This window comes from Paenibacillus sp. FSL R5-0914 (assembly GCF_038004525.1).
Taxonomy (GTDB): Bacteria; Bacillota; Bacilli; order Paenibacillales; family Paenibacillaceae; genus Paenibacillus_AQ.
Genome location: NZ_JBBORH010000002.1, coordinates 172,857 through 288,199, shown reverse-complemented (window position 1 = coordinate 288,199; position 115,343 = coordinate 172,857). Strand labels below are relative to the sequence as shown.

Sequence of the window (115,343 nt, the reverse complement as noted above, 5' to 3'; positions counted from 1 at the left end):
TCAGAAGATTTATCAACTACAATGCCCTTATCCTTCCCTTTACGCTTACCTCGCACTTCGGTCGGAAAGGTCTCAATAATCTCCGCATTACTGCACAAAGCACCCACCTGTAGCATCCGTCTTAAACTCTGATCATTTTTGAGATCTACCGGTTTACCTTTCTCCAGAACCTGTCCGTTCGGAGCATAACCTTCACCTGTTACTTCAAGGCCACGTCCGCCCGTCCATAATCGGGTCACCGTCATTTTATTCTGAGTCAATGTACCCGTCTTGTCCGAACAGATGACGGATGCGCAGCCCAAGGTTTCCACTGAAGGTAACTTACGAACGATGGCCTTTCGTTTGATCATCCTTTGCACGCCCAGCGCAAGTGCGATGGTTACAATGGCCGGAAGCCCTTCCGGAATCGCAGCGACCGCCAAGCTTACTCCGGCCAAGAACATTGCTGTGGCAGGCTGTCCATGTAAAATACCGGCTGCTACAACTACAATAGTTAAACCTAGTGATACATAGATTAAAATTTTCCCTAACTGCTCGAGACGATGCTGAAGGGGGGTTTCCTGAGATTCTGTATTCTGGATCAGGTCTGCAATCTTACCCATCTCTGTGTCCATACCCGTACGAATTACGATAGCTTTACCAGTACCCCTGGTTACCATTGTGCCCATGAACCCAAGATTCTTCTGATCGCCGAGCGGAATCTCCTCCGCGCGGATCACATCCGAATGCTTCGAGACAGGCAGTGATTCCCCAGTTAGCGCGGATTCCTCCACATATAGAGAACTGCAATCCAGCCATCGAATATCCGCGGGTATTCGATCACCACTGTCCAGCAAGACAATATCACCTGGTACTAACATCTTTGCTGGAATAACCTCGCTGTTCCCCCCACGCAGTACTTTGGCAGAAGGTGCGGAGAGCTGTTTTAAAGCTCTTAGCGAACGTTCGGCGCGGAACTCTTGAACAAACCCAAGGGCTCCGTTTAAAAGGATAATCGCGATGATCGTGATGGCATCCAAATATTCGCCAAGCAAACCGGATACGAGCGTCGCACCCATAAGCACAAGCACCATGAAATCCTTAAACTGGTTCAACAGCAGGGTAAACGGGGATACGGTCTTTCCTTCGGACAGCTCGTTATACCCATTTTGCTTCCGTCGCTCCGCGGCATCCTCTCCACTGAGGCCCGTCCTCGGATGGACATTGAACATTTTCTGCAGCTCTTCTGCACCGAGCCGGTGCCAACTGTTTTGTTCCATGACTTTTCTTTCCCTCCCGGTCGTTTCTTGACTTCCGGCGGCGCACAGCTTTTCCACCTGTTCATGACCAAGTGTATTCAAGGTCGTCCAATAATATCACCGCCTAACCAATTCCCCTTTTGCGCGAATGTCCCAAAGTATGGCATCATAGAGAGGTAAGCTTAAACGTCTTCGGTGTTCTTATAAGGGCGGTAAGCGTTTAAACAAGAAATATAAGATATAAAGTATGATGTGAAACTTATACTTTCTTATATTTTCAGAAATTCAATTCACGTCGACAGGAGAGCTTTATCATGGCATTAGACGGCATTGTTACCCGAGCTATCGTGCACGAACTGCAATCATTCATCGGTGCGCGTATAGGCAAAATATATCAACCGAGCAATCACGATCTTATCTTCAACCTGCGGGGTGCCGGTGGCGGCGGCAAGCTATTGCTCTCTGCTAATCCGACATATCCGCGTCTGCATCTTACAGAAAGAAGCAGCATAAACCCATCAGAAGCACCTATGTTCTGCATGCTCATGCGTAAGCATTGTGAAGGTGGGGCTATTGAGAGTATCACTCAGGTAGGCATGGAACGAATTATTCACATAAATGTTAAGACTAGAGATGAGCTTGGAGACGTTTCTGCCAAAAAGATCATCATAGAGCTCATGGGACGGCATAGTAATATCATCCTTACTGAGCTCAGCACAGGAACGATCATAGACGGCATTCATCATGTTACTCCATCAATCAGCAGCTACCGGATCGTAATGCCCGGTGTCGCTTACACAGAGCCTCCTCAGCAACACAAGCTGAACCCTCTGGAGATCGATAAAGAACGATTTCTCAATTTGATCTCAGCTGCTGAAGAATCCGCTCTACTGGAAGAAGATGAGAAGGAGGCCGAACCGGAAGAAATCATTGAAGGTGAGCTCGCCAACCTGATTACAAAAGAAGAGGTTGAACAGAAACCTGACGGCTCAGGCGGTCCTTCCCCATCAGCTGACCCGGTAGGCTGGATGGTGCATGCCTTCAGCGGAATGAGTCCACTTGTTGCCGGAGAGATTGCTCTTCGTCTCAGAAATGACCTTGCGATAGGTGATACACAGGGATCTGCACCAGAATTTCCAACAAAGTTATGGGACGCCTTCCAGTCTGTAATGGGACCTGTCCATAATTGCGAATTCTCTCCTGTTTCAGGTGCGAATACGAAAGGGAAAATGATTTTTTCCGCGATTCCGTTATCTCTATTGGGTGAGAATGCGAAGCAATATAACACGATTAGTGAGTGCATGGAGGATTATTACGGGGATAAAGCTGAACGTGATACGGTGAAGCAACGGGTAAGTGATTTGATCCGTTTCCTGAGCAACGAACGTAGCAAAAACGTTAAGAAGCTTGCCAATCTACAGAAGGATCTAGACGAAGCGCAAGACGCAGATCGCTATCGTATTTGGGGTGAATTGCTATTCGCGTCCTTACATGCCGTGTCCAAAGGAGATAAAGAAGCCTCTTTGGTCAATTATTATGACGAAAATCAGGCAGAAATGGTCATCCCACTCGACCCTTTATTAAGCCCATCGGATAATGCACAACGTTATTTTAAAAAGTACAACAAATATAAAAACAGCCTCCTTGTCATTAATGAGCAGCTGATTAAGACCCATGAGGAAATATCCTACATGGAAAGTTTACTTCAACAGCTTGCCCATGCCTCATTGAATGACATTGAAGAGATCCGCGACGAGCTTGTAAGTCAAGGATATCTTCGCGACCGAAGCAAAAAAGGCAAGAAAAAGAAAAAAGCAACCAGACCTACATTGCAGGTCTTCACCTCGTCTGAAGGCATCGACATTTATGTCGGAAAAAATAATTTACAGAACGAATACGTCACTAATCGACTGGCTTCACCTAATGACACTTGGCTGCATACCAAGGATATTCCTGGTTCTCACGTTGTCATCCGTAGTGAGGAATTTGGAGATGCCACACTGGAAGAAGCCGCCCAGCTTGCCGCTTATTTCAGTCAGGCGAAGCAGTCAAGCAGTGTGCCTGTAGACTGCACACTGATCCGCCATGTCCGCAAACCGAGTGGCTCGAAACCCGGATTTGTGATCTATGATCATCAGAAAACATTGTTTGTCACTCCAGATGAAAATCGCATTAAGAGTCTTCCAAATACGCTGAGAAGCTAAATAACAAAAAGAACCGGCTGTCGTCCATTTGTGGATGACAGCCGGTTTTCGTTTTTCAGTATATTATGTTCAACTGATTGAACTTAGTTTTGACGTAACATGCCAGCAACCTTCTTCAACTGTTCCAGAGCTTCAACAGAAACCGTAACACTACCGATATCTCCATGAAATACAACACCTTGACGAGCACCATGAAAATCCGAGCCACCGGTTATAATTAAGCTGTATTCTTCAGCCATGGTTAGGTAACGCTCTGAATCAGCGGGTTCGTGATCCGAATGATAAACCTCAATCCCTTTAAAAGCCCCCCGCTCCATAATCCCTCGTACTAACTGGTCGTCACCATATAGGCCTGGATGCGCCAATACTGGAGACCCACCCGCCTCGATAATCCAATCACAGGCTTCCTCGGGCGTGATTCGTGGGGGTGACACGTAAGCCGCTGCACCTTCGGCTAAATACTTATTGAACGCATCTCTCATATCCGTAGCTGCTCCAAGACGAACCAGCTCATCAGCAATATGTGGTCGACCAATACTCTCATCAGGCTTCAGTTCCCGTCCAATTCCCGCGACAACTGCCTCAAGCGTAATTTCAATCCCAAGCCCACGTAATTTTGAGAGGATCGCATCATTCCTTAGTGCCCGGGTTTCTCTTAGCCCTTCCAAACGGGAAAGAAACAACTCATTTGCTGGATCTATGTAGTATCCAAGGACGTGAATATCTTTTCCTCCAGCACGAGTGCTGATCTCTACACCCGGTACAACAGTGATTCCGTACTTCTCTCCTGCTTCGAGAGCTTCCTTCACACCAGCCACAGTATCATGATCCGTAATGGCAACTGCGATTAGTCCCTTCTCTTTAGCGAGACGTACATTTTCCTCCGGTGGCTGCATGCCATCAGAGGCTTGAGTATGCGTGTGAAGATCGCATCGTGAGGCGTCAATATTCTCCGGTCTGTCGCCCTTCAGTTCATCCAGTCTAGTTTCATTCTCCATTTCTATCACCTCTATCGCTAGTTTCTAAGTTTCCTGCCTCTGGTCATATTGCTTTAGTTATCATTCGAATGCTCGCGCAAAAAAGTCAAGAACGTCACTGCAGAAATTGGCAGCAGTGTCGATTTTAGATGAATGGCGTAGAATTGTCTTTTAAATGAGGCATCCGAGATATTCACGATTTTCAGTAGTCCAAGCGCAACCTCATGTTTAACAGAAGAAGTCGAGATAATAGTAACCCCAAGACCCGCCTCCACTGCCGACTTCACAGCACCCGTACTACCAAGCTCCATCACTATTTTCATCGATCCCGGATCAAGCCCCTTCGAGAACAGCTGCTCTTCCATCACACGCCGCGTTCCTGAGCCCTGCTCACGCAGAACAAAAGGGTGCTGAAGCACCTCCTCCAAAGTGACCTCTTGCTGCTCTGCAAGCGGATGATCATAGGGCACAATCAACTTCAATTCATCCCCCATCACCGGCTCAATCACCATATCAGGATGTGTTACCGACGCTTCAATTAAACCAAAATTCAACTGATGTTTTAGGATTTCCTCCATAATTTGCGAGGTATTCATGACCTTCATCATGATTGAAATGTTCGGATATTGCTTTCCAAAAGGACCTAAGAGCCGTGGCAGCACATACTCCCCAATGGTAAGGCTTGCCCCAAGCTGCAAGCGCCCTTCCAACATATGCGTAAACGCCGACATCGCTTGATCCGTCTCCCGCATCAATTGGATACTGCGCAGCGCGTATGGCATTAACGTATGACCTGCTTCGGAGAGCATGATTTTTTTGGTAGAACGATTGAAGAGCTTGGTTCCAAAATAATCCTCTAGCGCCTGTACTTGCATGGTCACTGCTGGTTGAGTCATATGTAATGTCTGTGCCGCTGCCGAGAAGCTTCCTCGCTCTAAGACAGTATAAAAAATATGTAATTGATGAAAGTTCATGCTCTGCAACTCCTTGTGCTGTCTATAAAAGAAACTTAAGTAAGGGATTATGTACGATATGAAGCTTATATATTCTTATTTTCAAAAAGGACATGCAGCCACCGCCGCATGCCTCCTGTTCGTTCTTTATACACTATTTACGTTTACGCTTCTTCTTCGTTAGCTTAGTGCGGCGGGAATTGCGCAGCAGCGAAAAGTAAGTTTTTAAATCTCTCAACTGTGGAGTCGCAGAGATTCTACCAAGAAACGAAACGATGATCATAGAATATAATGGCTGACCTGAAATATCTTTTTCACCTATCAATTCCGTGAACTCAGCGATTACTACAGAGTCATCGTCAATTAAATACGCGTTAAAATCACTGTCTGAAAAGGGCTTGAGCCGATTCTGCATCAGGCACTGCCACATCCATGCGGCGACCTCTTCGTCATCGCTTACACCTTTACCGATCCGGTCCAAATAACGACTCTTCGCATGATTTGTTATAACGATGTCAGCGACCCTGTAGTCGTTCAGCATGATGTGGAAGGGCTCGTAAGAACTGGGCCAATCCGTCCCTTTGTTGCGCATCATCATCACACTCCACCATAAGGGTCTTTGTATGTACTTAATGTTGTCATCTTACCTCATTGCTGAAAGTTGTACAAGTTCCAGAGCACGGAAGAAACCGCGGTTACCCGAGAGCTGCGCATAAAAAAACAGGTGCTACTTAAGCACCTGTTCACCTCCAAGAATTACATACCGTAATTACGGGACTTGTCCGGCCCATTACTGGTATACTCTGTCTTAATTTCGTTTCGATAGGATCTTTCGATCTTACGAACGTAGGAGAGTCTGCGGACATTCTTCATAACTTCCTCGGCACGTTCTGCATTTACATACATCACTGCATAATGCATTTTCCGAGAAACATAATGTAATGTTCCGTATTTCTCAAGGTTACGTGCCGCTTTAACGTCACTTACCCAAATGATGTATCCTGTCCGTTCCGCAAACATAAGCTAAACCGCCTTTCTCTCTCTAAATCCTAAGGGAAGCTTATCCGCAGGAGCATTTTCCCCCGCTACCGCATCCACCTTTAGGGGAAGGATCATTGCTTGGTACTTTAATGCTATCCGATACTGAAAAAGCAATCGCTTCCGACATGGAATGCAGAATGTCATCAAGAGTCTTCTCCGCCTGCTTAAAACGAGCGACCTCTTCAAACTTCTCCAATTCCGCTTCTACTGCCGAAACCTCATCCTTCGCTGAATGATAGTTCGGATGAAAATGTCCGAATCGCTGTGTTTCTTCAAACAACTCCTTCTTGGCTTGAAGCTGTTTGACCATGGCCTGAATTTCTGGGTTCGAATCAACCCGTCCTTTCCAGTATAAGTAATCCGACACTTCGGCGGATTGATTAATCATATCGCCTAATTCATAGGCGTATGTCAGCACTTCAGCCATATCGACCGTATTTAATTCCGCTACGCTCATGAACTCAGCTCTTTTCTACGTTAATGTTCTACCGAATTCAGTAGACTTTTCTATCATACCATAATCACTCGCTTCAGCAGAAGAGGAATTTCTTCGCCTTTTGGGAATTACTAACTTCATTTCCTTCCAGTCTTCAGGGGTCAGCTCTATTTCCTCAACCGTTTCACCATCGTTATACAGCAGATGTCCTGCCACTTTCCAAGGATTACCTTTTATTCTGGAGGGGATGAAATCTAACATTTGGTCCTTTAAGGAAAACCGCACCTTAATTCCCCATTTCAACCCTTGTTCCATTACTTTCTGAGCGGTTGAGCTATGATAATGGCGCCATTCCTTGCTCCAGATCTGTGGTACATTTTCTCCACCTAATAAGATATCCTCCTCCTGCTCAGGAGAAATAACTGGTAGGTTTAAAAAGGGATTCCCTCTGTCGAGTAGCCTTAGTTCAGCATTTAGTGCTGGAAGTGAATACAACGCTTGCCCGGTTTCGGCTTCTTGATGAAAAGAAGTCCATTCAGCATCCACCTCTTCCTCATGTCCTCCAATCATCCTAGAAGGGGCCAATCCTGCTAAGAACAGCTCCTTACGCATCTGCTCCACAGACTCCGGAGATACAAGGAAATGAAGCGGTCCGATACGTTTAAGGCTCTCTTGCAGTCGCGGATGGGCTGCAATAGCCGCTCCGTCCTCCTCCGTCTGACAAGTCAACAGAATCACTTCAGAGAGTGATGTTCGGCCAATGCTCTTTCCCCATTGCTCTAAAGACAGCTCTACCACAGATGGCAGACCACCCAGTGCATGATCTTTAATCCAAGTTATCGCTTCTTCTGGAGGCATCCCTCGCTCTGATGCATGCACGAGCATCTCACGAGTCAGTCGGAAGCTCCACATCGTATCTGTTTGCAGAAGTTCAGCGCATTCAGCTAAAACCCAGCGCACAGTATAGAGAACATCCGGTGGAATCAAGACTTCAAAATCGGGTTGCACAATAAACTGGTCATTCGAATGCTCTGCCACAGAATCAGGGAAGGACTCACTACTGTACATCAGCTTCGGTTTTGCAGCAGTCCAGCGAAAACACTGGATACCCTCAGACGTGCTCCCCAGTTCACACCATCCAAAGCCTGTTAGACAACGAAGCCAGTTCAAGCTTGATTGTTCCAGCTCTTTCCGGGTAACTGTTCCGGTTAAATTCATATCTGCCATCCAGTCCAGAAGCTCAGGCAACGCTGTCCATTTCTCTGATACAAAAGCATTGCTGGATATTAAATAGCGAAAATGCTGATCGGCAGGCCCAATGTTTCCAAAACGATGAATAACAATCCCATACAGGATGTCAGTCATTCTTGTCTCAGGAAGTTGCAACCAACTTCCCAGCATATCCTTGTCCAGTCTATAGCCTGTTTTCAGTCTGGTAATAAGCCCAAGACACAACATGATATCTACTACAAGAGCCGCTGACAGAGCATCCATTTCATTCGAAGGAGTGCCCATAGAGAGCCCCGCTAAATGCTTTTCCTGAAAAGAAAGCTGAGCCGCTAAACGATTTAAATTCTTTTTATGAATAATTCCCTTAGCGGTCAGAGGCAAGCCTTCACGAGCCATGAACAGCAAGGCCCGAAACAGATCTACTGCCAGTCCAGCACCCGCCTCCATGGATAGATTCACTGAATAACCCTCAATAAACTTAGGCTGGTATGGGAAGAATTCTTGTTCTAGCACTAATAATTGTTCAACAGGAATCTGATACAGCTTCTCCCCCAATATTTTATGCCTCGCAGTTAACAACCCAGCGCGCCGCAGTTCATTCATTGCAAGCTTTTGCTCTGCCCGGCAGAGCGTCGAAGGACGCCAACGCTCTTCTTTTCCCTCGTCAAAGGGCTGGGCCGCGTAAGCAGCACATAATCGCTTTAAGACCTCTAGGGCTTCCGCTGATAGCTGGTTCAATGGATCGTTCGCTCCTTTCCGTTCGGCACCATTTTAACGACATATTCATACCCCTGTTCTGTTAAAAACATCCGGCGGCGCATAGCAAATTCCTGCTCCCGGCTATCTTCAGATACCAGCGAATAGAAGTACGCTTTGTTCTCACCCGCCTTCGGACGCAAGATTCGACCCAAGCGCTGGGCCTCCTCCTGCCTGGATCCAAAAGCTCCTGAAACCTCAATAGCAATCGACGCATCTGGTAAATTCACCGCAAAATTCGCTACTTTAGAGACAACAAGCACCTGTATTATTCTCTCGTTAAAAGCTGCATACAACTCATCTCTTTCTCGCTGCTTCGTTTTACCCGTAATCAGAGGTGCACCGATCTTATCCGACAGTTCAATTAATTGGTCGAGATACTGTCCAATAACCAGAACCGATGATCCCTGGTGGGCTTTTAGAAGCTCGACTATAACCTCAGCTTTTGCAGGATTGCATGAGGCCATACGAAATTTCTCTTTCGCTTCAGCATACAAATACTTCTGTCTCAGCTCAGAGCTCATCGGTACGATCATCTCGACACATTCTACCTCTGCAATCCAGCCCTGCTGCTCCAGCTCCTTCCAAGGCATGTCGTAACGTTTAGGCCCAATCAAAGAGAATACGTCCCCTTCCTTCCCATCTTCTCTAACCAGAGTTGCAGTGAGACCTAGTCTTCTAGTAGCCTGAATATCTGCTGTAGCCCGGAATACTGGAGCTGGAAGCAGATGAACCTCATCATAAATAATCAAACCCCAGTTGCGTTCATTGAACAGCTTCATATGGAGAAAAGGACCGCCTTTGGATTGACGGTGCGTTAATATCTGATAGGTAGCTATAGTAACAGGCCGCACTTCTCTTTTTTCACCGGAGTATTCGCCAATAGACTCATCAGCCAAATCGGTTCGCTCAAGCAGCTCATCTACCCATTGCCTTACCGAAGTTGTATTTGAAGTTAAGATCAGTGTTTCGCATTGTAGACTTTCAAGAACGGCCAATCCCACTACCGTCTTACCCGCTCCACAAGGCAACACAACTACCCCGCTGCCTCCCTGCCCTTCTATGCCTTGAAACATCTGGACAGCCTCCTGCTGATATTCACGCAGTCCAAAAGCTTCACCTTTCGCTCTATCCTTTGCGTGATTGCGAGACTCCTTCCAGGTCAAACTTAGAGCTTGTCCGACATGATAACCAGCATAATCCAGTACAGGGTAGCCTAGTCTCATCAGCTCTTGCTTTAAAAGCCCTCGGTTCTCCGCACGGCATGAGCTTTCTAGTGGATTTATTCTCTGCAAACCTAACTCCTTTAGACCTGATTCATCAACTAGTCCATTCAGAATCTCAGCTGTCTCAGCCCTAAGCGTAACGAGCTCATTCGAAGTCTCCTGACCGTGAAGGGTGAGCTTCCCATACCTAGAGAGAAGAGTTGCGATCTCGTCCTCCAGCCCGGCAGGAACACCCCAGCGCGCGAGTTGATGAAGACTTGAAATAATCGTTTCAGCTGTATAATTAAGCGCTGCTGCATTCCATAATGATAATGGAGTGATTCTATAAGTGTGATAAGCCGGAGGACTCTTTACGAGCTCTGCAAAGGTTCCCAGTTCTTTCCTTGCCTTCTCAAAACCAGGATGTGCACATTCCAGTAGAATTGTCCGATCCCTTCGCACAATGCAAGCCCCTGTTTCATTCATAACGTTCCCTCCCCATTCATTAATTTTATTCAAGCCTGCGCTATGTAATCTGCTTACATTCATACAAGCAAAAACGCCTTCGGCATCCCAAAAGGGCGTTAAGCGTTTATGCGAGAAATATAAGGATAATGTATAGTTTGAAATCTATATTTTCTTATATTTGAACAGGAAAAAGCTCATCCCCGCATAACGGTCATGAGCTTCCCTATCAAACTATTTAATGTAAATGCTGCTGCGAAATATCATGAAGTGCTTCGCCAGCCTCGTCCGCAAAAATGTTGCGCACAGCCAAGTCACCGATGGACACTACACCAATCAGCTTCTGGCCACTAGTCACAGCCAATCTGCGAATTTGCCAGCTCGACATCAGTTCTGCAGCCTCATCTACAGATGTATTCTCTGAGACGGTCTGAATTTCTCTACTCATTACCTTTTCCACAGCTGTTGATCCAGGGTGTTTAGCCGCGTAACCTCTAATCACTAGATCACGATCTGTAATTACACCGAGTAATGTCTTATCATCTTCATTATCAATGACTGGTATAAATCCAGTGTCATGATCTCTCATTTTAACAGCGACTTCATACACATTATCCAGTAGTGTGACTGCTACAGGCTCCTTCGTCATAACCTCTTTCACTGTCTTCAAGAACGAACCCTCCTAATCATAATCTCCATGTTATGGAATAGGTTCTCCTCTATGAAACGAAATTATACGATTGTCTTCTCTTGCAAACAGGAATTCGCCATAGCGATCAATAATTTCATCCCATGCAACATAGCATCCTCGTCAAAATCAAACTTGCTATGATGATGCGGGTAAGCTGCATCTTTGTCTGGATTCCCAGCCCCTACGAACATAAAGCAGCCAGGAATTTCTTTTACATAGTAGGCAAAATCCTCAGCTGGCATCAGCTTTTCCATGCGAATCACTTGAACAGCTTCTCCTAGTGCTCCCGGTGCCACCTCGGAAAAACGCTGGTATTCCCCCTCGTGATTTACGAGTGGCGGATATCCCATAACATAGTCTATCTTAGCTTCTGCACCGTATGCGCCAGCTATTGAAACTGTCATTTCTTCGATTCTGCTGCGGATCAGATAACGGGTCTCCTCGTCGAACGCCCGTACGGTTCCTGTAATGCGACAACGCTCAGCTATGACGTTCTGGGCGAATCCCCCTTGAATGGTTCCTACACTGAGAACAGCGGGCTCCAGCGGGTTCACAGAGCGGCTTACGATGCTCTGAAGCTGAGTCACAAGCGCTGCCCCGGCTACAATACTGTCTATCGTGCGATTCGGCATACCGCCATGTCCGCCCCTGCCGATGATATCAATGAAAAATTCATCAGCAGATGCCATAAGAGGTCCTGGCGCACTGCCCACGGTCCCCATTGGAAGCGGAGTCCACAAATGCAAACCATACACCGCATCCGCGCCTTCCAGCACGCCTTCGGCAATCATCCCCTGTGCTCCACCCGGGCATACTTCCTCCGCAGGCTGAAAAAGAAAACGCAGCTCCCCTTCTAACTCTTCAAGGCGGCTGCTATAGTAAAAGGCTACACCCAGCAGTATTGAAGTGTGTCCATCATGCCCACAGGCATGCATAACCCCTTCATTTTGCGAAACGTAGTCATTCTTATTCTCCTCTTTAATAGGTAGTGCATCCATATCCGCGCGAAGGACTACCGTTTTCCCCGGCCGATGTCCTCGCAATATACCTGTTACACCATACCCGGACGTGCTTCTTCTAACTTCGATGCCGAATTCTGCTAACTTGTCTGCTATAAATGCTGACGTTTCCTTTTCATGAAAAGACAACTCCGGATGACGGTGTAAATGGCGTCTCCATTCCACGATCTCCGGCATGAGCGAATCAACCGCTAAGCTCTTCATACGTTCTCCATCCCCTTCTTCATAAACCCGCATCAATAGCATGCGACAGCAGTCCTGTACACTTTGTTCCAGCCGTATACGGCTATAATTCTTTTATTGTAGCAGAAACGCAAAAAACTGGGTATCGTTAGGAGGTGCCTACTCTTGCACAACGTTTAGAAACATACTATCATGAGGTAGAACATCAGCAAACGGATCATGAATTCATCATTATACTTCATAAGGGGGATATGCGTGCTATGATTTTTGAGAACACGGGCCTCGTAGGATTGAAGAGTGATCTTCTCTATCTGGACGAGAGTGCGACAAAGGCTGGCTTCATTCGCTGGCAATGGGAATACTATCGTGCCACTTACGACTGCAAAATTGAAGACCCACAGGATGGTGGCGAATACTTTCTACGCATCAACACTCGCGCTGTCGAGGGGAAGCTGGAGAAAGCTGATGCCGTACTTGCAATTGAAGCCGTATACTTAGGGAAAGCAACATTCCCCCATGGCCTGGAGTATGACTCCCCGGTACCTAAACCAGTATTGGACACTGCTGCTACTCGGATTCTCGAATTAAAGCAGATGTTGGAGGCTTGAGTAACAGAAAGGGAAAGACGAAACAAAATGTCAGCCTGCCCAAAAGAGGAACACCCGATTTCCAACTACTTATCTTAACACTACTACTTGTGGGTTTCGGTCTAGTCATGGTCTTCAGTGCTAGCTCCAGTTTGACCTTAGCAAGCTCGAAGTTCAGTAATGACCCTCTATTTTTCATGAAACGCCAGATGATATGGATCGTACTTGGAATCGTTGTTATGTTTACAGCCATGAACATTCACTACAGTAAATTCAAGAAGTGGTATGTGCCTATCTTTATCATCACCATAATTCTCCTGCTATTTGTAGCCTTTTCCGAAAGAATCAATGGCGCCAAGAGCTGGTTAAGTATCGGGACGCTAGGGATCCAACCTACCGAGCTGGCCAAAATATCAATTATCCTGTATCTCTCTGCACTAATTACCAAAAAAGGTGAACGGTTTAGAGATTTCCGTACAGGATATATCCCTGTAATGGTCATTGTGGGTATAGTTGCCGGACTTATTATGATGCAGCCAGATTTGGGCTCATGCCTTATTCTCGTGGCTACCAGTGGACTTGTCATTTATGCAGGCGGTGCCAGCATGAAGCATATCCTGGGCTCTATTGCACTCTTGGTGCTAGGGGTAGGAATTGTTATGGGGGCTAAAGCAGCGATTGATTCCCTTTCCCCCGCAACCGACAAAGTAGCCGCCAATCAAGACTATAAAAAAGGCCGTATTCAAGCTTTCATAGATCCCTATCAGGATCCTGAAGGCGAAGGATATAATATTATTCAGTCTTTGACCGCTCTCGGACAAGGTGGAGTCAGTGGCTCTGGCTTTGGCAAAAGCATTCAAAAGCTGGATTATCTTAAATACCCGTATACGGACTTTATTTTCCCTGTGATTGGTGAAGAATTCGGCTTTGTAGGAACGGCATTATTTCTGATGTTATATCTGTATTTTATCTGGCGAGGTATTTTAATCGCATTAAGGTGTAAGGATCCCTTTGGCACACTAGTGGGCATTGGTATTATGGGCCTCATTGCCATTCAGGCCTTTGTCAATATTGGTGGTGTAACGAAGACGATTCCGCTTACTGGTGTAACCTTGCCATTTATCAGCTACGGCGGTTCTTCACTTCTTGTGAGTATGCTGTCCATGGGAATTATGCTGAGCATTTCAAGAGAAACTAATCTTCCAGCTAAAGAGGAAGTCACGAAATCTGTAACTACGGTTAGACAAGTTCGTTCAAGGTAAGATTCATAAATCCGGATGTAATAGAATATATAAAAAAGCAGTCCAAGTTAAATATCTTGGACTGCTTTTTTGTGTACAAGCTCTTTTGCATTAAGCAATTTCATCGTTCTTGAAGGCTACGCCTTCAACTTTGACATTCACTTCAACAATATGAAGTCCAGTCATGCTCTCCACAGCTTCGCGTACGTTCTGTTGAAGCATCCGGCACACTTCATGTATCGGAGTTTCATAGAGAACTATAATACGCAGGTCTACTGCTGCTTCTAGCTGTCCCACTTCAACGGTAACGCCCTTTTGGACGTTCTTACCACTAAGACGCTTTGCCCAGCCCTCTGATAGGCCACCTGACATGGCTGCAATACCTGGAGTCTCCAAGGCAGCCAATCCGGCAATTTTCGAGACGACGTCATTTGAAATTCGTATATTTCCCATTTCCAATTGAAGTTGTTCTGCCATGCCATATCCCCCCTTAACTCATTATCAATTATTGTAATTCCTAAACAGGCTAAAAAGCAAATCAGTTTCTCGCTTTCTCGTTTACACTTAGGAATAATTTGGGTATATTGATTATGAATTGATCCTGAATACATAGATTGGAGTGTACTTTACATTGAAAAAATGGATTTCACCAGCTTTGCTGGCAATCACCTTTATCCTTAGTGCCATAGGACATTATGCAGATTGGGACCACACGCTTCAGTTCGTTCTCTCTGCAGTAGCCGTTGTGTTTGTGGCTGGCTTTCTGGGCCGCGCCACAGAAAGTGTAGCACATTATGCTGGACAGCGGTTAGGCGGCTTCCTAAACGCTACCTTCGGTAATGCCGCAGAGCTAATCATTGCCTTTTTCCTAGTGAAGGAAGGACTGTTCGACATGGTGAAAGCCAGTCTTACCGGTTCCATTATTGGCAATCTGCTGCTTGTCCTCGGTTTAAGTATTTTCGCTGGCGGAATGAAGTTCAAAGTACAGAACTTTAACGTAACCCTTGCCGGTATGAACGGTTCCCTTATGATCGTAGCGGTGATCGCTTTATTTGTACCGGCTATGTTCTTCAATACCCATTCCATAACTGAAAAAGATACAGACGTGCTGAGTTTAATCGTTGCTGGGCTGCTCATCGCTTCGTACATGGCCTGGCTGGTCTTCTCCATGATTACGCACAAGAAACATCTAGAGGACGTTACAGAAGCCGGTAAGGAAGAAATGGCTCATGAGCATGCGCCTAAGTGGTCCAGAAACAGATCCATCCTTTATCTACTTCTTGCTACCGTAATGGTAGCCTTTGTGAGTGAGTGGCTGGTAGGGACGCTTGAGACTCTAACTGAGCGCTTTGGATTTAGTGAACTGTTTGTAGGCGCCTTCCTCGTGGCAATCATCGGTAATGCCGCAGAACATAGTGCAGCCATTATGCTAGCCATGAAGAACAAAATCGGTGCGGCAGTAGAAATAGCTGTCGGGAGCAGTCTTCAAATTGCACTATTTGTAGCGCCTGTACTTATCTTCGCCAGTTATTTCATGGGTGATACTATGGACATTGTGTTTACAACGATCGAAATTGTCGCCATTGGCGTCGCGGTCTTTATTGCCAAATCAATCACTCAGGATGGCTCGACCAACTGGTATGAGGGTCTCTTGCTATTAACGGTTTATCTAATTCTCGGAGTCTCCTTTTATCTAGTATAAATACCTACCTATTCATTCTATAATTCTCAAAAAAAACGCACATGAGTGACGATCTGTCCTCATGTGCGTTTCTATGAATACTATAAATCAAAACTTATTCTTCTTTTGCTTTGTTATTCAATGCCTCATAGAGTACTGCTAAATTCCGCTCCAGCTTACTCAGCACCATTTTACCGGTAATCTCTGGCACCAAACCTGCTCTAACCGCAAAATCGACCTCTCTTGAGAAACCGTACATTTGGGTATCGAGCACTTCCTCATAGAGAGGGCAGTAGCGTGTTGCCAGATTTTCCATCTGCACTTCAATAAGTTGCTGAATTTTATCGGCATCTTCTTGTAGAAGATTGATCGCTTTAAGATTAAACTGTTCCTGTAATTCCGACGAAGTCATGCCTCTTCCCCCCCATGTCCAAAAGTTAAGCTGCTTTTACTATTTTACTTAATATTAGTCGAAATCGGATATCAATACAACAATTCTGTTTATACTAACCATTTATTTGAAAGAAGCAGCTATGTTGTTTATAAGGGATGGCATTAATTCCTCATCTATTTCTAGAAAAAACGCCCCACCGTAAATCGGTAGGACGTCTTTACATACAACTATTACTCAGCTACAACTGTAAAGTTCAAACCGTGTTTAGCAAAAACTTCACTCATTGCCTTCTTAGCTTCTTCTGCATCTGTTCCGTGAACATGAAGCTCGTAGCTTTGGCTTGATACCAAAGTCGTGAACAAACCAAGGATACTCTTAACATCAATGTACTTGTTGTCCGCTTGAAGAACGATTGAAGAGTTGAACTGACCTGCCGTTTGAGCAATATCAACGATTGCCGCATTGTTACTGGACATAGAAATCCCTCCGCAACTTGATTATGAAACATAAGTCATTTGTAATCATTTCTTATGATACCTTGAATCCGCTTACTTGTGCAAGGTGTTTTCTTACTTTTACAGCTTATTTCAAGTTTTCAGGATTCAGACCTTCCAGTTCTGGTAACACGAAGATTCCATCCTTACGGATTAATACATCGTCAAAATAAATCTCCCCGCCGCCATAGTCTGGACGTTGGATTAATACAAGATCCCAGTGAATGGAGGACCGGTTTCCGTTATCTGTAACATCATATGCTTGTCCTGGTGTAAAGTGCAGGCTGCCTGCAATTTTCTCATCGAACAGAATGTCATTCATTGGGTGCAAAATGTAAGGGTTAAAGCCTATGGCAAATTCTCCAATGTGACGTGCGCCGTCATCTGAATTCAGGATTTCATTCAAGCGAGCGGAGTCATTGCTTGTTGCTTCAACAATTTTACCGTTCTCGAATTTGAATTTGATATTTTCAAAAGTCACTCCGTTATAAACGGATGGTGCATTATAGCTGATCGTTCCATTTACAGAATCACGAACAGGAGCGCTGTAAACCTCGCCATCCGGAATATTCTTTTGTCCAGAGCATTTCTCTGCACCGATTCCTTTGATGGAGAACTTAAGATCTGTTCCAGGACCTGAAATATGTACCTTATCTGTTCTGCGCATGAGATCAGCCAATGCATCCTGAGCCTTGTCCATTTTGGCGTAATCCAAATTACACACTTCGAAATAAAAGTCCTCAAATGCTTCTGTACTAATATTTGCAAGCTGAGCCATACTCGCATTGGGATAACGTAATACTACCCACTTCGTATGCTTCACGCGTTGTTCACTATGCACTGGATGGGAATACAAAGAATTATACAATTTCATATTTTCTTCTGGAACATCGGACAGGTCATTTACATTCTCACCTGCACGGATGCCGATATAGCAATCCATTTGCTTCATCCGGTTCAAGTCAATTTCAGCCCATGTCTGAAGACTCTCACGTGTTGCATATTTAAGCATGCTGCGTAGGACTGTACGATCTGTCAACTGAACAAAAGCATGACCGCCAGCTTTACCGATTTCCTCAACAACAGCTTTGATTAAATCTCTTTCATTGCCAATCATTTCTACAAGCACGTTCTCGCCTGGCTGAACATCTACGGAATAACCTACAAGATTTGCCGCCAGCTTTTGAATTCTGGGATCTTTCATTGTGTACTCTTCCTTCCTCTGTCTGAAAAATAAGCATGCTTTTCTATTGTAGCACGCCCTTTATGGAGCGCAAGACCTGCATAACCATGTAAAGATTAACGGTAGCCTGTGAAATCCACCTTAGATACATAAGTTTCATTTTCAGATTTATTCATCATTTCACCGGAATAGCTTACTTTTCGATTCAAGGTAAGCCTTCTGGGAAGATTATGCTTCTTATCAACCGTTAGGTGGTAGACCGTTTCTACATTAGCCTGTTTCAGCTTTTGCTGTAGCTCATTATTTTTCTTCTGCCACAGCTTCTCCAAAGCTTTCGTCACTGCCTGATCAGCCTCTGCGTTGTTCTCAGCGGATTCGGGGACTTTAGGACGAAGGTTCTGCATCTCTTTCTCCAATTCAGCTGACAGCTGCTTTCTAGCCTCTGAAGGCGTCAATTCGATTCGCAGCACACTTGTCCCTCTGCCAGCTCCAGCCTCTTCGGTTACACTCGTCTCCATGGACTCAAGCTCCTCAAGTTGCTTTAGCGGATTTAGCGCAGGTAATGGATTTCCCTCCTCCGAGGAATTTTCAGTAGTCTGAAGTTCCCATCTGCCCTCTTTTTTCTCTAACTGACTGTAATAAGGTTTCAGAGCATATGCGCTACTCTTTAAGTCTTTAACGCCATCAGCTGCTGTTTTTTTGGTCATAGATTTATCTGGAAGAAGCGTGTACAGCTTGACCTTTTTATGATCCTCCACTGTGCCTCCGTAGAACAATAAGGATTCAGGAACCGTTGTTCCCCCTCGTTTCAGCATATTCGCCCCTTCAAAAACAACCTCATCACTTCCAGCCATCCCTGCCAACGCCAAACTTAAATCTTCCTTCGCAGGTTTGTCTCTTATGACACTACATCCGCTACATAACAGGCAATACAGTGTCAGAACTAGAGGGACTCCTCCCTTAAGTAATAATAGCTTTCTCACGGACCTCAGGCCTTTCTCGGAGTATTTTACTTAAGTACAACCCACGTATAGGGTTCTCCCTTCCTGCAAGCCTTATACCGCAATTAGAGCCAGAATAACTGTGCATATAAAAAAAGAACCCATAAGGCTTACCTCACGGGTTCTTAATATTGCTATCCTTTTCTTTCGTATCAAAAACAACTTGGTTCCGGCCGTTATTCTTAGCTTTATACAGCGCCATATCCGCTCGATAAAATAATGACTCAACACTTACTCGATCGTCCATCCAGCTCCATTCCGCTATTCCGCAGGATACCGTTACACTAGGTTCGGTTTCTTCCATAACGCGTTTGCGTATACGCTCAGCTACATAACCCGCCTGCTGCATTCCCATTAACGGTAAATAAACGGAGAGCTCCTCCCCACCCCACCTCGCAGCAATGTCGCCTTGACGGATGGAAGATTTCACAATTTCACTAACCTCTTTTAGAATCTTATCGCCTTTTTGATGACCATAGGTATCATTCACGATTTTGAACTGATCAATATCCACAACAATTAAACAACCGCAGAAGTCCGTAGACTGTCTTTCTTTTATCTCTTGGTCCAAATAATGACGAGCATAGAGACCTGTTAGGCTATCTCTATTCGCAAGACGTCTGACTTCAGCATGTAGCCTGGCGTTACCTACTGCTAGACCAATATGTCCCGCCATCGCCTGCAATAGCCTGTAGTTGTCATAGGAAAAATAATGAGAATCTCGATGTGCCAGCATAATCGCACCTCGCACTTCTCCACCCACACTAAGAGGTGTGGCAATCAACGACTGCGAACCGGTAGCATTCATTAGTCGGGAAGTTGTCTTAGGATTATCTATGTAGTCAGACATGATCAGTGATTCACCTGTGGAATACACCTTTCCACCTAAACCTGCCCCTACTTCTAATACTTCATTTTGCAATGAGGGATGGTTGCAGGCAATAACTTCTAGGCCACCCTTTTCCTCATTCAAATGTAAGATACAGCAGTAATCTGCACCAAACATTTCAAGTAGCTCTTCAAACGCAAATTGAAAAATATCGCCTAAACGCAAGCTTTGATTCAAACGCTGGGTAAGCTCATTACTCATGCGAAGCTCACGGATTAGCTGATTGGAGCGCTCATAAAGCTTGGCGTTCTCAAAAGCAGTCCCTGCTGTATCGGCTACCATTGTGAGAAACCGTAAATCAACGTCAGGGAAGATTGGATTATCCATCACCATATGGAATACCCCATAAACCCCCTGCTTACCACCTAACGGAAGTCCTATTTCTACATTTCGGTGATTTTCATCACTAGTGTGCAGCGCAACACGTCCATCCTTGAACGCCCTGGCACAGACATCATCACTGGACATGTGGAAAGGTAACGGTTTGACCTGCGGATTAGTGCTGCGATGATCTTGTGACATATACAGATCGAGTCTGGCTCCAGGATACATCGCAGAGATGCTATCAATGACTTCCGAAAGTACAGCATCTACATCAATATTGTCATGCATCCGCTGAACAATCTGAAATAACAATGAACGACGATTGCTTTCACGTTCTGCATGAATATGGGTACTTGCAAGATCAGCTACAAATATATGTTCAAACTTATGATAAAAACAGGTGCGGTAATGCAGCGACATAGCTTCTGCAGTATCTCGTCCACCCATTTCATATTGTTGCGTAGGCATAGAACAGCCCAAAAATGCAAAAATTTTATTGTCGACGCGAGTGAACAGCGGTATGGTAAAAAAACTCAGATCCTTACCTTCTACGGTTAACGGAACGGCAGAGATTGTTTCTGAAATCAAGCTAGAAGCAGCCGCCTGTTCCCACTGCTGCCTCCATAGTTCTTGTTGATCCAAACTATTGTTTAAATATTTACCTTCAAAATTCAGCACACACCATTCCCATGATCTAGAGAATGGAAGGACATTGAGCCCACCAAACCATTCATTGAAACTGTCTGCAATCAAATTTGCTAGATAAGGGAAGTCATGCGTTACTATTTCCGTTTCCCTAAGCCAGGCGGTGGGATCTTCGGAATCTCTACTAGCGTGTAAGTTGTCCTGTAACAGCATACGGCTGTCTTTATGGGCGTATGCTTTCTGCTCTGACATAACGAAGATCCCCTTTGCATCTTGATTAAGAAAACTATCTTCCCTAGTAACAACTAATTAACTATATTTTACTCCCTTTCTTTGTGCATTGCATTATATTTTCATCATTTCCGGGACTTTTTTTTAGGACCAAAGAACTATCGACAAAGATTGACAAAAACTCTTTTAATAAGCGCTTGACTTTATATACTGTATTCATATAATATTTATTGTTGAACAAGACTGTAACAAGTCTTACTTGGGCGTAACGTTGTGTCACCCTCACGCATTTCGTTACTGCCAGGGCAGCGGCTGAACTTCCCTGGCAGTGTGGAAGCCATTAATGCTAATCACGGATACGAAATGCGGCGCAAATAGGCCCTACCCTGAAATTTCAATTATAAAGGAGTCTACTATAACATGGCACGTTACACCGGACCTAAATTCAAACTCAGCCGCCGTCTGGGCATTTCCCTTAGCGGTACAGGAAAAGACTTGAAACGCCCTTTTCCACCAGGACAACACGGAGCTAACCAACGCAGAAAAGTAAGTAACTACGGAATGCAGCTTTTGGAAAAACAAAAACTGCGTCACATGTATGGTTTGGGAGAGAAACAATTCAAAACTCTCTTCACTAAAGCACAAAAGCTTCCAGGTCTTGCGGGCGAAAACTTCATGTTCTTGCTTGAAAGCCGCTTGGACAACCTAGTTTACCGTCTTGGATTTGCTAACTCCCGTGCTGGTGCACGTCAGTTGGTATCCCACGGACACGTAACTGTTAACGGCAAAAAAGTCGACATCGCTTCTTACCGTGTAAGCTTGGGCGACGTTATCGGTCTTCGCGAAAGAAGCCAAAGCATGGCTTCCATCAAAGAAGCTCTTGCTAACCGTTCCCACCTTCCAGCTTACCTGGAATCTGCTGAAGGATCTTTCGAAGGTAAATACATTCGTTTGCCAGAACGTTCCGAGCTTTCCCAGGATATCGATGAGAAACAAATCGTCGAGTTCTACAACCGTTAATATCTCGCTTATAGCGAGTATGACCAAAGCCTCCGGATTTATCCGGAGGCTTTTTGTTATTCTAATAGGTAATGAACACTCCGACTGCATTCAAAATCGCCAATTTGTGCTATAATAATTCCGTTAAAAGGAGGAATTATCGTCGATGGTTCAAGAGAACAAGAAAAAAAACGTAAAGAAGCCTTCACCCCGCAGATCTGGGCTTAGCAGGTTCGGTTCTGTAGTTAAGTGGATGTTTATTCTTGGCATAATAGGCATTCTGTTCGTCGGTGGTGCAGCAGCAGGATATGTCACTTCCATGGTGAAAGATGAACCTGTTCGCTCTGAGGAAATGATTCAACAGCAAGTCGGACAAAATGCGATCACCGGATTCGCATACTTCCGTGATGGCGCACCGATCGGCCAGCTTCGTACAGAAGAAGATCGAAGGCTCATTCAATACAATGACATCCCCCAGATTATTATTGATGCAGTTCTCGCTATAGAGGACAATAATTTCAATGAGCATAATGGCGTGGATTTCAAAGGCACCTTACGTGCTGTCAAACAAAAGATATTAAATGAATCCGTTCAGACCGGAGGCAGTACACTTACTCAACAGCTCGCAAGACGTGTATTTCTCAATCTGGATCGAACAGAAGATCGTAAAGCAAAAGAAATTCTACTTTCACTTAGACTAGAGCGCTTCTTGACCAAGCAAGAGATTTTAACGGCTTATCTGAACAAGGTTCCGTTCGGTAATGGCTCGAATGGCTATAACGTATTTGGGATTAAAGCTGCATCCAAAGGTATATTCGGTCTGGATGATCTAGACAAGTTGAATATTGCCCAAGCGGCGTATTTGGCCGGTCTTCCACAGCTCCCCTCCGCTTATTCAGCATTCAATGGCGTTGGAGAATTCAACGCAAAGGCGTTCAATAGAGCTATGGATCGTCAACAGCTTGTACTTCGTCGTATGCTAGAGGAGAACAAGATCACTACCTCCCAATATGATGAAGCACTCAAGTTTGATATTAAAAGCTCTCTCGCTCCTCACACTAAGAAAGCCTATGCTACATATCCATACCTAATGATGGAGACGGAGCGTAAAGCATCTGAGATTCTTTTGTCACTAAATGAAAAGAATAACAGTACAGCTGATACCACTAGCTCTAGTGATAATGCCGTACTTCTTGAGGAAGCAAGACAACAGTTAATGACCGGCGGTTACCGAGTCTATACCACGATTGATAAGAAAGTATACAGTGCAATGCACAGTATTTCCGAAGATAGTAGTAATTTCACCAAGGACAGCAAAACAAAAGGTGTTGAACAGACGGCTGGCATTTTGATCAACAACAAGACCGGAGCCATTCTCGGTATGATTGAGGGCCGCGATTTTAATATCGAGCAAATGAACTACGCAACCCAAATGGTCCGGCAACCCGGCTCAACGATGAAGCCGATTTCAGCATACTTACCTGCCTTAGATGCAGGACTGATTCAACCTGCTGGAATCTTAGATGATGCTCCAATCATTTTGAAGGATGGCGGGAAAGGCTTCCATATCCCTAAAAATGCTAACAATCGCTATCAGGGTTTAGTTACGGCTCGCTATGCACTTAATAAATCCCTCAACATACCGGCGCTTAAACTATTTAACGAGAAGGTCGGAATAGAGGATGCTTGGGCCTTTACTAAAAAGCTAGGGATCACTACACTCACCGAAGATGATTACAGAGCGCAGACTGGGGTTATAGGCGGTCTTCGATACGGTACATCCGTTGAGGAATTAACCAATGCCTATTCCGCCATTGGCAATAAGGGAGCATTTAATGATGCTTATATGATTGAGAAGATTGTGGATTCGGAAGGCAAGATCGTTTATCAGCACAAGGTTAACCCTGAACAAGTATTCTCTGAGCAAACTGCTTATCTAATGACCGATATGCTGCGTACAGTAATCACAGAAGGTACTGCAAGCACAGTAAGAAGAGATTATAAACACTTTAAAGACGTTCCGATTGTAGGTAAGACTGGCTCCACTCAGAACTATGGAGATGTCTGGTTCATGGGCTACACCCCTGATGTCACACTTGGCATGTGGGTTGGTTATAAGGAACAAATTAATACCCTTACAGGAGATACACAAAAACGACAAGCACAGACCTTATGGGCTAAAGTCATGAATGCTGTTATTGATAAGCAGCCAGACTTGTTCGTTACAGACAAATTCACACAACCTGAAGGAATTACCAAAAAGACAGTTTCCGCGTACAGCGGTAAGCTGCCAACGGCTCTAACTGACAAATTCACAACAGATCTTTTCAATGCGAAATATGTACCTAAAGAGAGCGACGATGGGATTTCGAAAGCCAAGTATATTACTTACAATGGCGTCAACTATATCCCACTCGAAGGTACACCAGAGGATTTCCTGAAAGAAAAAATCGTCGTTAAACGTGAAAAGCCGATCCAGGAATTAGTTAAGGAACTCTTGGCAGCCTTCCCTAAGATGAAGGAGCATAAATCGCTGGAGTATTATATGCCAGCCGATGCTAAGACAGATTTCCCTACTGAAGTCGATCCACGCGTGGACGACGGTACTTCGCCTTCTGCTCCTGGAAATGTAAGTGTCTCATACAGCACTGGAAAAGCTGTGATCAGCTTCTCCCCAAGCGGCTCTCCAGATGTAGTAGGGTACCGCTTATACCGTTCTTTAAACGGCGGGTCTTTCCAGAAGCAAGCTGTAATTATGGCTGACGAGAGCAAGGTATTCTCGCCAGGAACTCCTGCGAGTGCCAATGCAACATTCTATGTCAGTGCTGTTGATGTCGCAGGTAATGAGACAGCTTCTGGTAGCGTTGCTGGAGGCACTACACCAACTCCGGAAGCAACACCAACTCCAGATCAGCAACCGGAGACAACGCCTCCTACAGGCTCTGAGAGTACACCAGGAGAGGATATCGAGATTCCTGGAACCATTCTACCTACGCCTACTTCAACGCCATCTGGCGAAGGTAGCAGTAACGGAAACAGTAATAGTGGTACAGCCGGCAATACGACTGGAAACCATTAACCGGTAGTCCGAAGAATAACTTCACACAACAAAACACCGTTCCCTTAAATTCATTAGGGAACGGTGTTTTTTTATGATCCATTCTAATCTTCTATCGTTGATAAATCGCCAGTTGGGAGATGAAGCTCCCAAGCCTTTAATACACGCCGCATGATTTTACCTGATCGTGTCTTAGGAAGTTTATCCTTAAATTCGATCTCTCTCGGCGCAGCATGCGCAGACAGTCCGGCTTTAACAAATGCCGCGATCTCCTCTTTGAGAGCAGCTGTAGGAGTATAGCCTTCTCTCAGCGAAATGAAAGCCTTGATAATTTCCCCACGCACCAGGTCTGGTTTACCAATTACACCCGCTTCTGCCACAGCAGGATGCTCTACCAATTTACTCTCCACTTCAAAAGGTCCTATACGCTCACCAGAAGAGTTGATAACGTCGTCAATCCGTCCTTGAAACCAGAAATATCCATCATCATCCATATAAGCAGAATCACCAGAAATATACCAACCAGGAATGCGGAAATACTCCTCATACTTCGCCTTATTGTTCCAGATCGAATTCATCATGGATGGCCAAGGCGTCCGTATTGCAAGATTCCCCATTGAGAATGGTGGGAGAACATTGCCTCGATCATCTAAAATCGCTGCTTCAATGCCTGGCAACGGACGGCCCATAGAACCTGGTTTGATATCCATTCCAGGATAATTACAGATCAGTTGCGCTCCCGTCTCTGTCATCCACCAGGTATCATGAATGCGCTGATTGTAGAACTTATCTCCCCACCGCACCACTTCAGGATTTAACGGTTCTCCAACAGACAGGACATGGCGCAGGCTGCTCAAATCAATTCCCTGAATTGAACTCTCTCCTGCCCCCATCAACATACGAAATGCTGTAGGTGCACTGTACCAAATACTAACCTTATTTCGTTCAATCGTCTTATACCAATCCTGAGGACTAAAGCGTCCCCCTCTCACGACATTCGTTACCCCATTTAACCAGGGAGAAAATATTCCGTAAGATGTTCCTGTCACCCAGCCTGGATCAGCTGTACACCAGTAAATATCATCTGGACGTAGATCCAGCACCACTCTACCTGTATAATAATGTTGAATCATTGCTCTTTGCACATGATAAACGCCTTTAGGTTTTCCTGTAGAACCAGATGTATAATGCATGATAAGGCCATCGTCCAGGTCAAGCCATTCCAATTCGAGCTCAGAAGACGCGTTATCCATCTCCTCAGTGAAACCTAAGTTACCTTGCTCGATATCAGTGGTACCGCCTACTAGAAAAATATGACGCAAATTCGGAAGCTCATCTCGCTTCACACGATGAAGTAGTTCAGGAGTAGTAACTAAAGCAACCGCACCACTATCCTCCAGCCGGTCCTTAACTGCTGTTTCCATAAAGGCTTCGAACAGAGGGCCCGCTATTGCCCCAATCTTCAGAATACCTAGTAAACTAAAATATAGTTCCGGTTGACGAGGCATAAAAATAAATACCCGATCTCCCTTCCCGATACCATATTTACGCAATACATTTCCGAACCGATTCGACCGTTCCTGCAGATCGGCAAATGTATAGGATTCATCCCGCACCGCATCACTGTAGAGCAGGGCCGTTGCCGCTCCCCGTCCTTCTTGAACGTGGCGATCCACTGCTTCATGTGCCATATTAACCTTTCCAGTGTCATACCATGAGAAGTTACGTTCAACATCCTCCCACTTAAAATTGGCTACTGCCTGGGTGTAATCAGACATATTGGAGCTCTGCACACGGCCAGGCAAAATTTCGCTATGGACTTGACCCATCACTCTTGCCTCCCTCACTCGTTTGATTTAAGCTTTAAGGGTAAGACTCTTCTCTTAGATAATGATGTCAATGCAATGAATGTGAATTTTTTATGTCTGAATTAGTATAACATAGCAAACGTTTACATTCCATATTTTATCATCCGAAAGGAGCACGGCTATGGAGCATCGTAAAATCCCTGTTTCCCATACGCTTTCATATAAAGGTAGAACAATAACAATAAGTGGCCCCCGATCTCCAGAGGACCTTAAAGCCCTCCACATGCATCATGATCTTGACGCCTTCCGCAAGCCGATTGAACAGCACGAAGCTCTCATAGAGATTGCTAGCCTGCCAGAAGGACGTATAATTACAGCTGTAGAAGATGGCACTATAATAGGCTATGTAACTTTTCATTATCCGGATGAAATGGAGCTTTGGTCACAGGGTGGAATGATGGATCTAATTGAGCTTGGAGCTATTGAGGTGAGTAATGATTATAGGGGAGCCGGACTAGGCCGGCTGCTGATTTCCACTGCTTTTGAGCAAGAGCAATTGGAGAATTGTATCGTCTTTACAACAGAGTATTATTGGCACTGGGATTTAAAAGGAAGTGGGCTTGATGTGTGGGCTTATCGTCAAATGATGGAGCGGCTAATGAAAACTGTAAATATGGTTTGGTATGCTACGGATGATCCCGAAATCTGTTCACATCCAGCAAACTGCCTAATGGTTCGTATTGGACAAGAGGTACCTATGTCCTCACAGGAGACTTTCGACAGGGTACGCTTTAGACAGCGCTTCATGTACTAAACGAGTATTAAAGGTGCTGCAGCATATATTCTAAGATAGAATGTGAGCGCCCTGAGGCTTCCACCGTGAACTCCTTAAAACTCACATTTGCTGACCCGTCAGACTTATCAGACATCGAACGAATAATAACAAAGGGAGTGGCGTTCATCACACACACTTGTGCAACCGCCGCCCCTTCCATCTCCACGCACGCTCCGTCCAATTCCTCTCTTAATTTAGCTACAATCTCCGCATTAGAAATGAATTGATCACCTGAAAGTACTTTGCCGACCAAGTACTTTTGGCCTAACTCGTTACACGCCCTCTCAGCAAGTAGCACCAATGAAGGGTCTGCCTGAAAGACAGAATTATCCTGATAAGGTATTTCACCTTTTGAAAAGCCAAGTGCTGTAGCATCCATATCATGCTGAACACAAGTAGATGATATAACAATATCTCCAATATTCAATTCAGGGTGCACAGCCCCAGCAACCCCAGTAAACAACACACGAGACACACCAAAGGAATCAATTAGAATTTGTGTCGTAACTGCTGCATTTACTTTACCTACCCCAGATTTACAGAGCACTACAGACTTTCCTAATATATTTCCTATGTAATAATGAATTCCTGCCTTGACCTTCGTCTCCTTATTCTCCATCCTTTCTAGTAATAGCTTAATCTCTTCATCCATCGCACCAATTAATCCGATTATTTCAGGCAAAGATAACGCCTCCTCCGATGATTTACTCTGTAAAAAACATAAAAAGCTCCAAAAGGAGCTTTTTACGGAAGTACTGTTTAGTTCTTAAATTACTTATTCAGATGATTAACAGACAAGCGGAGAATCGTTTCATGAGGCAAGATAACCCGCGGATTCTCAACCGTCTCTTTCTTCATGAGTTTCGTCAAAAGTCTCATTGCTACCGCACCTAGGTCATACATAGGCTGGGCTACAGTTGTCAACAATGGACGAACCATCGAAGCCATACGGATGTTATCCACACTAATAATGGAGAAGTCATCCGGTACCTTCAGGCCTTCATCCTGAATACTGTGAATTGCACCAATAGCCATCTCGTCGGTTGCGGCAAAAATAGCGGTTGGCTTCTTCTTGAGTCCAAGGAAATACTTCATGGCTTCGACACCGGATTCATAGCGGTAGTTACCGATACGTACCAAGTCTTCTTGATACTCGATTCCAGCCTGTTCAAGTGCCTTCTTATAACCATGGAAACGTGCATATCCATTCGCAGGATCCTGGAGTGTACCACTGATCATTGCGATTTCTCGGTGACCGTGACGAATCAAAGTATTCACTGCATCAAAAGCAGCGGTTTCATGATCGATGTCAACGGAAGGATAAGTTCCCTTCTCATCCCGTGTAGCACATAGGACAATCGGAACTGCAGAAGTCTGGAAAGCTTGAATATGTTCTTCGGTTACCGTACCACCCATGAAGAGCAGACCATCGACCTGTTTCTCCAAAAGGGTATTGATGACACGGATTTCCTTTTCTTTACGCTTATCCGCGTTACACAATATGATATTGTAATGATACATGTTCGCGATATCTTCAATCCCGCGTGCAATTTCTGCAAAAATCGAGTTTGAAATATCAGGGATGACAACCCCAACGGTTGTCGTTTTCTTACTGGCAAGTCCTCTCGCCACGGCATTGGGACGATATCCCAAACGCTCAATCGCTTCAAAAACTTTCTTCCGGGTCTGCGGTTTCACGTTAGGGTTATTGTTCACAACCCGTGATACCGTAGCCATAGATACGCCTGCTTCTCGAGCTACATCGTAAATGGTTACCGTCAAATTACTCTCTCCATTGCGATAAATTTTATCGTTCGACTAATTAAAAATATGATACGACACTTTGTACAATTGTGCAATGATAACGCTTCATTTTCCTTTCAAAATTTCTTTCAAGGCTGAAGACGTAACCCCTAATTACAATTTTTGACTAGTGTAGGTTTCCCTATTCACGAGCACAATCATGTAACTTCTATCTATCGTAACAAAAAGTGAGTGAAAAATCCAACATTCCGTGAAAGTTTTTCATTATTTTCACAGAATGTTTTAATAATTTGCGTTTTTAGTCGTTTGGAACGTTAATTGAGACAGTCTTCGACTAGTTTCTTCCATCCAATTCTGGTCTTTAAGCCCCTCAGCTAGTCGGTATAGATCAAGTAACATATCCACTCTAGCCTGAATTTTCTCTCGGATAGCCAACTCTAATTCTTGAAATCCTCCGACAATAACCTCTGTCAAAGCTTCTTTTAGGACACTAGCTAATTCATTTCTTTGAGTAAACGAAAAATCTTGCCTTGGCACATCCGCGTTCAATTCTTTCACTAACTTTCCTAAATCTGCTTTAATAAACGACAAGGGCTCATAACTAGTACATTTCGGACAAGTATAGACAGGGACATGTGTAATCTTCACCCTCGTATTAAAAATCAATGAATGCATATGTAAGTTCATGAGGCCACCACAGCTACACAACTTCTCCATTAAGTTATCTGTATACATCTTCTACACCTCTTGCAAGAAATGAATTAAGTACAAAGTATGACTTTTCAATTTCTATATTCGACCTCCCTCGATTAAAACCCTCTTTAATTGCATATAATGATTAAATTGGCAATTCATCTATAATTTACAATCCTTTAGATGACTTCGTATTTTAAATTTGATAGAATATGAAGGATCATGTGATACGAAAGGAGCTTAACAAAATGAGACTAGATGGAAAAAAGGTCATAGCACTCGTAGACGATGAATTTGAAGATTTGGAGCTCTGGTATCCCGTGTACCGAGTAAGAGAAGAAGGCGCTGAGGTTCACTTGGCAGGTTTGGAAAAAGATAAAACATACATCGGCAAATATGGTGTGCCTGCAAAAGCGGAGTACTCCTGGGACGATCTTAATGCCGCAGATTATGACGGGATTTTAGTTCCTGGCGGCTGGGCTCCTGATAAAATCCGTAGATACAGTGCCGTATTAAAGCTAGTACAGGATTTCAATGCAGCTAAGAAACCTATTGGGCAGATTTGCCACGCAGGTTGGGTATTAATTTCCGCTAAAATTCTGGAAGGTGTAACCGTCACCTCCACACCCGGCATCCGTGATGACATGGAGAATGCCGGAGCGATATGGAAAGATGAAGCTGTGGTTACGGATGGACATATTATTTCTGCTCGTCGCCCGCCAGATCTGCCGCCCTATGGCAAAGCTTTTTGTGATGCGTTAGCTGGGGAATAAACAGTAGAATTAAAGTTTAAAATCAAACAAGCCCTGTCTCTCAATTTGAGGAACAGGGCTCTTGATTTGCTTCACTCGACTTTCGAGCTACTTACTTAATTCGAATGGACGCTTTCTCCTTGATTACGTTTGGATAAGAATTAAATTTGAAAGTCAAGGGTTGTGGTAGCTTTTCCTCCCCTATGTTAAAGAAAAAGGTTACTGTAGTTCCCCTACTATCTTCATTAAATTCTTTATATCGTGAGTAGCCATCTTTAACCCGTCCCAACCAATGCCCACTTCCAGTACTATCCACAAAATTATCGTCCAATGCAAAACCGCTATCAGCAAGCGCCTCCATATCATCTTTAGGAATAAAGTAATCCAATAACAGAATTCCCTGCTCTTCGTTCTCCATCCGCTTTGAAATCGTTAGATTGTTATCCGGTGCTTTTAGAATCTGCTGTGTTTCCGTGTTAATCACAAGCTCGGCCTTTGATTGATCTAGAGCAGAGATTCCTTCAACTTCTAGTTTGATTGGTTCAGCAAGTCTCATATTGTCATTGTGGAAGATATAAGTTTTCAAGCCCCCTACTACTGAAGAACCACCACTTACCCGCATTAACTCCTCTTGATGCTCCCCTTTCCCGATAACCAGCTTAGGTGAAAGCATATTAAAAATCCTCATTGTATTCTCTTTGTCAAAGGTTTCCCGCATGTAAATACCCGTAGGTCCAATATAGACATTATCCATTTTTATTTTCTGTCCACCAATAGACAGACTATCCTTCAGATCAACAAGTTCTCCCTTAAAATAGTTGTTATCGTCTTCCAGCGGAATTTTAACACTTAGCTTTTTAATATCCATGCTCGACCTAGAAGGGTCCTTGGATTCTGGATATAGAGATAATGTAATATTCAACTCATCTGTCAGATCCTCTCGATATTTATCCCAGACGATTTGTTCTAACATGCGGGTCGTCCCAGGTGAACCTGCCTCTTGTGCATTAGAATTGCTAAACCCGCTATATCCGGTGAGGTCGTAATTATTCTTTTGATTTTTTTTCAATGACAGGCCTATCATTTGCAACTTCTGATCCGTATTGTTCTGGATGGTATAGAGCACAACAATGCCTCTTCGATCTGCCATAATTCCGTTAACTGTCCATTGTATCCCATCAATCTCTGGAGAAGAGACATTTACCTCCTTCAGCATACCTGCATCAAGTGCTGATTTAATCGTCAGATTATTAGAAATAATGGGTCTAAATAACTCAAGCTTCCCCCAGCTTTTTGGTGGTAACTGCGCACGAACAGGATTGGCCATCTGATGTGCCCAAGGTACAATAATTAATAAAGCGATGGCTAGGACCGCCAACGCAACAACAGCGTATCTTTTTCTAAAAGAGAATCTTTTGTGGCTACCTTGCTGCATCCCCTTGCGAATCGCGGCATCCAGCTTAACATCCGGGATCTCCTCAGCCTCGACATCAATTCTCTGAAAATAATCGTTAAGCAGCTTTTCTTCAGACTCAGCCATAAAATAGATCCCCCTTCCGTTTCATTCTGTCACGCAGCTGTTTCAGACCTTTATTGAGCCATGTCTTCACGGTGCCCTCCGGTTTATCCAGTACCTCTGCAATTTCTGCAAGGGTCATATCCTTGTAATATTTGAGTACAAGCACCTGGCGATACTTCGGTTTTACCCCTTCCAACGCCTGTTCCATGTCTAATCTGCGGTCGCTTTTCATCTCCATGATCCCTACATCACTTCGAGCAGCTTCTGTGACAGCGTTCCTCTTTCTGCGCTTCAACTCATCGTTACAGCAATTGATCAGAATACGTGTTAGCCATGGAGCAAATCTCTCGGAGTCTTTTAAGCTTTTACGTTTAATCCATGCACGGCAGGTTGCCTCCTGTAGAACTTCCAACGAATCCGCTTCGTTTCGTAAATAGCTATAAGCAATGCTGTATAGCTTTCTTTTCTGTTCAGCTACCAGCTCATAAAATATGTCTTCATCCGTGGCGACTATTTCCATTTCGTCATTAATAATGTGTTCCATGCTTGTTTTGTCCTCCCCCCTTGCTTTCACGCATAAATCATTCCTGTGCAACTCGCTCTATGTATAGACTGCGCCGAAGCGCAAACGGTTTTGTTTTTTTATAACAATCTAGTACAAAAGAAAAAGGCCCGGCAAGAATGCCGAACCTTGATGTGGACTTGATGATGTAGCGCTTGATAACTATGAAGAAGCTTTCTCCTTTGTTTCCACGCTCGTTCCAAGCGTAATACCGCTTTTCTGAGCATAAGCACTTAGGATTTCTTCCGTTTCCGAGCTTGTACGATGATGGAAGCAAGCTTTGGCAACCCTTGTAGCGTCTATAGCCAGTGTATTCAGGGTACGGTGTTTAACCTTCAGCAGTGCCTGCGGCGACATGCTTAGATCACTAATCCCTAACTCCAGCCAAAGTGGCAAAGAACGCTCATCTGCCGCCATTTCACCACATACACTAATATCTATTTTTGCATTACGCGCTGCTTCTACAGTCATACGGATCATTCGCAGAACCGCTGGATGATATGGATGATACATATGCGCAATTTGTTCATTCATTCGGTCTACGGCTAGTACATATTGCACCAAATCGTTCGTACCGATACTGAAAAAATCAACTTCCTCCGCAAGTAAATCCGCAATCATAACCGCAGCTGGAACTTCAATCATAATACCGACTGGAATATTCCGATTAAACGGTATGCCCCGTAGCTCCAGTTCAGACTTCACTTCTTCCAGTACAGCTTTTGCTGCTTGTACTTCTTCTACGGAAGATATCATAGGGAACATTAGCTTTACATTCCCATACGCACTCGCCCGCAAAATGGCTGTTAGCTGAGTTTTGAACATATCCTGTCGATTTAAGCTGATTCGAATGGCACGATAGCCAAGGAACGGATTCTGCTCTTCTGGCAGCTGGAAGTAATCTAGATGCTTGTCCCCGCCTATATCCAGCGAACGGATCACAACCATATTGCTGCCTACCTTCTCGACAACCTGTTTGTACACTTCGAATTGTTCATCCTCGGTTGGGAAAGAACTGCGATCCATGTAAAGAAACTCTGTACGGAATAGACCTACACCCTCGGCTCCATACTTGAGCGCTAAATTCAGTTCTTTGACTGAGCTGATATTACCGGCCAAACGCAGGTTAACGCCATCTTTAGTGACGGCATCGACTGTAGCAAGCAGTTCCAGTTGTTCTTTCTTTTTATGCTGCTTATTCCGAAGAGAAACATATTCATTGATCGTTACCTCATCAGGATGAATTTGCACTGATCCGGTGTCTCCGTCTATCACGAGCATGTCTCCGGTCTGAATTGGGTTAGATAAATTATTCTCCAAACCTGCTACGAGCGGAATGCCCAGCGCACGAGCCATAATGGAGGAATGTGAGGTTTTACCGCCCATCATAGTAACAATACCTAGAACATAAGTTGGGTTCAAGTGAGCTAACTGGGAAGGAGACAACTCCTTCGCTACGAGAATATACGGCTGTGTATCCGATGGCAGCGTGACCTCAGGGGCACCTAAAAGATGCTTTAACAGACGGTTACCGACATCCTTGATATCCACCGCCCGCTCCTTCATGTATTCATCATCCAGCAGATCAAACATCGCTACAAAATGATCAATCGCTTCCTTAACAGCCACTTCCGCCGCCTTATACTGGCGTTCAATAATCCCCCGGATTTCGCTCATAAACACCGGATCATCCAAAATCGCCAGATGAGCATCAAAAATGCTGGATTCCTCCGGACCGACTACTTCTCTGAATTCTTTTTTGATGAATTCAATCTCGTCCTTAGAGGTACGGATACCTTCGTATAAACGCTCAAACTCCTTAGCTAGATCCACTGGGTTCACTTGTGTGTCTGGTAAGCTCCACTCCCAGTTCGGTAAGACAAAGGCCTTCCCGATAGCTACACCTGCTGCTGCGCCTATGCCTTGTATCATCCTTCTATCCCTCCAACGTTACTTTCATGTAAGACTACGGACATTACTGAAGATTGCCCCTTTTTAACATTTTTAAATGGAGCATAGCTCCATGATTTTACTCGATCAGGATTCGTAATCACCATTGGTGTAGCCAGTGAAGCTGCATGCTCACGCAAATAAGCGAGGTCGAATTTAACAAGCAATTGACCTGGTTCCACACTGTCGCCTTCTTTTACAACCGCCTCAAATGGGCCTTTAAGCTGCGAAGTGTCGATCCCTATATGCATAAGCACCTCCAGCCCTTCCGGCGTAGCAATACCAACGGCATGCATTGTAGGATAGACGTGCATAACCTTCCCGAATACAGGCGAAGTAAGCTCCCCTTTTTCCGGCAAAAATGCAACTCCATCACCCACCAGCTTCGCTGCAAAGATGTGATCCGGCACTTCCTCAATGGGCATCATTCTACCCTGCATCGGAGAACTGAACAATACCTGAGGCAAATCACGAAGCATTAGCTTATTAATCTCCTCGCGGATCAACTCTGAATACGTACCAAATACTACCTGGACATTCCCGCCACCGAGCTTGATAATCCCAGCGGAACCAAGACCTTTAAGCGCCCCTGTATCTATAAATCGATCATTATGGACGGTTAGCCTCAAACGAGTGATACAGGATTGTACTTGTACGATATTCTCCTTCCCACCAAGCGCCTCCAAGATCAGTGGTGCCTGATAAGGGATATTGCCTGCCCAATCACCAAGTTCGGAACCTTCTTCACGCCCTGGTGTCGGGATCTGAAAACGGCGAATCGCCCAGCGGAACAAATTATAATACACAATCCCATAACCAATACCGATCGGAATCAAAAGCCAAGCCCTCTGTGACAGATGCAAATTCAAAAAGAAGTCAATTGCTCCTGCCGAATAAGAGAACCCGTGATGAATTCCCAGCATATACGTCAGTACCATAGCAAGGCCAGACATTACAGTATGTATCGCGAATAAATACGGAGAAGCAAACAAAAACGCGAATTCAATCTGCTCCGAAACCCCGGTCAGAAAACAGACCAAAGCCGCTCGCATAAAAGTCTTTTTAATCTTAGGCTTCAAGTCCTCGCGCGCTTCCTGAATAATTGCAAAAGCAATGGCTGGCAGTGCGAACATCATAATCGGAAACAAACCCGCCATAAAAATGCCCGCCGTAGGATCGCCTGCAAAAAAACGTGGCAAATCCCCCTGAACGACAGTGCTACCATCAGGAGTTGTAAAGTTTCCAAACTGAAACCAAAACACATTGTTGAGAATATGGTGAAGACCGAAGGCTGTTAGTACTCTATATAGCACTCCATAAATAAAAACGCCAAAGCCGCCTGTCTGCAATATCCCTTGAAAAAGATCATCCAGTCCTCTTTGCAGCAGTGGAGAGATCCCTAACATCACCCATGCAAAGCCAGCCGAAAACAATCCCATGAACAGCAAAACAAAACGCGAACCTCCAAAAAACTGTATCGCCTCTGGAAGCTTGATATTTTTGAACCGGTTTTGAGCGATACCGGCAACTATACCCAGCAAAATTCCGATAAGTGTTGCAGGTTGTACAAGCCCGTCTCCCATATGGGTAACAATCCGGTCGTAAGTGAACATTCCAGCCAGTGCTGCAAGACCCGCCGTTCCAGCTTGATTGGATAATCCCCATGCTACACCCACAGCGAACAAATAAGGCATAAAATAAAAGATTCCCTGCCCAGCGTATGTAGCCACTTCGGATACCGAAGAAAGTCCCCATGCAGACCAAGGTAAGCTGCCCAAACTAAGCAAAATGGCTGCCGCCGGCAGTACCATGGTAGGAAGCATTATGGCTCTGCCCAATTGCTGCAATGATCCGAGCCAATTCAAGGCTACCCTCTCCTTTCTTTCTATATTGAATGGTAAGCGCTGCGGGGGTTTTTGTCAAAATAAACTGAAGGAAAAGATCAGGATATATTTAAAACAAATACACACTCACTCCACAATAAAATCACCTAGAAACACCATTCTATGGGCTCAGGATTCCAAAGCACTAAAGTAAACAATGCTAAAGTTGGTTAAAACCGATAAAAGTTACTCTGAATGAATGTGCGTCTCTAATAATGCTTCAAGTGTATGAGTTATATTTATTGAATGAAGTTTTGTCTGCTGACTGAGTCTCTTTCTTTTGCTGCCGATGATAAAAGAAGATGTTAATTGTACTTTGTACAACTATTTATATCCTATAAAAACTGAAATCCATATAAGTGTACTTTGTGCAATTATTTTTAATAATTCCACCCTTTTCCTAACCTTTGGTGTGTAATAAGTGTACAAAGTACAACTAAACCACAATAGAATAGAGATATTTCCGATATAGTTGTATATAGTGCAATTATTCTCCCACTCCTACCATATTTGATCTGGTCGCATAGCTTTCACTTCGTATTGTCGAACCCGTTCTCCCGTAATCACAGGCTTTATTAGTCCCTTCTCACTCAACGAGTGCAACAATCTGCGCGCCGTTCGAAAGTTAATGCTGAAATAGGTAGTCACATCCTTTGGACGGATCGCCCTACCCAGTCGCCAAGCCAACCGCAGAACCTCCTTCTCCTCAGACAAAATATCCACGCCTGCAGATTTGCGCGCCAAATGAGGTGCCAGCACCAATTGCAAAAGCATCCGGCACACCTCGGGGCGGTGCTGAAGATCATCAACAGAAAAATGAATCATTTTCCACCCCATTCCGGTCAGAAAAGTGTCCCGATTAACTGCGTAGTTGAATCTCTCGCGGTCCATGTCCTTCACATGACTTTGAAACCCGTCGCACTCAATCCCGAGACTGCCGCCGCTCTGCGGAAGAAAAGCGAAGTCCAGAAACTGAGATTTACGATTCCAGTCGTACACTTCGTATTCTGGATGCAAATCATCAAGGCTCTCAAACAATGGCCACCATACATTCTGCAAGAACAACTTCTCCGCATAATTATGCCCTCTAACCAGCCTCCCCCTTCTTTCTCCTGATCTTTCAGTCAAGTGCTTGTTAATGAACATACCATGTGCTTCTTCAAATTCCATTATGGTATCCTCCCCTATAAAAATAAAAAAACGCCCTTCACCGCAAATTATGCGGATAAAGGACGTTCTTCGTCTAACTTCAGTATAACAAGCTCAGTTAGTGATTTGCATTAGAAATTGCACAGTCTGTGCAGCCAATCGTAATCAAACAATGCTTTTGATCTTGGCTGTTCTTTAACATTAAATTTGCAACTACTTCAGCGTCAAAAAATTTAGTTCGCTGGTTTGTTAGTTTGTTCTTTTGTCTGTCGGCTCGCCGGTTCATTGTTCTCTCGGTTGGTTCGTTTGTCGGCTCGTAAGCTCGTCAGTTCATCGTTTGCCCGTTCGTCGGTTCGTTCGTTCGAAATCCCTTGATACACGCTCTGATCATCATTTTTTCAATAGTCAGATAAAGTGTTGAACTACCGAACCTTATGCCCGAGTACGCCCATGCATCGTGATCGCTTCTTCGACCTTGATACAACGGTCCATAATCGCCGTCATACCATGCTCAGCGGCGATTTCAGCGGCTTCCTGGCTGATTATACCCTGCTGAAGCCAGAGCACACGTGCGCCGATTTCAGCGGCCTCCTGTGCGACCTTTGCGCAGTATTCGCTTCGACGGAACACATTAACAATGTCCACCGGCTCTGGAATTTCCGCTAACGTATGATAGCACTTTTCTCCCAGTATTTCACCATCAACCAATGGGTTTACAGGAATGATCCGATATCCCCGACTTTGCATAGCACCCGCGACCATATAGGAGGTACGGTCTGTTTTGTCAGACAGGCCAACAACTGCAATATTACCAGCAGAAGCAAGGATATCTCCGATCTGTTCCCGATTTGGATTCTCAAAGCTCATACATAGTGCCCCTTTCCATAGTTACACTTTATGATCCTTATTTAACTGAAGCTAAATTCGCTAGCTCCCTTACTTCTATTGTACCCACTCCACATTCGCACCAAGCGCACGCAGGTGATCAAAGTATTGCGGATACGACTTAGCGACATGGTGAGCATCCTTGATCAATAGTGGTTTACGTGCTCGTAAACCTACTACTGACAGCGCCATAATTACACGGTGGTCGTAATGCGCGTTAATCGTCACACCACCTTCGACGCCTTCAGGCATGCCGTGAACGATAATTTCATCGCGGCGTTCCTCAACATTGGCTCCTGCACGAGTCAACTCTGCCAAGTAATCAGTTATACGATCACATTCCTTATACCGAAGGTTCTCAACGTTATAGAATCGTGAAGTGCCTTCAGCAAATACGGCAGCAGCTACCATAGCCAGCACCGCATCGGTTGCAGCATCTCCGTCGAATTCAACAGCTTTTAGAACGCCGTTCCCTTGTACGTGAACTGTTCCCTCTTTATGAGTAAGCGGTACTTCCATCATACGCAACACATCAACAATGGCTCTTTCTCCCTGCTTACTCTGTTCCACAAGTCGATGTACCTTAACATCTGACTTTGTAACCGCAGCTGCTGCTAGAATAGCCGCAGAGCCAGGATAGTCACCTTGAACGGTATACTTTTTTGCCGCATAGGCTTGACGACCTGGCACTTTAAAGGACATATAATCATCCGCCGCATGAACCACAATTCCAGCCTGCTCCAATACTTCTAGCGTCTGACCTACGACAACCTTTGATTTCAAATCATCAAGGACAATAATTTCACTATCTTCTTCAAGCAATGGTGTCAAGAATAATAGAGCACTTAGGAACTGGGAGCTGACAGCACCTGAAACTGTAATTCTCCCCCCAACAGGTTTGCCTCCGCGGATCGTGATCGGCAACTTACCTTCATTATGCTCTACCTTCACACCAAGCTGTTCTAGAGACACGATCAAGTCGTCATGTGGACGTTTGCCCAATGAGTCAGGATACGTGTTTACGAATGTAACTTCAGGGCTCAGCGCAGCAACAGCCATTAGAAAACGTAGTACTGCTCCAGCATTCCCCACATTAAGTTCCTTAACATCCTTAGGTTTGCGACCAAAGCCTTGAATCACAATCTTCTCATCATCTTCTGTGAGTACAGCTCCCAAATCTGCAATACAACGACGGATGGCATCGCTATCTTCACTATGTGCCGGATGATAAATCGTACTTACGCCTTCTGACAATGCGGCAACCAGCAAATAACGAGTGGTATAGTTTTTGGAAGAGAGGGCCCCAAATTCTCCTTGCAGGGATGGCGTTGGCCTAACAATAACGTCCATATTATAAACTCTCCTTAGTAGATATAGTTGTATGTAGTGCTCGTTTGACAGGGTATTCCATGCTTGTGTTATCATTAAACCATTCTTCTGATGAAAAGAGGTCACAACCATGCATAATGTTCCACAAATTACACCGCAAGAATTGCGGCAGTGTCTAGAGACAGGGGAAGACCTTGTACTCATCGACGTTCGTGAAGACGAAGAGGTTGCCTTCGGGATGATTCCCGGTGCACAGCATATCCCCATGGGAGAAATTCCACACCGCACTGAGGATATTCCAAGCGATGCCAAAGTGATCTTTATTTGCCGTTCCGGTGCTCGAAGCCAGCGTGTCTGCGAATATCTACAACAGTTTGGCTATCATGCTACAAATTTAAGCGGCGGTATGATTGAATGGAATGAAACACTCTCTTAAAAGCTCAGCCGCGGTAATGCATTAAAATATATTGCGACACTTCTGCCGCTGTCAGTCCCGTTGTATCGACCGTGTAATGCGCGAACAGGTAAGCTTCTCGACGGTCTTCCATGATACGTCTAACCCGTTCTTTTGCATTGCCGGCGAGCAGCGGACGATTCTGATCTCCACTAACGCGGGCAATAATCTCTTCTTCTGTTGCCGTTAGCGCAACCACATGCCCTTTACTCAGCATTAAATCTGTATTCCCCGGCGCCAATACCGCGCCACCACCAGTAGATATTAATTTATTCTCAGACTCTAGCATACGCTTTAGTACTGCTGTTTCCACGCTTCGAAAGTAATGCTCTCCATCTTCCGCGAAAATTTCTGCAATACTTCGGCCTTCAGTTTCAACAATGACATGATCCAGATCAACCAGCTCGTAACCCAGTTCCTCGGCCAAAATAGCGCCTACTGTTGACTTCCCCGTTGCCATCATCCCTACTAAAATAATGTTCTTATTTCTTTGCTCTTCGTTGAACTTTTTAAATTCTTCTGTATCCCCAGCCATGTCTATCCTCCAACCGCGATATTTGTCATATCATAACACAGGGTCAAAACATTAGACAATCTGCTTCACTTAGTAATTCCACATCAAAACTTCAACAAAAAAGGCCCGAAAGCCTCCCCATTTCTGGTGAAGCAATTCGGGCCACTTTTTTAAAATATAAGAAAGTACAAGTTTCATGTTATACATTAACCTTATATTTCTCGCATAAACGCTTCTTACCGTCCTTTAGGGACGCCGAAGGCGTCATTGCTTATAACCGTAATATACTAGATTATTCTGCAGACATCCAGTTGTGGTGGAAAACGCCTTCTTTGTCTACACGTTTGAACGTATGTGCGCCGAAGTAATCGCGTTGAGCCTGAAGCAGGTTCGCAGGCAGTCTTTCTGTACGATAGCTATCATAGTAAGCCAATGCGCTGGAGAATCCAGGTACTGGAACACCCATCGTTACAGCTGAAGCGATTACTTTACGCCATGCGGATTGGTAATTGTCCATAACATCCTTGAAGAAAGGATCAAGCAATAGGTTCTTAAGATCTGCATTGTTCTCGTAAGCATCCGTGATGTTTTGTAGGAAACGGGAACGGATAATGCAGCCGCCGCGCCAAATTTTAGCCAACTCGCCATATTTCAGATCCCAACCGTATTCGTCGGAAGCTACGCGAAGTTGAGCGAAACCTTGAGCATAGGATACGATTTTACTTGCAAACAATGCTTTACGCACGTTCTCGATGAATTCAGCTTTGTCACCATCAAATGGTGTAGCTTCTGGTCCGTTAAGCACTTTGCTTGCTTCTACGCGCTCATCCTTCATTGCAGAGAGGAAGCGTGAGAATACGGATTCGGTAATCATGGACAAAGGTACACCAAGATCCAGTGAGCTTTGGCTTGTCCATTTACCAGTTCCCTTTTGGCCAGCGGAATCAAGGATCACGTCAACCATTGGTTTACCAGTTTCTTCATCATACTGAGCAAAAATATCTGTAGTAATCTCGATCAGGTAGCTGTCGAGCTCACCGCTATTCCACTCTTTAAAAATGTTGTGAAGTTCTTTTGCATCCAGACCTAGAACGTCTTTGAGCAGCTGGTAAGCTTCACAGATCAATTGCATATCACCATATTCGATACCGTTGTGCACCATTTTAACATAGTGTCCCGCACCGTCTGGTCCGATATATGTACAGCAAGGCTCACCGTTAACTTTAGCTGAGATTGCAGTTAGGATTGGTTCAACTAGCTTATACGCGCTTTCTTGACCGCCAGGCATAATGGAAGGACCTTTAAGAGCTCCTTCTTCACCGCCAGAAACCCCAGTTCCGACAAAGCGGAAACCTTTTTCTTCCAGATATTTACTGCGACGAACCGTATCAGGGAAATAAGCATTTCCTCCGTCGATAATAATGTCGCCTTGATCAAGATGCGGCAACAATTGCTCGATGGTAGCATCAGTAGCTTTACCAGCTTGAACCATGATCAGAATTTTGCGCGGTGTTTCCAGCGAAGCTACAAATTCCTCAACGGAAAATGTGCCTACGAGGTTCTTACCTTCCGCCTCAGCAAGAAGATCATGTGTCTTCTCCGGTGAGCGGTTAAACACGGATACGGAAAAACCTTTGCTTTCGATATTTAGAGCCAAATTCTTGCCCATTACCGCCAAGCCAATAACGCCGATTTGTTGTTTTGCCATCTGGTCCTCCACCCTTTGCACCCTATATTTTTGGGAAATCCATTTCTCGCAGTATAAGAATACCACCCTTTATCAGAGACAGCAAAGCCTGCCCTGCGAATAAAGATCAAATTCATAGACAAATCCATTGCCAATATGAAAATGATCACAATGACTATTTTAACGTTTTTAGCACCAGAAGTGAACCCCTGTCTGCAAGTTCTCAAACAAATCTAAGACACCCCGAAATTCGGGGTGCCCCTAAGCAACTTATTTCGGCACCTTGTTTACCATTCTAACATATACAATTCCTTCGTCAAAAAGGTCAGCTGAGCTCGGCATTTCTCCGCTCGAATCATATCCTCAGCCTTAAGTGCATCATTTAATCGATCCAGCTGCTCATCCACTTCAATCCTGCGCTGGCGAATTCGTTCCTCTCCTTCAACAGAATAATAGAGCTTGGTCAGCTCCTCATCGGTGAGCATAGGACCCTTCTGGTATAAGACTCGCTGCTGATAACCCGAGATTTCGACAAGACGAATCACTTCGCCGAACAAAATATTTTCAATAATAATCTGACGGTCCCGGAAGCGCTTTACAATGGCATGGCCTCGCATGTCTCCAATTAACTTCTCCATCCATTCTGACAAGCGAGCATCACGAATCATATAGTCACCCACGAGTTTATAGCCATCTTTGATCCTTTGAAAACGTAATTTCACCAATTTACGACCCGTACGGACCGAAATTACAAAGACCTGTTCGTTCTCGCTCCAATATAGGGAATAACCTTTTTGAATCAAATCCTTGATCAGGTCCTGGATATGCTGTCTGTCGAAACGCAGCTCCAGGTTACAATACTCCACCTCGTCGTTTTTGTTCACGGCACTCCCCCCTAACTGCTTCACATCTGCAAAGCCAACTCAATTGTTGAATTCTTGATTATTTATGGCTGCCGGACCTCTTCAAGTAGTAGTTACTTTTGCGTTCGTCTTAGTCTTATTTTATACTTCAGTTTATGTAGCGGTAACTTGGTTTATTGACTATTTTTACCCGCAACAGACTTTCTCCAAACGCTGATTGAATTTTTTATTTCTTTTAGTCCTTTTAATTCCTAAAAAAAGCCGCTGACAACTAATTCTCAGGTTGTCAGCGGCTTTTCACATCTAAGATCAACTAGTTTTAAATTTCAACTTCGTTCTGTGTACAATTAGTAAATGCAGCCCAAAGAGCATCAACATTACAATTGCACTCATCAGAAACGGAACACCGTGACCTACATGGTCCCATAGTCTCCCTGATATCACTGGTCCTGCCACCATCCCTGAGCCTTGCAAGGTCAAGAAAAGCCCCCACACAGTCCCTCGTTCCCCCTTAGGCACTTGCTTAGCCAGAAAAGCATTCCATGCCGGGAGAATAAGCGCGTAGCTTATACCGACCAATGCCACCGCAATAAAAGCAAGCGGGAGCCAGCGCACCTGTGAGAACAGGGCAAGCGAAAAGGCAGCGAGCAAAAAGCCAATGTTCAGAAACACAGTTGTTCCTATTCGGTCTACCAGCTTTCCTGCTGGAATTAGAGCGAGCACCGTAATCCCACCACCGGCAATCAGAAGTAGGCTAAACTGATTTGGACTAACATGAAGTTCCGTACGTGCGAACAAGGTAACTACAGGCGTCATCAAGCCAATGGCAAAAGCCTGAAGAAATAAGGCCGGATATAGTAGGCGACTGACTTTAAGCGTCGTTCTGACCTGATGTAGTGTTCTTTTTATACTTTCTAATGGACTAATTTTTTTACGTTCAACGACTCCACCAAGCCCCTGCATGTCCCTAACAACTGCATGAGTGCCACTTGACGAGATTCTTTTAGGTAGAAATAGGGCAACTACAACTACTACAGCAGCACACCCTAGCAGGACCAAAAAGGCTACACGATAGCTTTGTCCCCCCTGATCCATCAAAAAATTCACTACAATCGGACCGATTCCCGTTCCTGCGAGCGATGCCATCTCTACAGCACCCATAGCTGCACCACTGCTGCCGCTTTTAGTAGATCCCGCCAATTCCGTTATTCCGGTCATCACACAAGGCCAAAGCGGGGATGTCCCGATCCCAAGAATAAGACAGGCAATCGAGAGCGTAACTGCTGTTTTGGCATATATTATCATTCCAACAGCTACTAGGATCAACAACAAGGCACTTGTCATGGTCCAGCGAAACCCTATGCGCTCCATAACCCAGCCAGAAGGACTACGGAATAGATTATCCCCCAAATACTGGAGTGCAAAGGCAAAGCCTACTACCGTAACAGATAGACCCAAAATATTCTCCATATATACGGGTAACAAAGCGACAAGTAGCGACCCTTTAACAAACTCAACTAAAAAAATAATTACCCACATCTCCATGATAAATGGCGACGTCAAACTGATATGTGTACGTTGCGCAGCTTTCGTGGACATTCTATCACATCCAAATCCTAGTATTCTGTAGATTGTTTTGTTATACTGATGCTTGCCTTAAATTTTAATATTCGCGAAAGGTTGTGACAGCATTAAATGAATCAACACCGTACTCCCCTCTTCACAGCTTTAAAAAAGCATGCCGCCGGCAATCCCGTTCAATTTCATATCCCGGGGCATAAGAAGGGGCTAGGAACCGATGCCGAATTCCGTGAGTTTATCGGCGATAACGCTCTATCCATCGATCTAATCAACATCGCACCGCTTGATGATCTACATCAGCCAACTGGAGTAATCCAGGAAGCTCAGAAGCTGGCTGCGAAGGCTTTCGGCGCCGACTATACGTATTTTAGCGTACAGGGCACGAGCAATGCCATCATGACGATGATCCTCTCTGTCTGCTCACCGGGTGATAAAATAATTGTGCCGCGCAACATTCATAAATCTGTGATGTCGGCCATTATCTTCTCCGGAGCCAAGCCTGTGTTTGTCTCGCCTGTTCAGGATGAGAATCTCGGGATAGATCACGGCATAACGACCAGTTCGCTGGAACGAGCGTTAAGGCGTCATCCAGACGCCAAAGGAGTTCTAGTAATCAATCCCACGTACTTCGGTGTATGCGCCGACCTGCGTTCGATTGTCGACCTGGCTCACCGTTACGGTGTACCCGTATTGGTGGACGAGGCACATGGAGTACTGATTCATTTTCATGAGGATCTGCCGGTATCGGCCATGCAGGCCGGAGCGGACATAGCTGCCACTAGTGTGCATAAACTTGGCGGCTCCATGACGCAAAGCTCGGTACTGAATCTTAATGCTAAGACGGGTCTGATTAACCCGCAACGGGTACAGACCATTATGAGCATGCTGACTACAACATCTACCTCATATATTTTATTAGCGTCTTTGGATACATCAAGACGTAATCTCGCGCTGAACGGTCATGAAATGGCGGAAAGAACCATCAGACTGTCCAACTACGCACGCGAAACGATCAATACGATCGAAGGCCTGTACAGCTTTGGAAAAGAGATCCTTGGGACAGAAGCAACATTTGATCATGACCCAACTAAGCTTAACATTCATGTGCGCCATTTAGGGATCACAGGATACGAAACCGAAAACTGGCTGCGCGAGAAGTACAACATCGAAGTAGAACTAAGTGACATGTATAATATTCTTTGCCTTATTACCCCAGGTGATACCCAAGAATCAGTAGATAAATTATTAGCTGCACTTCGGGTGTTGTCCGCCATTCATTACAGCAAGGGTGAAATCTACGAACTTAAGGTTCAGGTTCCAGAAATTCCACAGCTTGCTCTGATTCCAAGGGACGCTTTTTATGCGGATACGCAGTTAGTTCCATTCCGTGAATCTGCTGGCTACATTATTGCAGAGTTTATATATGTATATCCGCCTGGAATTCCTATTCTTCTCCCTGGCGAAGTTATCACTCAGGATAACATCGATTATATTATTGACCATGTGGAGATCGGACTTCCGGTTAAAGGTCCTGAAGATCGCAGCATCACTAACATAAAAGTGATTGTAGAAGCCGATCCTATTTCCTAAGACCCATCATTTTCCTAAAAAACTTCATTCATTTATACAAAAACCCGATACCATAATAAGTATCGGGTTTCTGTATATAAACATCAACTGTCATATACACAATAGAACAGCTTAATTTAGTCGCTAAAATCTATTCTTGCTGAGCAAGCAGATTGTTGTAAGCTTCTTCAACAGCTTTCCATTCTTCTTCATCTTCGATATTGTACAATACCATTTCTTCGTCTTCTTCTTCCATACGCAGAATAATGCCATCCGCTTCAGGATTTTCCTTTTCTAACAGCAGCGCGTATAGTTTCTCACCGATGTCGAAAGTTTCAACCAACACCATTTCAACATCTTCGCCCTGCTCGTTCGTCAAGGTCAGCACAAACTCCTCGTGCTCATGGTCGTGATCATGCCCGCAACCGCATGCTTCACCATGCTCATGTTTGTGATCGCTCATTGTAATACCTCACTTTGAATTGTATTATCCTACATCTGGTATACTACCACGTTAGATTAGTTCAGGTCAATTTAGAACCCTTAATTAAGAGCTGTAATTACCTTTTCTGACACAAGAACGTAATCCGCATTTTTGGAAGCTTTCATGTAGAAGCCTACCCGGTATTTGCCGGTTTCTTTAAAATCATAAGTAAACTCCGAGGTCGGAAACCAGAAATTATCCTTCTGCGAGCCTTCAAGCTCCTGCGACTGAATATCCTTAACATTACCAGAGGGGTCCGTTATGGTTACTTTTACAGCTGAAACCTCTTCTGTTAAGCTATCTACCTGGGTTAATATTTTAATCTTAAGCTTGCCTACGTTTACGTTACCAAAGACCGTATTATCCTTAAAAAGAACAATATGAACATTAGGCTTAAGAATCGTCACTTTTCCAGATCCATCCCAATTCACTACCCCGCCCGCTTCTCTTGCGGGAATATATGTTTTTCCATCAATCAAATAACCGCCGTCTACAATTTCCGTCCCGTTGTTCCATACCCTGATTTTCTTACTCACAGAATCGGCGAACAATAAGGAGCCACCCATCAAGGAAAAAGCAAACACACATAAAGTGACTTTTTTCCATCTATTCATTTGAAACCCTCCAAATAATTCATGCTATTAATGTATACTTACTTTGTCTCAGCAAGTTGCGCTAATTGTAGGTAAATATTTCATTCATCTTCCGAAAAATGATATTATGTACTTGTTCAAAGTTGATATATTAGCTGACAGCGATTTCAGGAGGGTACTTTCTTATGAGTCTGAGCCTACAAATGCTAGGAACTGGCAATGCTTTTGCAAAAAACTTTTTTAACAATAACGCCCTGCTACTAGCTGATGATTATACCCTACTGATTGATTGCGGGATTACTGCCCCACTTGCCATACATACCATCGGGAAATCCTTCCGTGACGTAAACGCTACTCTAATTACGCATATTCATGCGGACCATGTTGGAGGTCTGGAAGAGCTAGCACTTACACTAAAGCACGTATACGGGAAAACTATGAGATTACATTTACCTGAGACGCTTGTTGAGCCACTTTGGAACAACACCTTAAAGGGTGGATTATATCAAAAAGATGCAGTAGCCTCCCTGACCGATATCTTCGAGGTTAAACCTATGAAACCCGGAATTACGTACAAGCTCGCTCCTTCTCTTACGCTCGAGATCATACATACGCCGCATATTCCTGGCAAAGATAGCTATTCCCTTCTAATAAATAATGAGATTTTCTACAGCGCGGACATGACTTTTCAGCCGGATCTACTTATACGCCTTGTCCGTGAGCACGGCATCCGTATGATTCTGCATGACTGTCAGCTTGGTGGATCAGGTGTTGTTCACACCACACTGGAGGAGTTAATGTCTTTACCTGAAGATGTTCGACGTATCATCAAGCTCATGCATTATAGCGATGAACAACCTCAATTCGTCGGACTTACTGGAGAGATGGAGTTTATTGAGCAGCATGTAATTTATAAACTCTGATTATGATTAAAAAAAGACCGTACATTGACGTCCGATGACGTATGTACGGTCTTTACCTTTAGAACTATGAGAAACTCGGAAGATTATCCAAATTGTTGGTTGGATCCCCATCCGCGTCACCGCGAATATAAGTTCCTCCGTCTTTACCTTTAAAAGCATTCACTCCGGCAATATTTCCGGCCTGTACTTCTTGAAGCGCTTGGTCATACGCCAGGACACGTCCTGTAGAGGTCTGGAAACTGGTTAAATCTCCGTCTCCATTTTTCTGTACAGCTACGAAACTTTCGCGTTCGTTATTTGGCACTTCAGCTCGCCCCTTGCACTTGGATTTGCCATCATATGGCACATCCTAGCTTGCTTCATGGAACGGTAAATTATGTGCACTATTTTTAAAGAGTTTTCTGCATCCGTACATGTAGAATACCTGCGTCATAAAAAGGTTCCGTAGAAATCACTTCATATCCTAGCTTCTTGTAGAAATTCTCAGCTTGGCACTGTGCATCAAGAATCGAAGCTTCCAGTCCAAGCTCCCGAGCAAGCTCTTCCATAGCTAGCAACAGAACACGTCCGTATCCTTTGACTCGATAATCTTTCAGTACGGCGATACGCTGCATTTTGGCTGTACCTGCTTTGTAATAAATCAATCTTCCCGTAGCCACAGGTACACCTTCATCTATAATTAGAATATGGTGCGCATTCGGACCGATAACATCGTATTCATCAATTTCTTCCTCAGCTGGTACCATTTGTTCCTCTACAAATACTTTGGTACGAATATCCAGCCCCATTTGAAGCTGTTCCTCTGTAGTTACCCGTAAGATTTCTGCCGCCATGTTAGTCCCAAACTCCTCTCTCTATGTATCCAACGATAGTTGTCTATTATATAAAAATTCGACTAGAAAGAAAAGCCTGAGCATGAGAAATCATCTTCTACGCTGCTCTAATCTGCAGAATATACTTCTTCAGGAATCGAACGATTGTATGTGTCTTGCATCACTGGTGACAATGGAGGGTACTGACCTTTTGGCTTTCCATCTAGGTTGGTCATTTCTTTGATTTCCATGACTTTTGTTGGCTTCGCCTCGGAACATCCTCCCAAAACCATCAGTAACAGCAGACAAACGCCGACTTCCCATTTCAAAAATTTAGGCATGGTTTTACTCCTTTCACCGTTCAACTGTGTTTATTCTCATTACAGCTTTGACGGTTCATGAGTTTTATAAACCATTGGATCACTTCATTGCCCGATTCTAACCCTTATAGATTCACATTTCCAACGGCATGGACCATGTACATCATTCCTGCCAGAAAGCCAGCTAATACAAAATAAGCGATACCGTATTTCCAGCGTGAGCTAGCCGGCACATCGTAATACTTATCGTTCTCGTAGACCGAATAGCTAATATCACAATTCATCTTAAGATGAAGCCCATTCTCTAAGGTCACAGGCTCTAGCTGCGAGATACGTACCTTTTCAATGATGCATTGTTGCGGAAGCGTAGCTCTACCAATGTAGTTCAGTTGATCCCATCTCACCCCTACATACTGCTGTCTTTCCAAATCACTGTAAGTAGTAAAAGGTAAATCTCTTCTATGCTCTGGTCCTGGAATCATGTAGCCTGCATCTCTAAGTGGCTCTACTGGAATTAAGAAACTCTTCGTTACAGAATAAAGGCGATTGTTAGTGCGTCTCTTCACATATTTGTTATACAGATCGTAAGCAAATAACGCCCAAATAATAAAGAACAAGATCGAACGCATATAGATGATGATGGCTAAACCACCCACGAGCCCCACAAGCCACAGCCAGCGCGTCACCGCGGTTGCAATACGGCCACCGTCAAGCGGGTGAATCGGCAGCAGATTGATCAGATTAAGTAAAAAACCTATGTAAGCCAAGGAATAGAGAAGTGGACTATCCATGTAATAAGCCGCCCCAAAAACGGCTGTAGCCCCAATGGTTCCTAAGATCGGACCTCCAAAAGCAATATAAGCTTCCGTCTGGGCATCCAGCGGCTGTTTTTTCATTGTAATTAAAGCTCCCAAAAACGGTATAAATAGTGGAGCGCTGACTGGAAGCCCGATCCGTTTCGCTGCTATTACATGTCCTAATTCATGGACTAGCAAGAGCAGGACAAAGCCCACGGCAAACCCCCACGGGTAAATCAAAGCATAAGCCCATATTGAAATCATCATTGATATTAACGGCCCGGCAATTTTACCTATTTTCAGAAGAGACAAAATCGCCTTTCCTTTAAACAGGAGCATCGCCGCCCCGCCCCCCAACCATTTCCATGGCGTGGAAGAATTCTTTTTCTGCTCATTTTGCGGCAAGATCTCAAGCTCCTTTTTCTTTCAATTTTTATCTAACTGCTGTACATTACCCTCCATTTTATCATAAGTGCTTAAGGAGTATTTCCATAAAAAAGCACTCGGCTAAGTATACGACGCAACTTTTAGAATCGTTTCAAGGTCAAACAAACAGATAATGGATAATTTTCACTATTATTTAAGGGAAGAAAGTGATTCCGCTCCAATACACAACCACCACCTCACACAAAATAACCCAAATTTTATGGTTACCTTATGGGCTAACGCCGTGAACGTTATAGGCTACGAACCATAAACTGTTATCAGGGTTATTCAATTGAGGAGGTTATTTATGGATACAAATGCAAATTTACATCAACAGGTCAGTTGGAATTGTATGAACAAATACGTTGGTATTACAACGACTGACGGTCAGTCCTTTGATGGCTTTATTGCCCATGTAGATCAAAACTATGTTACTCTTGCGGTTCCTAGCAACGAAATGGTAGAACGTTTAAACGGAATGCCTACACACGAATCGGCGTATAGACAATTTGGTTTCCGGCCTGGCTTTTTCCCAAGACGTCGCTTCTTTCCACGACGCATCCCTTTTTTCGGTATAAGCGATATATTTCTACTCCCGTTCTTTATCTGACGTGGCTCATGGGGATGGAGCGGCATCCCCTTTTCTTATTATTTTAAAGACTATGTAAACTATCATCCCTATAGATTGTAAAAAAAGAATTGCCATCCTACTCTATCGTATGGTATTATGAAATTCGTCGCAGGACGGTAGCTCAGCGGGAGAGCACTATCTTGACAGGGTAGGGGTCATGGGTTCGAACCCCATCCGTCCTATATCGAAAAGCCTTGAATTTCAAGGCTTTTTTTGTTTTCTATTCACTTATCATTCTATTAAAAACCCCTGTGATACGAATTTGATACGAATTGCGATTACTTTTCGTATCAGTTCATCTGATCCTCTGGGAAATATCATCGCTTCTACCCTTCAACCAATTCCTAAATACCGCTTTACTGGTATATAATTCCCTTCCCACTTTTGCAACATGAAATACGTGGAAGCCTGTTTACAATCCTTTCAATTCTATCGCTGTCCATGCCATCTTCAGGCTCATGGAATCAGAACCAAAAGAGAAAGAAGCCGCTACTGAAAGCAGCAGCAATATTCCTAGGAGTAAAAACAGACCGAAATACGATTACCCTCTTAAATTAGGGATAACAGCTGTTTTATCATCTAGCTTTCTATTTTTTTCATACGTTGACACTAGCTTCTCAACTACAAAATCTAGCTGCTTATCAAGAGATTAGATATCGGAATAATATGAAAAATCAATATATAGCCTTGCAGCTTGTCCCCAGGTTCCATCACAGCATGTCGAATATCCAGCACTTTAACGGCTGCATAATTCCATGCGGCAATATGATCTTCCAGCTTCATCTTGCATTTCACTCCGATCCGTTACACAATCTATTTAAGTTAATTACATCTTAAACAATGATAATGATTATCAATTAGTATTAGGCAGCTCTTCTATTTTGTCAATCGCTGTTTAATATCGTGCTTGCTGATAGCTTCGCATAAACTTCGAAAAGTCAAAAATAACATCGCCATGAATCTATAAACAACCACGAAAACCACTGGTCTAAGGTGTCCCCAACCTTTCCAATAACCTTCTTTGATGACATCAAATTCGCACAGCGTTGATTTCCATTCTTCTGGAACCGTTTATCTCTCCTTATGGGGTCTCATCCCTATGATTCCTTATCTAAACGTTACTTGAACTAAACAGGAACAACCTCTCAACATTGCATCTCCTATAATTTAGCATTAATATAAAATAATGAGACTTACTGAAAATCGTTAATGAGTATCGTTTTGAGGATTATTGCATTTTCGCAAACTCACTAAGGAGTAGGAGTGTTTTTTATATGTTATAGGGGAAAACGAATATTGGGACCAATGACTGAAGCTGATGCTCTACGTGAATGGTTTACTCTTTCCGGTACAGTGAAGGACATTTATATTATTGAGGTTGATGAGAACAATAAAGTAAGGCGCCAGATTGGACCCACAAAGAAGAAAAAAAAATAAGCATAGCCTGCAGCAACCTACTATAACTTGATTGAAAAAGAGATAAAACGTAAAAAAGCCCCACCGACCTTTATTGGTTGATGGGGTGTTTTATTAAAATGGAAATTTAGTAAGCGAGAATATTAAGAGTACCATCCCAACAATCGAAGACAGAGCAGCCATTTTATCTTTAGTTTTAAAATAGGTAGCTCCTCCATTAAAAATCAGAGCTCCACACATCCCCATCATTGTCCAAGACATGATCACTTGATCCTGACCGCGGAAAAATAGTATTGCCAGAATGATTGTTGCTGTACTAAATAGAATACCGAACAGCCTTAGTGCTTTCAGCAAAAAATCCCCTCCCGAAATATAATGGGCTAATGAATTTGCAGCTTACTCGATATCACAAGAAAAAATGTAGCCAATGGGCCACAAAGCAAAGAAATTAAAAACCAGTTTAATCCACTCCTATTTTTACCTTGTGCTAAGCCAGCATTTATTAATGCTAATGTACCCCATCCAACAAAATACCCATTATCCATCACGCACACGACCTTTCAACATCATTTTATAGGAATACGAATATCCAATATAATGGTTTCATCATTACATAGATTACTATTCCTATATCTGGTAGAATTAATTAGTATTTACTATCAGATTTAGGGGGATATGAGATTGAAAATAAAGGCTTTTTTATGTATCGTTGCAACTATTGTGCTTCTTACAGGATGTGGTAGTTCCAAAACAAATTCAGAGGAAAAGAATACAACATCTACAGAAGTTACTCAGTCTGAAGCAACAGCTGACTCTTCAAAAACAGCTGCTGCAACACCAGTGCCAGAGAAGAAACTTTCAGAATCCGAGAAATTAGCTCTCGATTATGTGGAAATTTTCCTGAATGGTTCAGATATCGAAACGAAAAAGAAGTTCGTATCCGAAAATATACTTCCTGATGTACAACCAATTTTTCAAATGGCTGAATCTACCGAGACACCTGAGAATAACAAACTTAAGAACGCTTCAGTAATAGAATCAGCTGATTATACTGACAAGGATGGTGGAAAAGACAAAATCGTCCTAATTCAAGGTGAAAAGTCGTCCTCCAATAGTGAACTTATAATTTTTATTAAGGATGATAAAATTGGTTGGGGATATTCGTCTAATGATAAGAATAAAGAACCCTTTAACGAAATGAGAAAATTCTTCAAAGAGCCTGTAAAAAACACATCTGATTCAGGTACAACTGAACAGTCTCCTGAAGCGACACTTAAAGAAATTAGTAATTTTGTCATTTCAGATATTTGGAATGTTGGATTTGTTGATATCAGTTGGTATGCAAGTTCAGGTACTAGCTCTACAGGTGAAGCCATAGATATAGATTTTACAATTGAACAATTAGGAAAAGCGATGAGTAAAAAATTAGAATACGATAATTACATCAACAACCTGGATGCAAAATACGATTCAATTAAAAACATCTGGTCTAAGCTCTCTGGTGAGATTGATCGTATGTACAAGCAAATCCAAGATACTCCTCCTATAGCAAATGATGCTACCACTAAATTAGATACAGGAATATTCAATCAGTACCAGGATGCTTTTAGTGATGAGGTAGATAAATTATCCAATTCTTAGATTAAAATAAATCCCTGCCAACCCCTCAGGTTGCAGGGATTTGTTATACTTGCTGAGATTTCAACAACTACTTTATTCTTGTGGCAATAAGCTGGATCGTTTCATCAGAGTCTTTTACAAGACATTTCAAAGTAATGCCCAGGGCAAGTGAAAATAAAGAGATCATAAAACAAATGACTGTAATCATTGCTCCTCTTAAGTCATTTGTGAAATTATAACGCAAGATTTCTGAGAAGCTGCTAGTAGAAAAGAAAATTATAGTCAAAATAAAAAACAATCCAAAAACACAAAATAAAATGTTTGATATTTTATTAACTCTTTCAAAATAGCTCATATATTCAACTCCTCTGATCAAGATAATAATCCACCAAGACATAAATGGAACCGGCAATACCAAAAAGGATAATGGCTATACTACTATTCAAATGATATTCCTGTATAAAGCGTTCATCGTATGCCTTGTAAAAGAAAACATATCCCCCGATACCACTCAGAAGCAATATCATTATGCGGCTAATCAAAGGATTTGCAATCATTTGAACAACCCAAGAGAAAGGAAAAATTATAATTGGGTAAAGAACGGCTGAAAAAAGAAATGCTAAGAAAATAAAAACAAATCCTATATTTTGAAACCCGTAATATTCAGTCGTACTGATCTTATTTCCTTCCAAGAGCTCTAATCCAAAAGAGGCCAACGTGAACAGAATCGTCGAAACAAACCATAACATGATATGCTTAACTACACGCAAAGTAATCCCACCAATTTTATGCTTTATATATCAGCCATTTTATTCATAAGTTCTATTGTTAAATCTGCTTCCAATAATCATTTAGCACTTGGTTCTATTGAAGTTAAAAAAGGTTTTTGCCCTATTCTACTATTATAGGAAACAAAGTACTCCTCATTTATATTAATCAACTTAAATATTCCTTTTGGGATTGTGACTGTAGTTTGATCACCGCTCATATTTTGTACTACTATTTCTCTTTTATTTACTGACACTACATTAACAACAGCTGCAGTACTTGCCATCAAAAGGTACCATATTATAAATAAAAAAATGATCAAAGGAAGAAATGAGAAGATTTTACGATTATTCATATCTATCACCTCAGAGTAAGGATCATCTAATGCCATTGCCGAACAATTCTTGTATGTATTTTCCCGACATATATTCTCTAAATTCTTTATCTAATAAGTATATTTCATCTTGTTTTATCCACTGGTAGTTAAAAACAGTTCCACAGTCCTCTCCTTCACCCTCTCCAGTGAATCTCCACTTTTCAGGTAATCTTGTTTCTGGAATCAGAAGGTAGTCATGTCTTTCAACATTTGCATCTATATAATCCTTATAATAATATTGTGTTCCTATTTTCTTTACTAATTTAAATTGTTTAAGTCCACTTTCTTCTTGAATTTCCCTGAATAAGGCTTCTTCTTCTGTTTCCCCGGCATCGACATTACCACCTACTAATCTAAAGGGTACTTCTGGTACATTAAGATAAACTAATAAGGTCTTTTCTCCAACTTCATTGTCTTGCAAAATAAATCCGTATACCTTCTTTCTAATCGGTTTCCCTATCTTCATCGTGTCCCCCTATTTAGCTTCTTATAAACGAAAATAAAAAAGTATTTGATCATTGATCAAATACTTGCTCAGTCGTACGGTGTTATGAATATATGCTCCCTTGTGGTCATCTACGTTTACGCCATTCGAAAATCCCATAAATTCACTTTATTGTATTCTGAAAACCTAAATTAAACAAGAGTAACTCTTTAATTCTCACCGCTGATCAAAATAGCACTCCGCTTCTGTTTAGCACATTACAATCTATTGTGCATTTTATATAGAGAAGCTTAATAGAAAGGGGTGGATCAGAATGGCAACTCGTCAACCTGATTTGGTATTGATCACTTGGAGCAGAAATCCTTTGGTTCGTGGCTCTGCACGTAGGATTATTTCTGTCCGCATCATTGGAAATGCTGAGCCTTGTCGACCTAGCTTAAGACCCAACGGGCTACTTGACACCGCCTTAGCTTGTTTATTAGATAATGACATTGGTTTTAAAGTTGTGTTTCGTAAAAAAACTTCAAGGATTAGCGGCTATTTGCTGTTACAACGCCATTAATATTTTCAGAGGGCAGCTAAGTTGCTGCTCTTTTTTAACGTTGAATAGAACCTGAATCTGATCGAAATTAGGTGAGTCCATGAACTTACAAGATGTAAAGAAGAGCTATGATTTAATCGTAAGCTTAGGTATGTCTTGTGCTCCTGCTATAAATATGCAAAGAAATAACTTGAGAACATTCTCCATGCCTCTCGACTGGATGATTTCTTATTCATTAACTGATGTAAACAGACTTTATAAAAATAGATTTCAGAATTTCATGGAGTTAACAAATCTGAAAATGCTCGAAGAGACACATTTTTTTCTAGAGGATGGAGTGCCCGCTTATCCTAATGGAAACAAGAAATACGTTAGTGAAATCGTATTTTATTCAGGATACCTTTTATAACATTATCTCGGTACATGATTTTCCTATCACCTTAGGTAAACATTGGTCTACGACCTATCCATCTTATAAAGCAAAGCTGGATTTACGAATTAAGAGATTTTGGGACAAATTACTACGCAGTAAAAAAATTCTATTCATTAGATGGTTCGCCACATACGAACAGGCTGTAGAGCTACAAGCGATTTTGTCTGATATATTAAAGCCGAACGAATTCACTGTCCTTATCCTTTATCCCGTTCGTGAATTAACATCAGTACGAGAAATCCATTGGAATATTAATCATATTTGTGTGTTAGAATTTCCTGATGATATGAACGATTATGATAGCTGGGATTATATTTTGAAAGATATACAAATAACGAGCGATTAATTTATCTCTTATTAAAAAATGACCCTCTCATGGGTCATTAATGTTGACGGCTTCGGTCAATCAAATGATTAATCATTTCTTGCGCAGCAAAAACATATGGATTCAGATATAACCTACTGATACCTACAAATATAGCAATAGGGTTACTGACTCCAAAATCGCTTTGGCTCCAAAGTGATTTTGGATTTGTAAGTTCAGGCTCTACAAGATCATACTTTTCCATCAGCCTTTCCTTTGTTCCACTATCCATTACAGCTCCGTTTCCTTTATCCGCAAAGACTGCTCCTGATGAAAAACACGCCATGATCAGAACAAAGGAAAAAATGAGTATTGCTAGTTTCTTTTTACACATAATACAGCTCCTAATTCTTTCTATGGTCTACACTAAACTCTAAACCTTGTACCAACTCAAATATTTCTCGGGTAATCGCAGGAAATCTATGTATTCGACATTCTTGATCAGTTCTAGATCATATTCTATAAAAATAATGGGATAAAAAGTATTAAATTCTATAATACACCTTTCTCCATATAAAAACAAAAGCACCCCACAGCTATAATTAGTAGGGTACTTTTGAATAATTCTCCATATTTACAATACCAACATCCCAATAAATATTCTATGGGGTTGGAGTTCCGCCATTGGCATTTAGCGTTTCGCCACTAATATAGCTCGATTCCTGGCTAGCAAGAAATACATAAGCCGGAGCCATCTCTGCAGGCTGTCCCGGACGGCCTAGTGGTGTGCTCGCACCGAACTCCTTCAGCACTTCCTCTGGTTGCCCACCCACCACCTGAAGAGGTGTCCATACGGGACCTGGCGCCACTACATTGACTCGAATCCCCTTACCAGCGACTTGCTGAGCGAGAGATTTACTGAATGTATTGATCGCAGCCTTGGTCGTCGCGTAGTCCAACAGGATGGGCGAAGGGTTATAGGCTTGAATGGAAGAAGTGTTGATGATGGCGCTACCCGGTTGCATATGTTTCACTGCCGCTTTACACAGCCAGAACATAGCATATACGTTCGTTTTAAAGGTATCGTCAAAATGCTTCGTAGTAAGATCAGCAATATCGGGGACGAATTGCTGTTTGCCCGCTACATTGGCTAAAATATCAATCCCACCCAGCTGCTTGACCGCAGTATCGACGAGCTGTTCACAGTACTCCTCGTCCTTAAGATCACCTGGGATGGCGATTGCGGTTCGTCCTGCTTCCTGCACCAGCTTGAGAACCTGCTTTGCATCTTCTTCTTCCTCCGGCATGTAGGATAAGACAACATCTGCGCCTTCACGAGCAAAAGCAATCGCAACAGCTCGGCCTATCCCGCTGTCTGCCCCTGTAACAATCGCTTTTCGTCCAGTCAGACGTCCGGTGCCTTGATAGGTATCTTCACCTGTATCAGGCACGGGATTCATCTTCTTCTGAAGCCCCGGCTCTTGTTGCTGCTGTTGAAATTCAGGTCCTGCCTTGGTGTACTGAGTGGTAGGATCTTGCATCGTATATTGGTTAGACATCGATCAATTCCTCCTTTATTTTTAGAAAACCATTTTTTATTTAACGAACTCTTTTTTATGTAAACACAACAGTACACCGCTAAACATACCTCATCGATAGCATAGTCCTGAATATTTCCACAAAAAATACCCCAACTACCTGTTAAGGTAGCTAGGGTATCTCATACTTTAAGTATCATTAATCATTTAATGGCCTTAAATTTCCTCTGACCTGTCTGGAACCGACTCATAACGAGTACGTATTTCACGATTTTTAGCGTAGATGTATAAATCTAAAGCCACTATTCCTCTACGTGCCAATTTTACTAGCAGGACGAAGAAGTAGATTCCCAAGCCAATTGATATCAACCAAATTAAAAAGAACAAAACACCTACTCCCCCTCCGAAAAAAAGACCTGTGTGTTCCATACGATTTATCCGCTCCTTAAGCAATTTTCATTTTTTATCAGTCTATATTGCGTAAGCTTAAATAAATATATGGAAACTCACACATGAATCGGGACACCCTCCATACAGTTTCGCGTATACATTACATAAAGGAGTGATAAATCATGGGCTTTTTTATTTTCCTCTTTGTTCTGTTAGCGCTACTTAACATCTTTTTCCCACGATTCGGATGGTACATGAGATATGGATGGATGGTCAAAGGTGACGTTGAGCCGAGTGAGGCTTATTTATTAATGACCCGCGTCAGCAGTATAGTGGTACTTATTGTCCTCTTTTTTATCTGGTCTAGTTTCTGACTTATCCTAACGCTCTTAATACATCCTCAATCTTACGCTGATGCGACAATACGCCGTAATTCATCCAGGCCATGAAATCCACCTCATATACGCAGCCGTTACGGACAGCAGGTAAGTTGCGCCAGAGTTGTGTATCCAGCAGTTCCCGTCCTCCCCCTTCAAGCCGATCAAAGGTAATAAACAAATGATCCGCAGTCAGATTAGCAAGCTCTTCTTTAGTCAGGTTTACCCGATTCTTTCCACGGGTCAACTTCCGAACCAAGCTATGGGGTTGCAAGCCCAAATCATGATGAAGCACGCTTCCTGTATACCCCAAATGCTCACATCCATAGAGAGTGATTCCGTAGACTGAGATTCTTAAACAAGCTATGGTCTGACTATGGACGGAACGGGTAAGCAGCTGCTTGGCTTGCTGTGCCTGATGCTCATAATTGTCGATCACTTCCTGGACACGTTCCGTTCTGCCAAAGACTGCTGCTGCGGAATACAATGTGGCACGCCAATCCTCTTGATGAACAGGCAGCTTGAACAACGGAGCGATCCGGCTGCACTCCTCCAGATGCCAACGATGAAAGCCATTATCCAGCAAGATCAATTCGGGTGTATACCGGGAGAGCTCCTGCCAATTACGAGTCGAAATATCTACCTCAGGCACATTGTGGAGAGCCAAGTACTCTTGTTTCCCCCACTCGGCGTGAGAATATTGCGCCACAGGCGTAATATCCAGAGCCAATAGATAATCTTCCAAAAAAGGAGCAAACACCCTCAATCCATCCTGATGGAAGCTTCTGTATTGGCCTGGAGTAACACCCACCGATCTTTTAAAACGCCGATTAAAATAATACTCATTACTATATCCGACGGATACCGCGATATCATGCATACGGTCATTCGTCAGCAGTAGCTGCTGCTGCGCTCTTTCGATACGAAGCCCGTTCAAATGCTCCAAGGGAACCCTCCCTGTCACCTCTTTAAATGTTTGTGTGTACCGCGCACGTGTAATACCTGCAACTTCAGCCAACTGATCGACGGTTACGGCTTGGTTATAATGCTCCTCCATATAGTGAATGGAACGCTGTATTGCCTCATGATCACCCGTGACCTGAACGAAAGAGGAATTTGCACGCATGATTAGCAGTAGCAGCTCCTGAAAGCGCGTATGGCCTGCGAACCATTCGATCTCATCTGTGCTTCTACGGCTATGGTAGATAGCCTCTAGCAGTAATTTACATTGTGAAAAGGGTCTACAGCTTAACAAACCAGATCGAAGGATGTCCTCTTTAGTCCTTCCTTCTATTTCACTCTGCCTGTTTGCCCCGGTTTCGATGATTTCAAAAGTAAGCCGATAAAAGCTAAGCCCCCGCTCCTCGGCATTGATTTTGCTTAATAACCCTGGTTCGAACAAGAACCCAGTACCTTTTTCCAGTGGAAACTGCCTCAACTCAGCCTCAACATATCCCTGTCCTTCCGATACAATGAGTAGCGTATGATCCTGAAACACCTCACTCTGTCCGCTTCCTGACAGGGATTGGGTTTCTATATTTATCAAGCTATAGAATAGCTTCCTTCTATTGCTGTCTTGCAAATCTTTTGCCATTCTCCCGCCCCCAATTGAGAACCATTTTCATTCACTTCAGTGTAAAACAAAAAAGAAGGTCTATCAAGGGTGCTGATAGACCTTCTTTTTGCTATTCCTTCAAGGCGGCTGCCATTTATTTCACCATAGCTTCCAGCAGGTCATCAAGCTTCATCGAATTGGCCGTGATGGCACCAGTCTGCCAGTGGGAACGTTCCATTCTATAAACATTCCCGTTCTTCACTGCAGGTAGGCTCTTCCACAGCGGCCCATCAAGAATTTGGATCGCTTCCTGATTCCCTTCAGTATCCCAGCCCCCGTTGTCAGGGAATACGATGATATGATCCGCTTCGAGCTGAGGAATAAGTTCTTCGGAAATAATAGATTGATATTCGGTCATTTCTGCAGCCATAGGTACGGGTGTCAGACCAAATTGAGAATAAATCACACCGATAAAACGGTTTTTAACACCGAACAAAGCAAAGGTCTTATCCGCTACGTTGAGCCGGATCACTGCTACTTTATCTTGCCCCAGAGCCTGTTGCAGTTTAGCTTTTCCATCTGCCACTTTCTGATCATACTCGGCGAGCACAGCCTCAGCCTTCTCCGGAATACCGAGCGCATCTGCAATCGCTGTAAGCACTTGTCTTGAGTCCTGCAGCGCCGCCTCAGGGAGACGATACGTTGGTGCTATCTTGGAATATTGTTCATACCTCGCCGCATCCGCGCCTCCGTCCGCAATAATCAAGTCAGGATCTTTCTCCAACAACGCTTCCAAGCTTCCGGTGATATCAAATTCTGGCACATCGAGATTTAAGTAATCCTGTTTGCCCCAGCTTGGATGATACCACTGAACCACCGGGGTAATCCCCAATGCCTTCAAATAATCTTCAAGGTAAATCCCGGCCACCCGTTTAGGGTTGACTGGAATCTCAACATCTCCGAATTCCCCTGTAATCGTCCGAGTTGCAACCTCTTCCGAAGCATTTCCACTTTCTTCGCTCGGTGTGCTGCTAGCTGAGGTTGATTCCTCTGCATTCTCTGTTTTAGCAACATTATCTTTCGTAGTATTGCTATTCGTTCCGCATGCCGCCAGCGCGGTCAATGCCATAATAAGTACTGCTGACCATAAAAACTTCCGACCCCATCTTACCATTATCCCTTCACTCCAATGCTATATTTTCATTGATTATCATTCTCAATAATCATTATCACAATAGTAGCATGACTTTTATAGCTTTCAATGCACTTTCTCTGCAAAAATCTTATACAAACTATTAACTAGTTTCTTCCCTTCTTCACAAATTTCTTATTATTTACGATTGATTTATACAATGCTTTCGCTTACAATAAACTCATAAACGCGCGTTTATGAAAAGAGGGGAAACATGCGCAGCGAAGATATAGCTAAGTTGGCCGGGGTTTCCCGAAGTACGGTATCCCGCGTGATCAACAATTATTCCAACGTCCCTGAAGAAACCCGGGCCAAAGTGCTGCGGGTGATTGAGCAACATCAGTACGAACCGAACAGCTTTGCAAGGGCTTTAGCCGGTAAGAAGACCGATACGATCGGACTCTTCGCCATCAGTATGAACGAGAAGGAGAATACTACCCGAATTTATCAGAACAATTACTTTGCTCCATTCGTTGATGCCGTAGTCGACACCTCGAATGCCCGCGGATGTTATGTACTGATTCATACGGTTTACTCTCCCGACGATTTCATCAAGGTAAAGCAAGCTTTTCTTCAAAAACGGATTGACGGCGGTATCATTGTCGGCACTCAGAAGGATATTAATATCGTCCGAGAAATGGTAGGGCTCGACTCTCCTCTCGTATTAATTGATTATGATATTTCTGAGATTATGTCGGAGCATCTTGACCGCAATCATCTGGCCATTGTGAACTCCAAAGATTACGAGGGCACCACAGAAGCGATTGAATATTTGATCTCTCTGGGTCATCAAGAGATTGGCATCATCTGTGGGCAAATGAATACGTACTCTGGACGAGAGCGTTATACGGCTTATGAAGATACGCTGAAGAAACATGGCCTGCCTGTAAATGAGAGATTTATTCTGAAAGGTGATTTTCTGAAAGAGACTGCTTACGAAGAGGTTAAGAAGCTCCTTGCTTCTGGAGATCCTTTGCCAACGGCATTCTTCTCCTCCAACGATGATATGGCTATATCAGCGATGGAAGCGTTCTCCGAACACGGAATCATTGTCCCTGAAGATCTCTCCATGGTCGGATTTGATGACATTCAGCTAGCATCCCGTATTCAGCCTAAGCTGACCTCTGTACGCTTGCCGATCTATGAAATGTCTAAGGCTGCAGTGGAAAAAGTAATCGAGCTGTGTGATTCACAGCAGCCGACGTTTAGCACGATCAGCTTTCCAGCTCGTTTAGTGGAGAGAGATTCCTGTCAACCGCCGAAGAAATAGCTTAAGATCAATCCTTCGCTGAAGAAATCTACATATTTTTCCGTGAAGCTGCTATTTGATTCGGTATCGAAACTACTGCTTTAATTGTCCTGCTTAAAAGCATTGAAAAAACTCCCTTCCCTCGAGGGAATTTTTTCTGAAACTTATAAACGCGCGTTCACAATCGAAAGGAGACTTTCTCACATGAAATTCGGAACCTTTGACGACACTCGAAAAGAGTATGTAATTAACACACCTAAAACCCCTTACCCTTGGATTAACTATCTTGGTAATGAGCAATTTTTCGGACTTATTTCCAATACAGCTGGTGGCTACACCTTCTATAGAGATGCTCGTCTCAGAAGATTGACCCGTTACCGTTATAACAATATCCCACTGGATACCGGCGGCCGCTACTACTATCTTTATGATGATGGTGATTTCTGGACCCCAGGCTGGATGCCAGTAAAACGTGATCTCGACTTCTACGAATGCCGTCACGGTCTTGGCTACACTTCCATTACTGGCGAACGGAACGGAATTTCTGTGAACCAGCTTGCTTTTGTCCCTATGGGTCATAATGCAGAAGTACATCGTCTTGTAGTGAAGAACACGGGCTCTGCTAAAAAATCCGTGAAACTGTTCTCTTTTGCAGAGTTCTGTCTCTGGAATGCACAAGATGATATGACTAACTTCCAACGCAATCTCAGCACCGGTGAGGTTGAAGTGAAGGATTCCGTTATCTATCACAAAACTGAATATCGTGAGCGCAGAAATCACTATGCTTTCTACTCCGTAAATAAAGAAATCGCTGGTTTCGATACTGATCGTGAAGCTTTCGTAGGGATGTACAACGGTCTGGAAAGCCCACAAGCTGTAGTTGCAGGTGAACCTACTAACTCCGTAGCTAGCGGCTGGTCCCCTATCGGATCACACGCACTTAACATTACGCTTGAACCAGGTGAAGAACAAAGCTTCATCTTTGTACTCGGCTACATCGAGAACCCTGAAGAAGATAAATGGGAATCCCTGAATGTAATCAACAAAAAACCAGCAGAAGCTATGATCGCACAATTTGCTACAGATGCTCAAGTAGATGCTGCACTCGCTGCACTTGCTGCTCACTGGGATAACCTGCTGTCTAAATATCAAATCCAAAGCGGTGACGAGAAACTGGATCGCATGGTTAACATCTGGAATCCATATCAATGTATGGTTACCTTCAACATGTCCCGTTCTGCTTCCTACTTTGAATCCGGTATTGGCCGTGGTATGGGCTTCCGTGATTCTAACCAAGACTTGCTCGGATTTGTTCATCAAATTCCTGAACGTGCTAAAGAACGTATTCTCGATATTGCGGCTACACAATTTGAAGATGGCAGTGCCTATCACCAATACCAACCACTCACTAAAAAAGGGAACAACGAAGTCGGCACCGGCTTTAACGATGATCCGCTTTGGTTGATCCTAGGAACGGCTGCTTACATTAAAGAAACTGGCGATACCTCGATTCTTGATGAGCAGGTTCCTTTTGACAGCGATCCGAATAACACCGCTACTCTGTTCGAGCACTTGAAACGTTCCTTCGAGCATGTGACTAACAATCTCGGACCTCACGGCTTGCCACTGATCGGGCGCGCAGACTGGAATGACTGCTTGAACCTCAACTGCTTCTCTACTGAGCCAGGTGAATCTTTCCAAACTACTGCCAACATCGAAGGTCGCGTTGCGGAATCTGTATTTATCGCGGGTCTGTTCGTCTTCGTTGGACCGGACTATGCTGAAATCTGCCGGATGCGCGGACTTAACGATGTAGCTGTGGATGCTGAAGCTAAGATTGACAACATGAAAGAAATCACATTGACGCACGGCTTCGATGGCGATTGGTTCCTGCGTGCTTATGATCACTATGGCGACAAGATCGGTTCCAAAGAAAATGAAGAAGGTAAAATCTTCATCGAACCACAAGGGATCTGCGTAATGGCCGGTATCGGTGTGGAAAATGGTCAAGCTGAAAAAGCTCTATCATCCGTACAAGAGCATTTGGATACTAAATACGGTATCGTATTGCAACAGCCACCGTATTCCAAGTACTATCTGAACCTGGGTGAAATTTCTACGTACCCTCCGGGCTACAAAGAAAATGCCGGTATTTTCTGCCATAATAACCCTTGGATCATGATCGCTGAAACTGTACTTGGACATGGCGACAGAGCGTTTGAAATTTACGCAAAAATTGCTCCTGCTTACCTGGAGGATATCAGCGAAATTCACCGCACAGAGCCTTATGTCTACTCCCAAATGATCGCAGGTAAAGATGCCGTTCGTCACGGGGAAGCTAAAAACTCCTGGTTGACTGGTACTGCTGCATGGAACTATGTAGCCATCACTCAATCGATCCTTGGCATCCAAGCGGATTTCAATGGTCTGAAGATCGATCCTTGTATTCCTACTGAATGGGATAGCTTTGAAATCACACGCGTCTTCCGTGGAGATACTTATGTGATTCAAATCAAGAACCCGAACCATGTATCCAAAGGTGTAGTTAGTCTTACCCTGGATGGCACAGCTGTCGAAGGTAACATCATTGCTCCAGTTGGAGACGGTGCAGTACACCACGTAGTTGTAGAACTGGGTTAAAAAAATCCGCTCAACCGTTCACTTGAACGATTGGGCGGATCTATAATTAACGCTGAATGACTCCTGAACTCTTCAGGGGTCTTTTTTTTACCCTTCCACAACATCTGCTCTTAAATCACTCGCAACCTCAAGCATTCTCGGGATCACAGCTTCATTATTTCCAGAAACGTAAATATCCCCTTGATAATGCCTAAATGGGATTGTAGTATCACCAAAGCTCCACATAAAGAAATCTCCCTCAATAGACATCGTAGTGGCGCCTGCTACTGTATAAACTGATGTATAGGTGAAATCAGGTTTTGATGCGAAATACTGCTTGCACTCTTCTAAAGATATGGTTTGTGTTGAACCTCCATCATTTTGCATAGCTCGTGTAATTCGATAACGTTTGCTCATTGTGATGCCTCCAATATTTTCTGTAAAATGATCAGCTACCTTGTCCCGATCAAATATAGCATACAATAAAGCGTAAATCCCAGCTATCCTAAACCTTAAATTACTTCGCCTGTCCCATAACTCACATACTACCTTCCGGAATCCATACCTTCATTTCACCACTGCCACGATTGCCCCACAAGTAATATGGAACAGCTTTGACCTTAACGGATTGAAGAGGTGCTTTCTCTCTGCTGTAAAGTCCACCACTCCAGCTCTCTTGATCAACACGCAGTCCATCTGCCTCGACAACAACAGCGCCACCAAGCAAAGTCTCATCAAAAGCCGCCGTAAGTTCACCGTCTTCTTTTAAAGAAATAGAGCTTAAAGGCTCACCATTATCGATACTTTCAAGGCAATACACAAGCGGTCCGCGTTGAATCGTTACTTTTTGAGCATCTGCACGCAAATTGGGATGAGCATAAATGCGATGTGCCTCCATTGGGTCATTCACTTCGATTATGTCTCCTGCTCTCCACATTCTCCGAATAACGAGGTATCCCTGCTCGATGTTCTCAGCAGTGTTCAGCGCTTCACCATTGACTCTGATTTCCATTCCTAGACTCCACGATGGAATCCGTAAAGCAATCCCAAACTCCGCTTCCTCTTTCGGATTGATCTTCATCGAGACTATACCTTTCCATGGATAGGTACTTTGTTGTTGAATGGCGACATCCGTTCCGCCCAGCTTTGTTCTCAGCTCACTGCCAATATACAAATTCGTATAGAGTGTATCGCCATGAACCGTGTAAATATATTGATTGAGCGAAGTTAGTAGACGCGCGACATTCGGAGGGCAGCAGGCGCAGCCAAACCAGCCTTGACGTTCAGACTTCACATGATGTTTCTCCGGGTTGCAACTGCATGCCTGAGGCCATACTTCTAGTGGGTTCACATAAAAATAGTGCTTGCCATCCTGTGCCATCGAGCCCAGTACATTGTTGTAAAGCGCCCGCTCCATGACATCGGCATAACGTGCATCCGGTGATATTCTCAGCATACGCTGTGCAAAAAAGATCAACCCAATAGAGGCACAAGTCTCTGCGTACACCGAATCGTTAGGCAGATCATAATCGAAGGTGAACGCCTCCCCTCTATGTGTAGAGCCGATCCCGCCTGTAATGTACATTTGCTTGTTCGTAATGTTATTCCACAGTCTCTCGCATGCTTCACGAAGTGATTCATCTCCAGTAATAGCGGCAAGATCAGCCATAGCAGTATACATATAAACCGCACGTACAGCATGGCCTACAGCCACCTTCTGCTCTCTTACTGGAAGATGACTCTGGTAATATTTTAAATCAAGATCCTCCTTCCGACCTGTGAAAAAATTGATCTTCCCCAGATTATCCCATTGTTCCTTTAAGAAATTCGGCTGTTGACCTCGCTCATTAATAAAAAAGCTGCTGAGCTTCAAATATCGTTCCTCACCTGTCAATCGATACAGCTTAACGAGCGCGAGTTCAATCTCCTGATGCCCATCATAGCCCTGCATTTTGCCTTCTTCCGGTCCAAACACAGAATCGATATGATCAACCATTCGGCACATGATGTCGAGCAGTTTTCTTTTGCCAGTAGCTTCATAATTAGAAACGGCAGCTTCTATGAAATGTCCAGCACAGTACAGCTCATGACAATCGTTCAAATTGGTCCAGCGTTTACCCGGTTCTTTTATCGTAAAATAAGTATTTAAGTATCCATCTTCCTGCTGCGCCTCGCCAACGAGGTCAATCACTTCATCCGCTTGACGCTCTAGCTCAGGATCACGTGTAATGCTTAAGGAATAACCAACAGCCTCCAGCCACTTAGCCACATCACTATCTTGAAATACCCAGCCGTAAAACTCGCCAGTCTTCCGGCCCGCAGCAATCTCAAAATTAGCAATGGCATGACTCGGTTCAGCTCCCAGAGCTCTATCGTGCAATGCCTCATATTGATAGGGGATAACAACGTTCTGGACCAGCCTAATGTATCCGCCCCAGAAATCATCTTGAATGGTAACAGTTTGATCTTTTACAACTTCTTGATCCTGTATAATCTTGTTCATCCTCATCTTCCCCTCAGCCTTATTTCATACTCGCTAATAATAATTATAGGGGGTAGAATAGATTAAAAATACGATCAGAAGCAACCCCTTTTTTGTACTATTTCACACTTTAGAAAGGAGGGATAATTACAAAATGGGCCTTTCATTTATACATTTCGCTGCGCCGCCATTTCCTTATTTTCTAGAATGCAATCGCACGGTTTATCAACCCGGAGATCAGCATCCGAATAGAAGCCATATTGGAATATTTGATCTACTTATTGTAGAACAAGGCTGTCTATTTATCGGGGAGGACCATAATCAATGGGAGGTTTCGGCGGGACATACACTGCTATTGCTGCCCGATCGCTATCATTACTCCGTTAAGCCATGTGATGAGACCACTTCATTTATATGGATTCATTTTCATACCCTTGCAGATTGGTCTAGCTCTGAGGGTGGACCCGTGTATATCAACCGTGAAACACATTTTCGGCAGTTTCTTACTCCTCCGTATACCATTCGAGTGCCACAGTTCGGCCCTCTCCCTGACCCTTTTGAACGGAGTGGACAAGCTGAGATGCTATTACAGCTGTCTACGGGCCGGCGTTCCAGCGCAGTTTGGCAGCAGCAACGGATATTTGAAGAAATGCTGCGGATGATGGATCTGGCACAGCATGATACTTCAGAAAGTCACGCGGTGGAAATTGCAGAGCAGACGGAGACTTATATCCGTAATCATTATGCGGAGCCTCTCTCCAATGCCTCACTAGCGGACGCACTGCATTTTCACTATAACTACCTTACTCGCTGCATGAAACGAGTATATGGGCTGACTCCGATGGAGTATTTGACGGATTACCGTTTGGAACAGGCTAAGCTATTGCTGCTTAAGACTGAGCTTTCTATAGCCGGAATCGCAGAACGTACCGGCTTCGAGAGTGCCGCCTACTTCTCGCGTCGATTTGCTCAGCAGATCGGAATCTCTCCGCTTCGCTTTCGTAAGCGTTACTCCCGTTAAAAACACAAGCAGCACGTCTCCGATTATTGGACACGTGCTCCTTCCTCCATACCGTTACCGTTACATTCATACTTTCATTTCTGACTTGCTTACGCTTAGTTACTTGGTGTCTTTTGAGCGTTAGGAACCGTCTATTCCTCACACACTATGTAATATAAGACTTTTTAACCCTGATTCATAATCAGGTTTTTTTGTTCAACTGCAATTTTTTGGAAGTGACAAGCATATTTATAGACATGCCTTTAATGTGGAGATGTTAAATATGCGGCCATTAAGATACCTTATCATTCTTTTAGGAAGCTTACTCGTTGCTGCGGGAACTAATTTTTTTCTCGTACCATATAAAATCCTGGATGGGGGAATAATAGGGATAGCCCTCATTATTAATTATTTATCCGACGCTAAAATTGGCGTAGCTATAATTCTCTGCAGCTTTCCTATCTTTCTGCTCGCTTGGTTAAAGGAACGCGATATCTTTTACAACAGTGTACTCGGCCTATTGATCTCATCATTTCTGATCGAGCTTCTCGGTCCTTTCCAATATCACTTTCTATATTATTTTGAGTTTGGTTCCATTTCTAGCGCCATTATTGGCGGTTTTTTGATGGGAACGGGACTTGGGATTATGCTGCGGTTTAAAGCAAGTACGGGTGGCACCGATCTGCTCGCTCAATTTATAAAAAGGTATGTCCCGCTGAACCTTGGATTCATCATTTTTTTGACCGACTTTATGATTATCGGCGCGGGAGGACTCCTGATTTCCAAGGAAACCTTCTTCCACTCCATCCTCACGATTATTTCTGGGGGCGTGGCTACGGGTCTATGCACACTTGAGACGAAATAAATGGAAATAAATAAGAATATACACGATCATACGTTCGCATTATAATAAGGAGAAAAAATATAAGGTATCTCTACCTCACCTGGAGCGTGTGAACCTATGAATAAAGAGCGTGTCATTATGCTATCTGATTGCCAAAGCTTCTATGCCTCCGTGGAAAAAGCCTCTAATCCGCAGTACAGCAATAAGCCGCTGATCGTTGCTGGAGACCCAGCTAGACGGAGCGGTATTGTGCTGGCTGCCTGCCCTATAGCCAAATCCTATGGCATTACTACCGCTGAGACGTTGAAGGAAGCGCTGGCAAAATGCCCCGAAGTCATCGTGGTCAGACCACATATGCAGCAATATATCGATGTCTCCTCTCAAATCACAGATATTCTACGTAAGTTTAGCGACCAGGTAGAGCCCTATTCTATCGATGAACAGTTTATTGATGTCAGCGGTAGCCTCAGCTTATTTGGCAGTCCAAGGGAGATCGCTACCGCCATTCAGGATCTAATTCGTAGAAACACAGGTGTGCGTGCGCGCATCGGCATTGGATATTCCAAGGTTACCGCCAAAATGGCTTGCGACCTGTGGGCCAAGAAGAACGCGGATGGTATATTCACCCTCGCTAACGAGGAGCTTCCGAATGTGCTCTGGCCTCTCCCCATTAGCGAGCTGTTCATGGTAGGTCGCCGCATGTCCGCCCATTTCCAAAGCATGGGTATTACGACAATTGGACATTTGGCACAGATGCCGCTAAGCGAGCTAAAATGGCGCATGCGGGAGAAATTTCACAAAAAATGTGATATCGACGCCGAGCTATATTGGCGGATAGCCAATGGCATCGATGACAGCCCCGTGAGCCCAAGCACCTATGAAGTCGCACCCAAGAGTGTCGGGCACCAAATGACGCTGCCAAGGGATTACTATAAGCTGCAAGATATTAAGACCATCATTCTTGAGCTATCTGAGCTTGTATGTAGACGATGCCGCAAATTGAAAGTACATGGTGCAGTCGTGTCTATCGGCTGCCAAGGTGCCAGCTTTGATGACCCCACAGGCTTCTCAAGACAGACTACAATGAGCGATCCTACAAATGCCACCCTGCTGGTATATGAGGCAGCTCTTTCTCTCTTCAAGCTCCACTGGGACGGTCAGCCTGTGCGTAGAATCCACTTAAGCCTGTCCAATCTATCTGACGAAAGCCAGTACCAGCTAACCCTATTTGAGTCTCGCCCTCGCTATCGTGAACTCGAACGGGCGACCGATGCCCTCAAGAATAAATATGGGGAGACGATCATTGGGCGAGCAGCTTCTTTTACAGATGCCGGGCAGCTTAAGGACAGATCTGGAAAGATCGGCGGACACTATAAATAAAAACTATATTAAAATACACACCATATCGTTTATAATGCTATATTGGGGTTGTTATTTTCACGTAGATGAAGCGACAATCGAAATATGTAAACATAGATAATCACATTCCAGAGGAGGACCGGAGAAGTTGGATAGCACGAGCAACACTAACACTACGTATTATGAAATCGTTGATCTCTGTCTTCTTGCTGGCAAGATCATGCTGCAGAATGGTGCAGAAACATCCAGAGTTGAAGATACGATGACACGAATGGCAGGATCTCTCGGGTTCCCAGGAGCACATAGCTATGTGACGCCAACCGTTATTATGTTCACCACAAATAGAATAGAACCTGTTAAGTTATACAGAATTGCGGAGCGAACAACAGATCTGCAGAAGGTATCGGAGGTCAATGACATTTCTCGGCGTCTAAGCGAACGTCAGATTACAGCTGAGGAAGCTCGTGCAAAATTAGGAGAAGTCGATGAAGCCTCACCTGTCTATCCCGTATGGCTGCAGATCTTAGCAGCCGCCCTTACTGGTGCTTGCTTCACCGTTATGTTTAAAGGCAGTTTGTGGGATGCTCTCCCCGCCTTGCCGATTTCCGGACTAGGCTTCGCTGCGGTCATCTATCTGCATCGTTTAGTGCAGACTAAATTCTTCGCAGAGTTTTCTGCTTCCTTCCTGATCGGACTTCTAGCCTTCTGTTCTGTAAAGCTGGGGATAGGTCAAGAGATGGACAAAATCATTATCGGCTCCGTTATGCCTCTAGTACCCGGACTACTCATTACTAATGCCGTTCGTGATCTGATGGCCGGTCATCTGGTCTCAGGCATATCCAAGGGAGCCGATGCCTTTCTAACTGCATTTGCGATCGGTACAGGTATCGGGCTTGTACTATCACTATTTTAATATCCATGTGAAAGAGGTTAGCCCTTCATGATTTTGCAACTTATAACCAGTTTTATCGCCGCGGCAACCTTCTGTATTCTATTTAATGCGCCTAAGCGCTCACTACTACAGTGTGGTTTTGCCGGAATGGTGGGCTGGATGGTGTATGTGCTTCTTAATGTAGAGTTCGGACCTGTTGTAGCTACGTTTGCAGCTAGTGTAATAGTGGGCATCGTCAGTCAATTTTTTGCGCGATCCTTCAAAATGCCGGTTATTATTTTTAGTGTAGGTGGTATTATCCCGCTTGTTCCGGGTGGTCTCGCTTACGATGCTATGCGTAAATTTGTGGAAGAGGACTATACTCTGGCTGTAGAAATCGCTGTTCGGGCATTAATGCTCTCTGGAGCCATTGCAGCTGGACTCGTGCTAAGTGATGTAATTGGACAAATGTTCCGTCGTCGTGCAATCAAATAACAGCATACTTCTTCCAAAAAAAGAAATCGCCTGTTGGTACAATGGTGGTCACCCATCCATCTCCCAAGGAGCGATTTCTTTGTTCATCTCTATGCAAATAACGCTTCAGGGAAGACTAAAGGCGCAGCACCCGGATGAATACTATTGATACTAGTGTTCTTGATCCAGGACAGCCCTACAGTACCCTCACCCGCATGAACAGCCACAGCAGGAATATAGGTCATAATCTCAGTTCGTATGTCAGGCGCCATTGCTTTTATGTCCTCTTCTAGCTTGAGTGCCATCTCTAAATTATTCGAATGCATGATACATACATCACTAACAAGCCCTACATCCTGTTTAAATATCTCCAAAAGCGCTTGTTGCGTTTTCTTCATTGTACGGATTTTCTCCACAACAACGACCTTCCCTTCGTCAAAACGAAGCAGCAAGTTTATACGCAGCAATTGGCTAAGTACAAATTGTGATCCAGAAACACGTCCACTGCGATGAAGCTGTGTCAAGCTTGCAGGAATTAAGTAAAAGGACATATTCTGAATAATATTTTCAATCTTCGCTTTAATTTCTAGTCCAGAAAGACCCTTCTTCTGCCAATGTATACCGCGCATGATCATTTCTCGGATTGGATAAGCGCCAACCTTGGCATCAATTCCAATTACATTAGCCTCCGCTATTTCGGCGCCTTGCATCGAAGCATTGTAAGTGCCACTGAGCTCTGAAGAAAGATGTACAGCAATAATTTCATCGTATACTTCCTTCAACCGTTCGTATAGCTCAATAAACTCACCGATTGGAGGCTGTGAGCTGCCTACCTTTTCATGCTGGCGCATTTTCTCATAGAAGTCATCGATCGTAATATCTATATTCTCTTTATAACATTCGTTGTTAATAATAATCCGTAACGGAATAATATATACATGATTATTCTTAGCGAACTCCGGATCTATGATACTTGTACTGTCGGTTACCCAGGCAATTGATTTCATGGTCATTTGTCACTTCTCTCTCTCATAAAAAGGAATAGTAGAATGAATGAGGAGACAAGGGCCAATAATTTCTGACCAGTGAATCACACGCTCACCCTGAATAATCAACTTAAGAATTGAACAGCGGTTAAGTAATCCGCGTATTCGTAAATTATACAGGATAACAAGCGTTAATATAGGCAAAACAGGCCTTTCAAGCAAATTTCAATCCATTTAATTCAACATTATTCGACATTTTTTCACATTATATATGACGAATATACCTATCCTAATAGAGCCACTTCATGTTATGAAAAAGCTAAACCACAGCAAAAATATCCCTGCCCCCGGCATCTGTCAGTTTTCCAACTTCAACTCATCCATCTGCTTCTGAATCTGAGCGACATCTACTGTTCTTTGAAAACGAACCTCCGAGCGACTGAAGCGATCCTGAGTAATGGAAGCCTGTTCAAGCAAATCGCTAAGCAGCTTGCGTAGCTGTAGCATTTTGTCCCGTTCCGCTAGCGCATCGGCGATCGATTGATCGCTCGGATCAAAATCGTCTGTTCATTCACAGCTCTTTCTAACTCCTGTAAAAGAGCTTCAGGTTGTTCAGCCGGCTCCTCACCCTCTTGAACTTTAACGACTCGCTCCAGCCGCTGCTTTAGCTGCGCGATTTTACGGGTTAGATCACTTCGATTCACTAACGCTTCCGCAAGTTTCAGATCTGGACTCCCCCTATAATTTTCTGATAGCTAGCGAATAAGGCTCGTGTGAAAAGATGCCGTGGTGTTCAGCACAGCTAATCCTCCCAAATCGATGTCTCTAAATGATCTACGAACTTGCGTAATTTACCGGCTAGCTTGCGGTTAATGGTTCCATCCTGATACATTTGCTGCACCTTATCCCGCTGCTCTTGAATGGCTTTCAGCTTCATTTCAAGCTTTTGATCATCAACAAGCCCATCCTTTGTCCAGCCTTTCCCTTGCTCCAGACGAGAAATTAACTGCTCATAACTGCATGCAACCTTCTCGGCTGCACTTCGGTTGTTCTCGTTCTTACAGACATTAATAGCAGCTATAGCAGCATGGGCCATGGCAATTTTCGCTTCTCTAGCACACTCAGCCTGTTGCAGCATTTGTTGGCTAGCTTCCCCTTCATTCTGTCCTGAGAACATTCCCGCAAACAGCCGTCTAATCTCGGTAAACGATATTCTGATTTGTGAATTTAGACTTCTGGCTAGAAAGACCTCACTATGATCCAAGAATTCTCCCAGCTTCTGAGCCACTGAGGCGGGAATCTCATTGTTCTCTAGCAATCGGTTCAGTTCTTTACGTTCAGCTTGCAGACCCACAATCCTCGCTTCAACACCCAGTCGGCGGAAGTTCTCGAGTGCTGGATCATTCGATTGGTCCTCACGGTTTAGACTATAAACCTTTTCTCTAAATTCACTCAAAGCCGGTTGTGCGGATTCCTTACTTTCTTCTGTCATCATACTTTGCAGCATGGTTAAACCGGCAGCAATAACTTTAGACTTGGCCGCCTGCTCGGCTCCTGTCTCACCTGATTCGGCAACTGGCTCTCCTTTACCTGCTAGAATTGGCAAAAAGATACTAGCGATCAGCAGCGACATTAGAATAACGCCTGCGGCGATAAAGATGATTAAATCACGCTCAGGAAATGGCGATCCATCCCCAAGAAAAAAGGGAATCGAGAACGCACCTGCTAAGGTAACCGCTCCACGCACTCCTGAAATCGTGAGGATTAATAGCGACTTAACAGATGATTTCTCCATTTTCCGCAGACGAGATCCTACTAAAGAGAACACATACACCCATACAAACCGTAATACAAACAGCAGCATAGTAATGGCTAATACATAACCCACAACTATAAGATTATCCACGGCCGTATCACGATAGATCACCTCAATAACATCTGGAATAGATAAGCCAAGAATAAGAAAGACCAGCCCATTCAATATATAGAGCATAACAGACCATGTACTAGCGGATACCAGTTGTAGCTTATACTGCGGAGATACGGCACGGTCCTTCTCAACCGCATGAATAATCCCCCCGGCAACCACTGCCAAAATGCCAGATACCCCTATCTCTTCACTGATCAAATAAATAATAAAAGGAGTTAGGATTTGCAGCAGCACATGCACTGTGATATCCTCCATCCCCAGTCTGCGAATAATTACGCTTAGCCGAATCAGAAGAAAAGCCAATAATGCCCCAACGATCAACCCACCTGCAGCTATAATTACAAAGCTAATGGAGGCTTTCGGTAAAGAAAACATACCCGTAACTGCTGCAGCAATGGCAAAGTTAAAGGCAACAAGCCCGGAAGCATCATTCATTAATGATTCGCCCTCTAGAATGCGGTGAATACTCTTAGGAAGATGCACTCTTCCAGCGATTGCGCTGACCGCGACCGCATCTGTAGGTGACAAGATCGCTGCCAGAGCAAATGCAGCTGCTAGCGGGATCGTTGGAATCATCCAGTTGATCGAATATCCAGCAATAAGCACCGTAGCAAAAACCAATCCCAGCGCCAGCATTAATATCGGACCCCGTAAGTTCCATAATTCATTTCTTGGCGTCCGTTTCCCATCATTGAACAAAAGCGGTGCAATAAACAATACGAAAAACAGCTCTGGTTCCAATGTCATATGTATTCCCAAAGGCATTAACACAACCATTACACCCAGACCAATTTGAATTAACGGTATTGGCACAAAGGGAATAAATCGGTTTATGATGTTGGAAATTGCGATAAGGCCCAGTAGGACGAGTACAACTAGAAAAGTCTCCAAACCACATCAACTCCCTTTTTTATTTGGTTATTATATCGTAAAGCTTCGGGTAAGGGAAAAATATAGAAATAGAAGTTCTCAACAATAATGTCCCCTAGAAATTACACAAAAAATACATCAGATATATATTGACAAAAATATTTATTTATGTTATAATAATAAATTACGCTATTGAAATTACATTTTATTTTAAGTATTATATGCATTAGCCTAACGGCATCGCTCTTATCATCAATCATGGAGGGATCTTATGCATATTGCTAGTGGAATAGAAATGTTAGAGATTACAACACAGGTTATGGGCGGGAGTGACACGATTTACCCCACGCTGCTCTGGGATCAAAATTCTGCTGTACTCGTAGACACTGGATTTCCGGGCCTGCTCCCAAAATTCAAAGAAGCTCTAAAAGAAACCCATGTGCCTTGGGAACAACTGCGCACCGTAATCATCACACATCAAGATCTAGATCACATCGGGAGCTTACCTGATTTACTGTCAGAAGAATGTCTAGAACTGACAGTTCTGGCTCACGAAATCGAGCAGCCTTATATTGAAGGAGAGCGAATGCTCCTTAAACACACCCCTGAAGCTTTAGCTGCGGCAGAAGCCATGATCCCCCCTCATGTACCAGAGGAATGGCGCCGCGCTTTCCTATCCGTGTTATCTCATCCCCCTAAAGGAAGAGTAGATCGAACCATAGTGGACGGGGAAATACTGCCTCTTGCCGGTGGAATTACGATTATCCATACACCAGGACATAGCCCTGGACATCTGAGTCTATACCATCATGATAGCCGTACGCTAATTGCCGCGGATGCTCTTACCGTTCAAGGCGATGAGCTGCACGGCCCCACTCCTTCGGCAACGCCTGACATGAAGCAAGCTTTAATCTCTCTGACAAAGTTCGCCGAGTATGAGATTGAAACGGTCATTTGCTATCATGGCGGAATTTATCGCGGACACGCAAACAAACGGATTGCTGAAATTGCGGAAGCAAGAGAATAGACTGATGCAAGAAAGCAGAGCCCTTATCTGGCTCTGCTTTCTTTTTACATATAGTCCCTACTCGTTATACTCACTTATGATTCCGAAACAACTGTAAACCGTTCACGAATATGCTGCGGCTGTTCAATTTCATCTACAATAGCAATCGCATAATCTTCATAGCTGACATAGCTCTCACCTTTGGAATTCACAAGCAGATGATCTTTGCCTTTCACATAAGAACCCGTTCTTGTCCCAATTGCAAAATTAGCGGATGGACTAACGAAGGTCCAAGATAGCGAGTCTGTACCTTGCAGAATCTCCAGGTTCTTCCCTTGATTCGTAGCCGTTGGCTTGATAAAGTCAGGGAAATCAGGGGTATCTACCACTTTAAGCGTCTTAGCTTCATCTACATATAAACTTCCCGCACCTCCAACTACAATCAATCTTGTATTAGGGGCATCCTTTAATGCTTCAATAAGCACATTTCCGGCATCCACATGCAGATGCTCTTGTCCAAATGGTGCTCCGAAAGCATTCACAACAACATCAAAACCCTTCAAATCTTCAGCGGTAAGTGCAAAAACATCCTTTTCGATGACCTTTGCCTTACGATTTGCAACTTTCGATGCATCCCGTACAATGGCTGTAACTTCATGGCCTCTATCTAGCGCTTCCTGAGTGATTCGGCTACCGGCTTTTCCACTTGCTCCTACAACTGCGATTTTCATATTATTTCCTCCTGTATATGTTTACGATGTTTTTACTTTAGTATTTATATCAAGGAGATCCTGAACGATGCTTCTGTCGATATCGAGATCAAACTTTCTCCCCCAAAAGCATTCTGTACCCGTACGAGTGATCCGGTCATAATCTTCTATCGTTAGTGTTCTTGGATAATCCGGTCCTGTTTCCCAGTCTGTATACCTCTTAATTTCACTCCGTACATTGTTCTTAAACGCACTATTCAAAATAATCGTATGGAAGAAGATTTCATCTCCACATAATGTGTTCTTAAAAAATCTAACATACTCTGGAGAAGTAGAAGTAAACTCCATGATGTATTCCATACATTCACCTGTGATAGACATCCAGTTAGAGCCTTTATACAGCGATTTTGGCAGAACACCCAACCTTCTTTGCAAGAATGGAACGTTCATTACTGCTTTAATATACCTCATCCTAATGGCAGCCATACGCCTGGTTCTTGAGATCAGGAATCTAGGATAATAAACCGACACCCTCTCATAACATCCCCACGTTTCAGAAGTATTCGGTAATTGCTGATACTTTACAAATTCGTCCCCCTGATTCTTCTTAAAGAAATCAAGAATAACTTCGTTGGAAGCTAAGGGCAGATCCTGACCACTTATGATGTGGATATAATTGAATTTCCCATGTTCTTTGATCAGCGCAAAACACTTCAAAACACATTCAATCTGACTGTAATGTCCCCACCGTACATCAATAGGCTCTTTGACAAAATGAATATCGTTACGATGAGTAATATCAGCTTCAATACCACTCTTCTGATCGACATGTAGGAAAAACTCGACGGAGTCATTAGTTAAACTATCGATTAGCATATTGATCTGCTCAGGATTTTTGTGACAAAGGATCACATACGCCATTTTGAATGATTCCAACAACCTTCACCCTTCCGCCCATCTTTTTCCAAATATTATAAAATAAATGGACAAAAATGGATAGTTCTTTCTATCCAGAAAAAGGTGAATTCGATTGGTGAATAGTTATTTCGTATGACTTTTCACTATAAGTCTGATTCCAATGTTCCATGGATCTTTGAATGTAGGGGCTCCATTCTCTTCAACAACGGTGTAACCCGCCTGCTTAACACGCTCCACTACAGACGTACGCTCCTCTTCATTCGGAAGAAGTAAGGTGAAATAATCAATTCCTACTGCATCAGAAGGTGCCACAGGTGCGCCTTGCCCTGCCCATATATTCAATCCAATGTGGTGATGATACCCACCTGCTGAGATAAACATTGCCGCACTGCCATAATTAGCTACTAGATCAAAACCAAGCAAACCAACGTAGAACTCCTTCGCCTTAGTTAAATTACCCACATGAAAGTGTACATGTCCGATCACCGTTCCAGCTGGCAGCCCGTTCCATTGAAAACCTTCAGAAGCCGCCAACAAACCATCTACATCCACTGGGTCCGTTGTCATCATTACATGCCCTTCCGCATCATACTTCCATGTATCCCTAGGACGATCTCTATAAATTTCGATTCCGTTGTTATCCGGGTCCTGAATATACAGTGCTTCACTCACCAAATGATCTCCCTGACCCACTTCAATTCCCAACGCGATCAAATTGCGTACAACGAGTCCCAAGCTAGGACGATCCGGAACAAGGATAGCAAAATGATACAATCCAGCCACTGAGTTCGGACGAAGAACCTTTGCATTCTCAATCTCCCGCAGAATCAATAACACATTCTGACCGTCAGCAGTCATTTCCACCTCACGACCAGATTGCCGCAAGACACTTAACCCCACCACGTTCTGATAAAAGGTGAGCGAACGCTCTAAATTACTTACTCTAATTTGTACCAGACCAATCTCTACGTCCGGATGAAGTGTTGTTTTAGTTGTCATTATATTTCCTCCCACTATTCCTGTAACTTAATCAGTTACAAATTAACTATATTTAGTATAGTTACCTTCTATATGTTTGTCAATTACCAACAAAAAAATCATGCTGACTGATTCACAGCCAAACATGATTCATAAGAACACCTCATCCTTAGGAGTGCCATTCCTGTAAATATTCAGATACACTGGATTCAAGAAGTCCAATTAAGTCTTCATCCATATACTTATAATCATCTGATATATTCAAACAAATTATTCTTTTGCCGATTACACCGTCTCTGAATTTATCTTGAATTCTTCGAACATGCTTCTTCTCCATCACAAAAATAACATCCGCCCAGCCCACATGTCCTTCAGAAAGTTTGATTCTGGCATGATCCTCTGTTCCAGCAGATCTCACTTCATGACCATCAATTCCTTGAAATATCTTCTCCGCAGTTAAACTCCGCCAGCGATTCTGGCTGCAGACAAACAGTAGTTTAATAGAGAGCACCTTCCTTATTCAATTAATACCTTATTTCGTTTATCGGTTTAGATAAACCCTCCTATTTAAGGAGGCATCCGAAACCCATGTTGTTAATAAGTCTTTGTTAAAAAGATATTCATTACCAACTCTGATATAGGGAAACATAGTTCCTTGAAAAATGCCCGATCTACTTAAATTCTCATGCTCCGTTTTAATAATATTCATCACTTGATCTTCAGTCAGATTTAAGTATAAGGCCGTCTCTTTAATATCCATCAAAAGCTTATCTGTCGTTACTATGGATGGAGTCTGGTCTTGATCAACTTCCAACTCTTTATCGCCATTAGTTATTGAACATCCAATAATAAATGAAATCCCTAGAATAAGACTCGCCACGATAATTGAGATTTGATTAGACTTCATTGATCACCTCCACCGTACACTTCATGAAGAGGTCTGTAGCTTGGGTGTTCTTCGATTTGCGTAACGACAACACCTTGCTCTGAGTCCATCACACGGTAGGCTTTAGCTTCTTCTCTGGTCGACATCACCTTATATTCATTATCCTTGTAGATGATGGCACAGTTATTATCCACTGCGATTCCGAGCAAACCTCCGTCTTTTACCATACGCGAAAAATCCTCAACCCGAATATCCTCATTGTAATGCGGACAATGAATACCTGGCAGAATCCCCATCGCTTCAAGCTTAATATACTGCCAGTTCCCTTGGTCGTCGAACGCTTCAGAGTCACTATGCCCATATTCAAACCAGCAAATGGAACCTGCACTCAGCCCTGCCAAAATAGTCCCCGAGTTGTACGCTTCTTTTAGAAGAGCATCTACGCCGGTATTTTTCCAAATCTCCAGCATCTTTCGGGTATTACCACCACCAACATAAATCAGATCAGCGGATATAATTAACTCTGCGATTTCTTCATGGGTATAGGTTTGGCTCACAAGCAATAAATGACTTGTTTCACATCCTAGAATCTCGCCGTACACTTTGTTGAACGTATCACAATAACCTGGTGCATCACTACTAGCTGTTGGAATAAATAACGCTTTCGGATTAACTTTCTGGGTTAACTTCACAACTTCACGATCCATTTCAAGCGTTTCTAAATCGGTTAGCTCTCCCCCACCGATTACCACGATAGTCCCCATAATCTCCCCTACTTTCACTAGGATCTGTTTTCTCCCTTTCCGTATTCCTCTGCAAGAATGCTGTAAATCTCCAAATCAATGAGCCCTTTACCTGACCATACATGGGCTTGTCTTAACGTCCCCTCTTTCAGAAAGCCACTTTTCAAAAGGACCCGCTTGGACCGCTCATTAAAAGGCATGACTTCAGCTTGGATTCGATTGACCTCTGCCGTCTCAAATAAATATTTTTTCACCATTTCAACGGCCTGAGTTGCAATCCCTTTTCCCCAATAAGACTCCGCCAAAAAATAACCAATCGTGACCATATCCACTTTTTGATTAAAATCCATAGCTTCGATGATACCTAGCAGTATGTACGGATTATTTTTACGGAAAATTCCCCACTTCACTCTTAACCCTTTATTAAAATCACGTTCGAAATGTCCGATCATATTCTTTACTGTATCTTTATTATGTTTCGGAATAATTCCGCAGTACTCAAACACTTGATCATTGCTATAAATTCCAAATACCTCTTCAAGGTTACTAACTTCAATTTTTTTCAGTGTTAGTTGTTCGGTTTCCAAAGTAGGGAATTGCTCAAATACATGACTAAGCTTCAATTCGTTCCCTCCGTTACTTTTTGATGTTGTGAATCAAGGTCACCGTTCGAAAGTTCATCTTCTATCCCCGCGCATTCCCTCTATACTGCGCAGTTCTAAGCTCTCGAATATAGGGCTCTGTAGCTGGCATAACTGCATCTATGGCTTGTTGAATGGCTAACTCAATATCATAAGGAACTCTTACAAATTGTATATTCAAAGATGCTGTTGTCAGGCCTCCATACTCCCCCTCCAAAATCACATAAGATGCCTGAGTGACATCTAGAGGATTCCCCACACTGCCAACATTAAATAAAGTCTTCCCTTCTAAATGTTGTATAAAAGCATTGTGAATGTCCCCATAGCCTACGATATCCGCTTGTCGCTGCTCCTGGCAGAGATCAGAACAACCAAACATAGACAGCCGCTTCTCATAATCGTCCCAAGGCTGAATCCGTTCATAGTAGCTTCGCGGTGAAGCATGAAATAAACGGATAAACTTACCACTCATCATAAACTCAATCGAGAACGGTAATGTACCTAAATAAGCAAGGCGGTCTTTCCCTAACAAATTCCGACTCCACCGGGCCATTTCAAAATCAACATCCTGATTCATTAAATCATCCCAGTTTCCCATAACACTGATTTCACAATTGTTCTTAATGATATCAACGGCTAGATCTGAATTTGGTCCTTTACCAACAATATCACCTAGGCAAAATATCCTACTAATTCCACGCTGCTTAATATCCTCTAATACGGCTGTCAAAGCCGGGATATTTCCATGAATATCTGAGATTAATGCGATTTGTTCCACTGTAAATCCTCCGTTCATTTTCCACTTCAGCATATTAGAGTTTCCCTATATGAAGTATTATCTGTTTTATGCCTTCTAAATACAGATTCTATGATTACGCCCTACTTCCCTTCTTTAAGGCACTACTCTCCTGACCCGAGCCATTCGGAGCCTCTTGATATGTTTCCAATAAAAAAAGACCACAATCACGTTAGCACATGTTGTGGTCTTCATTCTACGTTGCGATATGGAGTGGTTATATTTCAGGCATTTCATTCACAATCTGCTCCAAAGTAACCTCCTGAAGGACATTCTCCATCGCCTTTTGCGCGAGCGAGAATACCGGTACAATGGCGCTGGCTATATTTTTGCCGACTGGACAATCGGGGTTAGGGTGCTCATGAACTGAGAACAACGAATCCTCCTCCACCGCGTTTACTGCCTTATAAATCTGAAGTAGTGTAATCTCAGCGCTACTACGTGAAAGTGAGGCTCCTGCGACTCCGGGGCGGGCCGTTACTAGTCCTGCTTTTTGCAACATACTAGTTAGCCGGCGGATAACTACAGGGTTGGTGTTCACACTACCAGCTATCCACTCCGAGGTACTTTTACCCTCTTTATTACTGTCGATTAACGTTAATATATGAATGGCTACCGCAAATCGGGTGCTGATGTTCACTATAAATCTCTCCTTTTGCCATACTACCCGGCTAGCAACAAGTGCATTAATCAGATGCAACAATAATAGTTACATTTTATGCATTTGTCAAACACTGAAGGAGATGCAATTCAGGATCGTAATTAGTGAATATTATGCTTTTTGAAATTACCACCCTTAACTTCTGCTACATCATAAACTACGACAAAAGCGTTAGGGTCAATTTCATGAATGATTTCCTTGATTTTGCTTTCTTCCAGACGGTTAATTACACAGGTAATTTCTTTGAATTGTTCATTGGAGTAACCACCGTATGCATCAGTATAGGTTGCCCCACGTCCCAATCGGTCACGAATCGTTTCCACCATAATTTCCGGTTGAACGGTGATGATTTTGAAAGTTTTAGAGCCGCTCAAACCTTCTTCAACGATATGAATCACTTTAGAAGCAATAAAATAAGCAAGTGCGGATAGAATCGCCCCTTGTAGCCCAAATGCAGTTGAAACAACAATAAAGACAAACATGTTTAGGAATAAGATTAGATCACTTGTCCCAAAAGGTATTTTTCGTGAAAGCAATACAGCCAACATGTCGATCCCATCTAACGCCCCACCATTACGTAACGCTAAACCCATACCAAAACCGATGATAATCCCGCCTACAACAGTAATTAATAATGTATCTCCTTCAATAATCGTTGGCACATGGTGCATTAGGCTTGTACCAATGGCTAGTGAGGCAATACCGATAATGGAATAAATAGCAAAGCTTTTACCAATTTGCTTATATCCTAACCAAACAAATGGGATGTTAATTATAACAATTAGCAGCCCTAACGGTAATCCAAACAGCTGTGAGCCAACGATACTTAGGCCTGTTACACCACCATCTGAAACATTGTTAGGTATTAATACGGATTCCAGGCCATATGAAGTTATAAGTGCCCCTATAATAATTAATATGACTTTTGAAAATATCTTCAGCTTATTTGATTTTTGATGCTGTCTTATTCCATGCATTCCATTTCCCCACTTCAAATTAGTTTTTTATATCACTGCAAGTGAAAAACATCCACTGGACAAAAGCCGACAAAAAACAGTCTATAATAAATGTCACCACTTTGGCAAATCAGACGCCGCTAGTATGATATCTATTATTTTACCCATATGACTTAAAATAATCTTATCGTTCCATAAAAAATGAAAAAACCAGACTACGAAAATTCGTAATCTGGTAATCTTCTCTATCTCTATCACACCTTCATGTATTCGTTATATAATTCCTCAAAAGTATCGTATCGTTCAACTTCCCTTCCCACCTTATTATATTCTTCAAGATATTCATCCATGACCTGCAGGAACTGCTCTTTAAATAAATGCAGATGATCTGAATCAAAATACTGCATAATATCAAACTTTTTTGTTCCCCTTGATTCTGTCATTTCATCAAGAAAATTTTGTATGCCCATGGCTGCATAATAAGCATAAGATTTATCATTTAATTCCACACTTGCTATAACCTTATTGCGGCAGTTACACCATAATTCCTCAAAGGTGCCACCAAGATTATCATAGGTAGGGACAGGCTGAATCACAAAATCCTTATACATTTTATTATATAAATCATTGACGCTTTCTAAAAATCTATAGGATGCACTTCTGATTTCAATAATTGTCTTCGCATCGATCACAGCCATATATATATTTTCAAAATCATCAGGAACATAACGATACGTAGCTATTTCCTCCAGATATCTCTTAAGTCCCCTTTTAAAATAGGTATTGTTCAAATGTGTTAGAGCATTTACCAAATTGTATACAACTTCACATGAAGCATACCTCACTGCTCCGATATCTTCAGAAAGTAATGTATTCGTATATTCTTGTTTTGCTATGTCTATATTCTTTTTCGCTCTACTAATACATTCACTCCCTATAGGCTTTGCCAAAGCATCGAAAGCTCTCTGTTTATATAAATTTAGCTTTTCCAGATATTCGGGTTTCGCACAATATAACAGCTCTAAATCTATCAGACACGAAATCATTGGGCTCTCTAGATTCGCTTGATCTTCTATCCTTGTTTCCCATGGCGTACAATAGATGTCGTATCCAACATCCTCCAGAATAAAACACGTAGATATCCCCCAGCCTTGGGCCGTGTTATTAATTATAATTAGATCAAGATCGCTTTTTTCATGAAAATCTCCGGTACTGAAAGAACCTGTAAGCCCAATGATTGCAATGTCATCAGGAAAATCTCTCTTAGCACGTTCAATAACCATACTAATAAGTCTGTCATTTTTATTTAGAATTTTTTGTCTAATATCAGCATCCATATCCAATTCTCCTCTTACTCCATTTTAATTTCATTGTATATGGATATAGCTCCAGTAAGTATTCCGACTTTATATATATTCAATCTATACCAAGCACATGCTCTCCTCCTCCCAGGTAAACAAATAACGCGCTGGCGAGAGTACGGCTCTTCTCTACCAACGCGTTATCTAGTAATTATGAATGCTTTTCTCACAGCTTGCTTTAGTAAATGAAAATTTCATCTAAAGGTCTTCCGTCACAAGGATTAAAATCAATCCCTAAAATCTTTGCCATCGTAGGAGCTATATCTACCATTTTAAGATCCCCTATGGGAAAATCACTTTTCACCTTGTTCCCTGAGATCACCAAGTTGCATCTATAATCCTCTTTATCGGGAGAGTAGCCATGCGTAGCATATTTAATCCCTTGTTTGTCCAAATCAACAATCGTAGGTTCATCCATGCTCTCATCGAAACAATAGCCTCTCCTAGCTTCAAGCATATATTTAGTAGATGGGCCCACATGAAGTTGATTCAGCCGCTCTCTAGTATACATTTCCTCTATACCTGAAGCGTCATCATCCATATATTCCTGAATAACAGCTAACGCTAATTGTTCAGCTTCTTCATCACCTTCTTTAATATGCAGATAAGCGGATCCGCCCCCACACTGAAAGTAAGCTCTCCACTTCATTTCGCCGTTCTCTTCATAGATCAACCCTTTTTCCTGCAAAAGGTTGTTCAAATGCACTTTATACCGAACATTGAACTGGCCATGGTCACCCAAAACTAAAAAAACCGTGTCATCCTTTATCCCGGCTTCATCCACTGCTTGTATAATATCACCTAATCTCTTATCCATACGTGTGATTACCCGCTTCACTTCATCGCTGTCAGTGCCGTAGACATGCTTGGCGTCATCCAGATCAATCAAATGCATCATAAGAAGATTAGGCTTTTTACGCTTAATCGTTTCTATCGCACACTTTGTCGTGAAGTCATCCAGATAAGGCTGTTCAATCCCTTTTCGAAGCCGTCCATATTTCAGCTCCATTTCAATGCAATATAACGGGCTCCCGCTTTTTAACACCTTCAGTGCCTGATTTTCGTTGTTGATGGCTCTGATTTCAGGGATATTATATTGGATTGAGGATTTCCCTGATACCGGCCAGAGGATTCCTGCGGTACTCATGTTATGCTCGCGCGCAGCATCATAAATCGTGGGCACCTTTATCGCATTTCTGAACCAGAACCAGCTTTGCTCCTTTTCCTTCACAAACGGCTGAAATGGATTGTTATGGTGGATACCATGCTTATCTGGATATACACCGGTTGCTATCGTAGTGTGTACCACATAAGTGAGCGTGGGATATACACTTTTTAATTGATTACTATGCGCTCCGTTCTTAATCAATTTCGATAGGTTTGGAAGACAGCTGGCCATTTCCCATTGGTCTTCTGAAAAGGCATCGTAAGAGATGACAATCAGATGTTTGGCCATTGCCGTTTGTTCTTTGCTTGACTTCATAGGATAAGTCCCTTCGGTTCATCTTGTTCAAGCTTCTCTTTTGGTAAAGTTATAAATACGAAGAATCCAATAATGAATAGTGGGATAATCGCTAAAATACTAAATTTAGCGTTGCCTGTTAGGGTAGTTGTTAATGACATTACAGCAGGACCCACAATCGCCGCAAACTTGCCAAAGATATTATAAAAGCCAAAGAATTCATTGGATTTTTCCTTAGGAATAATCTTCGCATAATAAGATCTGCTAAGCGCTTGAATCCCTCCCTGGGCAGATCCAATTAGCGCTCCCAGAATAAATATATGCCACACTGAAGTAATAAAGTAAGCCGCGATACAAGAAATGATATATGTAAAAATCCCCACGATGATCATTGTTCTAGCTGAGTATTTTTTGGCAAGATTACCGTACAGGATAGCACACGGAAATGCGATGATCTGGATAACTAATAAGATCCCCAGTAAAGTAAAGGTATCAAAAGCATCCGCACCCAGTACCGATGTGGCATATGGCACTACCATTTTAATAATCGTATCTACCCCATCAATATAGAGAAAGTAGGCGATCAAGAATACAAATACTACTTTATGCTGTCTGACATTTTTAAACGTGTCTCCCAGTCTTTTAAAGCTATTAATGACCGGTTTGGGTTCAGGTTCTATATAATATCTTTGCTGCACATCCTTGATCATAGGCATGGTCAGCAGTCCCCACCAAAGGGCAGTGATTATAAATCCAATCTGATAGCCGATTGATTTATCCATCCCCATAAACAGAATCAGCAGTAGGCTGATACCGAATGGAATAACGCTGGCGATATATCCAAAAGCAAACCCTTTTGAGGATACCTTATCCATCCTTTCATCCGTGGTTACATCCACCAGAAAAGAATCATAAAAAATATTGGCCCCGGCAAATCCTATGACTGACAAAATATAAAATACAATCAATAACTGCCACTGCCCACTCGCAGGTGCAACGAAAGCCAGCGAAGCAGTAGCTATCACGCCGATCAATGAGAAAAATATGAAGAAGCGTTTTTTCTTATCCTTATAATCTGCCATCGTCCCTAAAATCGGGCTAAGGATGGCCACCAGAATACTCGCTATGGAATTAAAATACCCCAAATCCATGCTGTTGTTAACATTCGAAAACATCCCAAATACAATAGGCAGTAAAGCCGTTGTAACCGCCATCGAATACGCCGAATTTCCACAGTCATATAAAATCCATGATTTTTCCTCTTTACTTAGTTTCATCTAACAGCCACCTTTTCACCTAGTTCCTTCTGTTATATCACTTAAGCATATGTGGCATGTTAAATGCATGTAAAACTACACTTCATAATTCCAATGGAGAGCTGTTCCTCATGTCCTCTCCTGTATTGTCAAACTCTTAAGGACCTCAGCAACCTGTAGAGCATACTTTTTACTCAAACGTGACTTACCAAGATTACTCTTCACAATCTTAATCATTCGGGTATCTCGGCTCTTAGCGAATTTCTCCAGCATGGCAAAACCCGCTTCAGGTTCACAAGCCACAAATACACTTAAGCTGTATTCAAGTCCCTTAGATAATACACGAAAATGCTCAGCGTCCTCATATTGTACTTCCCCACTACCCAAACTCTCCATAATTCGAGTAGCCAACTGAAGACAATAAAGCGTATTCTCTTTCTTTTTTAAAAGAGGAGGATGCGCTAACGCTGCTACAAAGGCTCGTTGTTCAAGCCTATTCGCACCTTTCTCCCACATGTCGATCAGCTGCCTGACAAGAGAAAAACCATCCTCCCCTATACTTTGCAGCGCCATAGCAGACGCTTCACGCATCCTCCATCTGGAGTCGTTCATAGCTGTCTTAATGATGCTCTGAATCACAATTCGCTGCTCTTCTTCAGCGTAGCTGTAATAAGCGCCCAGCGCTCTAACCGCACAAAACGGCAGAAACTCACGGGGATCATTCACCCCAGCTTCTGCCTCTGTAAGATTAGCCCATGAATTAAGAAACTCCCAGTCTGTTTCCGTTAGTTTAGGATGGGCAAAATGTTTGGCAAATTTGCCTGAGAGCTCCAAATTTACTCGTGGTCCGGGAAGATTGCTCTCCTTCATCAGCAAATCTCTAAGCTGTACCCACTGCTCCTTATCGCTTACCCATCGCTGAAACAGCATAACCATCATTTTGTCCAGTCCTCTCTGGTCCCTCCGGTATTTACCTTCAGATTCTAACAATCCCCTGCATCTCGTATGGATAATCAATCTGCTTTTTTACCGAATTCATCGCTGCTTCTCCAGCCAAGTATGAAATCAGATATAATCCCAGATCAATGGAAGTGGAAACTCCACCACCTGTAATCACATTACCATCATGCACAATACGGGTCCCCACAACTTCTTCACAGTAAGGATTTAGTAATTCATAGGCAGATGGATGGGTAGTAGCTTTCTTCCCTCCTAGCAGCCCCGCAGCCCCAAGCAGCAGTGAGCCTGTGCAGACAGATACCTTATAAGGAACATTGTGAGCACCAGCAAGCCACGAGACAAAACCTTCATCATAACGAAGTTTCCGTGTCCCCATCCCTCCAGGTACAAATACCATGTCATACTCCGAAAGCTCTGGCAGCACTTTTCCAGCTTTAACTGTGAAACCTAACTCATCCGTCACTTCCTCCGACGCTGCACATATATCCCAAGACAAATTTTTGCCGATTTCAAATTGCCCCAATCGATAAATAACATCATAGAACCCCGCAAAATCTAAGAACGTAATCCCGTCAAAAAGTATAAAGGCGATTTTCAATTTCGCACTCTCCTCTTATGGCTTGGTTAGGATAATAGGCTCACCTTTAGTCACAATAATCGTATGTTCAAACTGTGCTACCCGGCCATTGTCTACGACACTCAGTGTCCATCCATCCGACTGCTGCTCCACGTAATCTGCTCCAGTAGAAAGGAAGGGCTCAACCGTAATCACCTGTCCCTCTTTTAACACTGTAGTCACTCTTGGATTGTAGAAAGGTAAGATTTCAAAAGGCTTCTCATGGAGTGATTTGCCAATCCCGTGGCTGCACAGATTACGTACCACTCTATAGCCGCGTTTCCGAGCTTCGAGTTCCATCATTCTGCCAATCTCATTGACCTTCATCCCTGCTCTCAGATAATTGATCACGCTCATCATAGTTTCCTCTGCACTCTGGCATAGACGAAGAATGTCATCATTATAAGGTGGTAATTGAAACGAAACTCCGGCGTCCCCATAATAACCATTCAGTTCAGCAGATACATCAATATTAATCAAATCACCAGCATTAATCACTCTAGGACCAGGAATCCCATGAGCAACCTCTTCATTCACACTAATGCAGGTGCTGCCTGGAAAATTATACGTTATCATTGGGGCTGAAGATGCACCGAATTCCGCTAGAATTTCAGCTCCAATCTTATCAAGCTCCGCTGTTGTCATACCTGGAGTTACTTTCTTTTTCATCTCGGCGATGGTATGTCCTACTACTTTCCCTATGGCTTTTAGCCCTTCTAAATCTTGTATGGTATCACTCGTCATCTATCACACATTCCTCTCACTTCTGGTATGAATCACTTGTCTAACTTCTGAAATGCACTTCCATTCCACTGAAAAATATCTTCCATCTGTTTACCCGCTACATTATCGTAATAACTTCTCTTGAAGCTATGATCATCCACTTTATCAAGCTTTATCGAATACCCCTTTGGACTGCTGATAAATAAATCAGAGTCGGGTTTGATCCCTAATTCCTCTATAACGTTATTTTTTCTAAGCGTAAATAGCTTGTAGAAGTAACCATTACTGGATCCGTACTGACCAATCGTAAAATCCGGATCGCCGTCGCCATTATAGTCCTCAAACTGAATTTGAAAAAAATCATTAAATATTATGGGATCCTCAAAATATTCACTGAGTGGAAAGCTATTCAAAGTTCTCCCTTGATTATCGATAAGAACAAGCCCAAATCTGCCACTCCAATTCCTTCCCATCAACGGACCTGGTATTGTCCAATCCTCACTGTAGGTTCCATCTAAAAGCTGCAGATTCAAGAATCCAGTTCTATTAGTTAAGGGATAGAGATCATTATGTGATATCGTTACTGGACCTGTAACCTTAACAGAAGACTCCAGCGACTCCGTCTGTTCTATGTTCGCCTGATCTGCTGTTCCAAAAATGAGTTTCCTTAATTGGTCCGAATTCTTCACCGGAATAGAGTAGCCCTGACCACCATTCTCAGCTGTAGTAAATACTCCTTTATAGCCGGGTTCATCACCTATTGCTATGTAATAATCCTTCGAGTAGCCATCACCATAAACAAGCTTCATTTTAAATTCAGGAGCCCAATCCAGCTCTCCCAATAATTTATCGCTCTTGTTCATAGCCTCCGAAAGCGCCTTAATCAGAGCGGAGTCCTTCAGTATTAGGGTCTCAAAATGTTCGGGTCGATCAACTTGGTTCTGATCACTAGTTGTTACAGGAGTTAAAGACACTCCGGCGATCCACCTTGCATTGATGAAGCCCACATCATTCTTACACCCGCTTAAAAGAGCAACCAAGAACAAGGGTACAACCCATAGTAATTTCCTAATGCGAACCACCTCCAAGAAAAGAAACATAACCTAATTATAACAGCGTCCATAAATTTAAAGAAATCGACTTTCCGAAATGTTTAAGCGAGAAATATAAGGATAATTTATAGCATGGAGCATATAAATTCTTATATTTTAAAAAAAGACTACAACCTGCTCCTTCAATGAGTGGTTCTAGTCTTATAGAATCAAGTAAATATGTAGTGATAGGATCAGACGATTAAGCTTGAATTGCGCTAACCGTCTTAAGCCAAGCCTCTGCAATAAGTGCATGGCCCGCAGGTGATGGATGTACTCCATCCGGAGCCCAATAAGCAGGCTCTGCTTTCACGGATGCCGCAGCAAACAGGCCATCCAACGGAACAAGTAATGCACCATATTCACGTGCCAATTCACGAACAATGTGAATTTTAGGGTCCAAATCCTGGCGCCAAGTTCTACGATCTTCTGGGACAGGCAACACAAATGGCTCGATTAAGACTAAATTAGCAGCCAGCGAATGCTGCGTGCGTTCGATCAGGTCACGATACGCAGCTTCAAATTGTTCAGGCGTTGTTTCCTGACCAGAATCAAAGCGGCGCCAAGTGTCATTTATCCCAATATATATGGACACCCAAGTCGGCTTCAGATTCAGGCAATCCTTCTCCCAGCGTTCCTGCAAATCTACTGCACGGTTGCCGCTAATTCCACGATTATAGAACGTAAGATTCTTCTCAGGATATAAATGCCCCAGACGAGCGGCGACCATCAATGCATAACCTACACCAAGCGATGAAGCATCATCATAATTACGACCCCAATCCGTTATACTGTCGCCTTGAAACAGAATGACATCGTTTTGTCGGAATAACATCACGTAATCCTCCCCTATTTTCCCCTGTTAATATTAGCCAATATAGTATATCAAAAATGAATACTACGTACTAGGACAATCATTAACAATTCATGGTAGAAACCACTAGAGATCAACAAAAAAACCTGCTCAAATTAGAGCAGGTTTTCCAATAATACAATTAATAAGCTAAGCTAAACAATCCTTTAATGTGGGACAAGTAACGAATATTACTTGCTTCCTTCATCAAGGTTGCAGGTAATCCTTTTAGCGGAGTTGAGCTAGCACCAACAATGGCTACACCGTCTTTACGACCTAAGCTCGCAAGCGTACCTGAGTTGATCGGACTAAAGGATTCAAATGATTTATCCTTCAAGTATGCATAAAGATTGTACCCGATCAATTCGCCCATTTGCCAAGCGATTTGTGCAGTTGGTGGATATGGACGACCATCTTCGGCAAAGACAACGGCGCTGTCACCAGCAACGAATACGTCTTTGTGTGATGTGGATTGCAAGAATTCATTTACCGTTGCACGACCACGGTTCACTTCAAGACCGGACTCACCAATCAGTGGATTTCCTTGTACGCCACCAGTCCATACGAAGGTGTTAGCAATAATTTTTTGACCATCTTTCAAGTCAATGACATTATCCGCTACATTCGTAACAGGTAGTCCTGTCAAGAATTGAACACCACGTTTTTCTAAGCTTGCCACTGCGCGTTCGATCAATGCATCTGGCAATACTGGTAAAATCTTAGGGCCTGCTTCAACCAGCATCAGTTTAATTTCTTTAGGATCCACGCCATATTTCTTAGTGAGTGTTGGCAACACATCAGCGATTTCACCAACAAGTTCAACACCTGTTAAGCCACCGCCACCGATTAGGATGCTTGCATCCGCTGGATTTTTAGACTTCGCATATTCACGGATACGCTCATCAATATGACGATGAATTCTGTTAGCATCTGCTGCCGATTTCAAAACCATACTGTATTGCTCAAGACCTGGAATGCCAAAATAAGCCGTAGTGCTTCCAAGACCCACAACTAAAGCATCGTAGGACAATGTCACACCATCAGATAGTGTAATTTGTTTGTTTTCAACAGAAAAAGAATTCACCTTTGCAATTTTCAGGTCGATATCTTTACCTGCAAAAAGCTTAGCTAATGGCATAGCAACAGCACCTTCTGCAACACTACCCGCTGCAAGACGATGCAATTCTGTAATAATTTGATGTGTAGGATATTGATTAACGACTGTAATTTTAGCTTCGTCCTTCTTCAGGTACTTGCGTACAGTTAAGGCGCTTAGTAGACCACCATAACCTGCTCCTAGAATGACAATATGTTTAGACATGATGTTTCCTCCGTCCTTACGAATGAGATATAAAAAATATTATTTCTGTTGACTGCGTTCGCCGGCAACTTGAAGATAAGCATTTACGAAACGGAAAAGCTTCTGTGCTTGTGGATCTTTCATCATCTTCATAAGACCAAATACACCGATCACATCGCTATTTTCATTCGCACGATCTTGCGCTTCGATCACTGTAGCTGCCATATTCTTCGCCGAATGAACCACTGGTTCAGCAAGTTCTTTAATTGCACTTACCGTATCACTTTTCAAGACTTCATCCGCAGCAACAGTTTGAACAAAGTCATATGACTTTGTGAGCACGCCGACAAGCTCTGTTAATTTTGGCAACTGTTCCACTAAGACAGTTAACGACTCCTGAACTTCAGGCTTCAATAGCTGCTCTAGAACATTCATTTGTTCTTGAGTGACAGCTAATTTTGGTGATTCTTGCTCAGGTTGTGTTTGAGTGATTGTTTCTGACATATCCGAATCTCCTCTGCAAATAAGCTTTGCTGCTTAATAGTAATAAAAAAATAAAAACTTATAACGCCATATTTCTATTATAGCACTTATCAAGTTATAAATGTCACAAAGTTTTTGATTTTTTCTAAAGTTTTGTGATTTTTATTACATTAAAATAAATTAGTCATAATTTTCGATATTTTTTATACATGCATAGATGATTAAATGCTTATTGTGTAAATTCATTCAAATTCATCTCCGCTTTCAATAAAACCTCGACCATTGCCGGATTGTTCTTTAATGGTAGCAATCTAAAATACAGAGAACGAACGAAATTTTTGGTGTTCACACGAGCAACGTACTGGCCACGGCTTCTCGGCCACCCCCCACATTGCTCCAAGTTGCGAATCCAGTCGACAATAGATTGTTGTGGAAGTAAATGATGATCTATCATTGTAGCTACAATCGTAGCGATCCGTTCATCTTCTTCGTCGCTAAATATGTGCTGATCGTTGTAAAGCATCCTTTGGATGACTGCCAAAACCTCTTCTCTTATTGCAGCATCACTCTCCGAGCAGAGTACCAGTTCATCCAAGGCATCTGCGCCATGGGCTGCAGCATGTGCCCAGCCTTCTTCTGGCATAAATCCTCGTAAATCCAGTTCTTCCTCATAATATCTAATCAGCGCTTCCTTCACATTTGTAAACTCTGCGCTAGCTAAAAAAGCCTGTTCCCTATGCCGCTGAAGAATCAGCGCAACGATCAGTACCGAAAACGTTCTTGTGAACACAGCCTGATCTTCTTTGCTGCCAATGTAATAGAACAAATGCTGCTCATCAAGGAGAATCAAAAGTAGTTCACGAAGCTCCGCATCACTAAACCATTGTTTCTCGTTAATCCATTTGTAGAAGGTGGAATAGATCAAGTCATCTCGTAGCTTCGGCTGTGGATCTCCTATGTACTCAAGCATCAATTTCACATAATCCCTTAATTGCTCCCCACTTTTAAGCTCGTAATCGTTCTCTTCAATTCTTTGCAAGTCAATTATCAACTGCTCTCTAGTATCGTTCAACATTCCCACCCTTTCATTAATAAAAGCAATTTAAATTTTTCGTATCCTAATATCCTAATTTACATCCCAATATTTTACAACATAGTAATTATTCTTCGACATTCCAAAGTACTTAGAGAGCTGAATGTAAATGAAGTGAATTTAATCATTGACGAATATAATTAACTGTGCTATTTTGAGTTAGTAACTAATAGTTAGTTCATTTATAAATATCACTTATTTATAATTAACAAGCAAATACATAACATATGGAGGAATAACTCATGAGCGCTTTTACAGATTTGATTGAATCCCGCAGGTCTGCTATGAATTTTGTTGAAGGGGTGAAGATCCCTCAGAATGAACTAGAGGAAATGTTCTCTTACGCCAGATTGGCTCCATCTGCATATAATCTTCAACATGCCAATTATAAAGTGGTTTCTGATGAGAATTTAAAAGATGAGATTCGTAAAGCGGCTTACGGTCAATATAAAATCCACTCCGCCTCAGCGGTAATAGTGGTACTCGGGGATAAGAATGCTTATCTGAAAGCCCCAGAAATCTTCGGAGGACTTAAAGCTTTAGGGGCTATGAGTCAAGAGGATTATGATGCAGAGATAGAAACGATTAACAATGCATACAAAGGAAATGATGCTTTCCAAAGAGATGAGGCTATTCGGAATGCTTCACTCTCTGCCATGCACTTCATGCTGATTGCCAAAGATAAAGGATGGGATACCTGCCCGATGATCGGCTTTGATCCGGAAGCGATTCAATCCACTTTAAATCTACCCGATCATATGGTACCGGTTATGCTGATCACTATCGGCAAAGACAAGAAACATAAAATCAGACCACGTGGCTATCGTAAACCGGTCAATGAATTCGTTGAATTTATCTGAGGGTTATTGGAAGATATCGATAGATACAACAAAGCGCGTTTCATCCGATATTTGAAGTTCGGATGGAACGCTTTTTTACTAAGGATGTGGAGCTTAAATCTTTCTTCACTACTTAGCATACTGAAGAATTGCAATCGCTGCTCGTTCCCGTCGTTCGGCGTTCTCACTAACAAGAGCTTCCTTCAAAATATCGAGCGCCATTGATAATGTCTCTTCATCCACATGCATTCGATTACTCATCGCTTGCTCTGAATCAGAAGAACCTGTAATCCACAGATCCACACGAGCACTAGGCATCGGCCCCTTATACTGTTTGACCACTCCACTACTGCTAAGAAACTCTTTTATCCCTGCGTTTAGATCGGTTATAGGAAGACTTTTCAGCCAAGTTACACCACGTCGATGGCATGTACCGATGTCTGGCGTGTCAAATAATTCATTGTAAAAATAATCGCCTAGATCACCTAAATGTACCCAATCTCCATCACACACCAGCACATAATCGCCATCCTGCATCGTATGTACGAAGAGTTGAATGGCTTGTATATGTTCTGTAAGCTCCAACTCACTGTATTGGTATGCATGAATCATCCGATCACGGAGCTCCACTTTACTGATGTTCTCCAAATCCCCTATTCCGGGATATCCGATACTCACATAATTATCCTCTAAAAATGCTGTGATTCGTTCGGTCCCAAGCGGCTTTGATCCCATCTGAAACAGATTCATAGATCATCCCTCCAAGTAATTAATATAATATTTTTTCAGCAAAGAGAACTCTTCTTAGCAAGCTCATATGCCTATCCTCCATCCTGCGTCCTCATTGGTGTAATTAAAAAAAGTGTGGACGAAGTCATGTCTACAGGCTGTATCACCAGTGGTCTTTCTTTTCCAGCAAACCTTATTCTAAGCCTATCACTATCGATCGCCCGAAGGATGTCTCTGAAATATTTTCCGTTAAAAGCTACTCGAAAATATTCACCTTCTAGATACTCCAATGGAATCTCCTCTTTTGCCTCACCCACGTCGGCGGTCCTGGATATTAAATGAAGTATACCGGAGGGATATACACCGAGCGTTACACTTTCACCAGCCAATATAGCAATACGTTCAACCACACGCAACAAACGCTCTGTCTTAACGATCACTTCGGATATATATACTTGTGGAATTAAATTATCAACATAGGGATAAGTGCCCTCAAGTAGCGCAGATTGAACCCTCAAGCCATCAGAAATAAATCTGATTTGGTTCTGACCTATCTCGATTTGGGTGCTGCTGCCCTCATCATCGTTTATTATTTTTAAAAGATCCTCAAGGGTGCTGCCCGGTATAATGACATTTAAAGGACTTGCTCCGTAATCTTCTACGTTTTCAACAACATGCTGAGCGAGGCGGATGCCATCAGTGGCGACTACGCGAATGTTTTGATTATCTATTTGAAGTGAAACACCTGTGAGCACAGGTCTTGTTTCCAACGAAGAGACCGCAAAAACCACATGTTTAAATATTGCTTCAACAGTGTGTTCTTCATGCGTATCTTTTGGGTGTTTGGATGATCCACGTAATGGATTCTCGGAAATTCTGCAGTGTCCATCCCGCATAAACGAAACTGAGTATTGCCCGATTGGATATTTAGAATCAATGTCTCTGCGATTTCCAGCCTAATTAATCCAGGGTCAAGCTTGCGGATGATCTCATAAAAATAACGTGCGGGCACTACGATCTCACCTGGTTTGTGTACAATCATCGAATCCATCTTCACAGGAAGCTTATATTCAATGGTCATTCTTATATTGCTGGCTGTTAAAGTCAGACCCTCCGCTTGCGCCTGAATATGTATTCCGGAAAGAACACGGGAGGAACTATTCGCGGATATAGCTTTTAAGGCTGCTTGTAGTGCAGTGCTAAGAGAATCTTTTGACACTTGGATTAGCAAAGACCTCACCTAACTCTCCTTAGATTCCTTTGCAAAATGTGCCTCAATAATGTTCCGAAATACCTGGGAGCGAGATACGTTCTGTTCCTCACAAGCCTGCTCTATTTCCTGCCAGATGTTTTCTGGTAACGTCAAAGATACCTTTTTAGTTATACCGGTGCTTTTTCTGCCAGCCCCTTCCCGAAGACCTCCCCTCGTAAAAAGAAACCCTAACTGCCCGTCTTTAGTAGCTACGCCTACCTTAACTTTATCCTTAGAGCTGCTTGTGATATCGCTTGTGATTTTAGAATTGAATTCACTTAAAATTTCATCTCTGTGTTCGTCTTCGAATTTATGATCACTCAATCCTCACACCTCATAATTTGAATTTAGTAACTAAAATCAATAAATCCACTATTTTCATAATACCATACATGCCAATAATCCACCACCATTCTAGACACAAAAAAAAACACCCCATAGATCGGAGTGTGTGGTTAGCTGGGTAAGCGTTCGAAAGTGTGATTGTAAGAGTTAATTACCGCACTATCTCAAGATATTCTGGTAATTTGGTGTAAGGTCAGACTTTCGTGGGTCTCTCAAATGCTTGAATGATTCTAACTTCACCTTAGGACCAGGAGTGATTCTAAAAGTCATAGTATCCTCTCCAACGGAAAGATGTGGACCCACTGTAGGGTGTATATTGAGTGTAATTAAGAAATCAAACCGACGAAATCCATTCACTCGCTTTATATCTGTAACATCTACTAAATAAGGATACACTGTAGGAGTTACCGTCAGAAGTGGCGCATAAATCTCAGCCATTTTTTTCTCAATATGGGGTAAAAGAAAGAGCATCATTGTGTCTTTGTACATGAGCTCGCGGGAATCCTGATCTGGAAGCTTCGGTTCCGAATCAGCTCTGGACGGAGCCTCGGCTTGCGGTTGAACTAACCCATTAGCGGAGCAAGGTTGTTGCCCCAGCAAGAACATAACTGCGATAAGAAGAGGAGCAATCCAGCTTTTTTTCATCAAAATAGCCTCCTTAGGGAACTTTTTATAAATTCCCCAAGGAGGCCCTATTTTTATACGCTAAATCTCAATTGTGTTAAAAAGAAAGGGATCTCCCCTAAGATAATTCCTTAGAATCGCTTGCGCATAAGGCTGTTCTGCTTTCAGTCCCTCGGTTTCTCTAGGGTCGGGTGCGTGATGGCAATAATTTTCGATCATAACCATGACCGTAAAATTCTCTAAAGTCTGAAACCACTCCCCATCAAGCTTGGCCACACTTTCGTAACCCTTAATGACCAGTTCTCTTTGTAAAGGATACAACCCTAGAATGGTATGTGCCACATCATAAAGATAATATCCCCAGCCACATCTTCCGAAATCAATCGGTCGAGGTTCACCCTCTTTAAATATGATGTTCCCTTGATGTAAATCACCATGGATAACCCCATAAGTCCTTCTGTTCTTATTTTTATGCTGCTTGCTTAACCAGCCGTATAATTTCTCAGCCGCAGACTGATACAGCACGAACTCATCATCCGAAAGAAAACTATGGTAGTGCAGCTTTAATCGGAGCATTGCTTTTCTAAAGCTATGTTCATCCCACACAGGACGATTAAAGCCTGGAGGTAACTCAAGCTGCTGTGCCGCTTTATGTAGCTTGGCTAATAGAACGCCTTCTTTGTAAATTTGTTCTTCGGTAAGTCTTTCGTTCGCATGTTCGCCTTCAACCCAGCGCATTAACGATGCATATATACCATCCTCATTACCTTGCTCCACTTTGAACGCAACAGAACCCGTTCGATCATGAACGCCTTTCGGCAGGGGGACATCAATTTTGCTCTTCAAAAGCTCCAGCCATGCGATTTCGGAGTTAATTTCTTCTTTAGATCTCCCCGAATGAAGACGCAGCAAAAAAGTCCCCTCTTTATTTGTCTCTATTACAAAAGTGCAAGTGTCCGATCGTTGGTTGAAACGAATCTGTGTCCAATCGAGGTCAAAGTGCTGGAGCGCCATTAAAGCTGCTTGCTTATAATTATTTCTCATCGCAATGGAATGTACACATCAACCTCATCAGGCCACGTAGGATTAGCAAACTGATAGACTTCAATAGTCAATGCATATACATACTGCTCTCGCTTCATCGCTTCTACTCTTTCTGGCTCGTGCCCTATAAAAGAAGAAGTAATACTCAAGCCTATCAGCTTCATTTCTGGTAATTCAAGCACTTGGACTTGGCCTTCATCCATCATGAACAATCCATCCCTTCAATGATTATTTAAAATGAAAATATCTGAAATAAATATTTCTCTTGAAAATAATTTCAGAAAACTAAATAATATAAAGCAGTACTACATGTCGGATCTATCATCTTAATAAGGGTGGAGCTTCATTACAGACAGAAGAAAGGTTGAACATCGGCACCATGAACGCAATTCCAAACCTCAACAAGGAACCAGACCGTGTGGAAAAAACACGCAAAGAACCTTTCCCCATCTCTATTCTTTCACTTACGGTAGGCGCTTTTGCCATTGGAATGACTGAATTTGTCATCATGGGTATTTTACCAAATGTCGCCAAAGATTTACAGGTTAGTATTTCTACTGCAGGTCAGCTCATCACGATGTATGCCCTTGGGGTAGCCGTCGGTGCTCCTATTCTAACCATCCTTACACAACGAATTCCACAAAAGAAACTGTTATGCCTGCTCATGGTATTATTTATTCTAGGCAACGGAATCTCTGTATTTGCTCCAAACTATACCGTTCTTATGGTTGCTCGTATCATCACTGCTTTAACACACGGGACTTTCTTTGGCGTTGGTGCAGTGATCGCTTCTAATCTGGTCAAGCCCAATAGGCGGGCCGGAGCCGTATCCATTATGATGGCTGGTCTAACGATTGCTAATATCATCGGTGTTCCTTTAGGAACATTTATTGGGCAAAACATGGGCTGGCGCGCCTCATTTGCTGCGATAGCAGTCATGGGCGTCGCTGCACTAATCGGCATTCTTATTTTCATTCCAAAGATTAAACAAGACAAACCCGCTAGTGTAATCCAGCAAATTTCTGCGCTAGCTAATCCTAAACTGCTTCTATTCTTACTGATCGGTGCGCTTGGTAACGCCAGCTTGTTCACAGTGTTCACTTATATAGCGCCACTGCTAATGGAAGTTACCGGCTTTGCCGAGCATAGTGTGACATGGATTCTAGTTCTCTTCGGCTGTGGTGTAACCATCGGGAATATCGTTGGCGGGAAGCTTGCAGATTGGAAGCTGATGCCTTCTATCGTGGGACTTTATTTCGCGGTTAGTGTCATTCTTACGATCTTTTCCTTCACAATGCATAGCCCAGTAGCTGCGGTAATCACAATATTCTTCTGGGGTATGGTGTCCTTTGCGGTCATGCCAGGATTACAAATACGGATCATGAGTCTGGCTCAGGCCGCTCCTGCCCTCGCTTCTACAACCAGTCATTCTGCAGGTAATCTCGGAAACGCAACAGGTGCCTTCATCGGCGGATGGGTCATTTCTCATCTTGCGATTACTTCGCTGCCATGGGTCGGTGCCGTTCTGGTAGGACTCGGTCTGGTACTGGGGATTGCTTGTTATGTAGCAGAACGTAAAGAGAAAGTGGCATAATTTTTTATAGGGTTATATTTAAAAACGAGGGTGCCTCCAAAGCGATGAAAATAGCTTAGAGACGCCCTCGTATTTTATTTTACAAACTATAGCTATCTACTATTTTATGGCTTCATTCTTCTAATGCTCAGCATCTGATTTGCCCCTTTTTGAAATTCATAAGGAACCTCCATCTCCTCCACAGCGAAACCTTGTTGAACCATCTCATCTATAAGGCGATCTAGATGCTCATATCTTTTACAAGACAGATCAACTAAAGGGAAAATACGAAGCTCTCCTCTAGTCACCCGCATAAGTTCATTAATAGTCTTTAGATGAAAATCATAGTCCAGCCGATCACTATACATAAATAGGAAATGCGCAGACAATGTCAGATCAAAATCCTCATCATTGAACGGCAGATTAGGTAAAATCACAGGAACATATCGCTCCGGGGTTTGTCTCTGATCCCTGATGTTATCGTTTAAAGCCCTACTCCTCGCTTGTGTCAAATCCTCTATAGACTTAAAGTAGTCCCATACAAAATTGCCCTGTACCTTAACCAGTTCAGACATAGCATGCTCAATATCTTGAATACCTTTATCTTCAAGCTCATCCGCAGAGTAATAATAAGCGATATCCGCAGCAGTCACTTCACTCCCTAACTGATTCGATATCGCTGTAAAAGAGCAGGCACCTGCAGGACAATCCAAAATCCGCCTGCCTACAAGATCCTTTTCTTTCAATTTGAACATCTGCAAATACTCCTCAAAGGTCCTTCCTATAAAAACAATCCTCTCCAACTCAAGCTTTCCCTCTGCTCCGCTCATCTCATCTCACCTTTCCTCATCTCGGCTAATACTGCTCGCTTTTTACTTCTGTTTAAATATATGTATAAGATAATCTATAAGAAGTCCTAAAATTAGGAACGTCCCAAAATGAATTACATACGTGGGAAATCTGACGCTGATTAATATACTGCTTGCAGCCCATTCCGTATTATTAACATCAACCATCCAGTTTGCAAAGGGCTTCATGAAGATCAGCGTATCTATAATTGGATTAAGTCGTACAAGAATGATGTTTGCGATCTCAATCCCCAAATAATCACCCAGACAGATGATGATACTAATAATCGAAAACCAGAAACTGAATTTTCTCCTTAAAAACATCAAGCACCGCCCTCTCTTTTTTTCCTAATACATACAATTCGTTTAAAATTCAAAATATCCTTGTCGCGGATAGCTCCTGCTTTAAAAAATGATACAATCTGGAGCTCGCCAGCTTCAAGGGATAATCCGAAAGTTTACATAGGATACCGCAGGTCATATCGATAACCTTTCCCTCCAGTTTTCGCACTACCGTTCCTGCAGGGGCCGGATTCAAGACTATCTCAGGGACAAGAGCGACGCCTAAGCCACTTTCTACAAAATATTTTAGAGCCGACATGCTTCCAATCTCCATAGTATCGAACGGTGCACCACCTGATTCCTGTAGCACACTTTCTAATTTTTTGCGATAAGGACAGTTTGCTGCCGTAATAAGTAACCTATGATCCTGTAAATCCTCTGGCGTGATATTCTCCTTGGAAGCTAGCGGATGCTCTTCTGGCATAAGTAACACAAATTCCTCCGTAAATAAGGGTTCAAAATAAAGCTCCTTACCCAGCTCTGGCGCTGAACATACAGCCATATCAATTTCGCCTCGCAAAAGCAGTTCACTGAGTGCAGCGGTTCCCGCGATCTCCACGGAGACTTTCACTTTCGGAAACTGCGTCATAAAGCTGCTTAACAGCTGCGGCAAACGATAGCTCGCCGTCGGATCCGTTACCCCTATGCGGATGTTGCCAGCTTCACCTATCTTCAAATCGGCCAAACGGCTCTGTAACCGCTCCATATCCTTAACAATATGTAAGCTCTCTTCATAAAACAATCTACCAGATTCTGTTAAACAGATTTGTTTTCCCCGCTCAAGCAGTTGACACCCTAAGTCGGATTCAAGCCTCTGCATTTGCATCGTGACCGTGGATTGGGCATAATTCAATTCCTCAGCTGCACGGTTAAAACTTCCTGAAATCACAATGGTTTGAAAGGTTTTTATTGTTTTCAGATCCATTCCTGAGCCCTCCACTACTTAATTCAAATAAATTGAACCAAAGCTTCAATTAATTCAATTATACGAAATCCGATAATCACTATAGAATACTCTATATCAACAACATACGCCAACCAAAGGAGTGAATAAGGATGGATCTTAACAATAAAGTAGCCTTAGTAACTGGTGGAGGTACTGGAATTGGCAAAGCTGTAAGTCTGGAATTAGCCCGACGCGGAGCCCTTGTTGCAGTGAACTATTCTAGATCCGAGGCAGAAGCTTATGAAACCGTGAATACGATTATAAATCAAGGTGGGCAAGCGATAGCAGTACAAGCCGATGTTTCTAAGGATCAGGAAGTGCGAAGTATGGTCCATTCGATTATTCAGCATTTTGGAACGGTAGATCTGCTGGTGAATAACGCCAGTATTACTAAACATATTGCGCTGGGTGATCTGGAAAAAGCAACGGAGGAAGTCTGGGATGAACTCTATGATGTGAATGTGAAAGGAATGTTTTTCTGCGCCAGAGCAGTTGCTCCGTATATGAACCATAGCGGTTCAGGCACCATCGTCAATCTCGGCAGCATCGCCGGACAAACTGGCTTAGGCTCTTCCCTTCCTTATGCGGTCTCCAAAGCTGCTGTTCATGGCCTCACGAAATCTCTAGCCCATGCGCTAGCTCCAACTATTAGAGTGAACTGTGTCGCACCGGGAGCTGTTGCTACTAGATGGTGGTCTGGTCGAGAAGAACAGATGCATAAATTAGCACCTAATCTGCTGCTCCAGCGTCTATCATCCACTGAGGATATCGCTCAATTCGTCTGCGCGACACTCGAACAGGAAGCAATGACCGGACAGATCATTACGGTAGATAGTGGACAAACGTTGTAACAACTAAACAAATGGCATATCAATTGAAGCGCCGATTGAATAATTAGGGGATTTCTCCCTATAATTCTGATATATCTACTCATCCAAATAGTAATTACGGAAAACCTCCCTATAATTTAGCTGATTTGCTGGAAAATAAAGAAATTCCCCTGATTTTTAGGGAGGAATTCCCTGTTTTCGTTCATTTAAGGCTAAAATCGGCTATTTTCAGGGAGTTATTCCCTAATTCCTCTCTAGCTCACACGATCGTCGTTTGGTCTATTTTATAAAGATAGAAGCTGCCCCAAAAGTAGAATTCTCTACTTCTAGGACAGCCTCTATTGCATAAATATTGGTGATGTCTTTAGTTAGGTTCACTACCCCAAATCAAGTTTCCTGACACGTATGCTGGTGTTTTGCTCCAGTCCACATAATTAGTATCCACCGCATTAAAAGAAAAATCTCCGGTTTGAGTGTAATTCGTCCAATCCTCTTTAGACACACGCACCTGAATGTCGATACTCGCACCCGCCGCAAGTGAACCTGCTGCACTTGAGAAACCAACCTCCAGATAATAATCCGCATTTGCTTTAGCTGTTGGCAATTTTACAAATGTTCCTGTTACATTCGCGCTTCCCACCTGTGACCAGTCGCAGAAGAAGCTTTGTGCCTTCTCACCATCAATAGTGTAATAGTATCTCACTTTCACATCAGAGAGTGTCACAGCACTTGTGCTCGTATTCACCAGCTTAAACTTTGGATTCAACGTATTTCCGGAAGCAGACAATGAACTATTATACATCTGTACTTTCAATGCTGCAGTAGGAGCTACTGTCGTATCCGCAATCGTGACAACCAAGGATTGTGTGGTTCCTGCACTAAACTCAAAGGTAAGCGTAGTGCTTCCCAACGCTTGGGTTGCCAGATACTCTTTCTTGATCGTTACTGTAGAACCACTCACTGTATAATCTGTGCTTGCTACGAGGGTGGCTGTTCCGTTTTTGATCGTGCTGAGCGTATTTCCGTTCAACGTCATAGTTACTCCTACGTCTGCTTGATTCGCAGTTTTCTTATCAAAGCCTGCCATTGTTGGGGTTATCGTGGAGTTAGTTACTGGTGTTGTCGTATCCGTTACCGCAACCGCTAAGGATTGCGTCGCTCCTGCGCTAAAGCTGAACGTCAGCGTGGTCGTCCCTACCGCTTGCGTCGCTAGATACGCTTTTTTAATGGTCACAGTAGATTCACTGACCGTGTAATCTGTACCAGTAACCAATGTCGCCGTTCCGTTTTTGATCGTGCTGAGCGTGTTTCCGTTCAACGTCATAGTTACTGCTACGTCTGCTTGATTCGTAGTTTTCTTATCAAAGCCTGCTATTGTCGGGGTTATCGTGGAGTTGGATACTGGTGTTGTCGTATCCGTCACCGCAACCGCTAAGGATTGCGTCGCACCTGCGCTAAAGCTAAACGTCAGCGTGGACGTTCCTACCGCTTGCGTCGCTAGATACGCTTTTTTAATGGTCACAGTAGATCCACTGACCGTGTAATCTGTACCACTAACCAATGTCGCCGTTCCGTTCTTGATCGTGCTGAGCGTATTTCCATTCAGTGTCAGCGTTACTGCGACGTCGGCCTGATTCGCTGTTTTCTTATCAAAGCTTGCGGTTGTTGGTGTTATCGTGGAGTTAGTTACTGGTATTGTCGTATCCGTCACCGCAACCGCCAATGATTGATTAGCCCCTGCGCTAAAGCTAAACGTCAGCGTATTTGTTCCTACCGCTTGCGTCGCTAGATACGCTTTTTTAATGGTCACAGTAGATCCACTGACCGTATAATCTGTACCAGTAACCAATGTCGCCGTTCCGTTCTTGATCGTGCTGAGCGTATTTCCATTCAGTGTCAGCGTTACTGCGACGTCGGCCTGATTCGCTGTTTTCTTATCGAAGCTTGCAGTTGTTGGAGTAATGGTTGAGCCTGTAGCTGGTAGATTGACAGGATCAGCATACAATGTGCCTCGGCCATTCGTTCCGAGATATACACGTCCGTAAATTCTTGGGTCACCAGTAATCGCCATATTAATCTTGGCGTATTGGTGGGCATCGTCATTAATACGAACCCAAGTTGCGCCAACATCATCGGAACGGAAGACACCCCGCACGCCATCAATCTTCGCTACCGTGTACAGTGCCATATAAGTTTGACCCGGCGCAGCCTTTCCATAACCAATGAGATCAGCTTCTTGTACGTTGGTTAACTTCGTGAAGCTCGCACCAGAGTTCGTGGAGTGCCACAAACCATACTTATTCTCAGTCGTATTTCCTCCTGCAAACCAGATGTCACCTTCAATACCTGGTACTGCTTTCATGCTGATCTGAGCTTCATTCGGCTGTAATCCAGCTACATTATTGGTTGGGAAACCTGAAGCTGAAGTGGCAGTAAATGTAGCTCCGCCATCCACACTAACATAGAAGACCCCAGCAAAAAAACCATAAAATTTGTTAGCATTCACTCGGTCAGATGCTACTTTTGCTCCTGCAGGTAATCCGGCGCTTGCTGTCCAAGAGTTACCTGTTGTTTTGGAGTAGTACACACCAATATCCGAGGTGCTCCACAAAATAGAGTTCCCACTTGCAGACACAGCTACTTGTCCATGCCCTACTGTTGTTTTGGTGCCATTTGACGGTTCTGAATTTGGCATGTACCAGTTCACACCACCATCGTTAGAGATACCAATGGATTTCATACTTGGTGTCTTCTCTTTATCTGCACTGCCTACCCGTACCATATAAGATGGACTCAACTCTGCATAATCGATACTCATTGTTGTTGCCCATGAAGGACTGGTCTGGAATTTAGTTGGAGCTACCGACAAATCCTCATGACGGAAACCAGAAACGTCACCAAGTGCAGTGATCAAATGGGAGGTTCCCGTTGGTGGGCTTATCAGTCCGAGCACAGCCGTTTCCTCCACACCCTTGGCCATAACCGAGATATTCACCTTGCCTCCGGTATCCCATGAGGTCAAATTGTTCGAGCCATAAATGGTGGCCCCCGTACCATACATCATCCGGTTAGAGTTGAAAGGGTCAATTTCCAGATCGCCCATCATCCAGCCCAGTTTCGGTGAAGGATCAAGCGAGGTCGAAGTCGTTCCATGATCGAGCCAAGGTGCTGCTGTGATATCCATACTGAACTTATAAGTTCGTTCTGGATAGTTGCCCCAGTCCCAAATTCGGCTCCATGTTGCACCACCGTTAGTACTGCGGAAAATCACTTCATCAGGCCACCAAGCATTTAAACTGGATACCATAACTGTGTTAGGATTCTGTGCATCCACAGCTAAACCACCGAAGCCATACCAATTATCCGTTCCGGTTGAAGGACTGATGTTCGTCCATGCACCGCTTGTTTTATTGTATTTCCAAACCTCACCTTTACTTCCGTCATAAGGACCTACACCATTGCTATAAGTAATATACAGATCGCCTGTAGATGAAAGCACGCCATGATGTGGCAAGTAGCCTGAAGGTAGTCCTGCCAGAGCTGTCCAAGTTACGCCTCCATCTGTACTTCGATATACGCTGCTTGCTGTATCGGCAACCCCTACATATATCGTTTGAGTCGCATTGCCAAGTGTTCCTGTGCTTTTATCGAACGTAATCCAGGATAGGCCGACAAGATCATTTCCGTAATCCAGTGTCGGATTCTGAATATATGTTCCTACATTCGTAAAGGAGGTTACCTTCGACCAAGTAACACCGGAGTCCGTACTTTTCCAGAGCCCATTACCACTTCTAGCTCCGAAGAATAAAATATTATTCTTATTCGGGTCGATGACGAGGCGTTCACCCGCAGAGCGGCCCGGCATATTGCCACCTACCTTAAAAGGCAGCGGAGTGGTTTGCCAGGTGTTTCCCCGGTCACTAGAGCGCATGATCTGACCGTTATTATCCCAGGAGTTAGTATAAGTACCTGTTGCCATATAGACTTTGTTCGGATCAATAGGATCTGTAGCAAGGGCATCTACACCATTCTTATTCCAATCGACCCAGCCTACGGAGTCACTAATCGAAGTCCAACTAGAGGTAGCCTGATTCCATCGATACGCACCCCCGATATCTGTTCTGGCATAAATTAAATTGGGTTCGGACTGATTAAAAATAATTCCGGGTACAAAACCACCGCCGGCTCCCGTTACAACACTCTTCCAATTGTAAGGTTCACTTGCGGCCGCATGAGTAGTAGCTGGGAATGCAGAGAATAAAGAGCCTATCATCGCGCCAAGCAGGATTAACAATCCAGTTTTTCGGATACGATTACGAATCACGTTTTACGCCTCCTACAATTTTATTGGTTTGCTTTTGTTTTCCTCCTACTCTGTATCCCTGCTTCTTCCCTCCCCCCTAAATTCGACTATTTAAATTTTTCTGATAACGCTTTCATTATAATGGTAATGTTTTTCATAATCGATAGAAAATGGTTGTATTTTCATGAAGTTTGTCTCTAAAAATCGTACCATTTTCACACCTTAGATTACATTTCACAACCATAAACGCCTTAGGCGTCCTATAAGGACGGTAAGCGGTTAAGCGAGAAATAGAAGGATAATTTATAGCGTAAGCATATACATTAATCTATTTCAAAAAAAAACAGATGCCTCCTTTTGAGATGGCATCCGTTTCTCGATTAACTTTATTGATTTATTGCCGCAAACGACTCTGCTGCTGCAGAAAGATAATAAGCCAACCCCGTTTGCTGATTCTCAAGCATTTTAAGATGAAAGTCATCACTTAAGAAAAATTGAGTCTGCGCTGCAAAGTCTTTCACAGATATGTTATGGCCATGTTTGTTCATAAATTCAAGATGACATCGAATCAAATTCTCTATTTCCTTATCGTTATGTTTTAACCCTTCTCTTAATGAACTTGCTATTTTATTCATAAATGTCATGCCTTCAAGTGCTTGTTCATTCATATCCGGAACATCTTCTGGTAAAACTTCAATAGAGTCCATCCCATACGATTCCTTCAAATATTGATTTTGCTCGATCAGCGCTTCTTTCCATTCTCTTTCGCTTTCAAATCCTTCGAACATTTCCTTATTATCCATGCGCTCCCCATCCTTTAAATAACCAATAGATTTACGTAATGTCTGAACAATCGTATCCAGCCTGGCTTTGCGGCCAAGGAGTAGCTCCTCCTGCTGCGAAAGAATAGAGTACCTGTCCGAATGATGATCCATCATTTCCTTGATTTGATCTAAAGAAAATTCTAATTCTCTGTAAAATAGAATCTCTTGCAAACGTTCCAGCTCTTTCGTTCCATACAACCGGTATCCAGCATCACTTATCCTGCTTGGTAAGAGAAGACCGATCTTGTGATAATGATGAAGCGTTTTGATTGTAACCTTGGACAGTTCCGATACTTCTTTTACCGTGTACAATGTTGTTCATTCCTCCTTTCCTTAAGTAGCTTAATGCCTCCCCTAAGAGGAGTGTCAAATCAAAAATCCAGAAGAATCCCAAAAAAGCCCTCTCCACCCTAACGGTGAAGAAAGCTACTACTGGTTAATGCGTAAGCACAAATTCATCCAGCATCTTACCATCCACATCATAAGCCTGATAAGTCAAACTATCCTTGGTAACACTAATCCCTGCGAACATTTGCTTGTAGTTTTGAAAATGCACCGCATGATAGAACTGATCCTCTTTTTTCTCGTTAAATTTCCCTCCGGAAGCATTGGTCACCACATATACCGTACCTTTTTTAGCACCTACCGGATTCTCACCTTCAGGAACGATTTTTCCAGCCCGCAAAGGGTAGGATCTGGAGTACTCATGATTATGACCCTGCAGCACCAGATCGACCTCACATGCATCAAAAATATTCGTCCAATCTTCAACCTTCTTATATGAATTGCCCCCGTATGCCGGACGGTGCATCGCAACAATCTTCCATTCCTTATCCGTGCTCTTCAAATCTTGCTTCAGCCACTCAGCTTGCTTTTTCAAATTGCTCTCCGTATTCAATACAGACACATGTACAGGACCGTAATCGAAGGAATACGAGGTGCCCGCAATAGAACCTTTTGCCCCGTTATCTGGCAGGTTGAAATGAGAAGTAAAGTCCGTCGCATCGTCATCAACCTGATCATGATTTCCCGTAACAGGCATTAAGGGTATCCCCGAAAGCAAGCCTTGCACGTTACCAAAAAATTGATCCCAGCCCGCCGAATCCTCTGGGTTCTCCGTTAAGTCACCATTATGCACAATAAATTTCGCCTCTGGAAAGGTCTGAACGGCCTTGCTCAATGTCTTCCCCCACAGCTTAAAATCATCCGCCCTCTCCCCTTGAGAATCCGCGACGTTGATAAACGTAACACTATCTAGTTCAACCTCTTCCGTGGTGAATTCCGCAACTGAACTCCATCCTCCCTCAAGCCCGCTGCCCACTCTGTAAGAATATAACGTCCCAGGTTCAAGTCCTGTAACCTCCGCTTTGTGAACACCTCTGGTACCATAGTCCGTTTTTATGGTGCTACTATTTGCTTCTATCCTTAGTACATCCGATTCTACAAAAGAGGACATCTGTCCCTTTACTAACTCCAGAACTCCTGCGGCATTGGAATCGCTAGTATACCAAGTAAACGCACGACTCGTTCCCGCATCTCCCTTAAAGGTGGTAACAAGATCATACGGGGCTGATGATTTCTTGGAGCTCCCGGATTTGGACCACTCCATCCCAACAGCCACCAAGATCAGAACAATCACTACTATCCCTAGGATGATGGCGAATTTATAGTCTTTCATCACGGCTCCTCCTTCATTTTTCTCTCTAGTCTTCTAACTAAGATAGCCTTCCAGAAAGTCAGAAGTCAAATCTATAGATCTATACTTTTGTTAACGCAGTGTAAAACATTCAGCTAACATTCAGTCTATTTTAAGTTAAGCATAAGGTCTGTCTCCTAGAATTAGTTGTGCAAGAAGGTTAGCCAACGACAGAGATAGAGATAGAAACGAGGTGGGAAAATGAGTAACAAGCTTCAATTCCGGCATGAGCTAAAATTCTTCATTAACTATCATCAATATCTTGTATTGCGCCAGCGATTACAGAGTTTGATTGATACAGACCAGCATGCCAATGAAAGTGGCGAATATCATATCCGCAGTTTGTATTTTGACGACATCAACAACTCGGCGCTTGCCGACAAACTCGGAGGTCTCAGAGAACGCGCCAAATATCGTATTCGTATCTACAACATTCAAGACAACATCATTCACTTTGAGAAAAAAATCAAAATGGACGATTATATCGCCAAAATTAAAGAGCCGCTGACCCGTCAAATGTACGACGAGATCATAGCAGGTAACTATGAGGTCCTGAATGTCCCGGACAGTCCACTGTTCATGGAATTATACAATCAGATGCGTCATAACCTTCTTCGGCCGAAGGTCATCGTGGATTATGTTCGCGAGCCCTATGTTTGCCACAACGGCAACGTGCGGATCACGTTTGATAAAGAATTACGTACCGGTCTGCATTCGACGGATATTTTTGATAAGGATTTGCATCCGATTCGGGCGATTGATGAGAACTTCATTATTTTTGAGGTGAAATTCGATGAGTACATTCCGGAATACATTAAAATCGCACTGCAGTTAGAGGGGCTGAACAGACAGTCCGCTTCAAAATATGTGATCTGCCGCAAATTCTTAAAAACCAACACTTGGGAGGATTATTGATTATGAATGCATCACTAGCAACAATGGCAGCAACCGCAACAACAGATACAACCACAAATACTTTTTCAGATATCATTAAAAACTCGGTGATAGACAACTTTGTCTCCGATATAAGCATCTCGAAAATGCTCATCACGTTAGGTGTGGCTTTTCTGATCGGATACTTTATTTATCTGCTCTATAAACGTGTATTTAGCGGAGTGTTATACTCCAAAAGCTTCAACGTCTCGCTAATGGGCATGACCATGATTACAGCCACTGTCATTATCGCCATCAACTCTAACCTGGTTCTGTCCCTCGGTATGGTCGGCGCATTGTCCATCGTTCGTTTCAGAACGCCGATCAAAGATCCAACAGATCTGATCTTCTTGTTCTGGGCAGCAGTCGCAGGGATTGTAACTGGCGCAGGCTTCTTCACTTTGGCTATTGTGGGTTCAATCATCATTGGTCTAATTCTGTTTCTGTTCATCAAGCATTCTTCTATCGAAACACCATACTTGCTGGTCATTAACTGTGATAGCGACGAGAGTGAACGTGAAGTCCACAGCCATATCACCAAATCCGTGAAACGCTACAACGTGAAGCAAAAAACAGTATCTGCAAACAATATCGAATTAACACTAGAGCTTCGTCTGGATGATAAAGTAGGTGGCTTTGTCAACACAGTTTCCGACTTAAAGGGCGTTAAAAATGCACTTCTGATCAGCTACAGCGGTGACTATGTATCCTAAACATAATAAGATGAAAGGCGGTGCCCCAGATGAAAGCAAGAGGTAAATCTATCCTGCTGAGTCTTTGTTGCCTGCTGCTGGTCATCGCCGTAGCTGGGTGCCAGAACGCAAGTCCGTCTGCAACAAACGAAACTGCAACAGATTCTCAGGATAAGGTAGTCTCGAGCGACGAGAAAAATCTAGACGAGCAGGTCTTTCCAAAAGATAAGGTCGTCGATGTCAAAATCACTTTGGACCCGGATGATTTTCAGGATATGCTGGATAATGCCAGCGCGGAAGAATATAAAACCGCATCGGTTGAGTACAACGGCGTTAAATTCGATAACGTTGCCGTGCGGACCAAAGGAAATCTTAGTCTCAGAAGTGTAGTACAGATGACAGACTCTGATCGGTACAGCTTTAAAATTTCTTTTGATGAATATGTGAACCAGAACTTATTTGGCATCACTAAGATCAACCTGA

General features: G+C 43.2%; 119 protein-coding genes, 1 tRNA gene and 1 pseudogene (2 of these 121 cut by a window edge). 33 read left to right on the top strand and 88 right to left on the bottom strand.

What is annotated here, in order from left to right:
* On the bottom strand, window positions 1-1,259 hold the beginning of the coding sequence (locus tag MKX60_RS17380) for a calcium-translocating P-type ATPase, SERCA-type (RefSeq protein ID WP_341060546.1). The gene continues 1,561 nt to the left of window position 1, outside the view; the window shows 1,259 of its 2,820 coding nt (coding positions 1-1,259); its start codon is at window positions 1,257-1,259; its stop codon lies off the left edge, out of view.
* A gap of 293 nt (window positions 1,260-1,552) precedes the next feature.
* On the opposite strand from MKX60_RS17380, the gene MKX60_RS17375 reads away from it, so the two are divergent.
* Window positions 1,553-3,442, top strand: a complete 1,890-nt coding sequence (locus MKX60_RS17375) for an Rqc2 family fibronectin-binding protein (RefSeq protein WP_341060545.1) — start codon at window positions 1,553-1,555, stop codon at window positions 3,440-3,442.
* Between the two features lie 83 nt (window positions 3,443-3,525).
* Here the strand turns inward: MKX60_RS17375 and MKX60_RS17370 are convergent, their stop codons facing one another.
* From MKX60_RS17370 to MKX60_RS17330, 9 genes are all read right to left on the bottom strand, one after another.
* Window positions 3,526-4,440: a PHP domain-containing protein gene (locus MKX60_RS17370; RefSeq protein ID WP_076299458.1), complete on the bottom strand. Its 915-nt coding sequence runs from the start codon at window positions 4,438-4,440 to the stop codon at window positions 3,526-3,528.
* 53 nt (window positions 4,441-4,493) lie between these two features.
* The gene (locus MKX60_RS17365; RefSeq protein ID WP_076282925.1) at window positions 4,494-5,393 is read right to left on the bottom strand and encodes a selenium metabolism-associated LysR family transcriptional regulator; all 900 of its coding nucleotides are present in this window, start codon (window positions 5,391-5,393) and stop codon (window positions 4,494-4,496) included.
* 133 nt (window positions 5,394-5,526) lie between these two features.
* Window positions 5,527-5,964 (bottom strand): hypothetical protein, encoded by a 438-nt coding sequence (locus MKX60_RS17360; protein WP_076283371.1) that lies wholly within the window; start codon window positions 5,962-5,964, stop codon window positions 5,527-5,529.
* 164 nt (window positions 5,965-6,128) lie between these two features.
* On the bottom strand, window positions 6,129-6,392 hold the full coding sequence (locus MKX60_RS17355) for a YlbG family protein (RefSeq protein WP_042126853.1): 264 nt from the start codon (window positions 6,390-6,392) through the stop codon (window positions 6,129-6,131).
* A gap of 40 nt (window positions 6,393-6,432) precedes the next feature.
* A complete protein-coding gene (locus MKX60_RS17350; protein ID WP_076282926.1) occupies window positions 6,433-6,870 on the bottom strand; it encodes a YlbF family regulator in 438 nt (145 codons plus the stop codon).
* Between the two features lie 15 nt (window positions 6,871-6,885).
* On the bottom strand, window positions 6,886-8,817 hold the full coding sequence (locus MKX60_RS17345) for a helicase-associated domain-containing protein (RefSeq protein ID WP_341060544.1): 1,932 nt from the start codon (window positions 8,815-8,817) through the stop codon (window positions 6,886-6,888).
* Entirely contained in the window at window positions 8,814-10,526 is a 1,713-nt protein-coding gene (locus MKX60_RS17340) for a DNA repair helicase XPB (RefSeq protein ID WP_341060543.1), read from the bottom strand. The genes MKX60_RS17345 and MKX60_RS17340 overlap by 4 nt, the downstream gene beginning before the upstream one ends.
* Window positions 10,527-10,743: 217 nt before the next feature.
* Window positions 10,744-11,175, bottom strand: coding sequence for a CBS domain-containing protein (locus MKX60_RS17335; RefSeq protein WP_341060542.1), 432 nt, complete (start codon window positions 11,173-11,175; stop codon window positions 10,744-10,746).
* A 62-nt stretch (window positions 11,176-11,237) separates the two neighbouring features.
* Window positions 11,238-12,419 carry a M20 family metallopeptidase gene (locus MKX60_RS17330; protein ID WP_076299508.1) on the bottom strand — a complete coding sequence of 394 codons (1,182 nt, stop codon included), beginning with the start codon at window positions 12,417-12,419 and terminating at the stop codon, window positions 11,238-11,240.
* 239 nt (window positions 12,420-12,658) lie between these two features.
* Between MKX60_RS17330 and MKX60_RS17325 the strand changes: the two genes are divergently transcribed.
* Complete coding sequence (locus MKX60_RS17325) at window positions 12,659-13,006, top strand: YugN family protein (RefSeq protein WP_076282930.1); 348 nt, start codon at window positions 12,659-12,661, stop codon at window positions 13,004-13,006.
* Complete coding sequence (gene ftsW, locus MKX60_RS17320) at window positions 13,003-14,247, top strand: putative lipid II flippase FtsW (RefSeq protein ID WP_076282931.1); 1,245 nt, start codon at window positions 13,003-13,005, stop codon at window positions 14,245-14,247. Before MKX60_RS17325 ends, ftsW begins: the two co-directional genes overlap by 4 nt.
* A gap of 90 nt (window positions 14,248-14,337) precedes the next feature.
* On the opposite strand, the gene MKX60_RS17315 is transcribed toward ftsW, so the two are convergent.
* The gene (locus MKX60_RS17315) at window positions 14,338-14,703 is read right to left on the bottom strand and encodes an Asp23/Gls24 family envelope stress response protein (protein WP_042126837.1); all 366 of its coding nucleotides are present in this window, start codon (window positions 14,701-14,703) and stop codon (window positions 14,338-14,340) included.
* A 154-nt stretch (window positions 14,704-14,857) separates the two neighbouring features.
* Between MKX60_RS17315 and cax the strand changes: the two genes are divergently transcribed.
* Window positions 14,858-15,928, top strand: a complete 1,071-nt coding sequence (gene cax, locus MKX60_RS17310; RefSeq protein WP_042187348.1) for a calcium/proton exchanger — start codon at window positions 14,858-14,860, stop codon at window positions 15,926-15,928.
* A 94-nt stretch (window positions 15,929-16,022) separates the two neighbouring features.
* Here cax and MKX60_RS17305 read toward each other — a convergent pair whose 3' ends face one another.
* The 5 genes from MKX60_RS17305 to MKX60_RS17285 form a co-directional block, all read right to left on the bottom strand.
* Window positions 16,023-16,319, bottom strand: coding sequence for a YlaN family protein (locus MKX60_RS17305; protein WP_042126833.1), 297 nt, complete (start codon window positions 16,317-16,319; stop codon window positions 16,023-16,025).
* 212 nt (window positions 16,320-16,531) lie between these two features.
* On the bottom strand, window positions 16,532-16,777 hold the full coding sequence (locus MKX60_RS17300) for an HPr family phosphocarrier protein (protein ID WP_042126831.1): 246 nt from the start codon (window positions 16,775-16,777) through the stop codon (window positions 16,532-16,534).
* A 106-nt stretch (window positions 16,778-16,883) separates the two neighbouring features.
* Window positions 16,884-17,999, bottom strand: a complete 1,116-nt coding sequence (locus tag MKX60_RS17295) for an aminopeptidase (RefSeq protein ID WP_076282932.1) — start codon at window positions 17,997-17,999, stop codon at window positions 16,884-16,886.
* 95 nt (window positions 18,000-18,094) lie between these two features.
* A complete protein-coding gene (locus MKX60_RS17290; RefSeq protein ID WP_076299461.1) occupies window positions 18,095-18,847 on the bottom strand; it encodes a hypothetical protein in 753 nt (250 codons plus the stop codon).
* A 247-nt stretch (window positions 18,848-19,094) separates the two neighbouring features.
* Window positions 19,095-21,089 (bottom strand): sensor domain-containing diguanylate cyclase, encoded by a 1,995-nt coding sequence (locus MKX60_RS17285; protein ID WP_341060541.1) that lies wholly within the window; start codon window positions 21,087-21,089, stop codon window positions 19,095-19,097.
* A 399-nt stretch (window positions 21,090-21,488) separates the two neighbouring features.
* Between MKX60_RS17285 and rpsD the strand changes: the two genes are divergently transcribed.
* Entirely contained in the window at window positions 21,489-22,088 is a 600-nt protein-coding gene (rpsD, locus tag MKX60_RS17280) for a 30S ribosomal protein S4 (protein ID WP_042187338.1), read from the top strand.
* Between the two features lie 145 nt (window positions 22,089-22,233).
* On the top strand, window positions 22,234-25,146 hold the full coding sequence (locus tag MKX60_RS17275; RefSeq protein ID WP_076299463.1) for a transglycosylase domain-containing protein: 2,913 nt from the start codon (window positions 22,234-22,236) through the stop codon (window positions 25,144-25,146).
* An 83-nt stretch (window positions 25,147-25,229) separates the two neighbouring features.
* On the opposite strand, the gene acsA is transcribed toward MKX60_RS17275, so the two are convergent.
* Window positions 25,230-26,954 carry an acetate--CoA ligase gene (gene acsA / locus MKX60_RS17270; RefSeq protein ID WP_076282936.1) on the bottom strand — a complete coding sequence of 575 codons (1,725 nt, stop codon included), beginning with the start codon at window positions 26,952-26,954 and terminating at the stop codon, window positions 25,230-25,232.
* Window positions 26,955-27,114: 160 nt separating this feature from the next.
* Here acsA and MKX60_RS17265 point away from each other — a divergent pair, with 160 nt between their 5' ends.
* Complete coding sequence (locus MKX60_RS17265) at window positions 27,115-27,747, top strand: GNAT family N-acetyltransferase (RefSeq protein WP_341054087.1); 633 nt, start codon at window positions 27,115-27,117, stop codon at window positions 27,745-27,747.
* 7 nt (window positions 27,748-27,754) lie between these two features.
* On the opposite strand, the gene MKX60_RS17260 is transcribed toward MKX60_RS17265, so the two are convergent.
* From MKX60_RS17260 to MKX60_RS17250, 3 genes are all read right to left on the bottom strand, one after another.
* On the bottom strand, window positions 27,755-28,450 hold the full coding sequence (locus tag MKX60_RS17260) for a 5'-methylthioadenosine/adenosylhomocysteine nucleosidase (protein WP_076299465.1): 696 nt from the start codon (window positions 28,448-28,450) through the stop codon (window positions 27,755-27,757).
* Between the two features lie 89 nt (window positions 28,451-28,539).
* A complete protein-coding gene (gene ccpA / locus MKX60_RS17255) occupies window positions 28,540-29,550 on the bottom strand; it encodes a catabolite control protein A (RefSeq protein ID WP_042187330.1) in 1,011 nt (336 codons plus the stop codon).
* A gap of 264 nt (window positions 29,551-29,814) precedes the next feature.
* Window positions 29,815-30,267 (bottom strand): hypothetical protein, encoded by a 453-nt coding sequence (locus tag MKX60_RS17250; RefSeq protein WP_341060540.1) that lies wholly within the window; start codon window positions 30,265-30,267, stop codon window positions 29,815-29,817.
* A 206-nt stretch (window positions 30,268-30,473) separates the two neighbouring features.
* Between MKX60_RS17250 and MKX60_RS17245 the strand changes: the two genes are divergently transcribed.
* Window positions 30,474-30,998: a type 1 glutamine amidotransferase domain-containing protein gene (locus MKX60_RS17245; protein WP_339270601.1), complete on the top strand. Its 525-nt coding sequence runs from the start codon at window positions 30,474-30,476 to the stop codon at window positions 30,996-30,998.
* 91 nt (window positions 30,999-31,089) lie between these two features.
* Here the strand turns inward: MKX60_RS17245 and MKX60_RS17240 are convergent, their stop codons facing one another.
* From MKX60_RS17240 to aroA, 7 genes are all read right to left on the bottom strand, one after another.
* Window positions 31,090-32,517 carry a hypothetical protein gene (locus tag MKX60_RS17240; RefSeq protein ID WP_076282940.1) on the bottom strand — a complete coding sequence of 476 codons (1,428 nt, stop codon included), beginning with the start codon at window positions 32,515-32,517 and terminating at the stop codon, window positions 31,090-31,092.
* Window positions 32,510-33,040 carry a sigma-70 family RNA polymerase sigma factor gene (locus MKX60_RS17235; protein ID WP_341060539.1) on the bottom strand — a complete coding sequence of 177 codons (531 nt, stop codon included), beginning with the start codon at window positions 33,038-33,040 and terminating at the stop codon, window positions 32,510-32,512. The genes MKX60_RS17240 and MKX60_RS17235 overlap by 8 nt, the downstream gene beginning before the upstream one ends.
* A gap of 180 nt (window positions 33,041-33,220) precedes the next feature.
* A complete protein-coding gene (gene ptsP, locus MKX60_RS17230) occupies window positions 33,221-34,990 on the bottom strand; it encodes a phosphoenolpyruvate--protein phosphotransferase (protein WP_341060538.1) in 1,770 nt (589 codons plus the stop codon).
* Complete coding sequence (locus MKX60_RS17225; protein WP_076282943.1) at window positions 34,987-36,873, bottom strand: glucose PTS transporter subunit IIA; 1,887 nt, start codon at window positions 36,871-36,873, stop codon at window positions 34,987-34,989. The genes ptsP and MKX60_RS17225 overlap by 4 nt, the downstream gene beginning before the upstream one ends.
* A gap of 519 nt (window positions 36,874-37,392) precedes the next feature.
* Entirely contained in the window at window positions 37,393-38,061 is a 669-nt protein-coding gene (locus MKX60_RS17220; RefSeq protein WP_042187315.1) for a hypothetical protein, read from the bottom strand.
* A gap of 411 nt (window positions 38,062-38,472) precedes the next feature.
* Window positions 38,473-38,907 (bottom strand): CoA-binding protein, encoded by a 435-nt coding sequence (locus tag MKX60_RS17215; RefSeq protein WP_341060537.1) that lies wholly within the window; start codon window positions 38,905-38,907, stop codon window positions 38,473-38,475.
* A 75-nt stretch (window positions 38,908-38,982) separates the two neighbouring features.
* Window positions 38,983-40,275 (bottom strand): 3-phosphoshikimate 1-carboxyvinyltransferase, encoded by a 1,293-nt coding sequence (gene aroA, locus MKX60_RS17210; RefSeq protein ID WP_341060536.1) that lies wholly within the window; start codon window positions 40,273-40,275, stop codon window positions 38,983-38,985.
* 109 nt (window positions 40,276-40,384) lie between these two features.
* On the opposite strand from aroA, the gene MKX60_RS17205 reads away from it, so the two are divergent.
* Window positions 40,385-40,690, top strand: coding sequence for a rhodanese-like domain-containing protein (locus MKX60_RS17205; RefSeq protein ID WP_042187309.1), 306 nt, complete (start codon window positions 40,385-40,387; stop codon window positions 40,688-40,690).
* 4 nt (window positions 40,691-40,694) lie between these two features.
* Here MKX60_RS17205 and MKX60_RS17200 read toward each other — a convergent pair whose 3' ends face one another.
* The 4 genes from MKX60_RS17200 to MKX60_RS17185 form a co-directional block, all read right to left on the bottom strand.
* A complete protein-coding gene (locus tag MKX60_RS17200) occupies window positions 40,695-41,243 on the bottom strand; it encodes a shikimate kinase (protein WP_076282947.1) in 549 nt (182 codons plus the stop codon).
* A gap of 271 nt (window positions 41,244-41,514) precedes the next feature.
* Entirely contained in the window at window positions 41,515-42,930 is a 1,416-nt protein-coding gene (gene gndA, locus MKX60_RS17195) for an NADP-dependent phosphogluconate dehydrogenase (RefSeq protein ID WP_042187305.1), read from the bottom strand.
* Between the two features lie 266 nt (window positions 42,931-43,196).
* Window positions 43,197-43,793, bottom strand: a complete 597-nt coding sequence (locus MKX60_RS17190; protein ID WP_042187304.1) for a hypothetical protein — start codon at window positions 43,791-43,793, stop codon at window positions 43,197-43,199.
* A 288-nt stretch (window positions 43,794-44,081) separates the two neighbouring features.
* Window positions 44,082-45,371 (bottom strand): MFS transporter, encoded by a 1,290-nt coding sequence (locus MKX60_RS17185; RefSeq protein ID WP_149644163.1) that lies wholly within the window; start codon window positions 45,369-45,371, stop codon window positions 44,082-44,084.
* Between the two features lie 96 nt (window positions 45,372-45,467).
* On the opposite strand from MKX60_RS17185, the gene MKX60_RS17180 reads away from it, so the two are divergent.
* Entirely contained in the window at window positions 45,468-46,943 is a 1,476-nt protein-coding gene (locus MKX60_RS17180; protein WP_042126789.1) for an aminotransferase class I/II-fold pyridoxal phosphate-dependent enzyme, read from the top strand.
* A gap of 130 nt (window positions 46,944-47,073) precedes the next feature.
* On the opposite strand, the gene MKX60_RS17175 is transcribed toward MKX60_RS17180, so the two are convergent.
* Together MKX60_RS17175 and MKX60_RS17170 are read right to left on the bottom strand one after the other, a co-directional pair.
* Window positions 47,074-47,385: a DUF1292 domain-containing protein gene (locus MKX60_RS17175; protein WP_042187300.1), complete on the bottom strand. Its 312-nt coding sequence runs from the start codon at window positions 47,383-47,385 to the stop codon at window positions 47,074-47,076.
* Between the two features lie 80 nt (window positions 47,386-47,465).
* Entirely contained in the window at window positions 47,466-48,020 is a 555-nt protein-coding gene (locus MKX60_RS17170) for a copper amine oxidase (protein WP_341060535.1), read from the bottom strand.
* A 164-nt stretch (window positions 48,021-48,184) separates the two neighbouring features.
* On the opposite strand from MKX60_RS17170, the gene MKX60_RS17165 reads away from it, so the two are divergent.
* On the top strand, window positions 48,185-48,922 hold the full coding sequence (locus tag MKX60_RS17165) for an MBL fold metallo-hydrolase (protein WP_341060534.1): 738 nt from the start codon (window positions 48,185-48,187) through the stop codon (window positions 48,920-48,922).
* Window positions 48,923-48,986: 64 nt separating this feature from the next.
* On the opposite strand, the gene MKX60_RS17160 is transcribed toward MKX60_RS17165, so the two are convergent.
* The 4 genes from MKX60_RS17160 to MKX60_RS17145 form a co-directional block, all read right to left on the bottom strand.
* Window positions 48,987-49,226 (bottom strand): DUF3892 domain-containing protein, encoded by a 240-nt coding sequence (locus MKX60_RS17160; RefSeq protein WP_042187294.1) that lies wholly within the window; start codon window positions 49,224-49,226, stop codon window positions 48,987-48,989.
* An 85-nt stretch (window positions 49,227-49,311) separates the two neighbouring features.
* Window positions 49,312-49,755 carry a GNAT family N-acetyltransferase gene (locus MKX60_RS17155; protein ID WP_042187292.1) on the bottom strand — a complete coding sequence of 148 codons (444 nt, stop codon included), beginning with the start codon at window positions 49,753-49,755 and terminating at the stop codon, window positions 49,312-49,314.
* 107 nt (window positions 49,756-49,862) lie between these two features.
* Entirely contained in the window at window positions 49,863-50,075 is a 213-nt protein-coding gene (locus MKX60_RS17150) for a hypothetical protein (RefSeq protein WP_076282950.1), read from the bottom strand.
* Between the two features lie 104 nt (window positions 50,076-50,179).
* Window positions 50,180-51,256 (bottom strand): site-2 protease family protein, encoded by a 1,077-nt coding sequence (locus MKX60_RS17145; protein WP_341060532.1) that lies wholly within the window; start codon window positions 51,254-51,256, stop codon window positions 50,180-50,182.
* A gap of 328 nt (window positions 51,257-51,584) precedes the next feature.
* On the opposite strand from MKX60_RS17145, the gene MKX60_RS17140 reads away from it, so the two are divergent.
* Window positions 51,585-51,887: a hypothetical protein gene (locus tag MKX60_RS17140; RefSeq protein ID WP_042187286.1), complete on the top strand. Its 303-nt coding sequence runs from the start codon at window positions 51,585-51,587 to the stop codon at window positions 51,885-51,887.
* A gap of 131 nt (window positions 51,888-52,018) precedes the next feature.
* Window positions 52,019-52,090: transfer RNA gene (locus MKX60_RS17135), tRNA-Val, on the top strand.
* Window positions 52,091-52,538: 448 nt separating this feature from the next.
* On the opposite strand, the gene MKX60_RS17130 is transcribed toward MKX60_RS17135, so the two are convergent.
* On the bottom strand, window positions 52,539-52,691 hold the full coding sequence (locus MKX60_RS17130; RefSeq protein ID WP_340968957.1) for a hypothetical protein: 153 nt from the start codon (window positions 52,689-52,691) through the stop codon (window positions 52,539-52,541).
* Window positions 52,692-53,204: 513 nt separating this feature from the next.
* Between MKX60_RS17130 and MKX60_RS17125 the strand changes: the two genes are divergently transcribed.
* A complete protein-coding gene (locus MKX60_RS17125) occupies window positions 53,205-53,345 on the top strand; it encodes a hypothetical protein (protein ID WP_156113100.1) in 141 nt (46 codons plus the stop codon).
* Between the two features lie 93 nt (window positions 53,346-53,438).
* Here the strand turns inward: MKX60_RS17125 and MKX60_RS17120 are convergent, their stop codons facing one another.
* On the bottom strand, window positions 53,439-53,678 hold the full coding sequence (locus tag MKX60_RS17120; protein WP_341060531.1) for a hypothetical protein: 240 nt from the start codon (window positions 53,676-53,678) through the stop codon (window positions 53,439-53,441).
* A 327-nt stretch (window positions 53,679-54,005) separates the two neighbouring features.
* Between MKX60_RS17120 and MKX60_RS17115 the strand changes: the two genes are divergently transcribed.
* A complete protein-coding gene (locus MKX60_RS17115) occupies window positions 54,006-54,965 on the top strand; it encodes a hypothetical protein (protein ID WP_341060529.1) in 960 nt (319 codons plus the stop codon).
* A 67-nt stretch (window positions 54,966-55,032) separates the two neighbouring features.
* Here MKX60_RS17115 and MKX60_RS17110 read toward each other — a convergent pair whose 3' ends face one another.
* The 4 genes from MKX60_RS17110 to MKX60_RS17095 form a co-directional block, all read right to left on the bottom strand.
* A complete protein-coding gene (locus MKX60_RS17110) occupies window positions 55,033-55,299 on the bottom strand; it encodes a hypothetical protein (protein ID WP_341060528.1) in 267 nt (88 codons plus the stop codon).
* Window positions 55,300-55,303: 4 nt separating this feature from the next.
* A complete protein-coding gene (locus MKX60_RS17105; protein ID WP_341060526.1) occupies window positions 55,304-55,714 on the bottom strand; it encodes a hypothetical protein in 411 nt (136 codons plus the stop codon).
* 77 nt (window positions 55,715-55,791) lie between these two features.
* Window positions 55,792-56,067, bottom strand: coding sequence for a hypothetical protein (locus MKX60_RS17100; protein WP_341060524.1), 276 nt, complete (start codon window positions 56,065-56,067; stop codon window positions 55,792-55,794).
* A 22-nt stretch (window positions 56,068-56,089) separates the two neighbouring features.
* Window positions 56,090-56,554: an NUDIX domain-containing protein gene (locus tag MKX60_RS17095; protein ID WP_340968953.1), complete on the bottom strand. Its 465-nt coding sequence runs from the start codon at window positions 56,552-56,554 to the stop codon at window positions 56,090-56,092.
* A 292-nt stretch (window positions 56,555-56,846) separates the two neighbouring features.
* Here MKX60_RS17095 and MKX60_RS17090 point away from each other — a divergent pair, with 292 nt between their 5' ends.
* From MKX60_RS17090 to MKX60_RS17085, 3 genes are all read left to right on the top strand, one after another.
* Complete coding sequence (locus MKX60_RS17090; RefSeq protein ID WP_076299475.1) at window positions 56,847-57,095, top strand: hypothetical protein; 249 nt, start codon at window positions 56,847-56,849, stop codon at window positions 57,093-57,095.
* 79 nt (window positions 57,096-57,174) lie between these two features.
* Window positions 57,175-57,483, top strand: a complete 309-nt coding sequence (locus tag MKX60_RS31715; RefSeq protein ID WP_445670762.1) for a DUF1796 family putative cysteine peptidase — start codon at window positions 57,175-57,177, stop codon at window positions 57,481-57,483.
* Complete coding sequence (locus tag MKX60_RS17085; RefSeq protein ID WP_341060523.1) at window positions 57,428-57,853, top strand: DUF1796 family putative cysteine peptidase; 426 nt, start codon at window positions 57,428-57,430, stop codon at window positions 57,851-57,853. Before MKX60_RS31715 ends, MKX60_RS17085 begins: the two co-directional genes overlap by 56 nt.
* 37 nt (window positions 57,854-57,890) lie before the next feature.
* Here MKX60_RS17085 and MKX60_RS17080 read toward each other — a convergent pair whose 3' ends face one another.
* Together MKX60_RS17080 and MKX60_RS17075 are read right to left on the bottom strand one after the other, a co-directional pair.
* Window positions 57,891-58,205 (bottom strand): hypothetical protein, encoded by a 315-nt coding sequence (locus MKX60_RS17080; protein ID WP_149644136.1) that lies wholly within the window; start codon window positions 58,203-58,205, stop codon window positions 57,891-57,893.
* A gap of 268 nt (window positions 58,206-58,473) precedes the next feature.
* A complete protein-coding gene (locus MKX60_RS17075; RefSeq protein WP_076282970.1) occupies window positions 58,474-59,370 on the bottom strand; it encodes an SDR family oxidoreductase in 897 nt (298 codons plus the stop codon).
* A gap of 551 nt (window positions 59,371-59,921) precedes the next feature.
* On the opposite strand from MKX60_RS17075, the gene MKX60_RS17070 reads away from it, so the two are divergent.
* Window positions 59,922-60,113 (top strand): DUF6199 family natural product biosynthesis protein, encoded by a 192-nt coding sequence (locus MKX60_RS17070; RefSeq protein ID WP_341060521.1) that lies wholly within the window; start codon window positions 59,922-59,924, stop codon window positions 60,111-60,113.
* Window position 60,114: 1 nt separating this feature from the next.
* On the opposite strand, the gene MKX60_RS17065 is transcribed toward MKX60_RS17070, so the two are convergent.
* Both MKX60_RS17065 and MKX60_RS17060 read right to left on the bottom strand, forming a co-directional pair.
* A complete protein-coding gene (locus MKX60_RS17065) occupies window positions 60,115-61,710 on the bottom strand; it encodes a helix-turn-helix domain-containing protein (protein ID WP_341060520.1) in 1,596 nt (531 codons plus the stop codon).
* A 115-nt stretch (window positions 61,711-61,825) separates the two neighbouring features.
* Window positions 61,826-62,845: an ABC transporter substrate-binding protein gene (locus MKX60_RS17060; protein WP_341060518.1), complete on the bottom strand. Its 1,020-nt coding sequence runs from the start codon at window positions 62,843-62,845 to the stop codon at window positions 61,826-61,828.
* Between the two features lie 232 nt (window positions 62,846-63,077).
* Between MKX60_RS17060 and MKX60_RS17055 the strand changes: the two genes are divergently transcribed.
* Entirely contained in the window at window positions 63,078-64,133 is a 1,056-nt protein-coding gene (locus MKX60_RS17055; RefSeq protein ID WP_341060515.1) for a LacI family DNA-binding transcriptional regulator, read from the top strand.
* A 183-nt stretch (window positions 64,134-64,316) separates the two neighbouring features.
* Entirely contained in the window at window positions 64,317-66,752 is a 2,436-nt protein-coding gene (locus MKX60_RS17050; protein WP_076282974.1) for a GH36-type glycosyl hydrolase domain-containing protein, read from the top strand.
* Window positions 66,753-66,839: 87 nt separating this feature from the next.
* On the opposite strand, the gene MKX60_RS17045 is transcribed toward MKX60_RS17050, so the two are convergent.
* Together MKX60_RS17045 and MKX60_RS17040 are read right to left on the bottom strand one after the other, a co-directional pair.
* On the bottom strand, window positions 66,840-67,148 hold the full coding sequence (locus MKX60_RS17045; RefSeq protein WP_042187261.1) for a hypothetical protein: 309 nt from the start codon (window positions 67,146-67,148) through the stop codon (window positions 66,840-66,842).
* Between the two features lie 121 nt (window positions 67,149-67,269).
* Window positions 67,270-69,234 carry a glycoside hydrolase family 127 protein gene (locus MKX60_RS17040; RefSeq protein ID WP_341060513.1) on the bottom strand — a complete coding sequence of 655 codons (1,965 nt, stop codon included), beginning with the start codon at window positions 69,232-69,234 and terminating at the stop codon, window positions 67,270-67,272.
* Between the two features lie 133 nt (window positions 69,235-69,367).
* Between MKX60_RS17040 and MKX60_RS17035 the strand changes: the two genes are divergently transcribed.
* The 5 genes from MKX60_RS17035 (at window position 69,368) to MKX60_RS17015 (ending at window position 73,782) form a co-directional block, all read left to right on the top strand.
* Window positions 69,368-70,234 (top strand): helix-turn-helix transcriptional regulator, encoded by an 867-nt coding sequence (locus tag MKX60_RS17035; RefSeq protein ID WP_076282976.1) that lies wholly within the window; start codon window positions 69,368-69,370, stop codon window positions 70,232-70,234.
* A gap of 253 nt (window positions 70,235-70,487) precedes the next feature.
* Window positions 70,488-71,078: a YitT family protein gene (locus MKX60_RS17030; RefSeq protein WP_076283375.1), complete on the top strand. Its 591-nt coding sequence runs from the start codon at window positions 70,488-70,490 to the stop codon at window positions 71,076-71,078.
* A 96-nt stretch (window positions 71,079-71,174) separates the two neighbouring features.
* Window positions 71,175-72,437 (top strand): DNA polymerase IV, encoded by a 1,263-nt coding sequence (locus MKX60_RS17025; protein WP_076299479.1) that lies wholly within the window; start codon window positions 71,175-71,177, stop codon window positions 72,435-72,437.
* Window positions 72,438-72,564: 127 nt separating this feature from the next.
* A complete protein-coding gene (locus MKX60_RS17020) occupies window positions 72,565-73,329 on the top strand; it encodes a threonine/serine exporter family protein (RefSeq protein ID WP_042187254.1) in 765 nt (254 codons plus the stop codon).
* Between the two features lie 27 nt (window positions 73,330-73,356).
* Window positions 73,357-73,782, top strand: coding sequence for a threonine/serine exporter family protein (locus MKX60_RS17015; RefSeq protein WP_042126727.1), 426 nt, complete (start codon window positions 73,357-73,359; stop codon window positions 73,780-73,782).
* An 89-nt stretch (window positions 73,783-73,871) separates the two neighbouring features.
* Here the strand turns inward: MKX60_RS17015 and MKX60_RS17010 are convergent, their stop codons facing one another.
* From MKX60_RS17010 to MKX60_RS16995, 4 genes are all read right to left on the bottom strand, one after another.
* Window positions 73,872-74,774: a DegV family protein gene (locus MKX60_RS17010; protein WP_341060511.1), complete on the bottom strand. Its 903-nt coding sequence runs from the start codon at window positions 74,772-74,774 to the stop codon at window positions 73,872-73,874.
* Between the two features lie 330 nt (window positions 74,775-75,104).
* Window positions 75,105-75,254 carry a DIP1984 family protein gene (locus MKX60_RS17005; RefSeq protein WP_341060509.1) on the bottom strand — a complete coding sequence of 50 codons (150 nt, stop codon included), beginning with the start codon at window positions 75,252-75,254 and terminating at the stop codon, window positions 75,105-75,107.
* A 14-nt stretch (window positions 75,255-75,268) separates the two neighbouring features.
* Window positions 75,269-75,472, bottom strand: coding sequence for a DIP1984 family protein (locus tag MKX60_RS17000; RefSeq protein WP_341061127.1), 204 nt, complete (start codon window positions 75,470-75,472; stop codon window positions 75,269-75,271).
* A 77-nt stretch (window positions 75,473-75,549) separates the two neighbouring features.
* On the bottom strand, window positions 75,550-77,568 hold the full coding sequence (locus MKX60_RS16995) for a Na+/H+ antiporter (protein WP_341060507.1): 2,019 nt from the start codon (window positions 77,566-77,568) through the stop codon (window positions 75,550-75,552).
* 250 nt (window positions 77,569-77,818) lie between these two features.
* Here MKX60_RS16995 and MKX60_RS16990 point away from each other — a divergent pair, with 250 nt between their 5' ends.
* Window positions 77,819-78,574, top strand: coding sequence for an MBL fold metallo-hydrolase (locus tag MKX60_RS16990; RefSeq protein ID WP_341060505.1), 756 nt, complete (start codon window positions 77,819-77,821; stop codon window positions 78,572-78,574).
* 74 nt (window positions 78,575-78,648) lie between these two features.
* On the opposite strand, the gene MKX60_RS16985 is transcribed toward MKX60_RS16990, so the two are convergent.
* The 21 genes from MKX60_RS16985 to MKX60_RS16885 form a co-directional block, all read right to left on the bottom strand.
* Window positions 78,649-79,284, bottom strand: coding sequence for an NAD(P)-dependent oxidoreductase (locus tag MKX60_RS16985; protein WP_042187246.1), 636 nt, complete (start codon window positions 79,282-79,284; stop codon window positions 78,649-78,651).
* Between the two features lie 21 nt (window positions 79,285-79,305).
* Window positions 79,306-80,199: a beta-1,6-N-acetylglucosaminyltransferase gene (locus MKX60_RS16980; RefSeq protein WP_341060504.1), complete on the bottom strand. Its 894-nt coding sequence runs from the start codon at window positions 80,197-80,199 to the stop codon at window positions 79,306-79,308.
* Between the two features lie 105 nt (window positions 80,200-80,304).
* Entirely contained in the window at window positions 80,305-81,180 is an 876-nt protein-coding gene (locus tag MKX60_RS16975; protein WP_076299483.1) for a VOC family protein, read from the bottom strand.
* A 148-nt stretch (window positions 81,181-81,328) separates the two neighbouring features.
* On the bottom strand, window positions 81,329-81,661 hold the full coding sequence (locus MKX60_RS16970; protein WP_179086694.1) for a low molecular weight protein tyrosine phosphatase family protein: 333 nt from the start codon (window positions 81,659-81,661) through the stop codon (window positions 81,329-81,331).
* Between the two features lie 39 nt (window positions 81,662-81,700).
* On the bottom strand, window positions 81,701-82,066 hold the full coding sequence (locus MKX60_RS16965) for a DNA-binding protein (RefSeq protein WP_341060502.1): 366 nt from the start codon (window positions 82,064-82,066) through the stop codon (window positions 81,701-81,703).
* Window positions 82,063-82,809, bottom strand: coding sequence for a Type 1 glutamine amidotransferase-like domain-containing protein (locus MKX60_RS16960; RefSeq protein ID WP_076299510.1), 747 nt, complete (start codon window positions 82,807-82,809; stop codon window positions 82,063-82,065). Before MKX60_RS16960 ends, MKX60_RS16965 begins: the two co-directional genes overlap by 4 nt.
* A gap of 17 nt (window positions 82,810-82,826) precedes the next feature.
* Window positions 82,827-83,411 carry a GNAT family N-acetyltransferase gene (locus MKX60_RS16955; protein ID WP_076299485.1) on the bottom strand — a complete coding sequence of 195 codons (585 nt, stop codon included), beginning with the start codon at window positions 83,409-83,411 and terminating at the stop codon, window positions 82,827-82,829.
* A gap of 61 nt (window positions 83,412-83,472) precedes the next feature.
* Entirely contained in the window at window positions 83,473-84,207 is a 735-nt protein-coding gene (locus MKX60_RS16950; protein WP_076299511.1) for a metallophosphoesterase family protein, read from the bottom strand.
* 235 nt (window positions 84,208-84,442) lie between these two features.
* On the bottom strand, window positions 84,443-84,865 hold the full coding sequence (locus MKX60_RS16945) for an Rrf2 family transcriptional regulator (protein WP_042187235.1): 423 nt from the start codon (window positions 84,863-84,865) through the stop codon (window positions 84,443-84,445).
* A 122-nt stretch (window positions 84,866-84,987) separates the two neighbouring features.
* Complete coding sequence (locus MKX60_RS16940; protein WP_179085712.1) at window positions 84,988-85,863, bottom strand: YitT family protein; 876 nt, start codon at window positions 85,861-85,863, stop codon at window positions 84,988-84,990.
* A gap of 233 nt (window positions 85,864-86,096) precedes the next feature.
* Window positions 86,097-87,179, bottom strand: a complete 1,083-nt coding sequence (locus tag MKX60_RS16935; protein WP_341060500.1) for a nucleotidyltransferase domain-containing protein — start codon at window positions 87,177-87,179, stop codon at window positions 86,097-86,099.
* Between the two features lie 202 nt (window positions 87,180-87,381).
* Entirely contained in the window at window positions 87,382-88,686 is a 1,305-nt protein-coding gene (locus tag MKX60_RS16930) for an alkaline phosphatase family protein (RefSeq protein WP_341060499.1), read from the bottom strand.
* On the bottom strand, window positions 88,683-89,942 hold the full coding sequence (locus MKX60_RS16925; RefSeq protein ID WP_042187227.1) for an MFS transporter: 1,260 nt from the start codon (window positions 89,940-89,942) through the stop codon (window positions 88,683-88,685). Before MKX60_RS16925 ends, MKX60_RS16930 begins: the two co-directional genes overlap by 4 nt.
* Before the next feature lie 108 nt (window positions 89,943-90,050).
* Window positions 90,051-90,860: a hypothetical protein gene (locus MKX60_RS16920; protein ID WP_341060497.1), complete on the bottom strand. Its 810-nt coding sequence runs from the start codon at window positions 90,858-90,860 to the stop codon at window positions 90,051-90,053.
* Window positions 90,861-90,897: 37 nt separating this feature from the next.
* A complete protein-coding gene (locus MKX60_RS16915) occupies window positions 90,898-91,479 on the bottom strand; it encodes a DJ-1/PfpI family protein (protein WP_341060496.1) in 582 nt (193 codons plus the stop codon).
* A 15-nt stretch (window positions 91,480-91,494) separates the two neighbouring features.
* Window positions 91,495-92,241 (bottom strand): type I methionyl aminopeptidase, encoded by a 747-nt coding sequence (gene map / locus MKX60_RS16910; RefSeq protein ID WP_341060495.1) that lies wholly within the window; start codon window positions 92,239-92,241, stop codon window positions 91,495-91,497.
* Between the two features lie 32 nt (window positions 92,242-92,273).
* On the bottom strand, window positions 92,274-93,194 hold the full coding sequence (locus MKX60_RS16905; protein ID WP_341060494.1) for a hypothetical protein: 921 nt from the start codon (window positions 93,192-93,194) through the stop codon (window positions 92,274-92,276).
* Window positions 93,195-93,513: 319 nt separating this feature from the next.
* On the bottom strand, window positions 93,514-94,146 hold the full coding sequence (locus MKX60_RS16900) for an SGNH/GDSL hydrolase family protein (protein ID WP_076282991.1): 633 nt from the start codon (window positions 94,144-94,146) through the stop codon (window positions 93,514-93,516).
* Between the two features lie 160 nt (window positions 94,147-94,306).
* The gene (locus tag MKX60_RS16895) at window positions 94,307-95,485 is read right to left on the bottom strand and encodes an NAD(P)/FAD-dependent oxidoreductase (protein WP_042187216.1); all 1,179 of its coding nucleotides are present in this window, start codon (window positions 95,483-95,485) and stop codon (window positions 94,307-94,309) included.
* 39 nt (window positions 95,486-95,524) lie between these two features.
* Complete coding sequence (locus MKX60_RS16890) at window positions 95,525-95,968, bottom strand: DUF1641 domain-containing protein (protein WP_042187214.1); 444 nt, start codon at window positions 95,966-95,968, stop codon at window positions 95,525-95,527.
* 208 nt (window positions 95,969-96,176) lie between these two features.
* The gene (locus MKX60_RS16885) at window positions 96,177-97,019 is read right to left on the bottom strand and encodes a DUF2785 domain-containing protein (RefSeq protein WP_076283380.1); all 843 of its coding nucleotides are present in this window, start codon (window positions 97,017-97,019) and stop codon (window positions 96,177-96,179) included.
* Between the two features lie 263 nt (window positions 97,020-97,282).
* Here MKX60_RS16885 and MKX60_RS16880 point away from each other — a divergent pair, with 263 nt between their 5' ends.
* Window positions 97,283-97,900, top strand: a complete 618-nt coding sequence (locus MKX60_RS16880) for a nitroreductase family protein (RefSeq protein WP_042187213.1) — start codon at window positions 97,283-97,285, stop codon at window positions 97,898-97,900.
* Between the two features lie 108 nt (window positions 97,901-98,008).
* Here MKX60_RS16880 and MKX60_RS16875 read toward each other — a convergent pair whose 3' ends face one another.
* From MKX60_RS16875 to MKX60_RS16845, 7 genes are all read right to left on the bottom strand, one after another.
* The gene (locus tag MKX60_RS16875) at window positions 98,009-98,629 is read right to left on the bottom strand and encodes a hypothetical protein (RefSeq protein ID WP_076282992.1); all 621 of its coding nucleotides are present in this window, start codon (window positions 98,627-98,629) and stop codon (window positions 98,009-98,011) included.
* Between the two features lie 71 nt (window positions 98,630-98,700).
* Window positions 98,701-99,378 (bottom strand): DNA polymerase III subunit beta, encoded by a 678-nt coding sequence (gene dnaN / locus MKX60_RS16870; protein ID WP_341060492.1) that lies wholly within the window; start codon window positions 99,376-99,378, stop codon window positions 98,701-98,703.
* The gene (locus tag MKX60_RS16865) at window positions 99,336-99,848 is read right to left on the bottom strand and encodes a DNA polymerase III subunit beta (protein ID WP_341060491.1); all 513 of its coding nucleotides are present in this window, start codon (window positions 99,846-99,848) and stop codon (window positions 99,336-99,338) included. The genes dnaN and MKX60_RS16865 overlap by 43 nt, the downstream gene beginning before the upstream one ends.
* Complete coding sequence (locus MKX60_RS16860) at window positions 99,849-100,184, bottom strand: hypothetical protein (protein ID WP_231573432.1); 336 nt, start codon at window positions 100,182-100,184, stop codon at window positions 99,849-99,851.
* Window positions 100,185-100,364: 180 nt separating this feature from the next.
* Complete coding sequence (locus MKX60_RS16855; protein WP_081382872.1) at window positions 100,365-100,850, bottom strand: DUF3888 domain-containing protein; 486 nt, start codon at window positions 100,848-100,850, stop codon at window positions 100,365-100,367.
* A 60-nt stretch (window positions 100,851-100,910) separates the two neighbouring features.
* On the bottom strand, window positions 100,911-101,873 hold the full coding sequence (locus tag MKX60_RS16850; RefSeq protein ID WP_341060489.1) for a phosphotransferase enzyme family protein: 963 nt from the start codon (window positions 101,871-101,873) through the stop codon (window positions 100,911-100,913).
* Window positions 101,870-102,079 (bottom strand): hypothetical protein, encoded by a 210-nt coding sequence (locus tag MKX60_RS16845; protein WP_341060487.1) that lies wholly within the window; start codon window positions 102,077-102,079, stop codon window positions 101,870-101,872. The genes MKX60_RS16850 and MKX60_RS16845 overlap by 4 nt, the downstream gene beginning before the upstream one ends.
* Window positions 102,080-102,252: 173 nt before the next feature.
* Here MKX60_RS16845 and MKX60_RS16840 point away from each other — a divergent pair, with 173 nt between their 5' ends.
* The gene (locus tag MKX60_RS16840; RefSeq protein ID WP_076283382.1) at window positions 102,253-103,467 is read left to right on the top strand and encodes an MFS transporter; all 1,215 of its coding nucleotides are present in this window, start codon (window positions 102,253-102,255) and stop codon (window positions 103,465-103,467) included.
* A 104-nt stretch (window positions 103,468-103,571) separates the two neighbouring features.
* Here MKX60_RS16840 and MKX60_RS16835 read toward each other — a convergent pair whose 3' ends face one another.
* Genes MKX60_RS16835 through MKX60_RS16825 form a run of 3 tightly spaced genes read right to left on the bottom strand, consistent with a single transcriptional unit; the run spans window position 103,572 to window position 105,561 of the window.
* On the bottom strand, window positions 103,572-104,276 hold the full coding sequence (locus MKX60_RS16835) for an SAM-dependent methyltransferase (RefSeq protein ID WP_341060484.1): 705 nt from the start codon (window positions 104,274-104,276) through the stop codon (window positions 103,572-103,574).
* 42 nt (window positions 104,277-104,318) lie between these two features.
* Window positions 104,319-104,618: a hypothetical protein gene (locus MKX60_RS16830; protein WP_076282998.1), complete on the bottom strand. Its 300-nt coding sequence runs from the start codon at window positions 104,616-104,618 to the stop codon at window positions 104,319-104,321.
* Between the two features lie 49 nt (window positions 104,619-104,667).
* Window positions 104,668-105,561, bottom strand: coding sequence for a LysR family transcriptional regulator (locus MKX60_RS16825; protein ID WP_341060482.1), 894 nt, complete (start codon window positions 105,559-105,561; stop codon window positions 104,668-104,670).
* 131 nt (window positions 105,562-105,692) lie between these two features.
* On the opposite strand from MKX60_RS16825, the gene MKX60_RS16820 reads away from it, so the two are divergent.
* On the top strand, window positions 105,693-106,433 hold the full coding sequence (locus MKX60_RS16820) for an SDR family NAD(P)-dependent oxidoreductase (protein WP_341060480.1): 741 nt from the start codon (window positions 105,693-105,695) through the stop codon (window positions 106,431-106,433).
* Window positions 106,434-106,776: 343 nt separating this feature from the next.
* Here MKX60_RS16820 and MKX60_RS16815 read toward each other — a convergent pair whose 3' ends face one another.
* From MKX60_RS16815 to MKX60_RS16795, 4 genes and pseudogenes are all read right to left on the bottom strand, one after another.
* Window positions 106,777-107,499: a X2-like carbohydrate binding domain-containing protein gene (locus MKX60_RS16815; RefSeq protein WP_341061125.1), complete on the bottom strand. Its 723-nt coding sequence runs from the start codon at window positions 107,497-107,499 to the stop codon at window positions 106,777-106,779.
* A gap of 63 nt (window positions 107,500-107,562) precedes the next feature.
* Window positions 107,563-110,685: pseudogene (locus MKX60_RS16805) on the bottom strand (X2-like carbohydrate binding domain-containing protein); the annotation flags it as partial.
* 416 nt (window positions 110,686-111,101) lie between these two features.
* Window positions 111,102-111,851, bottom strand: coding sequence for a MerR family transcriptional regulator (locus MKX60_RS16800; RefSeq protein ID WP_076298418.1), 750 nt, complete (start codon window positions 111,849-111,851; stop codon window positions 111,102-111,104).
* 124 nt (window positions 111,852-111,975) lie between these two features.
* Window positions 111,976-113,217 carry a purple acid phosphatase family protein gene (locus tag MKX60_RS16795; protein WP_341060478.1) on the bottom strand — a complete coding sequence of 414 codons (1,242 nt, stop codon included), beginning with the start codon at window positions 113,215-113,217 and terminating at the stop codon, window positions 111,976-111,978.
* A gap of 219 nt (window positions 113,218-113,436) precedes the next feature.
* Between MKX60_RS16795 and MKX60_RS16790 the strand changes: the two genes are divergently transcribed.
* The 3 genes in view from MKX60_RS16790 to MKX60_RS16780 are tightly spaced (at most 29 nt apart) and all read left to right on the top strand, a layout consistent with a single transcriptional unit that may run on beyond the window.
* Window positions 113,437-114,150 carry a polyphosphate polymerase domain-containing protein gene (locus MKX60_RS16790; protein WP_341060477.1) on the top strand — a complete coding sequence of 238 codons (714 nt, stop codon included), beginning with the start codon at window positions 113,437-113,439 and terminating at the stop codon, window positions 114,148-114,150.
* Window positions 114,151-114,173: 23 nt separating this feature from the next.
* Window positions 114,174-114,881 (top strand): DUF4956 domain-containing protein, encoded by a 708-nt coding sequence (locus MKX60_RS16785; protein WP_340974816.1) that lies wholly within the window; start codon window positions 114,174-114,176, stop codon window positions 114,879-114,881.
* 29 nt (window positions 114,882-114,910) lie between these two features.
* Window positions 114,911-115,343, top strand: partial view of a CotH kinase family protein gene (locus tag MKX60_RS16780; RefSeq protein WP_341060475.1) — the 5' portion only. 1,457 nt of this gene lie beyond the right edge of the window; the window shows 433 of its 1,890 coding nt (coding positions 1-433); the start codon lies at window positions 114,911-114,913; its stop codon lies beyond the right edge, outside the window.

Excerpts from the sequence above, each read along its gene's own strand:
- MKX60_RS17375 (WP_341060545.1), top strand. The coding sequence starts at position 1,553 with ATGGCATTAGACGGCATTGTTACCCGAGCTATCGTGCACGAACTGCAA.
- MKX60_RS17370 (WP_076299458.1), bottom strand. The coding sequence starts at position 4,440 with ATGGAGAATGAAACTAGACTGGATGAACTGAAGGGCGACAGACCGGAG.
- MKX60_RS17365 (WP_076282925.1), bottom strand. The coding sequence starts at position 5,393 with ATGAACTTTCATCAATTACATATTTTTTATACTGTCTTAGAGCGAGGA.
- MKX60_RS17360 (WP_076283371.1), bottom strand. The coding sequence starts at position 5,964 with ATGCGCAACAAAGGGACGGATTGGCCCAGTTCTTACGAGCCCTTCCAC.
- MKX60_RS17355 (WP_042126853.1), bottom strand. The coding sequence starts at position 6,392 with ATGTTTGCGGAACGGACAGGATACATCATTTGGGTAAGTGACGTTAAA.
- MKX60_RS17350 (WP_076282926.1), bottom strand. The coding sequence starts at position 6,870 with ATGAGCGTAGCGGAATTAAATACGGTCGATATGGCTGAAGTGCTGACA.
- MKX60_RS17340 (WP_341060543.1), bottom strand. The coding sequence starts at position 10,526 with ATGAATGAAACAGGGGCTTGCATTGTGCGAAGGGATCGGACAATTCTA.
- MKX60_RS17330 (WP_076299508.1), bottom strand. The coding sequence starts at position 12,419 with ATGAAGAGCTTAGCGGTTGATTCGCTCATGCCGGAGATCGTGGAATGG.
- MKX60_RS17325 (WP_076282930.1), top strand. The coding sequence starts at position 12,659 with ATGATTTTTGAGAACACGGGCCTCGTAGGATTGAAGAGTGATCTTCTC.
- MKX60_RS17315 (WP_042126837.1), bottom strand. The coding sequence starts at position 14,703 with ATGGCAGAACAACTTCAATTGGAAATGGGAAATATACGAATTTCAAAT.
- MKX60_RS17305 (WP_042126833.1), bottom strand. The coding sequence starts at position 16,319 with ATGACTTCGTCGGAATTACAGGAACAGTTTAATCTTAAAGCGATCAAT.
- MKX60_RS17300 (WP_042126831.1), bottom strand. The coding sequence starts at position 16,777 with ATGTCCAGTAACAATGCGGCAATCGTTGATATTGCTCAAACGGCAGGT.
- MKX60_RS17295 (WP_076282932.1), bottom strand. The coding sequence starts at position 17,999 with ATGAAAGATCCCAGAATTCAAAAGCTGGCGGCAAATCTTGTAGGTTAT.
- MKX60_RS17285 (WP_341060541.1), bottom strand. The coding sequence starts at position 21,089 with ATGTCAGAGCAGAAAGCATACGCCCATAAAGACAGCCGTATGCTGTTA.
- rpsD (WP_042187338.1), top strand. The coding sequence starts at position 21,489 with ATGGCACGTTACACCGGACCTAAATTCAAACTCAGCCGCCGTCTGGGC.
- MKX60_RS17275 (WP_076299463.1), top strand. The coding sequence starts at position 22,234 with ATGGTTCAAGAGAACAAGAAAAAAAACGTAAAGAAGCCTTCACCCCGC.
- acsA (WP_076282936.1), bottom strand. The coding sequence starts at position 26,954 with ATGGGTCAAGTCCATAGCGAAATTTTGCCTGGCCGTGTGCAGAGCTCC.
- MKX60_RS17265 (WP_341054087.1), top strand. The coding sequence starts at position 27,115 with ATGGAGCATCGTAAAATCCCTGTTTCCCATACGCTTTCATATAAAGGT.
- MKX60_RS17250 (WP_341060540.1), bottom strand. The coding sequence starts at position 30,267 with ATGTATACAGATAACTTAATGGAGAAGTTGTGTAGCTGTGGTGGCCTC.
- MKX60_RS17245 (WP_339270601.1), top strand. The coding sequence starts at position 30,474 with ATGAGACTAGATGGAAAAAAGGTCATAGCACTCGTAGACGATGAATTT.
- MKX60_RS17240 (WP_076282940.1), bottom strand. The coding sequence starts at position 32,517 with ATGGCTGAGTCTGAAGAAAAGCTGCTTAACGATTATTTTCAGAGAATT.
- MKX60_RS17235 (WP_341060539.1), bottom strand. The coding sequence starts at position 33,040 with ATGGAACACATTATTAATGACGAAATGGAAATAGTCGCCACGGATGAA.
- ptsP (WP_341060538.1), bottom strand. The coding sequence starts at position 34,990 with ATGATACAAGGCATAGGCGCAGCAGCAGGTGTAGCTATCGGGAAGGCC.
- MKX60_RS17220 (WP_042187315.1), bottom strand. The coding sequence starts at position 38,061 with ATGGAATTTGAAGAAGCACATGGTATGTTCATTAACAAGCACTTGACT.
- MKX60_RS17215 (WP_341060537.1), bottom strand. The coding sequence starts at position 38,907 with ATGAGCTTTGAGAATCCAAATCGGGAACAGATCGGAGATATCCTTGCT.
- aroA (WP_341060536.1), bottom strand. The coding sequence starts at position 40,275 with ATGGACGTTATTGTTAGGCCAACGCCATCCCTGCAAGGAGAATTTGGG.
- MKX60_RS17205 (WP_042187309.1), top strand. The coding sequence starts at position 40,385 with ATGCATAATGTTCCACAAATTACACCGCAAGAATTGCGGCAGTGTCTA.
- MKX60_RS17200 (WP_076282947.1), bottom strand. The coding sequence starts at position 41,243 with ATGGCTGGGGATACAGAAGAATTTAAAAAGTTCAACGAAGAGCAAAGA.
- gndA (WP_042187305.1), bottom strand. The coding sequence starts at position 42,930 with ATGGCAAAACAACAAATCGGCGTTATTGGCTTGGCGGTAATGGGCAAG.
- MKX60_RS17185 (WP_149644163.1), bottom strand. The coding sequence starts at position 45,371 with ATGTCCACGAAAGCTGCGCAACGTACACATATCAGTTTGACGTCGCCA.
- MKX60_RS17180 (WP_042126789.1), top strand. The coding sequence starts at position 45,468 with ATGAATCAACACCGTACTCCCCTCTTCACAGCTTTAAAAAAGCATGCC.
- MKX60_RS17175 (WP_042187300.1), bottom strand. The coding sequence starts at position 47,385 with ATGAGCGATCACAAACATGAGCATGGTGAAGCATGCGGTTGCGGGCAT.
- MKX60_RS17170 (WP_341060535.1), bottom strand. The coding sequence starts at position 48,020 with ATGAATAGATGGAAAAAAGTCACTTTATGTGTGTTTGCTTTTTCCTTG.
- MKX60_RS17165 (WP_341060534.1), top strand. The coding sequence starts at position 48,185 with ATGAGTCTGAGCCTACAAATGCTAGGAACTGGCAATGCTTTTGCAAAA.
- MKX60_RS17155 (WP_042187292.1), bottom strand. The coding sequence starts at position 49,755 with ATGGCGGCAGAAATCTTACGGGTAACTACAGAGGAACAGCTTCAAATG.
- MKX60_RS17150 (WP_076282950.1), bottom strand. The coding sequence starts at position 50,075 with ATGCCTAAATTTTTGAAATGGGAAGTCGGCGTTTGTCTGCTGTTACTG.
- MKX60_RS17140 (WP_042187286.1), top strand. The coding sequence starts at position 51,585 with ATGGATACAAATGCAAATTTACATCAACAGGTCAGTTGGAATTGTATG.
- MKX60_RS17130 (WP_340968957.1), bottom strand. The coding sequence starts at position 52,691 with ATGAAGCTGGAAGATCATATTGCCGCATGGAATTATGCAGCCGTTAAA.
- MKX60_RS17110 (WP_341060528.1), bottom strand. The coding sequence starts at position 55,299 with ATGAGCTATTTTGAAAGAGTTAATAAAATATCAAACATTTTATTTTGT.
- MKX60_RS17100 (WP_341060524.1), bottom strand. The coding sequence starts at position 56,067 with ATGAATAATCGTAAAATCTTCTCATTTCTTCCTTTGATCATTTTTTTA.
- MKX60_RS17095 (WP_340968953.1), bottom strand. The coding sequence starts at position 56,554 with ATGAAGATAGGGAAACCGATTAGAAAGAAGGTATACGGATTTATTTTG.
- MKX60_RS17090 (WP_076299475.1), top strand. The coding sequence starts at position 56,847 with ATGGCAACTCGTCAACCTGATTTGGTATTGATCACTTGGAGCAGAAAT.
- MKX60_RS31715 (WP_445670762.1), top strand. The coding sequence starts at position 57,175 with ATGAACTTACAAGATGTAAAGAAGAGCTATGATTTAATCGTAAGCTTA.
- MKX60_RS17085 (WP_341060523.1), top strand. The coding sequence starts at position 57,428 with ATGGAAACAAGAAATACGTTAGTGAAATCGTATTTTATTCAGGATACC.
- MKX60_RS17080 (WP_149644136.1), bottom strand. The coding sequence starts at position 58,205 with ATGTGTAAAAAGAAACTAGCAATACTCATTTTTTCCTTTGTTCTGATC.
- MKX60_RS17075 (WP_076282970.1), bottom strand. The coding sequence starts at position 59,370 with ATGTCTAACCAATATACGATGCAAGATCCTACCACTCAGTACACCAAG.
- MKX60_RS17070 (WP_341060521.1), top strand. The coding sequence starts at position 59,922 with ATGGGCTTTTTTATTTTCCTCTTTGTTCTGTTAGCGCTACTTAACATC.
- MKX60_RS17065 (WP_341060520.1), bottom strand. The coding sequence starts at position 61,710 with ATGGCAAAAGATTTGCAAGACAGCAATAGAAGGAAGCTATTCTATAGC.
- MKX60_RS17060 (WP_341060518.1), bottom strand. The coding sequence starts at position 62,845 with ATGGTAAGATGGGGTCGGAAGTTTTTATGGTCAGCAGTACTTATTATG.
- MKX60_RS17055 (WP_341060515.1), top strand. The coding sequence starts at position 63,078 with ATGCGCAGCGAAGATATAGCTAAGTTGGCCGGGGTTTCCCGAAGTACG.
- MKX60_RS17050 (WP_076282974.1), top strand. The coding sequence starts at position 64,317 with ATGAAATTCGGAACCTTTGACGACACTCGAAAAGAGTATGTAATTAAC.
- MKX60_RS17045 (WP_042187261.1), bottom strand. The coding sequence starts at position 67,148 with ATGAGCAAACGTTATCGAATTACACGAGCTATGCAAAATGATGGAGGT.
- MKX60_RS17040 (WP_341060513.1), bottom strand. The coding sequence starts at position 69,234 with ATGAACAAGATTATACAGGATCAAGAAGTTGTAAAAGATCAAACTGTT.
- MKX60_RS17035 (WP_076282976.1), top strand. The coding sequence starts at position 69,368 with ATGGGCCTTTCATTTATACATTTCGCTGCGCCGCCATTTCCTTATTTT.
- MKX60_RS17030 (WP_076283375.1), top strand. The coding sequence starts at position 70,488 with ATGTTAAATATGCGGCCATTAAGATACCTTATCATTCTTTTAGGAAGC.
- MKX60_RS17025 (WP_076299479.1), top strand. The coding sequence starts at position 71,175 with ATGAATAAAGAGCGTGTCATTATGCTATCTGATTGCCAAAGCTTCTAT.
- MKX60_RS17015 (WP_042126727.1), top strand. The coding sequence starts at position 73,357 with ATGATTTTGCAACTTATAACCAGTTTTATCGCCGCGGCAACCTTCTGT.
- MKX60_RS17010 (WP_341060511.1), bottom strand. The coding sequence starts at position 74,774 with ATGACCATGAAATCAATTGCCTGGGTAACCGACAGTACAAGTATCATA.
- MKX60_RS17005 (WP_341060509.1), bottom strand. The coding sequence starts at position 75,254 with ATGCTACAGCTACGCAAGCTGCTTAGCGATTTGCTTGAACAGGCTTCC.
- MKX60_RS16990 (WP_341060505.1), top strand. The coding sequence starts at position 77,819 with ATGCATATTGCTAGTGGAATAGAAATGTTAGAGATTACAACACAGGTT.
- MKX60_RS16985 (WP_042187246.1), bottom strand. The coding sequence starts at position 79,284 with ATGAAAATCGCAGTTGTAGGAGCAAGTGGAAAAGCCGGTAGCCGAATC.
- MKX60_RS16975 (WP_076299483.1), bottom strand. The coding sequence starts at position 81,180 with ATGACAACTAAAACAACACTTCATCCGGACGTAGAGATTGGTCTGGTA.
- MKX60_RS16965 (WP_341060502.1), bottom strand. The coding sequence starts at position 82,066 with ATGAAGTCTAATCAAATCTCAATTATCGTGGCGAGTCTTATTCTAGGG.
- MKX60_RS16960 (WP_076299510.1), bottom strand. The coding sequence starts at position 82,809 with ATGGGGACTATCGTGGTAATCGGTGGGGGAGAGCTAACCGATTTAGAA.
- MKX60_RS16940 (WP_179085712.1), bottom strand. The coding sequence starts at position 85,863 with ATGCATGGAATAAGACAGCATCAAAAATCAAATAAGCTGAAGATATTT.
- MKX60_RS16935 (WP_341060500.1), bottom strand. The coding sequence starts at position 87,179 with ATGGATGCTGATATTAGACAAAAAATTCTAAATAAAAATGACAGACTT.
- MKX60_RS16930 (WP_341060499.1), bottom strand. The coding sequence starts at position 88,686 with ATGAAGTCAAGCAAAGAACAAACGGCAATGGCCAAACATCTGATTGTC.
- MKX60_RS16925 (WP_042187227.1), bottom strand. The coding sequence starts at position 89,942 with ATGAAACTAAGTAAAGAGGAAAAATCATGGATTTTATATGACTGTGGA.
- MKX60_RS16920 (WP_341060497.1), bottom strand. The coding sequence starts at position 90,860 with ATGATGGTTATGCTGTTTCAGCGATGGGTAAGCGATAAGGAGCAGTGG.
- map (WP_341060495.1), bottom strand. The coding sequence starts at position 92,241 with ATGACGAGTGATACCATACAAGATTTAGAAGGGCTAAAAGCCATAGGG.
- MKX60_RS16900 (WP_076282991.1), bottom strand. The coding sequence starts at position 94,146 with ATGTTATTCCGACAAAACGATGTCATTCTGTTTCAAGGCGACAGTATA.
- MKX60_RS16895 (WP_042187216.1), bottom strand. The coding sequence starts at position 95,485 with ATGTCTAAACATATTGTCATTCTAGGAGCAGGTTATGGTGGTCTACTA.
- MKX60_RS16890 (WP_042187214.1), bottom strand. The coding sequence starts at position 95,968 with ATGTCAGAAACAATCACTCAAACACAACCTGAGCAAGAATCACCAAAA.
- MKX60_RS16880 (WP_042187213.1), top strand. The coding sequence starts at position 97,283 with ATGAGCGCTTTTACAGATTTGATTGAATCCCGCAGGTCTGCTATGAAT.
- MKX60_RS16875 (WP_076282992.1), bottom strand. The coding sequence starts at position 98,629 with ATGAATCTGTTTCAGATGGGATCAAAGCCGCTTGGGACCGAACGAATC.
- MKX60_RS16855 (WP_081382872.1), bottom strand. The coding sequence starts at position 100,850 with ATGAAAAAAAGCTGGATTGCTCCTCTTCTTATCGCAGTTATGTTCTTG.
- MKX60_RS16850 (WP_341060489.1), bottom strand. The coding sequence starts at position 101,873 with ATGAGAAATAATTATAAGCAAGCAGCTTTAATGGCGCTCCAGCACTTT.
- MKX60_RS16845 (WP_341060487.1), bottom strand. The coding sequence starts at position 102,079 with ATGATGGATGAAGGCCAAGTCCAAGTGCTTGAATTACCAGAAATGAAG.
- MKX60_RS16840 (WP_076283382.1), top strand. The coding sequence starts at position 102,253 with ATGAACGCAATTCCAAACCTCAACAAGGAACCAGACCGTGTGGAAAAA.
- MKX60_RS16835 (WP_341060484.1), bottom strand. The coding sequence starts at position 104,276 with ATGAGCGGAGCAGAGGGAAAGCTTGAGTTGGAGAGGATTGTTTTTATA.
- MKX60_RS16830 (WP_076282998.1), bottom strand. The coding sequence starts at position 104,618 with ATGTTTTTAAGGAGAAAATTCAGTTTCTGGTTTTCGATTATTAGTATC.
- MKX60_RS16825 (WP_341060482.1), bottom strand. The coding sequence starts at position 105,561 with ATGGATCTGAAAACAATAAAAACCTTTCAAACCATTGTGATTTCAGGA.
- MKX60_RS16820 (WP_341060480.1), top strand. The coding sequence starts at position 105,693 with ATGGATCTTAACAATAAAGTAGCCTTAGTAACTGGTGGAGGTACTGGA.
- MKX60_RS16815 (WP_341061125.1), bottom strand. The coding sequence starts at position 107,499 with ATGGCAGGCTTTGATAAGAAAACTGCGAATCAAGCAGACGTAGGAGTA.
- MKX60_RS16795 (WP_341060478.1), bottom strand. The coding sequence starts at position 113,217 with ATGAAAGACTATAAATTCGCCATCATCCTAGGGATAGTAGTGATTGTT.
- MKX60_RS16790 (WP_341060477.1), top strand. The coding sequence starts at position 113,437 with ATGAGTAACAAGCTTCAATTCCGGCATGAGCTAAAATTCTTCATTAAC.
- MKX60_RS16785 (WP_340974816.1), top strand. The coding sequence starts at position 114,174 with ATGGCAGCAACCGCAACAACAGATACAACCACAAATACTTTTTCAGAT.